General features: G+C 69.6%; 97 protein-coding genes, 2 tRNA genes and 3 pseudogenes (2 of these 102 only partly in view). 46 read left to right on the top strand and 56 right to left on the bottom strand.

Features of this window, described 5'->3' with window-relative positions; all coding sequences use genetic code 11:
- From RLT58_RS19945 to RLT58_RS19935, 3 genes are all read left to right on the top strand, one after another.
- A protein-coding gene (locus tag RLT58_RS19945; protein WP_311311732.1) for a putative baseplate assembly protein crosses the window boundary here: on the top strand, positions 1–676 show its end. 1,286 nt of this gene lie to the left of the window's left edge; 676 of the gene's 1,962 nt are visible here — the last part of the coding sequence; the start codon falls outside the window, past its left edge; its stop codon occupies positions 674–676.
- Positions 673–1,242 carry a phage tail protein gene (locus tag RLT58_RS19940; RefSeq protein ID WP_311311731.1) on the top strand — a complete coding sequence of 190 codons (570 nt, stop codon included), beginning with the start codon at positions 673–675 and terminating at the stop codon, positions 1,240–1,242. Before RLT58_RS19945 ends, RLT58_RS19940 begins: the two co-directional genes overlap by 4 nt.
- A gap of 565 nt (positions 1,243–1,807) precedes the next feature.
- Positions 1,808–2,527 (top strand): zinc ribbon domain-containing protein, encoded by a 720-nt coding sequence (locus tag RLT58_RS19935; protein WP_311311730.1) that lies wholly within the window; start codon positions 1,808–1,810, stop codon positions 2,525–2,527.
- 81 nt (positions 2,528–2,608) lie between these two features.
- Here RLT58_RS19935 and RLT58_RS19930 read toward each other — a convergent pair.
- The 15 genes from RLT58_RS19930 to RLT58_RS19860 all read right to left on the bottom strand — a co-directional run bounded on the left by RLT58_RS19930 (position 2,609) and on the right by RLT58_RS19860 (position 23,340).
- Positions 2,609–2,682: transfer RNA gene (locus tag RLT58_RS19930), tRNA-Thr, on the bottom strand.
- Positions 2,683–2,822: 140 nt separating this feature from the next.
- Positions 2,823–4,373: an alpha/beta hydrolase gene (locus RLT58_RS19925; protein ID WP_311311729.1), complete on the bottom strand. Its 1,551-nt coding sequence runs from the start codon at positions 4,371–4,373 to the stop codon at positions 2,823–2,825.
- Between the two features lie 97 nt (positions 4,374–4,470).
- Positions 4,471–5,676 (bottom strand): DNA polymerase III subunit delta', encoded by a 1,206-nt coding sequence (locus RLT58_RS19920; protein WP_311311728.1) that lies wholly within the window; start codon positions 5,674–5,676, stop codon positions 4,471–4,473.
- A gap of 278 nt (positions 5,677–5,954) precedes the next feature.
- Positions 5,955–9,257 carry a dTMP kinase gene (gene tmk, locus RLT58_RS19915; protein ID WP_311311727.1) on the bottom strand — a complete coding sequence of 1,101 codons (3,303 nt, stop codon included), beginning with the start codon at positions 9,255–9,257 and terminating at the stop codon, positions 5,955–5,957.
- Between the two features lie 210 nt (positions 9,258–9,467).
- Complete coding sequence (gene topA, locus RLT58_RS19910) at positions 9,468–12,317, bottom strand: type I DNA topoisomerase (protein ID WP_311311726.1); 2,850 nt, start codon at positions 12,315–12,317, stop codon at positions 9,468–9,470.
- A 312-nt stretch (positions 12,318–12,629) separates the two neighbouring features.
- A complete protein-coding gene (locus RLT58_RS19905) occupies positions 12,630–12,827 on the bottom strand; it encodes a hypothetical protein (protein WP_311311725.1) in 198 nt (65 codons plus the stop codon).
- 156 nt (positions 12,828–12,983) lie between these two features.
- Entirely contained in the window at positions 12,984–13,847 is an 864-nt protein-coding gene (locus RLT58_RS19900; RefSeq protein ID WP_311311724.1) for an ABC transporter permease, read from the bottom strand.
- A gap of 61 nt (positions 13,848–13,908) precedes the next feature.
- Positions 13,909–14,700, bottom strand: a complete 792-nt coding sequence (locus RLT58_RS19895) for an ABC transporter permease (RefSeq protein ID WP_311311723.1) — start codon at positions 14,698–14,700, stop codon at positions 13,909–13,911.
- Positions 14,697–15,749 carry an ABC transporter ATP-binding protein gene (locus tag RLT58_RS19890; protein ID WP_311311722.1) on the bottom strand — a complete coding sequence of 351 codons (1,053 nt, stop codon included), beginning with the start codon at positions 15,747–15,749 and terminating at the stop codon, positions 14,697–14,699. The genes RLT58_RS19895 and RLT58_RS19890 overlap by 4 nt, the downstream gene beginning before the upstream one ends.
- 90 nt (positions 15,750–15,839) lie before the next feature.
- Positions 15,840–16,847: an ArsR/SmtB family transcription factor gene (locus tag RLT58_RS19885; RefSeq protein ID WP_311311721.1), complete on the bottom strand. Its 1,008-nt coding sequence runs from the start codon at positions 16,845–16,847 to the stop codon at positions 15,840–15,842.
- A complete protein-coding gene (locus RLT58_RS19880; RefSeq protein ID WP_399131654.1) occupies positions 16,844–18,379 on the bottom strand; it encodes a DUF7059 domain-containing protein in 1,536 nt (511 codons plus the stop codon). Before RLT58_RS19880 ends, RLT58_RS19885 begins: the two co-directional genes overlap by 4 nt.
- A 120-nt stretch (positions 18,380–18,499) precedes the next feature.
- Positions 18,500–19,132, bottom strand: coding sequence for a small secreted protein (locus RLT58_RS19875; RefSeq protein WP_311311719.1), 633 nt, complete (start codon positions 19,130–19,132; stop codon positions 18,500–18,502).
- Between the two features lie 279 nt (positions 19,133–19,411).
- Positions 19,412–21,838, bottom strand: coding sequence for a sodium-translocating pyrophosphatase (locus RLT58_RS19870; RefSeq protein ID WP_311311718.1), 2,427 nt, complete (start codon positions 21,836–21,838; stop codon positions 19,412–19,414).
- A gap of 273 nt (positions 21,839–22,111) precedes the next feature.
- Positions 22,112–22,582, bottom strand: a complete 471-nt coding sequence (locus RLT58_RS19865) for an ATP-binding protein (RefSeq protein ID WP_311311717.1) — start codon at positions 22,580–22,582, stop codon at positions 22,112–22,114.
- Positions 22,583–22,986: 404 nt separating this feature from the next.
- Positions 22,987–23,340, bottom strand: a complete 354-nt coding sequence (locus RLT58_RS19860; protein WP_143623362.1) for an STAS domain-containing protein — start codon at positions 23,338–23,340, stop codon at positions 22,987–22,989.
- Between the two features lie 78 nt (positions 23,341–23,418).
- Here RLT58_RS19860 and RLT58_RS19855 point away from each other — a divergent pair, with 78 nt between their 5' ends.
- Positions 23,419–26,010 carry a DNA 3'-5' helicase SftH gene (locus tag RLT58_RS19855; RefSeq protein ID WP_311311716.1) on the top strand — a complete coding sequence of 864 codons (2,592 nt, stop codon included), beginning with the start codon at positions 23,419–23,421 and terminating at the stop codon, positions 26,008–26,010.
- Between the two features lie 40 nt (positions 26,011–26,050).
- On the opposite strand, the pseudogene RLT58_RS19850 reads toward RLT58_RS19855, so the two are convergent.
- From RLT58_RS19850 to RLT58_RS19825, 6 genes and pseudogenes are all read right to left on the bottom strand, one after another.
- A pseudogene (locus RLT58_RS19850) lies at positions 26,051–26,413 on the bottom strand (Rv3654c family TadE-like protein); the annotation flags it as partial.
- Positions 26,410–26,790 carry a TadE family type IV pilus minor pilin gene (locus RLT58_RS19845; RefSeq protein ID WP_311311715.1) on the bottom strand — a complete coding sequence of 127 codons (381 nt, stop codon included), beginning with the start codon at positions 26,788–26,790 and terminating at the stop codon, positions 26,410–26,412. The pseudogene RLT58_RS19850 and the gene RLT58_RS19845, both read right to left, overlap by 4 nt.
- Positions 26,777–26,977: a DUF4244 domain-containing protein gene (locus RLT58_RS19840; protein ID WP_311314574.1), complete on the bottom strand. Its 201-nt coding sequence runs from the start codon at positions 26,975–26,977 to the stop codon at positions 26,777–26,779. The genes RLT58_RS19845 and RLT58_RS19840 overlap by 14 nt, the downstream gene beginning before the upstream one ends.
- Positions 26,978–27,130: 153 nt before the next feature.
- A complete protein-coding gene (locus RLT58_RS19835) occupies positions 27,131–27,967 on the bottom strand; it encodes a type II secretion system F family protein (RefSeq protein WP_311311714.1) in 837 nt (278 codons plus the stop codon).
- Positions 27,964–28,809: a type II secretion system F family protein gene (locus RLT58_RS19830; RefSeq protein WP_311314573.1), complete on the bottom strand. Its 846-nt coding sequence runs from the start codon at positions 28,807–28,809 to the stop codon at positions 27,964–27,966. Before RLT58_RS19830 ends, RLT58_RS19835 begins: the two co-directional genes overlap by 4 nt.
- A gap of 35 nt (positions 28,810–28,844) precedes the next feature.
- Positions 28,845–29,144: pseudogene (locus RLT58_RS19825) on the bottom strand (pilus assembly protein CpaF); the annotation flags it as partial.
- Between the two features lie 142 nt (positions 29,145–29,286).
- Here RLT58_RS19825 and RLT58_RS19820 point away from each other — a divergent pair.
- Together RLT58_RS19820 and RLT58_RS19815 are read left to right on the top strand one after the other, a co-directional pair.
- Positions 29,287–30,369 carry a DUF8611 domain-containing protein gene (locus RLT58_RS19820; RefSeq protein WP_311311713.1) on the top strand — a complete coding sequence of 361 codons (1,083 nt, stop codon included), beginning with the start codon at positions 29,287–29,289 and terminating at the stop codon, positions 30,367–30,369.
- A gap of 23 nt (positions 30,370–30,392) precedes the next feature.
- Positions 30,393–31,397: a hypothetical protein gene (locus RLT58_RS19815; protein WP_311311712.1), complete on the top strand. Its 1,005-nt coding sequence runs from the start codon at positions 30,393–30,395 to the stop codon at positions 31,395–31,397.
- A gap of 37 nt (positions 31,398–31,434) precedes the next feature.
- Here the strand turns inward: RLT58_RS19815 and RLT58_RS19810 are convergent, their stop codons facing one another.
- The 4 genes and pseudogenes from RLT58_RS19810 to ssd all read right to left on the bottom strand — a co-directional run bounded on the left by RLT58_RS19810 (position 31,435) and on the right by ssd (position 37,203).
- Positions 31,435–33,897, bottom strand: coding sequence for a tyrosine-type recombinase/integrase (locus RLT58_RS19810; RefSeq protein WP_311311711.1), 2,463 nt, complete (start codon positions 33,895–33,897; stop codon positions 31,435–31,437).
- Positions 33,894–35,225 (bottom strand): tyrosine-type recombinase/integrase, encoded by a 1,332-nt coding sequence (locus RLT58_RS19805; RefSeq protein WP_311311710.1) that lies wholly within the window; start codon positions 35,223–35,225, stop codon positions 33,894–33,896. Before RLT58_RS19805 ends, RLT58_RS19810 begins: the two co-directional genes overlap by 4 nt.
- Positions 35,226–35,287: 62 nt before the next feature.
- Positions 35,288–36,145 (bottom strand): annotated as a pseudogene (locus tag RLT58_RS19800) (TadA family conjugal transfer-associated ATPase); the annotation flags it as partial.
- Positions 36,142–37,203, bottom strand: a complete 1,062-nt coding sequence (gene ssd / locus RLT58_RS19795) for a septum site-determining protein Ssd (protein ID WP_311311709.1) — start codon at positions 37,201–37,203, stop codon at positions 36,142–36,144. The gene ssd and the pseudogene RLT58_RS19800, both read right to left, overlap by 4 nt.
- Positions 37,204–37,770: 567 nt before the next feature.
- Between ssd and RLT58_RS19790 the strand changes: the two genes are divergently transcribed.
- Positions 37,771–38,601, top strand: coding sequence for an HAD family hydrolase (locus RLT58_RS19790; RefSeq protein WP_311311708.1), 831 nt, complete (start codon positions 37,771–37,773; stop codon positions 38,599–38,601).
- A gap of 370 nt (positions 38,602–38,971) precedes the next feature.
- Here RLT58_RS19790 and RLT58_RS19785 read toward each other — a convergent pair whose 3' ends face one another.
- Positions 38,972–39,796, bottom strand: coding sequence for a Fic family protein (locus RLT58_RS19785; protein WP_311311707.1), 825 nt, complete (start codon positions 39,794–39,796; stop codon positions 38,972–38,974).
- 102 nt (positions 39,797–39,898) lie between these two features.
- On the opposite strand from RLT58_RS19785, the gene RLT58_RS19780 reads away from it, so the two are divergent.
- A complete protein-coding gene (locus RLT58_RS19780) occupies positions 39,899–40,894 on the top strand; it encodes an ATP-binding protein (RefSeq protein ID WP_311311706.1) in 996 nt (331 codons plus the stop codon).
- Between the two features lie 87 nt (positions 40,895–40,981).
- On the opposite strand, the gene RLT58_RS19775 is transcribed toward RLT58_RS19780, so the two are convergent.
- Positions 40,982–42,295, bottom strand: a complete 1,314-nt coding sequence (locus RLT58_RS19775) for a polysaccharide deacetylase family protein (protein ID WP_311311705.1) — start codon at positions 42,293–42,295, stop codon at positions 40,982–40,984.
- A 283-nt stretch (positions 42,296–42,578) separates the two neighbouring features.
- On the opposite strand from RLT58_RS19775, the gene RLT58_RS19770 reads away from it, so the two are divergent.
- The 6 genes from RLT58_RS19770 (at position 42,579) to RLT58_RS19745 (ending at position 51,017) form a co-directional block, all read left to right on the top strand.
- On the top strand, positions 42,579–45,281 hold the full coding sequence (locus tag RLT58_RS19770; protein ID WP_311311704.1) for a bifunctional SulP family inorganic anion transporter/carbonic anhydrase: 2,703 nt from the start codon (positions 42,579–42,581) through the stop codon (positions 45,279–45,281).
- A 181-nt stretch (positions 45,282–45,462) separates the two neighbouring features.
- Positions 45,463–47,460 (top strand): acetate--CoA ligase, encoded by a 1,998-nt coding sequence (acs, locus tag RLT58_RS19765; RefSeq protein WP_311311703.1) that lies wholly within the window; start codon positions 45,463–45,465, stop codon positions 47,458–47,460.
- Positions 47,461–47,694: 234 nt separating this feature from the next.
- Positions 47,695–49,101 (top strand): Na+/H+ antiporter NhaA, encoded by a 1,407-nt coding sequence (gene nhaA / locus RLT58_RS19760; RefSeq protein ID WP_311311702.1) that lies wholly within the window; start codon positions 47,695–47,697, stop codon positions 49,099–49,101.
- A 39-nt stretch (positions 49,102–49,140) separates the two neighbouring features.
- Positions 49,141–49,671: a phage holin family protein gene (locus RLT58_RS19755; protein ID WP_311311701.1), complete on the top strand. Its 531-nt coding sequence runs from the start codon at positions 49,141–49,143 to the stop codon at positions 49,669–49,671.
- A complete protein-coding gene (locus RLT58_RS19750) occupies positions 49,668–50,708 on the top strand; it encodes an alpha/beta fold hydrolase (protein WP_311311700.1) in 1,041 nt (346 codons plus the stop codon). The genes RLT58_RS19755 and RLT58_RS19750 overlap by 4 nt, the downstream gene beginning before the upstream one ends.
- Positions 50,709–50,813: 105 nt before the next feature.
- Positions 50,814–51,017: a hypothetical protein gene (locus RLT58_RS19745; RefSeq protein WP_311311699.1), complete on the top strand. Its 204-nt coding sequence runs from the start codon at positions 50,814–50,816 to the stop codon at positions 51,015–51,017.
- 57 nt (positions 51,018–51,074) lie between these two features.
- Here RLT58_RS19745 and RLT58_RS19740 read toward each other — a convergent pair whose 3' ends face one another.
- The 3 genes from RLT58_RS19740 to nth form a co-directional block, all read right to left on the bottom strand.
- Positions 51,075–52,280, bottom strand: coding sequence for a MarP family serine protease (locus RLT58_RS19740; protein WP_311311698.1), 1,206 nt, complete (start codon positions 52,278–52,280; stop codon positions 51,075–51,077).
- A gap of 87 nt (positions 52,281–52,367) precedes the next feature.
- Positions 52,368–53,159: an NUDIX hydrolase gene (locus tag RLT58_RS19735; RefSeq protein ID WP_311311697.1), complete on the bottom strand. Its 792-nt coding sequence runs from the start codon at positions 53,157–53,159 to the stop codon at positions 52,368–52,370.
- A 61-nt stretch (positions 53,160–53,220) separates the two neighbouring features.
- Positions 53,221–54,090, bottom strand: coding sequence for an endonuclease III (nth, locus tag RLT58_RS19730; RefSeq protein WP_399131653.1), 870 nt, complete (start codon positions 54,088–54,090; stop codon positions 53,221–53,223).
- A gap of 253 nt (positions 54,091–54,343) precedes the next feature.
- On the opposite strand from nth, the gene RLT58_RS19725 reads away from it, so the two are divergent.
- Positions 54,344–55,018 carry a Crp/Fnr family transcriptional regulator gene (locus RLT58_RS19725; RefSeq protein WP_014046869.1) on the top strand — a complete coding sequence of 225 codons (675 nt, stop codon included), beginning with the start codon at positions 54,344–54,346 and terminating at the stop codon, positions 55,016–55,018.
- 66 nt (positions 55,019–55,084) lie between these two features.
- Here the strand turns inward: RLT58_RS19725 and RLT58_RS19720 are convergent, their stop codons facing one another.
- The 4 genes from RLT58_RS19720 to RLT58_RS19705 all read right to left on the bottom strand — a co-directional run bounded on the left by RLT58_RS19720 (position 55,085) and on the right by RLT58_RS19705 (position 57,585).
- Positions 55,085–55,915, bottom strand: a complete 831-nt coding sequence (locus RLT58_RS19720) for an MBL fold metallo-hydrolase (protein ID WP_311311695.1) — start codon at positions 55,913–55,915, stop codon at positions 55,085–55,087.
- The gene (locus RLT58_RS19715; RefSeq protein ID WP_311311694.1) at positions 55,912–56,814 is read right to left on the bottom strand and encodes an NUDIX hydrolase; all 903 of its coding nucleotides are present in this window, start codon (positions 56,812–56,814) and stop codon (positions 55,912–55,914) included. Before RLT58_RS19715 ends, RLT58_RS19720 begins: the two co-directional genes overlap by 4 nt.
- A 142-nt stretch (positions 56,815–56,956) precedes the next feature.
- Positions 56,957–57,427, bottom strand: coding sequence for a RidA family protein (locus RLT58_RS19710; protein ID WP_311311693.1), 471 nt, complete (start codon positions 57,425–57,427; stop codon positions 56,957–56,959).
- Positions 57,427–57,585: a Sp36 family protein gene (locus tag RLT58_RS19705; protein ID WP_093708112.1), complete on the bottom strand. Its 159-nt coding sequence runs from the start codon at positions 57,583–57,585 to the stop codon at positions 57,427–57,429. The genes RLT58_RS19710 and RLT58_RS19705 overlap by 1 nt, the downstream gene beginning before the upstream one ends.
- 71 nt (positions 57,586–57,656) lie before the next feature.
- Here RLT58_RS19705 and RLT58_RS19700 point away from each other — a divergent pair, with 71 nt between their 5' ends.
- Positions 57,657–58,646 carry an ATPase BagA gene (locus RLT58_RS19700; RefSeq protein WP_311311692.1) on the top strand — a complete coding sequence of 330 codons (990 nt, stop codon included), beginning with the start codon at positions 57,657–57,659 and terminating at the stop codon, positions 58,644–58,646.
- A complete protein-coding gene (locus RLT58_RS19695; protein ID WP_311311691.1) occupies positions 58,643–59,968 on the top strand; it encodes an ATPase BagB in 1,326 nt (441 codons plus the stop codon). The genes RLT58_RS19700 and RLT58_RS19695 overlap by 4 nt, the downstream gene beginning before the upstream one ends.
- Before the next feature lie 72 nt (positions 59,969–60,040).
- Here RLT58_RS19695 and RLT58_RS19690 read toward each other — a convergent pair whose 3' ends face one another.
- The gene (locus RLT58_RS19690) at positions 60,041–60,391 is read right to left on the bottom strand and encodes a WhiB family transcriptional regulator (RefSeq protein WP_018551136.1); all 351 of its coding nucleotides are present in this window, start codon (positions 60,389–60,391) and stop codon (positions 60,041–60,043) included.
- 386 nt (positions 60,392–60,777) lie between these two features.
- On the opposite strand from RLT58_RS19690, the gene RLT58_RS19685 reads away from it, so the two are divergent.
- Positions 60,778–63,021 (top strand): transglycosylase domain-containing protein, encoded by a 2,244-nt coding sequence (locus tag RLT58_RS19685; protein ID WP_311311690.1) that lies wholly within the window; start codon positions 60,778–60,780, stop codon positions 63,019–63,021.
- 88 nt (positions 63,022–63,109) lie between these two features.
- Here the strand turns inward: RLT58_RS19685 and RLT58_RS19680 are convergent, their stop codons facing one another.
- The gene (locus tag RLT58_RS19680) at positions 63,110–63,574 is read right to left on the bottom strand and encodes a GatB/YqeY domain-containing protein (protein ID WP_311311689.1); all 465 of its coding nucleotides are present in this window, start codon (positions 63,572–63,574) and stop codon (positions 63,110–63,112) included.
- Positions 63,575–63,653: 79 nt separating this feature from the next.
- Here RLT58_RS19680 and RLT58_RS19675 point away from each other — a divergent pair, with 79 nt between their 5' ends.
- The 4 genes from RLT58_RS19675 to RLT58_RS19660 all read left to right on the top strand — a co-directional run bounded on the left by RLT58_RS19675 (position 63,654) and on the right by RLT58_RS19660 (position 66,718).
- Positions 63,654–64,595 carry a metallophosphoesterase gene (locus RLT58_RS19675; protein WP_311311688.1) on the top strand — a complete coding sequence of 314 codons (942 nt, stop codon included), beginning with the start codon at positions 63,654–63,656 and terminating at the stop codon, positions 64,593–64,595.
- Between the two features lie 96 nt (positions 64,596–64,691).
- A tRNA-Pro gene (locus RLT58_RS19670) sits at positions 64,692–64,765 on the top strand.
- Positions 64,766–64,988: 223 nt separating this feature from the next.
- The gene (locus RLT58_RS19665) at positions 64,989–66,389 is read left to right on the top strand and encodes an MGMT family protein (protein ID WP_311311687.1); all 1,401 of its coding nucleotides are present in this window, start codon (positions 64,989–64,991) and stop codon (positions 66,387–66,389) included.
- 95 nt (positions 66,390–66,484) lie between these two features.
- Positions 66,485–66,718, top strand: a complete 234-nt coding sequence (locus RLT58_RS19660; RefSeq protein WP_311311686.1) for a hypothetical protein — start codon at positions 66,485–66,487, stop codon at positions 66,716–66,718.
- 576 nt (positions 66,719–67,294) lie between these two features.
- Here the strand turns inward: RLT58_RS19660 and metG are convergent.
- The 5 genes from metG to RLT58_RS19635 form a co-directional block, all read right to left on the bottom strand.
- Positions 67,295–69,016 carry a methionine--tRNA ligase gene (metG, locus tag RLT58_RS19655; RefSeq protein ID WP_311311685.1) on the bottom strand — a complete coding sequence of 574 codons (1,722 nt, stop codon included), beginning with the start codon at positions 69,014–69,016 and terminating at the stop codon, positions 67,295–67,297.
- 433 nt (positions 69,017–69,449) lie between these two features.
- Positions 69,450–70,955: a LacI family DNA-binding transcriptional regulator gene (locus tag RLT58_RS19650; protein ID WP_311311684.1), complete on the bottom strand. Its 1,506-nt coding sequence runs from the start codon at positions 70,953–70,955 to the stop codon at positions 69,450–69,452.
- 28 nt (positions 70,956–70,983) lie between these two features.
- Positions 70,984–71,334: a helix-turn-helix domain-containing protein gene (locus RLT58_RS19645; RefSeq protein ID WP_311311683.1), complete on the bottom strand. Its 351-nt coding sequence runs from the start codon at positions 71,332–71,334 to the stop codon at positions 70,984–70,986.
- 203 nt (positions 71,335–71,537) lie between these two features.
- Positions 71,538–71,789: a helix-turn-helix domain-containing protein gene (locus RLT58_RS19640; protein ID WP_073733580.1), complete on the bottom strand. Its 252-nt coding sequence runs from the start codon at positions 71,787–71,789 to the stop codon at positions 71,538–71,540.
- A 202-nt stretch (positions 71,790–71,991) separates the two neighbouring features.
- A complete protein-coding gene (locus RLT58_RS19635) occupies positions 71,992–72,168 on the bottom strand; it encodes a hypothetical protein (RefSeq protein WP_311311682.1) in 177 nt (58 codons plus the stop codon).
- A 234-nt stretch (positions 72,169–72,402) separates the two neighbouring features.
- Here RLT58_RS19635 and RLT58_RS19630 point away from each other — a divergent pair, with 234 nt between their 5' ends.
- From RLT58_RS19630 to RLT58_RS19605, 6 genes are all read left to right on the top strand, one after another.
- The gene (locus RLT58_RS19630; protein WP_311311681.1) at positions 72,403–73,320 is read left to right on the top strand and encodes a hypothetical protein; all 918 of its coding nucleotides are present in this window, start codon (positions 72,403–72,405) and stop codon (positions 73,318–73,320) included.
- Entirely contained in the window at positions 73,317–74,015 is a 699-nt protein-coding gene (locus RLT58_RS19625; RefSeq protein ID WP_311311680.1) for an ATP-binding protein, read from the top strand. The genes RLT58_RS19630 and RLT58_RS19625 overlap by 4 nt, the downstream gene beginning before the upstream one ends.
- 98 nt (positions 74,016–74,113) lie before the next feature.
- Positions 74,114–75,406, top strand: coding sequence for a hypothetical protein (locus RLT58_RS19620; RefSeq protein WP_311311679.1), 1,293 nt, complete (start codon positions 74,114–74,116; stop codon positions 75,404–75,406).
- A 541-nt stretch (positions 75,407–75,947) separates the two neighbouring features.
- Positions 75,948–76,241 carry a mobilization protein gene (locus RLT58_RS19615; protein WP_311311678.1) on the top strand — a complete coding sequence of 98 codons (294 nt, stop codon included), beginning with the start codon at positions 75,948–75,950 and terminating at the stop codon, positions 76,239–76,241.
- Positions 76,238–77,989 (top strand): relaxase/mobilization nuclease domain-containing protein, encoded by a 1,752-nt coding sequence (locus RLT58_RS19610; protein WP_311311677.1) that lies wholly within the window; start codon positions 76,238–76,240, stop codon positions 77,987–77,989. Before RLT58_RS19615 ends, RLT58_RS19610 begins: the two co-directional genes overlap by 4 nt.
- 108 nt (positions 77,990–78,097) lie before the next feature.
- A complete protein-coding gene (locus RLT58_RS19605) occupies positions 78,098–78,478 on the top strand; it encodes a hypothetical protein (protein WP_043972519.1) in 381 nt (126 codons plus the stop codon).
- A 258-nt stretch (positions 78,479–78,736) separates the two neighbouring features.
- Here RLT58_RS19605 and RLT58_RS19600 read toward each other — a convergent pair whose 3' ends face one another.
- Positions 78,737–79,555, bottom strand: coding sequence for an SPDY domain-containing protein (locus tag RLT58_RS19600; protein ID WP_311314572.1), 819 nt, complete (start codon positions 79,553–79,555; stop codon positions 78,737–78,739).
- 535 nt (positions 79,556–80,090) lie between these two features.
- On the opposite strand from RLT58_RS19600, the gene RLT58_RS19595 reads away from it, so the two are divergent.
- Positions 80,091–80,795, top strand: coding sequence for a nucleotidyltransferase domain-containing protein (locus tag RLT58_RS19595; protein ID WP_311311676.1), 705 nt, complete (start codon positions 80,091–80,093; stop codon positions 80,793–80,795).
- Between the two features lie 138 nt (positions 80,796–80,933).
- On the opposite strand, the gene tyrS is transcribed toward RLT58_RS19595, so the two are convergent.
- Genes tyrS through RLT58_RS19575 form a run of 4 tightly spaced genes read right to left on the bottom strand, consistent with a single transcriptional unit; the run spans position 80,934 to position 85,256 of the window.
- A complete protein-coding gene (gene tyrS, locus RLT58_RS19590; RefSeq protein WP_311311675.1) occupies positions 80,934–82,337 on the bottom strand; it encodes a tyrosine--tRNA ligase in 1,404 nt (467 codons plus the stop codon).
- 41 nt (positions 82,338–82,378) lie between these two features.
- Entirely contained in the window at positions 82,379–82,789 is a 411-nt protein-coding gene (locus tag RLT58_RS19585) for an NUDIX hydrolase (protein WP_043972521.1), read from the bottom strand.
- 57 nt (positions 82,790–82,846) lie between these two features.
- A complete protein-coding gene (locus RLT58_RS19580; protein ID WP_311311674.1) occupies positions 82,847–83,800 on the bottom strand; it encodes an FAD-dependent oxidoreductase in 954 nt (317 codons plus the stop codon).
- 10 nt (positions 83,801–83,810) lie between these two features.
- Positions 83,811–85,256 carry an NsdA family TPR-like regulatory protein gene (locus RLT58_RS19575; RefSeq protein WP_311311673.1) on the bottom strand — a complete coding sequence of 482 codons (1,446 nt, stop codon included), beginning with the start codon at positions 85,254–85,256 and terminating at the stop codon, positions 83,811–83,813.
- A gap of 202 nt (positions 85,257–85,458) precedes the next feature.
- Here RLT58_RS19575 and RLT58_RS19570 point away from each other — a divergent pair, with 202 nt between their 5' ends.
- From RLT58_RS19570 to RLT58_RS19530, 9 genes are read left to right on the top strand one after another with little or no spacing between them, the layout of a single operon-like run.
- Entirely contained in the window at positions 85,459–85,986 is a 528-nt protein-coding gene (locus RLT58_RS19570; RefSeq protein WP_311311672.1) for an ATP-binding protein, read from the top strand.
- Positions 85,987–86,030: 44 nt separating this feature from the next.
- Positions 86,031–87,341: a glycosyltransferase family 4 protein gene (locus RLT58_RS19565; RefSeq protein WP_311311671.1), complete on the top strand. Its 1,311-nt coding sequence runs from the start codon at positions 86,031–86,033 to the stop codon at positions 87,339–87,341.
- Complete coding sequence (locus RLT58_RS19560) at positions 87,338–88,336, top strand: D-2-hydroxyacid dehydrogenase (protein WP_311311670.1); 999 nt, start codon at positions 87,338–87,340, stop codon at positions 88,334–88,336. The genes RLT58_RS19565 and RLT58_RS19560 overlap by 4 nt, the downstream gene beginning before the upstream one ends.
- Before the next feature lie 3 nt (positions 88,337–88,339).
- Positions 88,340–89,452, top strand: coding sequence for a radical SAM protein (locus tag RLT58_RS19555; protein WP_311311669.1), 1,113 nt, complete (start codon positions 88,340–88,342; stop codon positions 89,450–89,452).
- Positions 89,452–90,570 carry a hypothetical protein gene (locus tag RLT58_RS19550; RefSeq protein WP_311311668.1) on the top strand — a complete coding sequence of 373 codons (1,119 nt, stop codon included), beginning with the start codon at positions 89,452–89,454 and terminating at the stop codon, positions 90,568–90,570. The genes RLT58_RS19555 and RLT58_RS19550 overlap by 1 nt, the downstream gene beginning before the upstream one ends.
- A 16-nt stretch (positions 90,571–90,586) precedes the next feature.
- Positions 90,587–91,384, top strand: coding sequence for a radical SAM protein (locus RLT58_RS19545; protein ID WP_311311667.1), 798 nt, complete (start codon positions 90,587–90,589; stop codon positions 91,382–91,384).
- A gap of 23 nt (positions 91,385–91,407) precedes the next feature.
- Complete coding sequence (locus RLT58_RS19540; protein WP_311311666.1) at positions 91,408–93,132, top strand: carbamoyltransferase C-terminal domain-containing protein; 1,725 nt, start codon at positions 91,408–91,410, stop codon at positions 93,130–93,132.
- Positions 93,133–93,137: 5 nt separating this feature from the next.
- The gene (locus RLT58_RS19535; RefSeq protein WP_015609485.1) at positions 93,138–93,752 is read left to right on the top strand and encodes an HD domain-containing protein; all 615 of its coding nucleotides are present in this window, start codon (positions 93,138–93,140) and stop codon (positions 93,750–93,752) included.
- On the top strand, positions 93,749–94,738 hold the full coding sequence (locus RLT58_RS19530; RefSeq protein ID WP_311311665.1) for a glycosyltransferase: 990 nt from the start codon (positions 93,749–93,751) through the stop codon (positions 94,736–94,738). Before RLT58_RS19535 ends, RLT58_RS19530 begins: the two co-directional genes overlap by 4 nt.
- An 11-nt stretch (positions 94,739–94,749) precedes the next feature.
- Here the strand turns inward: RLT58_RS19530 and gltX are convergent, their stop codons facing one another.
- Complete coding sequence (gltX, locus tag RLT58_RS19525; protein ID WP_311314571.1) at positions 94,750–96,123, bottom strand: glutamate--tRNA ligase; 1,374 nt, start codon at positions 96,121–96,123, stop codon at positions 94,750–94,752.
- Positions 96,124–96,605: 482 nt separating this feature from the next.
- Positions 96,606–97,262, bottom strand: coding sequence for an Eco29kI family restriction endonuclease (locus RLT58_RS19520; protein WP_073874619.1), 657 nt, complete (start codon positions 97,260–97,262; stop codon positions 96,606–96,608).
- Positions 97,263–97,683: 421 nt separating this feature from the next.
- Here RLT58_RS19520 and RLT58_RS19515 point away from each other — a divergent pair, with 421 nt between their 5' ends.
- Complete coding sequence (locus RLT58_RS19515) at positions 97,684–99,036, top strand: DNA cytosine methyltransferase (protein WP_311311664.1); 1,353 nt, start codon at positions 97,684–97,686, stop codon at positions 99,034–99,036.
- Between the two features lie 4 nt (positions 99,037–99,040).
- Positions 99,041–99,838, top strand: a complete 798-nt coding sequence (locus tag RLT58_RS19510; protein ID WP_311311663.1) for a very short patch repair endonuclease — start codon at positions 99,041–99,043, stop codon at positions 99,836–99,838.
- Here the strand turns inward: RLT58_RS19510 and RLT58_RS36125 are convergent.
- The gene (locus tag RLT58_RS36125) at positions 99,819–100,007 is read right to left on the bottom strand and encodes an AbrB/MazE/SpoVT family DNA-binding domain-containing protein (RefSeq protein ID WP_073874625.1); all 189 of its coding nucleotides are present in this window, start codon (positions 100,005–100,007) and stop codon (positions 99,819–99,821) included. The genes RLT58_RS19510 and RLT58_RS36125 overlap by 20 nt on opposite strands.
- An 804-nt stretch (positions 100,008–100,811) precedes the next feature.
- On the opposite strand from RLT58_RS36125, the gene RLT58_RS19505 reads away from it, so the two are divergent.
- The 6 genes from RLT58_RS19505 to RLT58_RS19480 all read left to right on the top strand — a co-directional run bounded on the left by RLT58_RS19505 (position 100,812) and on the right by RLT58_RS19480 (position 108,123).
- Positions 100,812–103,163, top strand: a complete 2,352-nt coding sequence (locus tag RLT58_RS19505; RefSeq protein ID WP_311311662.1) for an ATP-binding protein — start codon at positions 100,812–100,814, stop codon at positions 103,161–103,163.
- The gene (locus RLT58_RS19500; RefSeq protein ID WP_311311661.1) at positions 103,160–104,824 is read left to right on the top strand and encodes a DEAD/DEAH box helicase family protein; all 1,665 of its coding nucleotides are present in this window, start codon (positions 103,160–103,162) and stop codon (positions 104,822–104,824) included. Before RLT58_RS19505 ends, RLT58_RS19500 begins: the two co-directional genes overlap by 4 nt.
- Positions 104,821–105,420 (top strand): hypothetical protein, encoded by a 600-nt coding sequence (locus tag RLT58_RS19495; protein ID WP_311311660.1) that lies wholly within the window; start codon positions 104,821–104,823, stop codon positions 105,418–105,420. Before RLT58_RS19500 ends, RLT58_RS19495 begins: the two co-directional genes overlap by 4 nt.
- A gap of 27 nt (positions 105,421–105,447) precedes the next feature.
- Positions 105,448–106,782 carry a sigma factor-like helix-turn-helix DNA-binding protein gene (locus RLT58_RS19490; RefSeq protein WP_311311659.1) on the top strand — a complete coding sequence of 445 codons (1,335 nt, stop codon included), beginning with the start codon at positions 105,448–105,450 and terminating at the stop codon, positions 106,780–106,782.
- 103 nt (positions 106,783–106,885) lie between these two features.
- Positions 106,886–107,446 carry a hypothetical protein gene (locus tag RLT58_RS19485; RefSeq protein WP_311311658.1) on the top strand — a complete coding sequence of 187 codons (561 nt, stop codon included), beginning with the start codon at positions 106,886–106,888 and terminating at the stop codon, positions 107,444–107,446.
- A complete protein-coding gene (locus tag RLT58_RS19480) occupies positions 107,443–108,123 on the top strand; it encodes a hypothetical protein (RefSeq protein ID WP_311311657.1) in 681 nt (226 codons plus the stop codon). Before RLT58_RS19485 ends, RLT58_RS19480 begins: the two co-directional genes overlap by 4 nt.
- Before the next feature lie 340 nt (positions 108,124–108,463).
- Here RLT58_RS19480 and ssuE read toward each other — a convergent pair whose 3' ends face one another.
- From ssuE to RLT58_RS19445, 7 genes are all read right to left on the bottom strand, one after another.
- Positions 108,464–109,021, bottom strand: coding sequence for an NADPH-dependent FMN reductase (gene ssuE / locus RLT58_RS19475; protein ID WP_311311656.1), 558 nt, complete (start codon positions 109,019–109,021; stop codon positions 108,464–108,466).
- A gap of 81 nt (positions 109,022–109,102) precedes the next feature.
- On the bottom strand, positions 109,103–109,873 hold the full coding sequence (locus RLT58_RS19470; protein WP_311311655.1) for an alpha/beta hydrolase: 771 nt from the start codon (positions 109,871–109,873) through the stop codon (positions 109,103–109,105).
- Positions 109,874–109,931: 58 nt separating this feature from the next.
- Complete coding sequence (locus RLT58_RS19465; RefSeq protein WP_311311654.1) at positions 109,932–111,695, bottom strand: FAD-dependent oxidoreductase; 1,764 nt, start codon at positions 111,693–111,695, stop codon at positions 109,932–109,934.
- Positions 111,696–111,703: 8 nt separating this feature from the next.
- Positions 111,704–113,044 (bottom strand): NtaA/DmoA family FMN-dependent monooxygenase, encoded by a 1,341-nt coding sequence (locus RLT58_RS19460; RefSeq protein ID WP_311311653.1) that lies wholly within the window; start codon positions 113,042–113,044, stop codon positions 111,704–111,706.
- Between the two features lie 38 nt (positions 113,045–113,082).
- Complete coding sequence (locus RLT58_RS19455) at positions 113,083–113,952, bottom strand: ABC transporter ATP-binding protein (RefSeq protein WP_311311652.1); 870 nt, start codon at positions 113,950–113,952, stop codon at positions 113,083–113,085.
- Positions 113,949–114,860 (bottom strand): ABC transporter ATP-binding protein, encoded by a 912-nt coding sequence (locus RLT58_RS19450; RefSeq protein ID WP_311311651.1) that lies wholly within the window; start codon positions 114,858–114,860, stop codon positions 113,949–113,951. The genes RLT58_RS19455 and RLT58_RS19450 overlap by 4 nt, the downstream gene beginning before the upstream one ends.
- On the bottom strand, positions 114,857–115,343 hold the 3' portion of the coding sequence (locus tag RLT58_RS19445; protein ID WP_311311650.1) for an ABC transporter permease. 404 nt of this gene lie beyond the right edge of the window; the window shows 487 of its 891 coding nt (coding positions 405–891); its start codon lies beyond the right edge, outside the window; its stop codon occupies positions 114,857–114,859. The genes RLT58_RS19450 and RLT58_RS19445 overlap by 4 nt, the downstream gene beginning before the upstream one ends.

Here is a 115,343-nt window from a genome sequence, read left to right as displayed (position 1 = left end):
CGGGGTCGACGGCGAGACGGTGGAGAACGCCAAGCTCCGGGCGCCGAACGTGCTGCGCGTCCAGGAACGCGCCGTCACGGCCGAGGACTACGAGATCATCGCGGCCCAGGCCGCCCCCTCGGTCAGGCGGGTGCGCTGTCTGCCCGCCGTCGCCGGTGAGGCCGGCGCGGTACGCGTCCTGGTCGTGCCCGACGCGGTGGCCGACGAGGGCGACCGGCTGCGGTTCGAGCAGCTGATCCCGTCCGAACAGGTGCTCTCCGCGATCACCGCCCGGCTCGACGAACGGCGGCTGGTCGGCACCCGCCTCGTCGTGGAACCGCCCGCCTACCAGGGCATCACGGTGGTCGCCCGGCTCGTCGCGGCGGCCGGCGAGGCGGACCGCGTACGCGAGGAGGCGCTCGCCGCGCTCTTCCGCCACCTCAACCCGCTGCGCGGCGGAACGGACGGCGCGGGCTGGCCGTTCGGCAGGCCCGTGCAGTACGGGGAGGTCTTCGCCGTACTGCAACGCGTGCCGGGCGTCGGCCTGGTGGAGGAGGTCCGGCTCTTCCCGGCCGACCCGATCACCGGCCGGCGCGGCGCACCGGTCGACCGCGTCGACGTGGCCGGCAACGCCCTGGTCTTCTCCCACCAGCACCAGGTCGTGGTCACCCCGGCCGGAGCGGAGGGCCCGGCATGACCAGAGCGGCTGTACCCGGCCTCGCGAGCCGCTACCCGATCGGCGAACTGCTGCCCGCGCTGTACGCGGACGACGACCTGGCCCAGCGCTTCACGGCCGGCCTCGACACCGTCCTGGCCCCCGTCCTCTCCACCCTGGACAACCTCCCGGCCTACTTCGACCCGGGCCTCGCCCCGGCCGACTTCGTGGACTGGCTCTCCTCCTGGGTGGGCATCGGGACCGGCCCGGACCAGCCCGACGAACTGCGCCGGGCCGTCGTCGCGCGCGCGGTCGAACTCCACCGCTGGCGCGGCACCCGCCGCGGCCTCGCCGAAAGCCTCCGGCTGCGCCTGGGTGTGGAGGCGGAGATCATCGACGGCGGCGGCGCGACCTGGTCGACGGAGCCGAACGGCGAGCTTCCCCCGCCCCCCTCCGGCGAACTACTGGTACGCGTACGCCCCTTGCGCACCTCCCCCGCCCCCGTGACCGAGACCCAGGTCCTCGACATCGTCAGGGCGTCCTGCCCCGTCCACCTCACCTGCCGGGTCGAACTCCTCCCCGGCCGACCCGACCACCGAGAGGGCTGACGGCATGCGCTCCTGCCCGGCGTGCGGCACGGCCAACGGCGAGACAGACGACTTCTGCGGCAACTGCGGCACGTACCTGGGCTGGTCGGACCAGACCCCGACGAGCCCGACGCCCGAGCCGCCCCCTCCGACGACGGCACCGACCCCGGAGCCGGCCTCTCCCCCCACACCCCCGGAAGCGCCCACACCGCAGGCGGCACCCCCGCCCCCCACCGCCACTCCGACCCCCGACCCACCACGCACCACGTCCACGCGCCGCACGGCAGCCTCACTCCGCACAGCCCTCTCACGGCGCACGGTCCCGCTGCGACGCCCAGCCCCCGAGGAACCCCCCACACCGACGACAGCCACAACACCCGAACCCCAGCCGCCAACCACCCCCACACCGGACACCACAGGCACCACGAGCACCCCAGGTACCCCAGGCACCACGAGCACAACAGCGGCCACTCCCCCCACAGAGGCCACACCCACCCCACCCAGCCCACCCACCACGCCCCCCGCCGCGCCCATCGCCCCGGTGCAGCCGGCCCGCCCGGTCGCGCAGCGCCCCACCGTGCGCCCGGTGGCTCAGGAGCCCGCCCCGGAGGGCCCGCCCTGCCCGTCCTGCGGCACGCCGAACCGCCCGGAGCGCAAGTTCTGCCGGCGCTGCGCGACCCCGCTCACGCCCAGCGCAACGGCGGTACGCCTCCCCTGGTGGCGCAGGGTCTGGCCGCTGCGCCGCAAGGTACGCATCGGCTCAGGCCGCCTGCTGCGCCGGCTCCTGACCCTGTTCGTGGTGCTCGGACTGGTGCTCACGGGCTTCCTCCTGCTCCCGGCGGGCCAGTACGTCTACCAGGACGTGCGCGACAAGCTGGGCGGCACGGCGGAGATCACCCCGCAGCACGTGACCGCGAGCGCATCGGCCCCCGGCCACCCGGCGACGAACGCGACCGACGGCATCACCAACAAGTACTGGGCGGCCCCCCGCCTGGGCGACTCACTGACGTCCACGTTCGACACCCCGTTCCGCCTGGTCGGCGTGGTGGTGTACACAGGCACCTCCACCTCGGCGGAGGAATTCCACCGCCACGCCCGCCTCACCCGGGCCGACCTGCTGGTGACCACGTCGGACGGCAAGAAGCACGAGAAGAAGATGACCCTGAACGACAAACCGGGCGAACAAACGATCCGCACCGGCATCAGCAACGTCACCTCGGTCCGCCTCACCGTCCGCGCAGCAGCGGGCCACACCACCGGAGGCCCCATCGCGGTGGCCGAGGTGGAATTCTTCAAGCGGACCTGACACCCGCTCACCGCAGGACCCCGGACCTGGGGCAAAGCAAAAGCCCCAGGTCACGGCGAGTGAGTCCTGAGGCTTCTACAGAGCCGCCTTCGGGATTCGAACCCGAGACCTACGCATTACGAGTGCGTTGCTCTGGCCAACTGAGCTAAGGCGGCACGCCCTGTCGCACCATGATGCGATCAGCAGCGACGCCAAGTCTACACAGTTTCCGGGGGTGCTCCGCACCAGCCCACCGGGAGGGCGTCGGTGCAGGTCAGTGGGTGGATCGGTTGAGGTCAGGAGGGGTCAGGAGGGGTCAGGAGCACTTCTTGCCGGCCGGTGGCGGGGTGCCCTCCAGGAGGTACGTGTTGATCGCCGTGTCGATGCAGTCACTGCCTCGGCCGTACGCCGTGTGGCCGTCGCCCTCGTACGTGAGGAGGGTGCCCGAGGCCAGCTGGTCGGCCAGGGCTCGGGCCCAGGCGTACGGGGTCGCCGGGTCGCGGGTGGTGCCGACCACCACGATCGGGGCGGCGCCCTCCGCCTTGACGGGGCGGGCCGTGCCCGTGGCACGGACCGGCCAGTAGGCGCAGTTCAGGGCCGCCCAGGCGAAGCCCTTGCCGAAGACCGGGGACGCCTTCTCGAAGGACGGGAGGGCCTCGGTGACCGCCTGGGAGGAGGCGAAGGCGGGCGGGAGGTCGAGGCAGTTCACCGCGGCGTTGGCGTACATCAGGTTCGTGTACGTGCCGTTCGGCTCGCGCTCGTAGTAGCTGTCGGCCAGGGCGAGCAGGCCGGAGCCGTCGCCCTTCTGCGCGGCGGTGAGCGCCTCGCGGAGCTGGGGCCAGGCCGACTCGTCGTACATCGCGGCGATGACCCCCGTGGTGGCGAGGGACTCGGTGAGCTTGCGGGTCTCGCCGGTGTCGATCGGCTTGGCGTCCAGGTCCGTGAACAACTGCTTCAGGGCAGTCGCCGCGTCCTCGGCCGAGGTCGTGCCGAGCGGGCAGTCCGCCTTCTTCACGCAGTCCGCCGCGAAGGACTGGAACGCGGTCTCGAACCCCGCGGTCTGGCCGCGGTTCATCTCGACCGACGACAGCGACGGGTCGATCGCCCCGTCCAGAACCAGCCGGCCGGACCGGCCCGGGAACAGCCCGGCGTACGTCGCCCCCAGGAACGTGCCGTACGACGCCCCGACGTAGTTCAGGTGCTCGTCGCCGAGCAGGGCGCGCAGGATGTCCATGTCGCGGGCGGTCTCCACCGTGGAGACATGCGGAAGGATCTTGCCGGAGCGCTTCTCGCAGCCCGTGGCGAACTTCTTGAAGGCGCTGCTCAGCTCCGCGACCTCGCCGGCGTCGTCGGGGGTCTGGTCGACCTGGGTGTAGGCGTCCATCTGCGGACCGGTGAAACATTCGACCGGCTCGCTGCGCGCCACCCCCCGGGGATCGATGGCCACCATGTCGTAGCGGGCCCGCACCGGGGCGGGGTAGCCGATCGCCGCATACCCCTGGAGGTAGCCGATGGCCGATCCGCCGGGGCCGCCCGGGTTCACCAGGAGCGAGCCGATCCGCTTTCCGGGGCCGGTGGCCTTCTTGCGGGAGACCGCGAGCTTGATCTCCTCGCCGTCCGGCTTCGCGTAATCCAGCGGCGCCTTCATCGTGGTGCACTGGAATCCGGACACACCGCAGTCCCGCCACTTCAGCTGCTGCCCGTAGAACGGCTTCAGTGCCTTCGGCACGGCGGCGGGAGACGCCGTCCCCGACTCCGCGCTCGACGAGGTGTCCTTCGTCGAACCCCCGCCGCTGCAACCGGAGATGAGCAGGCCGGCAGCGGCAAGCGCGGTGGCGAGGATGCGGTACGGCCGCCTGATGTCCATCCCCGGAGCGTATCCGCCGGGCGACGACTCGCCCGATTCTCTGCTCTTTCGGGTGATTCGGCGCGCGAACGGCCGGAGCACCTCGCGACTGGTGGCCTCAGCCCGCGCGCAGCGCCATCGTCATCGCCTCCACCGCGAGCAGCGGGGCCACATTGCGGTCCAGCGCCCGGCGGCACGCGGTCACCGCCTCGATCCGGCGCAGGGTGCGCTCGGGTGTCGACGAGCGGGCGACACGGTCGAGGGAGTCCTCCGCGTCCGCGTTGGCGATGGCGATCCGCGAGCCGAACTGCAGGGCCAGCACATCGCGGTAGAAGCCGGTCAGTTCGGTGAGCGCCAGGTCCAGACTGTCGCGCTGGGTACGCGTCTTGCGGCGCTTCTGCTTGTCCTCCAGCTCTTTCATCGCCCCCGCCGTCCCCCTCGGCATCCGGCCCCCGGCGGAGGCGCCGAGCGCGGCCCTCATGTCCTCCGTCTCCTTGACGTCGACATCCTCGGAGGCCTGCTTCGCGTCGTCGGTGGCGGTGTCGATCAGCTCCTGCGCCGCCTTGAGGCAGCCCCCGATGTCCTCGACGCGCAACGGCAGCTTCAGGACCGCCGCCCGCCGGGCCCGCGCCCGCTCGTCGGTCGCGAGGCGGCGCGCCCTGCCGATGTGCCCCTGGGTCGCGCGGGCGGCAGCCGCTGCCCGCTCCGGATCGATGCCGTCGCGCCGGATCAGGACGTCCGCGACGGCGTCCACCGGCGGGGTGCGCAGCGTGAGGTGGCGGCAGCGGGAACGGATCGTGGGCAGCACGTCCTCCAGCGAGGGCGCGCAGAGCAGCCACACCGTGCGCGGCGCGGGCTCCTCGACCGCCTTCAGGAGCACGTTGCCCGCGCCCTCGGTCAGACGGTCGGCGTCCTCCATGACGATGACCTGCCACCGGCCGACCGCCGGCGAGAGCTGGGCGCGGCGGACCAGCTCACGGGTCTCCTTCACACCGATGGAGAGCAGGTCGGTGCGGATCACGTCGACATCGGCGTGCGTACCGATCAGGCTCGTATGGCACCCGTCGCAGAAACCGCAGCCCGGCGCCCCGCCCAGCGCGCGGTCCGGGCTCGTGCACTGCAGGGCGGCGGCGAAGGCCCGGGCGGCGGTGGACCGTCCGGAGCCGGGGGGCCCGGTGAACAGCCAGGCATGGGTCATCTTCGAGCCGGGCGGCACCGGCTCCCCCGTGGAGTTGGCGGTGACCAGCGCGTCCGCGTCACGGGCAGCGGCGCCGAGCTGCTCCTGCACGCGCTCCTGACCGACCAGGTCGTCCCATACGGACATCGGTCACCGCCCTTCCCGTGATGTGTGGCTCCCGCCGCGGCCGCCACGGCTGCCGTGACGTGCGTCCGCCGTGGCGTTCGTCGATCCGGCTTCCCATTGTGGAGGACGGGTCTGACAATCCCGGCACCCGGACAACCGGACGGCAGGAGTCCAGTGGCCGCCAGGCCCCGAGCAGGCCGGCCGCACCGGCGGACGGCAGGGTCCAAGCGGACCGGCCGCACCGGCGGACGGCAGGTTCCGGGCGGGCCGCCCGCGACAGCCGGCCCGCACGGACCCGATCAGCGCCTCGGCCTGCGGCCCCGGCCGGAGGACTCGGGCCCTGGGCCCTCGTCGTCGTGGTCGCCGAGCAGCTCGTCCGCCAGGGACGGCAGATCGTCCAGCGGGGTCTCCTCCGCCCAGTCCGGGCGGGGGCGCCGGGCCCGGCCCGCACGCACCTGCTGGTCCTGCACCTGGCGCGGATCCGCGTGCGGGTCGGTGATCTGCGGCAGCTCACGGGTGCGCTCGTTCTCACCCTCCGCCGCTGAGCCGGCCTGCCGCTCGTCCCGGAAGATGCCGCGCGGCACCCGGTCGGCGGGATCGGCATCCCGTACGGAACCCCTCCCCGTGTCCCCGACCGCCGGCAGCACCGTCGTCTCGTCCGCCGAACCGGGGTACCCGGACGCGTCCGAGACCTTCGGGATCATCGTCGTCTCGTCCTCGTCCGAAGGCCACGGCGCGGACGACGCAGACGACGAGGACGAGGACGACGAGCCCCCGGACCGCCGACCGGAATCGGAAGGCCGGTCCACCGGGGACGGCACCGGCTGAGTGATCTCGTTCGGGTTGACGACCGGAGTCGGCACCGTCAGCTCATTGTCCGGAGCGGACGACGAGGACGAAGACGGCGAGGACGAGGGCGACGACGTAGCCCGGGACGCCCGCGCCGCGGCCTCGGCCTCCTCCGCAGCCCGCCGCGCCCGCGCCTCTTCCGCCTCGGCCTCCGCACGCGCCGCCTCCGCAGCGGCCGCCGCATCGGCCTCGGCCTGCCGACGGGCGGCCTCGGCCCTCAGCAGGGCCTCCTCCGCCTTGCGCTGCTTCTCCAGCCGCTTGGCCTCGGCCTCCTGCCGGAGCCGGGCCTCCTCCTCGGCCTGGCGGCGCAGCCGCGCCTGCTCCGCCTCGCGGGCGGCCTCCTCCGCTTCGAGCCGGACGCGCTCCTCCTCCGCGCGCTGCCGGGCCTCCTCCGCACGCTGCCGGGCCTCCTCGGCCTGGCGCTCGGCCTCGCGACGACGCGCTTCCTCCTCCTCGCGGCGCTTGCGCTCCTCTTCCTCCGCGCGGAGCTTGGCGAGCTGCTCCTGGCGCTCGCGCTCCAGGCGCTCCTCCTCCGCCTTGCGCGCGGCCTCCTCCTCGGCGAGGCGCCTGGCCTCTTCCTCGGCGGCCTTGCGCGCCTCTTCGCGGGCCTTGATCTCGGCCTCGGAGAGCGGCAGTACCCGGTCGAGGCGGTGACGTACCACCGTGGTGATCGACTCCGGGTCCTGCCCGGCGTCCACCACCAGGTAGCGCGTCGGGTCGGCCGCGGCCAGCGTCAGGAAGCCGGAGCGCACGCGGGCGTGGAACTCGGGCGGCTCGGACTCCAGCCGGTCGGGCGCCTCGGTGAACCGTTCCCGCGCGGTCTCCGGGTCGACGTCCAGCAGCACCGTCAGATGCGGTACGAGACCGCTCGTCGCCCAGCGCGAGATCCGTGCGATCTCGGTCGGTGCCAGATCGCGGCCCGCGCCCTGGTAGGCGACGGACGAGTCGATGTAGCGGTCGGAGATGACGATCGCGCCCCGCTCCAGCGCCGGGCGCACGACCGAGTCGACGTGCTCGGCGCGGTCGGCGGCGTACAGCAGGGCCTCGGCCCGGTTGGAGAGCCCGGCCGACGACACGTCGAGCAGGATGGAGCGCAGCCGCTTGCCGACCGGGGTCGCGCCCGGTTCGCGGGTGACGGCGACCTCGTGGCCCTTGGCCCGGATCCACTCGGCCAGTGCCTCGACCTGGGTGGACTTGCCCGCTCCGTCGCCGCCTTCGAGGGCGAGGAAGAAGCCGGTCCCGGCAGGCGCGACCGCCGGGTCGCCGCCGCGCAGCGCCTCGCGCAGGTCGCGGCGGAGCGGCACCCCGGAGCGGTCGTCCGTCTTCGACAGGACGATCACGGCCACCGGCAGCAGCAGGGCGCCGGCCAGCATCAGTGTGAACGCGGCGCCGCCGTGGGCGAACACGAAGTCGCCCGCGGTCAGACGGTGGGTGCCGATGGCCGCGGCCACCAGCGGGCCGCCGACCGCGCCGAGCGCGATGAGCACCCGGACGACGGCCTGGAGGTGTTCGGTGGTCCTGGCCCGGCGGAATTCCTCGGTCTCCTGGTCGACGAGGACATGTCCGGTGCCGGCGGCGACACCCGCCGCGTATCCGGCGAGCACGGCGATCAGGACGACGGTCGCGGTGTCCGGCACCAGGCCCATGGCCAGGAGCGCGACGCCGGTGACGGCGGTGGCCAGGGAGAGCAGCCGCCGCCGCGACAGGGCGGGCAGCACCTTCTGGGCGGTACGGATGCCGACGCCGGTGCCGCCGGTCAGGGCGAGGATCAGCAGGGCGAGGGTGGCGGGACCGCCGCCCAGGTCGGTCGCGTGGAGCACGGCGACGGCGGCTGCAGCCGCGATGGCCCCGGCCACCGCCGCGCAGGTGGCGACGATCAGCGGGACGGCACCGGTGCGGCCCTTGTCCGGGCCGTGGCCGGTGGACGGCCGGCGCAGCCCCTCCAGGGGCGAGCGCGGGCGGGGCGTCTGCGAACCGGGGAGTTCCAGGAAGTACAGGGTGGAGATGGAGGCGGAGAACAGCCCGGCCGCGACGTACGAGCCGAGGGCCGCCTGATGGAAGGAGAACCAGTCCAGGCCGGAGCCCAGCAGATTGCCGACGACCGTGGCGACCAGCAGAACGGCGGCTGCGGCGGGCACGGCCGCGAAGTCCGTGCGCAGCGAGAGCCGGCGCAGCGCGTCGAGGTGGTCCGGCAGCGGGCGCACCGCGGCGCCCTCGATCGGCGGGGCGGGCAGCAGCGCGGGCGCGGCGCCGTCCTTCGCGATCGTCCACAGGCGCTCGCCGACACCGGTGACGAAGACGGTGATCAGGATCATCATGAGCGCCTTGTCGGGCGTCCAGTCGATCCACAGAGGCGCGACGACCAGCAGCGCGAGCCGCAGCCCGTCGGCGCCGATCATCAGCCACCGCCGGTCGAGCGGCCCTCCGGGCGCCGTCAGGGCCGTCAGCGGCCCCAGGAGTACGGCTCCGAAGAGCAGGGTGGAAATAATCCGGGCGCCGAACACAGCGGCGACGGCGAAGGCCGCCCCGCGGTATCCGGCTCCGAATGAGCCCTCAAGGACCGCCGCTTGCAGCGACAGCAACACCAGCACGAGAAGGGCGAGTGCATCGCCGATGCTCCCGACGAGCTGGGCGCTCCACAACCGCTTCAGCGGGGGAACACGCAACAGGGCTCGTACGGCGCGCTCGCGTGAGTCTGCGGCAAGTGTGTCGGAGGTGGGGCTCACGACCGTTGGCTGCTCGGCTCGCGTCATCCGCCCAGCCTATCGGGAGCGGACCGGTGCCCGGGGGCCGCGTCCGAACATACGACCATCGGACCTTTTTCCAGCCCCTCCGGGGTGTGAGGAGCGGGCTCCGGGACGGCGCCCGGGCCCCCGGAGACGGGGACGGACCGGAAACGCCGGACCGGCTGGACAGTCGTCCAGCCGGTCCGGCGTTCAAGGGCCGCTCACGGCCCCGGCGGCTCAGTCCTCGGAGCCCGCCGCAGAAGCGGTCTTCTTGGCCGCGGCGGCCGTCGTCTTCTTGGCGGTCGTCTTCTTGGCCGCCGTGGCCGTCTTCTTCGCGGCGGTCTTCTTGGCCGCCGTCTTCTTGGCGGGTGCCTTCTTCGCCGGTGCCTTCTTCGCCGTCTTCTTCTTGGCAGGCCCCTTGGCCCGCTTCTCGGCGAGCAGCTCGTAGCCGCGCTCCGGCGTGATGTCCTCGACGCTGTCGTCGGTGCGCAGCGTCGCGTTCGTCTCGCCGTCGGTGACGTACGCGCCGAAGCGTCCGTCCTTCACGACGACCGGGGCACCGCTCACCGGGTCGGTGCCCAGTTCCTTCAGCGGCGGCTTGGCGGCGGCGCGCCCGCGCTGCTTCGGCTGGGCGTAGATGGCGAGCGCCTCTTCGAGCGTGATGTCGAAGAGCTGGTCCTCGGAGGTGAGCGACCGCGAGTCCGTGCCCTTCTTCAGGTACGGGCCGTAGCGGCCGTTCTGCGCGGTGATCTCGACACCCTCGGCGTCCTCACCGACGACGCGCGGCAGCGACATCAGCTTCAGGGCATCGGCCAGCGTCACCGTGTCCAGCGACATCGACTTGAAGAGCGAGGCCGTGCGCGGCTTCACCGCGTTCTTGCCGGTCTTCGGGGTGCCCTCGGGCAGCACCTCGGTGACGTACGGACCGTAGCGGCCGTCCTTGGCGATGATCTGGTTCCCGCTCACCGGGTCCGCGCCGAGCTCGAAGTCGCCGCTCGGCTTGGCCAGCAGCTCCTCCGCGTACTCGACGGACAGCTCGTCGGGCGCCAGGTCCTCGGGGACGTCCGCACGCTGGTGGCCCTCGGCGTCCTTCTCGCCCCGCTCGATGTACGGGCCGTAGCGGCCGACGCGGAGCTTGATGTCGTTGCCGACGGGGAACGAGGAGATCTCCCGGGCGTCGATCGCGCCGAGGTCGGTGACGAGCTCCTTGAGCCCGCCGAGGTGGTCGCCGTCGCCGTTGCCCGCGTCGGAGGCCTTGCCGGCACCGGCCGCGTCGTCGCCCTCCTGGGCACCGAAGTAGAACCGCTTCAGCCACGGCACGGACTGGGCCTCGCCCCGCGCGATGCGGTCGAGGTCGTCCTCCATGCGCGCCGTGAAGTCGTAGTCCACGAGCCGGCCGAAGTGCTTCTCCAGCAGGTTGACCACGGCGAACGACAGGAACGACGGCACCAGGGCCGTGCCCTTCTTGAACACGTAGCCGCGGTCGAGGATCGTGCCGATGATCGACGCGTACGTCGACGGGCGGCCGATCTCGCGCTCTTCCAGCTCCTTGACCAGCGAGGCCTCGGTGTAGCGGGCCGGCGGCTTGGTCGCGTGGCCGTCCACGGTGACCTCGTCGGCGGTCAGCGCGTCGCCCTCGGCGACCTGCGGCAGCCTGCGCTCACGGTCGTCGAGCTCGGCGTTCGGGTCGTCAGCGCCTTCGACGTACGCCTTCATGAACCCGTGGAAGGTGATCGTCTTGCCGGACGCGGAGAACTCGGCGTCCCGGCCGTCGCTCGCCCGGCCGCCGATCTTGACGGTGACGGAGTTGCCGACCGCGTCCTTCATCTGGGAGGCGACGGTCCGCTTCCAGATCAGCTCGTAGAGCCGGAACTGGTCGCCGGTGAGGCCGGTCTCGGCCGGGGTGCGGAAGCGGTCGCCGGAGGGGCGGATCGCCTCGTGCGCCTCCTGCGCGTTCTTGACCTTGCCGGCGTACGTGCGCGGCTTCTCGGGCAGGTAGTTCGCCCCGTACAACTGCGTGACCTGGGCCCGGGCCGCAGAGATCGCGGTGTCCGAGAGGGTCGTGGAGTCGGTACGCATATAGGTGATGAAGCCGTTCTCGTACAGCTTCTGCGCGACCTGCATGGTGGCCTTGGCCCCGAAGCCAAGCTTCCGGCTCGCCTCCTGCTGGAGGGTCGTCGTACGGAAGGGGGCGTACGGGGAGCGGCGGTACGGCTTCGACTCGACGGACCGCACGGCGAACGCGGAGTCGGCGAGCGCGGCGGCCAGGGCGCGGGCGTTCGTCTCGTCCAGGTGCAGCGTCTGGCCGGAGGCGGCCTTGAGCCGGCCGTCCGGACCGAAGTCGCGGCCCTGGGCGATGCGGCGCCCGTCGACCGCGCTGAGGCGGGCCGTGAGCGTCGAGGGATCGGAGGCGTCACCGCTCCGGCCGGTGGCGAAGGTGCCGGTCAGGTCCCAGTACTCGGCGGAACGGAAGGCGATGCGCTCGCGCTCCCGCTCGACGACGAGACGGGTCGCGACGGACTGGACACGGCCGGCCGAGAGGCGCGGCATGACCTTCTTCCACAGGACCGGCGAGACCTCGTAGCCGTAGAGACGGTCGAGGATGCGGCGGGTTTCCTGGGCGTCGACCATGCGCTGGTTGAGCTCGCGCGGGTTGGCGACGGCGGCCCGGATCGCGTCCTTGGTGATCTCGTGGAAGACCATCCGGTGGACCGGGACCTTGGGCTTGAGCACTTCCTGGAGGTGCCACGCGATGGCTTCGCCCTCGCGGTCCTCATCGGTGGCGAGGAAGAGTTCGTCGGACTCGGCCAGCAGCTGCTTGAGCTTCCTGACCTGGGCCTTCTTGTCGGCGTTGACGACATAGATCGGCTGGAAGTCGTGCTCGACGTCCACGCCGAGCCGGCGTACCTCGCCGGTGTACTCGTCCGGCACCTCGGCGGCGCCGTTCGGGAGGTCGCGGATGTGCCCGACGCTCGCCTCGACGACGTATCCGGGGCCGAGATAGCCCTTGATCGTCTTCGCCTTGGCAGGCGACTCGACGATGACGAGTCGGCGGCCGCCCTGTGCGGTCTCGCTGGTCGGGGACAACTTCGCTCTTCTCTCCGGTCGACGCTCGGTGGGCATCCGGGCAGCGTGATGGGCGCTGCCGACAGTGCTGTCGCTGCGGAGTGTGACGGTACAACCCGCCCCCGTGTCAAACGGCAAAAGCCCGCAACGGCCACTCGAACGGTAACCCGACTTCCGCCATTCCTGCCGCCCGGCCCGCTCGGTCCGCGTTCCGCGGGGCCGCCGCCTGCGGGTTTCGGCGGCGTCATGGCTGCCCTGCGGGTGCCGGGGGCGAGGGGCGGGCGATCCGGGCGTGTTCCGGGCGGCGGGGGGGGGCCGGGGACGGGAGCGGGGTCAGATGCGGGTGAAGAACCACACCCCGAGGACGAGGAAAAGTACGCCGAACACAGTGGCGAGTGCGGTGGAGGCGACGGGGCTCACCCCGTGCGCCACCGGCGCACGGTGCAGCACACGCGCCCCCGTCCACAGCAGCAGGGCCGCGCCGAACAGCGCGAACGCCGTTCCGGCGAACACCGCGGGTCCGCTCTCCATACCCGTACGCCTCCTCTTCCCCTGGTGTCGCAGGGGCCCTGATGTCGCAGGGAGGCTCCCACCGCGGAGCGTCGCGGACGCCAACGCCGGGTGAACAGCCGGACACGGCGGCCTGGGCAGGGGCGAGGGCTTCGGCCGCTCCGGCCATGGCCGAATTCACATCACGTCGAGCGTCGCGCGCCGCCTGCTCCCCCGTTCGAACACCGCGAGCAGCGCGACGGCGAGCAGCACGTACCCCGCCCCCGTCGCGAGTTCGGCGGCGATGCCCCGGCCGTCGAGACCGGCGCCGGCGGACAACTCACGTGCGGCGTCGGCCGCGTGGGTCATCGGCAGGACGTCGCCGACGGCCCGCATCCACTGCGGCAGGTTCTCCCTCGGCACATTGGCGCCGGTCAGCAGCAGAAGGACGGAACTGGCCACGTTCGAGACGAGGAAGACATCGCGGAACCGCAGCCCCAGCGCCCCCAGCGCCAGGCCGAACGCGGAACAGCCGGCAGCGGCGGCGAGCAGCACCGCCGCCAGTCCGGGCAGCGCGTCAACCGGAATCCGGAGCCCGAGCAGCAGGCAGGCCGCAGTGAGCGTGAAGACGCTGATGACAAGGCCGTTCAGTACATACGGCAGAGCGCGGCCGAACCAGAGCGGAGCCCGCTTCCGGGGACTCAGCAGCACCGCGCCGAGCGTCCCGTACCGGCGTTCGTTGGCAACGGCCATCGTGCCGCCGTACACACAGGCGGTCGACGCGGAGACGACGGCGTTGCCGAGCAGGTAGAAGTGGTCGTCGGCGACCTGGAGCTGCCGTCCCAGGAAGACGAAGAACAGCAGTTGCAACAGCGGTCCGACCAGCAGGGTGCCGATGAACATGGGCGGCGTCGTCCAGTTGAAGAGCGCCCGGTAGGAGAGGGCGCCCCCGATCACGACGAGCCGGGACGCGGAAACGGTCCTGCGGCAGAACCCGGGGCGGGCGTTCGCGCGCTCGGCGGGCGTGGGCCCGCCTTCCATGGGTGGCGTACGGGAGGGCATGCGGCGACTCCTGAGGTGGGGCGGGAAGAGTGCGGGCGGGGCGTGCTGCGGGCGCCGGGCCTCAGGCCAGGGAGAGGGTGGCGGCGGCCCGGGCGCGCTGCTCGACGCGGCCGAGCACCAGGACGGCGGCCAGCGCGTACAGGGCCCCGAGCGCGAGGGCGACGCCCATCGGCGCCAGCACCGCACCGGCCCCCGCGCCGCCCGAGGTCGCCGCGTGCACGGCGCGCGAGCCCCAGGTGGTGGGAAGCGCCCAGGAGAACGGACGCGTCCAGTCCGGCAGCACGGTGACGGGCACGAGCATCCCGGACAGCAGCCACACGGGCGCGTCCAGCGGATTGGCCAGCGCGTTGGCGTTGCGCAGCAGCACGAACGTGGCGGCGAGCAGCAGCCCCATCAGCCCGAGCGAGAGCACACAGACCGGGACGGCCACCAGGAAGAGCAGCGGATGCGCGAAGTCCAGGGGCACGTCGAACAGCACGGCGCCCCAGATCACCGTCGCCCCCATCGCGTACGTACCGATGACGGCGGTGGCCAGGGTGATGGGCAGCAGCACGAGGGACAGCGGCGTGGGCGAGGCGACCAGCGTCTCCAGCGTGCCGAGCCAGCGCTGATTCTGTACGGCTCCCCCCGACCCGAAGAGCACCGAGGACCAGATGCCCATGAGCCCGGCGCCGACGGCGGCGGTGAGCAGCCGGTCGGGGTCGCCGGCGGCGCGGAAGAGGTAGACGGAGAGGGTCGCGTACACCAGGGGCACGAGGACGGCGAAGGTGATTTCGAGCGGTGAACGGCTCATGTACGAGACATGGGTACGCACTCCGACGGCGGTCAGGCGAAGGGCCCTGGCGAGGTTCACGCGGCGGCGCCCTCGGTGGACCCGGCGGCGGGGACGGCCCGACCGGGCACGTCCCTGTCGCTGCCCGCGCCCCCGTCCCGGTCCGCCTCCTCGACGATGGCGATGTAGGCGTCCTCCAGAGTGGGTTCGCGGGTGACGACCCGTCCGACGCGGACCCCGTCGAGCGCCGCCAGCACCTGGCCGTGCAGATCGGCGCCGCGCTCGGTCTGCACGATGACGGCCTGTCGGCTCCCCCGGTCCTCGGCGGCCACCCCGCGCACCCCCGGGACGGCCCGGATGCGGTCGAGGTGCTCCTCGCCCGCCCCGTACGCCTCGATCTCCAGGATGCCCCGCTCCTGGACCCGGGACTTGAGGCGGTCCGGGGTGCCCAGGGCCCGGATCGTGCCGCCCGCGATGACCGCGATCCGGTCGCAGAGCTCGTCGGCCTCGGCCATGTAGTGCGTGGTCAGCACCACCGTGGTGCCGCCGGCCCGCAGATCGGCGACCGTGCGCCGCAGGTCCCGCGCCGCCACCGGGTCCACGCCGATGGACGGTTCGTCGAGGAACAGGACGTCGGGCCGGTGCAGCAGGCCGCGCGCGATGTGCAGCCGCTGCCGCATCCCGCGCGAGTACCCCTCCACACGCTCCTTCTCCCGTCCGGCGAGGCCGACCAGGTCGAGCAGTTCGGCGATCCGCCGCTTCTGGTCGCGGGGTTCGACGGCGTACAGTTCGGCGAAGTAGCGCAGGTTGTCGAGGGCGGAGAGCCGGTCGTACAGGCCCCGGTCGCCGCCGAAGACGTAGCCGATCCTGCGGCGTACGGCGACGGGGTCGGACGCCACGTCGTGGCCCAGCACCCGCGCGGTGCCGGACGTGGGCAGCAGCAGGGTGTTGAGCATCTTGATGGTGGTGGTCTTGCCCGCGCCGTTGGGTCCGAGGAGCCCGAACAGCTCGCCGCGCGCCACCTCGAAGGTGACCCCGCGCACGGCCTCGGTCTCGGTGCGGCGCGGACGCAGGAAGCCGGTCCGGCTGGTGTAGGTGCGGCGCAGGTTCTTCGCCTCGATCGCAAGCATGGCGCGGACGCTAGGCGCGGCCCGGCCCCGCCCGCCATCTATTCGGGGCCCGCCGAATCCTCCCGGCCCCCGCCGCCCGCTGCCCGCCCCTCAGGACACCGCGCGCAGCACGTCCTCCCCGGACAGGAGCGCCAGCAGGGCCCGGCCGGTGTCGGTGAGCTGGTAGTACACGCTGCGGCCTATGCGGTGCCGCGTGACGACATCCGCCTCGGCGAGGACCGACAGATGCTCCGAGACCGTGCTCGGCGCGAGTCCGAGCCGGTCGGCTATCCCGGCCGTGGTTAGCGGTCCGCCGAGCTGCCGCAGGACCGAGGCGCGGCCCCGGCCCAGCAGGAGCCCGAGCCGGTCGCCGCTCTCGGGCCGCTCCGCAGGCCGCTCACGCAGCGCACCGGCGCCGCGGGCCTGGAAGGAGACCGTCAGGACCTCGGGGTCGTCGGTGGAGTAGAGCCGGCAGCCCTCGGCGAAGACGAGGGGCACGAGCAGCAGCCGCCGCTCGCCCGCCCGGTAGTCCGCGTCGATGTGCTTCGTCAGTTCGAGGACGGGCGGGGTCCACTTGGCACGGCTCTCCAGGCCGGTGAAGAGCGCGTCGACGCCCTCGGTGGCGAAGGTCCGGGCCCGGATGAGGACTTCGTCCTCGACGAGCCGGCGCATGGTGGGCCAGTGCGCGGCGAGCGCGCCTTCCCAGTACGCGGCGTACGCGTCGGCCAGCTCCGCGCACGCGGCCGCCGGATCCACGAGATAGGGGCGCACGCGGGGGTGGTCCTCCAGTCCCGCGTAGTGCTCGGCGATCCCCGCCCGTACGACCTCGTCGGGCGTGGCCCGGACCGTGTCCAGCTCCGCCTCGACCGAGGTGGCCCCGACCGGCCGGGGCAGCAGGAAGTCCGGGAAATCGTGCGGGCCGTCGATCAGCAGCCGCAGCGCGTGCGTCCGGTCGTCCTCCCGCAGCACCTCGCGGGCGCGCACCACCCACTCCTCGTAGGGCCGGGAGGGGGTGCGGTGCGGCATCGCGAGATGCAGGCTGCAGAAGGCGTCCCACAGCGGGCTGATGGCGATCCGGGTCGCGCCGAGCGACGCCTCGTCCAGCTCGATACGGATCATCCGGCCACCTGTCCGGCCGGGGGCACCGGGTCGAGGAAGCCCTCCTCGACCAGCAGCCGGATGGCCTGCGGGGTCCGGTCGCGCAGGAGCACCGGGTCCTCGTTCATCAACTGGGCGATGGCGTCCAGGATCCGGCCGGCGGGCAGCGAGCCGTCGCACACGCCCGCGAAACCGGCTCCGACCGCGTCGACCTTCGTGGCCCGGCGCATCCCTCGGTTCTGACGCAGCACCACATGCTCCGGGTCCTCGGCGCCCGGCAGCCCCACCTGCTCCTGCACGACCTCGGCGGCCAGGGTGAAGTGCGCGGCGAGGAGCCCGGCGTCGTCCTGCTCCCGCAGGTAGTCCTGACGGGCGAAGTGCGCTTCCACAGCAGGTCCGAGGGGCTGTTCCACCGCGTGCGGCCACTCCTCGATCACGACGGAGGGTTCACCGGCGGCGGCTGCGGCGGACTTGCGCAGGGTGATCCAGCCGAAGCCGACGCCCTTCGTGCGGTGGGCCTCGAACTCGTCGAGCCAGGCGTCGTACCGCGCCGCGTACTCCTCGGGGTCCGTGCGGTGGTCGCCGCTGTCGCGCAGCCACAGCTCCGCGTACTGCGTGACGTCCTGCACCTCGCGCTGCACGATCCAGGCGTCGCAGCCGGCCGGCACCCAGGAGCGCAGCCGGTCCTGCCACTCCTCGCCCTCGGTGTGCTGCCAGTTGGCCAGGAAGTGGGCGTAGCCGCCCTCGTTGAGCCGGTCGCCGGTCTGCTGGACCAGGGTCCGGCACAGGTCGTCACCGGCCATGCCGCCGTCGCGGTAGGTGAGCCGGGCGCCGGGCGAGATGACGAACGGCGGGTTGGAGACGATCAGGTCGTACGTCTCCCCGGCCACCGGCTCGTACAGGGAGCCCTCGCGCAGGTCGGCCGGGGCGGCACCGGACAGGGCGAGGGTGAGCCGGGTGAAGTCGAGCGCGCGGGGGTTGAGGTCGGTGGCCGTGACCCGGGTGGCGTGCTGCGCGGCGTGCAGCGCCTGGATGCCGGAGCCCGTACCGAGGTCGAGGGCGGAGCCGACGGGCCGGCGCACGGTGATCCCGGCGAGCGTGGTGGACGCCCCGCCGATGCCGAGGACGACGCCCTCCTCCCGCGAGCCGATGCCGCCCGCCCCGCCCACGGCGCAGCCCAGGTCGGAGACGATGAACCAGTCCTGGTCCTCGGGGCCGCTGTACGGCCGCACGTCGACGGTGGCGCGCACCTGGCCGTCCGCCTCGGTCAGCCAGCCGTCCGCCAGGCACTCGGCCAGCGGCAGCACGGCGGCCGCCCGGCCGGCCGGGACCGGGCGCTGGAGCAGGAACAGACGCACCAGCGTGTCGAGCGGCGCGTCACCCCGGGTGGCGCGCAGCGCCGGAACCGTCTCGCTGCGGGCGAGCGCGGCGTAGGCGGGTGCGCCGAGCAGGTCGAGGAGCCCGTCGGCGGTGAAGGCGGCGGCGAGCAGGGCTTCGCGGAGCCGGGTCGCGTGGTCGGGTGCGGGAAGGCTGGTCTTACTCACATGACCCATTGTGACGGCTCCCACTGACAACGGCAGCGGCCCGGCCGCCGCCCACTAGGGGCGCCGGGCCGTTCGTCCGTCCGCAGGACCGCGGCCGTGCGGCCGCTCGTCCGGGCGCTGCCGCCGCAGTTACGACTTCTTGCTGGGCGAGGCGGACGGGGACGCGTCCTTCGAGGGCGAGGCCTCGTTGGGGGAGCCGGCCGAGGGCGAGGCCGAGGCGGTGGGCTTCTGGCAGCCCTCCTGCTTGGCCATCGCCGTGCCGACCTCGCCGGACTGGAGCTTCTTCAGCGCCTGGTCGCCATTGGTGCTGATCTTGTTCAGCTCGTCCGCGATGCCCTTGAGACCGTCGGCGAACTTCGCCTGGTCCTTCGTGTCGAGGGCGTCGACCTTCTTCTGCAGGTCCGCGTAGGCCACCGAGGAGGCGTTGAGCTCCTTCACGGCCTCCTTCTGCGTGGTCTCGCCGTCGTCGACCGGCGGCGGGCCCGCCGAGTCGACGGCCGAGCCGAGCGCCTTGTACGCCTGCGAGATCTGCTTGAAGGCGGCCGAGTCGGTCTTCTGGACGTCGGCGGGCTTGCTGTTGTCCGCGGTCTGCTGCTGGATGGAGGCGTTGGCGTTCGCGATCTTCTGCAGCTGGGGCTGGACCTGGTCGCAGACCTTCTTGGCCCAGTCGTTCACCTTGTTGTCGCTGTCGTCGCTGCAGCCCGACAGCGTAAGTACCAGTACCGCACCGCAGGACAGCGCGGCCGCAAGCTTCTTGTTCACCGGATTGGTCCCTTCCAAGGCTCTCGGCCCCGGAACTTACACGCCGAGCGCCCTCCATCCGGGTGCCGGGCGTCCGATGGATGGGCTTTTGCAGCCATTTGCACCAAGCGAAATGAGGGAGATACAACTCACCCGCACGGCCCTCAGCTAGGGGAACACCTGAACGAATCACCACTCGTGCGAAGACGCCGACAGGCGGACGCGGCATCAGGATGCCGTGCCCGCCCGCGTTCTGACCGGGTGTCGTCTAGCGGCCGTGTACGCCGTGCGGCCTCCGGCTCACCGAGCGGCCGCCGGGTCCGCCGGCCTGGCCGAACCGCCCCCGTCCGGGCCGCCCTCGTCGCCCACCGCGATCCCGCGCCGCTTGGAGACGTAGACCGCGCCGACGATGACCGCGATGGCGAGCACCGCCACCACCGCGCGCACCCCCGCGCTCGCGTCCTCGCCGTAGCTGAACTGCACCACCGCAGGGGCGATGAGCAGCGCCACCAGGTTCATCACCTTGAGCAAGGGGTTGATCGCGGGCCCGGCCGTGTCCTTGAACGGATCGCCGACCGTGTCACCGATGACGGTCGCGGCATGCGCATCGCTGCCCTTGCCGCCGTAGTGACCGTCCTCGACGAGCTTCTTGGCGTTGTCCCAGGCGCCGCCGGAGTTGGCGAGGAAGACCGCCATCAGCGTTCCGGTGCCGATCGCCCCGGCCAGATACGAGCCGAGGGCCCCGACGCCGAAGGTGAATCCGACCGCGATCGGGGCCAGCACCGCCAGCAGGCCGGGGGTGGCCAGCTCGCGCAGCGCGTCCTTGGTGCAGATGTCGACGACGCGCCCGTACTCCGGCTTCTCCGAGTAGTCCATGATCCCGGGGTGCTCGCGGAACTGCCGCCGCACCTCGTGGACGACCGCGCCGGCCGACCGGGACACCGCGTTGATGGCCAGCCCCGAGAAGAGGAAGACCACCGCGGCACCCAGGATCAGGCCCACCAGGTTGTTGGGCTGCGAGATGTCCAGGCTCAGCCCCATCTCCCCGGCCGAGGCGCCGACGTCGTCGACCGCGGTGGCGATCGCGTCGCGGTAGGAGCCGAAGAGCGCCGCCGCCGCCAGGACGGCGGTGGCGATGGCGATGCCCTTGGTGATCGCCTTGGTCGTGTTGCCGACGGCGTCCAGGTCGGTGAGGACCTGGGCGCCCGCGCCCGTGACGTCACCCGACATCTCGGCGATGCCCTGCGCGTTGTCGGACACCGGCCCGAAGGTGTCCATCGCGACGATGACCCCGACGGTGGTCAGCAGCCCCGTACCGGCCAGCGCCACCGCGAAGAGGGCCAGCATGATCGACGTACCGCCGAGCAGGAACGCCCCGTACACGCCGAGCCCGATCAGCAGCGCCGTGTAGACGGCGGACTCCAGCCCGATGGAGATCCCGGCGAGCACGACCGTGGCCGGCCCGGTCAGCGACGACTTGCCGATGTCCCGCACCGGGCGCCGGTTGGTCTCGGTGAAGTACCCGGTCAGCTGCTGGATCAGGGCCGCCAGCACGATGCCGATGGCGACGGCCACGAGCGCGAAGACCCTCGGGTCGCCGCCGTGCGAGGTGATGGACCTGTCGCTCACGCCGTCCAGGTCCGCGTACGAGGACGGCAGATAGACGAAGACCGCCACGGCCACCAGGACGAGCGAGATCACCGCGGAGATGAAGAACCCTCGGTTGATGGCCGTCATCCCGCTGCGGTCGGCGCGCCGGGGGGCGACCGCGAAGATCCCGATCATCGCGGTGACCACGCCGATCGCCGGCACGATCAGGGGGAAGGCCAGCCCCGAGTCGCCGAAGGCCGCCTTGCCGAGGATGAGCGCGGCGACCAGGGTCACGGCGTACGACTCGAAGAGGTCGGCGGCCATGCCCGCGCAGTCCCCGACGTTGTCGCCCACGTTGTCGGCGATGGTGGCGGCGTTGCGCGGGTCGTCCTCCGGGATCCCCTGCTCCACCTTGCCGACCAGGTCCGCACCGACATCGGCGGCCTTGGTGAAGATGCCGCCGCCGACCCTCATGAACATCGCGATCAGGGCCGCGCCGAGTCCGAAGCCCTCCAGCACCTTGGGCGCGTCGGCCGCGTAGACGAGGACGACGACGGACGCCCCCAGGAGCCCCAGACCCACGGTGATCATCCCGACCACGCCGCCCGTACGGAAAGCGATCTTCATCGCTTTGTGCGAAACGGTGGTGAGATCCTTTTCCGGTTCACCCTCCGCCGGGGTCGCCTCACGCGCGGCGGCAGCCACCCGGACATTGCTCCGTACGGCGAGCCTCATCCCGATGTATCCAGTGGCCGCCGAGAAAAGCGCACCCACCAGGAAAAACACCGAACGGCCCGCCCGCTGCGACCAGTCGTCGGCCGGAAGCAGAAGAAGAAGGAAGAAGACCACGACGGCGAAGACGCCGACCGTGCGCAACTGCCGGGCCAGATAGGCGTTCGCACCTTCTTGGACGGCTGCCGCGATCTCCTTCATACGGTCGGTGCCCTCACCGGCCGCCAGCACCTGGCGCACCAGCAGCTGGGCGACCAGCAGTGCGGCGACGGCGACGACCGCGACGACGATGACAATGACGCGATTGTCATCGGTGAGTACTGCGGCCGCGAGAGTGGTGGGTGGGTCGGAACTTACGGAAAACTGTGTCAGTTCTGCCAGTGGTGTGGTGCCGAACCCCGCCATACGTCCTCCTTGACGCTCAGCGCTCAAGACGTGGACGGATTGTAGGGAGCGGAACACGATCAAAACAGTGCGCGGGAAATGTAATTGACCTTCATCCACCGAACGGCAATTGATCGAGTTCTTCGCATGGACCAAATGCAGTAATGGCGCAGACGCATTTCTGCCGAGTCATCGATCAAGCGGAAATGAAAAAGGCCCTGCTCAGCAGGGCCCGGGGAGAGCGGATCGGCGCACCCGCCCGCGCCACCGGCGCGCTCGGGTGCCGTACGCCGCTCAGGGAAGCACGGTCGCCGGTGTCTTCGGCCAGCTCATCCGGATCACTCCGCCGTCAGCACCCGAGCGCACCTCGACGTCGTCGACCAGGCCGCTGATGACCGCGAGGCCCATCTCGTCCTCGCCGTCGCCGTCTGCGTCCGGTTCGGGCTCGTCGGGGCCCACGCCCTGGGTGTCACCGCGGCGTCCGGCGCCGGACACGGACCCGTCCGCACCGGGGCCCGGGACCTCGTCGCCGACCTCGATGGAGAACGCCTTCTCCTCCTCGGTCAGCACGACCGTGACAGGAGCGGTGATGCCGTAGCTGCGGTGCAGGCCGACGGCGCGGCTGCACGCCTCGCCCACGGCGAGTCGGACCTCGTCGAGCACGGCCTCGTCGACCCCGGCCCGGCGCGCCACGGCAGCCGCCACGAGGCGGGCCGTTCTGACGTGTTCGGGCTGGGCGCTGAAGCGGAGTTCAACGGTGGCCATGCGATCCCCCTCGAACGTACGTATGTGCATGCCGGGATCGGGCCGGTGGGCCCGGTACCCCGGCGCTGTCTCCGAAAACCGCCGGACCCGTCGTCCGGCGCGTCGGCCCGCGCCCGGCACCCGCCGGACACCGACCGGACGAAAGACGTACGGCCGGCGTTCGACGGCGACCGAACAGCTGACGGCCGGGTCGATCGCGTGAGCGAACGGCCGGCAGAAGAAGACGGCAGATAAATCTGCCGTCGACCGCCGAACGGGTGACGGACGCCCGCCGAGCACCGCCCACCGGGATCACCGGCGGCCGGTGAACGGACGCCGTCGCCCCGGCGGAACCACGCGGGAGCCGCCGTCGCCCCGACCACCGCCGGACAGGCCCTGGAGCCGGTCCGACGACGGGCCGGACGTCAGTCGGTTGCCGCGACGGCCTCGTCGACCGTGTTGTGGATCGGGAACACCTTGGTGAGACCGGTGATCCGGAAAATCTTGAGAATGCGCTCCTGGTTGCAGACCAGGCGCAGCGAGCCCTCATGGGCTCGAACGCGCTTCAAGCCGCCCACGAGCACGCCGAGGCCGGTGGAGTCGAGGAAGTCGACGCCTTCCATGTCGACAACCAGGTGGTAGCTGCCGTCATTCACCAACTCGACCAACTGCTCGCGCAGCTTGGGCGCGGTATACACATCAATCTCGCCACCGACCTCGACGACCGTACGGTCGCCACCAGGGCCGGACACATTGCGAGTCGACAAGGACAGGTCCACGGATCCTCCAGCACCTTGCTATCGAGCGGTCGCCCCTCGGTCTCCCCGACGGAGCCAGGGGACGGATCGCCAGCCGCGATGGCATTCAATCACTTACCAGCAGCCATGCACGACGCCTTGGGACCATTGTCCGTCTCGCCAGTGACACACTCGGTGCCGATGGCCAAGAATCACCGCCCCAGTCGACCCCCCGAGAGCGGGGGCTCCCGCCCCTCTCCCGACACGGTCCTCGACCGGCTCGCCGCAGGGGCGGGCCGGTCCGCGCGCATCACTCATACGGAGCACTTGCCCCCGCGTGCGGGAACCCATGCCATCTGGCCCGATCGCATCCGACCGGAAGTGATCGCGGCCATTCGGGCGGCCGGAATCGATCACCCCTGGGTCCATCAGGCGGCCGCCGCCGAGCACGCCCTGGACGGCGAATCGGTCGTGATCGCCACCGGGACCGCCTCGGGCAAGTCACTGGCCTACCTCGCCCCGGTCCTCAGCGCCCTCCTGGACGGCTCCGAGGCCCCCAACGGACGCGGGGCGACCGCGCTCTACCTCGCCCCCACCAAGGCCCTTGCAGCCGACCAGAGACGCTCGGTGAAGGACCTCGCGGCTCCACTGGGCCATGCGATCCGGCCCGCGGTCTACGACGGCGACACCCCCGTCGAGGAACGCGAATGGGTACGCCAGTACGCCAACTACGTCCTCACCAACCCCGACATGCTGCACCGGGGGATACTCCCGTCCCACCCCCGCTGGTCCTCCTTCCTGCGCGCCCTGCGCTATGTCGTGATCGACGAGTGCCACACCTACCGGGGTGTCTTCGGGTCCCATGTGGCCCAGGTGGTGCGCCGGCTCCGGCGCCTGTGCGCCCGGTACGGAGCCGATCCGGTCTTCCTCCTCGCCTCCGCCACCTCGGCGGACCCCTCGGTCGCCGCAGGCCGCCTCACGGGCCTCACGGTCACGGAGGTCGCCGACGACGCCTCCCCGCGCGGCGAGCTGGTCTTCGCCCTGTGGGAGCCGCCCCTGACCGAGCTGCACGGCGAGAAGGGCGCCCCCGTACGCCGCACCGCCACGGCCGAGACGGCCGACCTGCTGACCGACCTCACCGTCCAGGGCGTGCGCTCGGTCGCCTTCGTACGCTCCCGGCGCGGCGCCGAGCTCATCTCCGTCATCGCCAAGGAGCGCCTCGCCGAGGTCGACCGCTCCCTGCCCGCGCGGGTGGCCGCCTATCGCGGGGGCTACCTGCCCGAGGAACGCCGCGCCCTGGAACGCGCGCTGCACTCCGGCCGCCTGCTCGGTCTCGCCGCCACCACCGCCCTCGAACTCGGCATCGACGTCTCCGGCCTGGACGCGGTCGTCATAGCCGGCTACCCGGGCACCCGGGCCTCCCTGTGGCAGCAGGCCGGCCGGGCAGGGCGGTCCGGGCAGGGCGCGCTCGCCATCCTGGTGGCCCGCGACGACCCGCTGGACACCTTCCTGGTGCACCATCCCGAGGCGCTGTTCCAGCAGCCCGTGGAGTCGACCGTCCTCGACCCCGACAACCCGTACGTCCTGGCGCCACACCTATGCGCCGCCGCCGCCGAGCTGCCGCTCACCGAGCCCGACCTGAAGCTCTTCGGCCCCGCCACGGCCGAGCTGCTGCCGCAGCTGGAGACCGCGAAGCTGCTCCGCCGGCGGGCATCGGGCTGGCACTGGACCCGCCGCGAGCGGGCCGCCGACCTCACCGACATCCGGGGCGAGGGCGGACGCCCCGTCCAGATCGTCGAGGAGGGCACCGGTCGCCTCCTCGGGACCGTCGACGACTCCGCCGCCCACACCGCCGTCCACGAGGGTGCCGTCCACCTCCACCAGGGCCGCACCTACCTGGTCCGGAAACTGGACCTGGAGGACTCCGCGGCCCTGGTCGAGGAGGCGAATCCGCCGTACTCGACGACCGCCCGCGACACCACCGCCATCGCCGTCCTGGAGACCGACACCGAGATCCCGTGGGGTGACGGGCGCCTCTGCTACGGCTCCGTCGAGGTCACCAACCAGGTCGTCTCCTTCCTCCGTCGCAAACTGATCACCGGCGAGGTGCTCGGCGAGACCAAGCTGGACCTGCCGCCCCGCACCCTGCGCACCCGGGCCGTGTGGTGGACGGTCACCCAGGACCAGCTCGACTCCGCCCGGATCAACCCGGAGATCCTCGGCGGCGCACTGCACGCCGCCGAGCACGCGTCGATCGGGATGCTGCCGCTCTTCGCCACCTGCGACCGCTGGGACATCGGCGGTGTCTCCGTGCCGCTGCATCCCGACACCCTGCTGCCGACCGTCTTCGTGTACGACGGCCACCCGGGCGGCGCCGGGTTCGCCGAGCGCGCCTTCCACACCGCGCGGGGCTGGCTGACGGCCACGCGCCAGGCCATCGCGTCCTGCGAGTGCGAGGCGGGCTGCCCGTCCTGCATCCAGTCCCCCAAATGCGGCAACGGCAACGACCCCCTGCACAAGCGAGGCGCCGTCCGCCTGCTCACAGAACTCCTCCGCTCCGCCCCTGCCGACCCGGGTACGCCGCCCGACGCGGACGGTCCGGGCGGTCCTGACGCTCCGGCGCCGGGGCTGCCCGGCTCGTCCGGTCCGGCGGCCGATCCGGCGGCCGGAGCGGACGAGGAGCCGCCGCCGCAGGGCCGGCCCGAGACCTGATCTCCGGCGCGAACGGCCCGGCCCGCACCCTGGCCGTCACATCGGCGACCTCGCCCTCCACGGCACACCGCACCACCTCCGCGCCCTGCGCCCCGGCGACCTCCCGGGCCGACCGGCAGGCCTCGGCCGCCCCCTCCAGGGCCCGGTCGGCCGCCGCCAGGGCCGCCAGATCGGCCGCGCCCCCGGCCCGGTGCCGGGCGGCCACCACCTGCCCGAGCGCCAGAACCGCCGCGAACACGGTGCACAGCGTCACCGTGGTGACCGCGGCCCACACGGTCGCCAGCCCCCGGTCCCGGTGCTGGTCCCACCGCCACCGGCGGCTGTACGGCCCGACCGTCCGGCGTCGGCGGGTGCGTGGCCCGCCCGGCCGCCGGCGCGCCCCTCGCGGGCCGGCCCGCGTCATGGCTCCACCCCCGCCCCGTCCTCCATGAACTCGTCCTCGGCGGCCGCCGCTGCCTCCGCGTTCAGCGTCAGGGTCAGCGGACCGGGGCCCGGCGTCGGTGCGGCGACTCTGACCCGCCACAGCGCCCCGGCCCGTTCCACCTCGATCCGGGCCCTGTCGGGCGCCGCGGACAGGGCCGCCTCCCTCACCCGCGCCTCCGGCTCCGAACGCGCCGCCGCCCGCGCGCCCGCCCGGGCCGCGTCCACGCACCGGATCTGCGCCGAGGAAACCATCAGCGCCCACACCAGCGCGAGGGCGAAGACGGCCAGCACCGGGATCGCCATCGCGGCCTCGGCGGTCACCGCACCCCGGTCGCCGCCGGCCTCAGAACTTCGCATCGAGCGCGCCCTTCAGCAGCGACTGCAACTGCGCCATCACCGGAGCGCTGGTCACCACCTTGTAGAGCACCGCGGCGAACGCGCAGGCCGCGATCGTCCCGACCGCGTATTCGGACGTGGTCATTCCGGTATCCGCCCGGACCTTGCGCGCCACGGCCCGCGTCCAGCTCATGATTTTCCGCATCATTTCCAACCCCCGAGATTCGATGAAGTACGACTTGATGTGAGACGGATTACGACTTGGCGCGATCCGGCTGTCCGGCCCATGACCGCCCATGAACAGAAGCCGCTCCGCTGGGGAGAAACCGCTCCGCTGGAGAACTGGAAAGAAACCGCGCTCCTAGGGATGCAGCAGTCCCGCCGCCAGCCCGATCACCACGGGCGCCACCCCCAGCAGCAGAAAGGCGGGGAGGAAGCAGAACCCGACGGGCGCGGTGATCAGCACCCCGGCCCGCTGGGCCCGTGCCACCGCCGCACTCGCCCGCGCGGCCCGCATCGCCTCGGCCAGCCGGGAGACCGGCTCCGCCGCGGGAGCGCCGGTCGAGCCCGCCCGGTCCAGGCAGCGAGCCAGCGCGGCGGCGCCCGGTATCTCCCCGAACCTCCCCCAGGCGACTGCCGGATCTCCCCCGAGCCGGATCTCCGCCGCCGTGCGGGCCAGCTGCTCTCCGACCGGCCCGCCCAGCGACTCACCCACCGCCTCGGCCGCCTCCCTCGGTCCGGCTCCGGCGGAGATGCAGGCGGCCAACAGGTCGGCGGCCAGCGGAAGCTGACGTACCGACTCCGCCGCTCTCGCCGCCTCGGCGGCAGCCAGGCGGCGCGCCTGCCCGCGCCCGGTCCGCTGCCACCGCCAGGTGCCGTAGGCCGCCGCCGACCCGACCGCCCAGCCGATGGCGCCGCCCACCAGAATCCAGCCGGCCAGCAAGGCCCCCAGCAGGGCCGCCCACTGCTTGATCCCTGCGGCGGACACCGTGGGCCCGCTCCGAGACTGACCCCGCCAGGACCGGCCGTCCCGCACGGCCGGGGCCACCGGGGTGACCGCGAACAGCCGACGGCCCCGCTGCCGCACCCGCCGCCCGGTCCGGCGCCGCGCCACGGCGCACGCCGACTGGGCGCACACACCCAGCACCGCCCCTGCCGTCCCCAGGGTGTGGACGGCCTCGCCCGCGAGCGCCCTCATCCCGCTTCACCCGCCCGGACGATGCGCACGGCCCAGAAAAGACCGGCCGCTTCGAGCAGTCCGCCCAGGACCAGACAGACCAGCCCGGCGGGACTGTGGAGCAGCACCCGCAACGGATCCGCCCCGAGCGCGGCTCCCAGCCCCATGCCCAGCACAGGAAGCAGAGCCAGCACGGCGACCGTCGACCATGCCCCGGCCAGCTGCGCCCGCAGCTCCTCCCGTCGACGCCGCTCGGCCCGTAACGCGCCCTCCAGTCGGTCGAGACCGGCCGCGAGCCCCGCCCCGCCGTCGACCGCCACCCGCCAGCACGCGGCCATACCGGCCAGCCCGTCCAGTCCCGGTTCGTCCGCGGCCTGTCTCAGCGCCCCCGGGACGTCTCCCCCGAACCGCGCCGCGGCCGACACCCCGGACCCGGCATCGCCCAACGCCCCGGTGGAGCGGACGGCGACCAGCAGCGCCTGCCCCGGCTCGTGCCCCGCCCTCAGCTCACCCACCAAGGCACCGCACAGGTCCACCACGGCGTCGGCGCGGCGTTCGCGCTCCTCGCGGTGCCTCCTCCCTCTCAGCCACCGCCGTACCACCGGCACCGCGAGCACGCCCACGATCATGGGCAGCACTGACCCGCCGAGGACAGCCATCACCAGAGCCACCGGCAGACACAGCCACTCCCGCCGCTCCCTCAACAGCCCCTGAACCCTGCCGTGCACGCGCGTCCAGCCTTCCTGGACCGGCGACTCCCCGGCTCCGTCGGAGAACAACACCCGCGCTCTCCTGACCCCTTGTCTGCGCCCTGCCACCACCAGTGCGGCCGCCGCTCCGGCACACAGCGCCGCCGCGTACACCGCCTCAGGACCACCGACCGAAGCTCCTGCCCCGCTCACAGCCCGCCTCCGATCAGGGACCGCAGCCGCTCCCAGCCCCGCTCCCGCTCGAACCCCGCCGCTCCCCAGCGCAGCGCGGGCACCGTGACCACCAGGCCCGCCGCATCCCGCTCCAGCACCCGGACGTCGGCGATCCGGCGCCTCCCCGCACGGTCCCGTACGAGATGCACCACCACGGACAGGGCCGCCGCCAACTGGCTGTGCAGCGCCGCCCGGTCCAGTCCGGCCGCCGTCCCGAGCGCCTCCAGACGAGCCGGGACATGCTCGGCGGCATTGGCATGGACCGTCCCTTCTCCGAACTACCAGGCAGAACCTCCCGCCTCGCCAACCCGGAAGCCTTGGCCAAAGGGCGCATAACGATGGACGTTGAACCTGGTCCCGTGCTTCTATGCGATCAGCGGCGCGTGATCGGAGGCAGGTTTGAGGCAGTCAACGCGGGTGCTGAAGCGAAAGGCTCTAGCCTCGCTCAAGAGAATGACCGTCGCGTTCAACGCCGTTGAGGACGATGGTCGAACCTCATCCGTCTTGCTAAGCCTCCAACATTCTTTCGAAATGCTCCTGAAGGCGGCTCTCGTCCACAACAATGTGCCGGTCTTCGACAAGAAACTCGGGCGATCCATCGGCTTCGAAAAATGCTTGGAGCTTTCTCGCCAGCAGCCGAACATCAAGCTCACGGACGCCGAGGCGGGAACATTGCGAGCAATTGATGCCCTGCGAGACGACGAGCAGCACTGGTTCAATTCAGTAAGCGAACCCATCTTGTTCATCCATGCTCGCGCTGGCGTCACACTCTTCGATGACCTCCTGAATCGGGTCTTTAGGGAACGACTAGCGGACAGTCTCCCGCTACGGGTTCTTCCCATTTCCACAGAACCCCCCATGGGACTCGATATCCTCATCGATCAAGAGTTCAGTCAGATCCAAGACCTACTGCAGCCGGGACGTCGAGCACGTAACGAGGCTCGAGCCAGGATCCGCACACTACTGGCTATCGAAGGGCACGCCTCGGAAGAGAGCCTCGTCAGCGAGAAGGACGTAGATCGAGTCGAGAAGGGAATAGCTCAGGGGAAGTCTAGGAATGCCGTCTTCCCGGCTTTGGAGCAGATCTCGACCGCGTTCTCTGGAGAAGGCCCAACGCTCACCGTACGATTCGATCAGAAGGGCCCGCCAGTCAAGTTCGCTGACAGAGATTCGGATGCTGCAGCAATTCGAGAGATCGACCTGCAGAAAAAGTTTCATCGGTCGGCAACAGACCTGGCGGAAAAGCTCAACCTTTCCCTGCCTAGGTCGCTGGCTCTGCGCCAGCACCTAGGGATCGACGATGACCCGAAGTGCTTCTACATTTTCGAGATGGGCTCACAAAAGCATCCCAGATTCTCAGACAATGCCCTCAAGCTTATGAGGGAGTCTATGAAAGCACTAGACATGGACAAGGTATGGGCGTCGCACAAGCCAATAGGCAGAGGAAAGAGCCCTCGCGAGTGCCCTATCGAGGGATGCGCCCAGTCCACGAAGAATTGAACTTCTTGAGACCTGGAGCCTGGATGAACTTCAAGAAGCGGACAATTATGCAGCTCTCCGACATGGTCTGCGGTAATACACCAGCCGGCAGGGCGCACGAAGAAAACTATTTCAAGTACCGAAGCAGCATGTACTTGACCGAGTTCTTCGCGGACGTCGAGACAGACTTCCAGCACGACGGATCAACGCGCAAGATATGGGTGGCAGACACACTGGAGGTCATCCTGTCGGAGCCACTCTCCAGTGCGCATGCAGTTCCAGAAACCTTTGCTCGCGTGATTTCTAGGCTCATGGATCCCGATGACGCCACTAACGAAGGAGACGACCGAACCAAAGCGCTAGCAGACTTGAATCGCGCGCTAGCGCGGGAAGGGCTCGAAGCATTCTACGGGGACGACAAGCAATGCTACTTGAGAAATCTGAAGACGAACACCGTACTCACGCCCTCACCCAATCCGCACCGCCCATTCACCAAGTTGGAAGTTGAACGACGCGAGAAACTATCACGATACCTCGACAAAGCGTCTGAAGACGCATTGATCGAAGAAGTCCTACTCCCGCTATTTCGCCAACTTGGATACCACCGCATAACTGCTGCTGGGCACAAAGATAAGGCACTCGAATACGGCAAGGATGTATGGATGCGATACACCCTTCCCTCGCAACACTTGATCTACTTTGGGCTACAAGTGAAGAAAGGGAAGTTAGACGCATCCGGGGTAACCAAAGGCAGCAATGCCAACATGGCTGAGATCTACAACCAAGCCCTGATGATGCTCGGCCACGAGATCTTCGATCCAGAAATCGGTAAACGCGTCCTCGTGGATCACGCATTTATTGTGGCCGGCGGGGAAATAACTAAGGCGGCCAGGAATTGGCTGGGTAACAAGTTGGATGCTTCTAAGCGAAGTCAAATCCTGTTTATGGACCGAGAAGACATCCTAAACTTGTTCGTGGTCACAAATCTCCCATTGCCTGACGCTGCCTGGCCTACCGCAACCCATTACCCGGCAGAACCTCCGTTCTGAGCCAGTAGATCAGCGCTCCGAGATAGGAGCATCCAGCTCAAGGACTCTCCACTTCGCTTGTGCGAGCAACAATCTGTTCGAAAGAGGGGATGCCTAGGAATACCGGGGATTCCTTCCTTGCCTGCCTCGCTTCAAGTTGGGCGATCTTCTCCTCAGCCGCCGCATGGCTGACGGAAAGACCTTCGACTTCCCCAAGCCAATGCTCACGTTCAGCCTCTTCGATCCGTGCTGCGAGGTTGTCCCGGATCTCGACCATGCGTGGCATATCCGCGAAGTCGACGATGAGAACTGGGCATCTAATGCATGCGTGTTCGTGAGCGCAGTCGGTGCCGTAGGCTCGCCCGCATTCCCCCAGGGCGAGCTTGCGTCGCTCAAAGTGTCCTAGGAATTCTTGCCACTCTTCCGGTGTGACAGCCCTGTACTCTTCGACTGGCCGCAATGCCCGACGGCGGGCGATGAATGCCTGGTGTGCCTCTATGGCGTCCGTTGGGTAAATGGCGGCATAACCCATGGTTGTATTGATGCTGTTATGGCCCGCGACGACTTGGGCAATGTGAGGCGGTAGGCCATTCAGGATTGCATCAGTGATAAAGATTCTGCGGAAGTCATGAGGATGGAAGTTGAGGGGGCGTCCCGCGGCGTCAGTAAGCCCAGACGCTGCCAGCGTTTCATTTAGGGCCTGACGGATAGTCTTTTCGGCCATCTGTCGGTCCTCACCGCTCACATTCCACTGGTAGAGAAGCGGCATGGGAGGATTCCACACCTTCTCGTGATAGTCGTAACTCGGGATGACCGGAACAGTTCTGTTTCCCCTGCGAACGCGTGTGATTACGGAACTGAGCACGTCTGCCAGTTCCGGAGTGACGAGCAGGAGTCGCTCCTGATCCGTTTTTGATGGTGCAATCTGCAGGAGCGGAACAACCTGCCCTGTGGTGGGCAAGGTGTAGCTGACGACGCTGTGATGGCCGAGCTCACGGAGCTCTTCGATCCGAATCCCTGTGTGGCGCAAGATTTCGATGGTCGCCCAGGCCCAGAACGCTCGTTTCTCCTCAGTCCCCAGATGGCGACGACGGCCTTGTGAGTCTCGGACGGTCGATGGCCGGCCATCCGGTCGGGACGTGCTCAGGGGGACAGTGAACGTCTCCCCAAGAACTGTGAAAGTAGATCCCAGTGGCGCGGCGTTCAGGGCGTCGAGGCGGGATCTGGCTTCCTTGAGGCGGCGATCGGCAACACGGATCAGGACCGGCAGGACAGGTAGCCGTTCGCGGGTTCGCTGATCTGACCTTGACTTTTGCCGCTTTTCGGTCTTCTTGACCGCGCAGTCGGCTTCACTGACTGGGATCGGCGCAGCCCAGTGGCCCCATCGTTCGGGCTCGTCGAGTGCCCAGTGCGCGATGTCCAGGTAGAACGCCCTCACGGACTGCTTGACCGCTGGGGCGCTGACCCTCGGTTCCGTGATCTCGATGACGCTGCCGTCCGGCTGCCTCTTTCGGACGGTCTTCGTGGAGAGTCGCGTTTTCCAGGCGGCGCTTGCTTCTGCGCTGAGGTGCAGTGAATTGATGCCAGGCTCGTGTTCTTCGAGGTCACTCCAGAAACGGCTTGCCAGGGATGTCGAGAGGCTTTTGAGAGAGCTGTAGTCCAGGGTGCTCTGGCGTTCGGTGAGGTAGTCCACAATGAGGTCCCGGACTGGTTTGCACTGAAGTCCGTAGCGGTCAATAAGTTCGGCCGGGGTGGCCTGACCGGAACGGGTTGCGAGGTTGGTTAGGGACGCGGGTGCGTCAGGGGGGAATTGACCTAGGTTTCGGAGCCAGATGTAGGCAGTTCGGGGCCCGCGGCCGTCGTGGTGACGGGCAATTCGCATTCGAGTCAGGCAGTCGCCGACGGTGATGTCTTCGACCTTTCCGCCGTAAGCAACCATTATCTGCATAATTGCTTTGAGAGCCTCGGAAGAGTGGCGTCCGTTGCAACCGGTGGGAGAGCCCACTTCTTCCAGTCGTGCGAACCCTTCAGGATCACGGACTGCCTGGATCGCTGGCCTGAGAAACCGTGTGGGATTCGCGGCTATCCAGTGCAGTTCCGGACGGATGGCATCGGCACAGATCAGAACCAATAGCCCGGCCTGAAGCGAGGCCGGGGTTGGATTCCTATCGATCGTTTTGGCCCACGTGCGGACGCTCTCGTACCAGCGTTTAGGCTCAGTTGCTGCTGGTGTGGCCTGCCAGCGGTCCTGCCATGTGTCCCCGGGGAAGGTCTCCAGCCACGTCAGTAGTAGACGGGCTCCGGTCATACGTGTTTTGCGGGCAGAATCGGAGTTTCCGCTGTTGGGCAACTGAATCTTCAGCAGACGGTCAAGGAGGTCCTCACGGCTTACGGTGGTGGCGGGCCAGATAACGGCGCGTGGGCGAGCAGGGAACCGTCGGAGCAAGGCGGCCGCCTCGGCTCCGGCCAAACTGCGAGAAGCCGATGGCGCGATCACTTCTGGAATATCCAGTTTTGTCATGCGGAAGGTCCTCCGAACAGGACATTGATGGACTCTTGGCTGTAGGCGGGGGCAGGCAGAGCCGGCGGCGGCTGCTTGCGCCTTTTTTCTTGTCGGGTATGGTGCGCGAGAGCTGCTGTGATGACGTCTTCTTTCGTGGGACGGTTATAAATGTCCAAGGTCGAGAGGTGTTTGTGGCCGAGAATGTGCTGGACATAGACGGGCGGCATGTCCGGGTCGTCGAGCATCAAGAATGTCGCCGTGTGCCGTAGGTCGTGAAGTGTCCAGTTGGCGCCCAGGAGTGCGTTGGCGCGGTTGAACATCATGCGGACCGCGTCGTACTCCAGCGGCCGCCATGGACGGCGCAGAGTCCACCAGAGCGGCTGGGCCCGCCCTCTGGGCACACCCTTCTTCCATGCTTCTTCCTGGTAGAGCCGCAGCCAGACGAATGCATCTCTATTCGCAGGAAGTTCCTGGTATTCGCGTGTGCCCTTGCGAGTCACGCCGATGGTCTGCTGACCGACCTTCGCGTCGCTTTGCTTGGGGGAGAGGAGTTCCTCCGCCCGAGCTCCGTTAGAGACCCAGAAAGCCAGCAGTGCCCGGTCCCGGTGCGATCGGAGGCCAGCGAAGACCTCGGTGTACTTGTCGTCGGGAATACGCCGTGGAATCTGCTTCGGAACGGTGGGCCGATAGCGCCCCTTCCGCTCCTTCTTGAACTCGTCCATCGGGTTGTGGTGGGCATTCGCCCGCTCACCCTGGCGGCCGTCCTCGCCTTGACCGCTGGGTCGGCGTTGCCCGCGCCGCGAGCGGTCCAGCGGGAACGGGTTGACCAGCAGAGCACCGGAGTTGTTGTTCAGGTGCCAGTCGTAGAAGGTCCGCAGCACCGTCTCGCAATGCGCCCGAACGGTGGGCGCGTACTTCGTCCCTACGGTCGGCTTCCCGGTGACTGGATTCGGTGTTCCCGGCGCCGGCCTGTCGGCCCGGGGCGGGGGGATCTCAGAGGGGTCCTTGCCGCGGTGGCGCCAGTGGACGCGTACCGGCTTGTCCGCCAGCTTCATCCACAGCATGAAGTCCCGGGCGTCCTCGCTTGTCGCGCGGTCCCACTCGATCCCGAGCACCCATAGGAAGCGCCACCATCGCAGCAGGTCCATGCCATACGAGCGAAGCGTCAGCGGCGAGTAGGGCCCGGCCATCAGGTCCTTGAAGTACACCGTGACCGGCTCGACCGGTCTCCCGGATGGGTCCAGCAGCTGGTAGGGCTCCCAGGGATCTCCCGTCTTCAGCACCTTGCCCATTTCAGGCAAGACGAAGTTCCTCAGATCCCTTCCGGGACGTTCTTCACGGGGCATGACGGGAAGCTAGCAGAACCGCAACTGACCTGCGTAAACAGTCAAGTTAGTTCGGTCAACAGGCCGCAACCGCCTTCATGGCCGGTATTGAGCGCTGCCAGGAGTTCGGTCACCTCCGCACCGCGCACCTCCCCGACCACCAGCCTGTCGGGGCGCATGCGCAGGGCCTGGCGCACCAGGTCCCGGAGTGTCACCCGGCCGGCACCCTCCTGATTCGCCGGTCGCGACTCCAGCCGCACCACATGCGGATGGTCGGGCCGGAGCTCGGCCGAGTCCTCCGCGAGCACGATCCGCTCGCTGTCCCCCACCGCGCCCAGCAGGCTCGAAAGGAGCGTGGTCTTGCCCGCCCCCGTCCCACCGCTGATCAGATACGAGACGCGGGCCTCCACCAGCGCCCTCAGCACCCGGTCACCACCCGGCGGTACGGTCCCCGCCTCGACCAGCTCCGTCAGCGAGAAGGCCTTCGGCCTGACCACCCGCAGCGACAGGCACGTCGAGCCGACAGACACGGGCGGCAGCACGGCGTGCATCCGGGTCCCGTCCGGAAGCCGCGCGTCCACCCAGGGCCTGGCGTCGTCGAGCCGCCGTCCCGCCACGGCGGCGAGGCGCTGCGCGAGCCTGCGGACCGCCGCCGCATCGGCGAAGGTCACCCCGGTGAGTTCGAGCCCGCCGCCCCGGTCGACCCACACCCGGTCGGGCGCGGACACCAGGACATCCGTGACGTCCGGATCGGCGAGGAGCGGTTCCAGCACGCCGGTCCCGATCAGCTGCCCGCGCAACTCGTCCGCCGTTCCGAGGACTTCGGCGTCACCGAGCAACCGGCCCTGCGCCCGCAACGCGGCCGCGACCCCGGCCGGAGTCGGGGCGACCCCGCTCTGCGCGAGCCGTTGCCGTACGGCATCGAGCAGCGCCTCGGTCATGACACGCCTCCGACGGCCGGGCCGCTGGCGCCCTCACCCGCGAGGGCCCGCTCCCAGAACGCGGAACAGAACCTGGCCAGCGGTCCACGGGCGCTGCCGCCGGGCGGGGCGCCCATGTCCTGCTCGGCCAGCAGGGCTGTCTCCAGCGGGAGTTCACCGGCCAGCGGCAGCCCCATCGCGTGGGCCACCCATGGCGCGTCGAGGCCGGACGCGTACGGCCCGCGTGCCACGACGCGCAGGTCGTCCAGCACCATCCCGGCCATCGACGCCACCCGCTTGGCCGCCGCGACGGCCCTCAGCTCACCGGGGACCACCAGGAGCCCCAAGTCCAGCTGCGCCAGGGCTTCGGCCACCGCTTCGTCCACCCGCCGCGGCAGATCGACCACGACCACACCGCCCAGCCGACGTGCGGCGGCCAGCACCGCCCGCATGGCCGGCGGCGGAATGACCACCCAGTCGTCGCGCCCCCAGCTGAGCACCCGCAGTCCGTGCAGGGCGGGCAGCGACTCCTCCAGGGCGCCGCCGCCCACCCGCCCCTTGGAATGGGCGAAATCCGGCCACCTCATGCCGTCGACCCGCTCTCCGCCCAGCAGCACGTCGATGCCACCGCCCAGTGGGTCGCCGTCGATCAGCATGGTCCGCCGCCCCGCCCTCGCCGCCGTCACCGCGAGGGCGCAGGCCAGCGTGGACGCTCCCGCGCCGCCCCGGCCACCGATCACTCCTACGGTCAGCGCGGGCCGGCCGACGCCTTCCGCCGCGTTGGCGATCTGGTCGACCAGCCAGTTCTCCGAATCGGGCAGCCGCAGCACGTACTCCGCCCCGATCTCCACCGCCCGGCGCCAGACATCGGGCGCGTCCTGGTCCCGTCCCACGAGCATCACGCCCCGCCTGCGGGCCGCTCCGCGACACCGCACCGCCGCGTCGTCGCCGACGAGGACCATGGGCGCCTGCTCCCAGCCGCCCCTGCGGTCGGGCAGCGTGTGGTGCACCTCGGGCTCCGCCCCGGCGGCCGCGCACAGCCTCAGCAGATCGTCGAGCAGTTCCACATCCTCGGTCACGATCAGCGGTCCGCCCCGTCGCCGCGCGGCGGCCGGCAGACGATCCCGTGCACTGGATTCAGCCACGATCTCCGCCCCTTCCTCACTCACCTTCACCGCGATTCGCGGCGATCCCGGCACGTTCCGGGAACGGTGATTCCGGAACCCGTGGACTTCACGGGTGGAATCACGGTGCAGTGGTTCGGGAAATCATGTGGATCTTGCTCAAAAACTGTGGACGGCTCCGGCGTTGTGAATAACTCCCTCACCCATACCGGCGACTTCCGGAGCGCAGCCCTTCCGTTACGCAACGTCACGAGGCAGGCTGGGCGTGAGCCGGGAGCAGAAGCGGCCATCACGGCCGAGAAGGAGGAGAAATGCTGGAATCCGCGCGACAGAACCGCGTCCGGACATGCGACGACCCCCGCCGGGGGGGAGAGCGGGGGTCGTCCCCACGGCCGACTCGGGGGGGGGGAGGAGTCGGACCGGGTTAGCACGGTCGCGAACGATCCGTGACTTCCATGGTGTACCCGACGGCCTTCTCAGGCAAACCCACGCGCCGGAGTTTACGCCGAATGGTGGGCCCCTATGCTCTGCCTTGTGGAAAACCGCTTCTTGCCGCGCACAGCCGCCTTCTTTGACCTGGACAAGACGGTCATTGCGAAGTCCTCGACGCTGACCTTCAGCAAGTCCTTCTACCAAGGCGGGCTGATCAACCGCCGCGCCGTACTGCGCACCGCGTACGCACAGTTCGTGTTCCTCGCCGGGGGTGCGGATCACGATCAGATGGAGCGGATGCGCGAATACCTCTCGGCGCTCTGCAAGGGCTGGAACGTGCAGCAGGTGAAGGAGATCGTCGCCGAGACCCTGCACGACCTGATCGACCCGATCATCTACGACGAGGCGGCGACGCTCATCGAGGAGCACCACACCGCCGGACGCGATGTGGTGATCGTCTCCACCTCCGGCGCCGAGGTCGTCGAGCCGATCGGCGAGCTCCTCGGAGCCGACCGCGTCGTCGCCACGCGCATGGTCGTCGGTGACGACGGCTGCTTCACCGGCGAGGTGGAGTACTACGCGTACGGGCCGACGAAGGCCGAGGCCATCAAGGCCCTCGCCGTGTCCGAGGGCTACGACCTGGCCCGCTGCTACGCGTACAGCGACTCCGCGACCGATGTGCCGATGCTGGAATCCGTCGGCCACCCGCACGCGGTCAATCCGGACCGCGCACTGCGCCGGGAGGCGACGCTCCGGGAGTGGCCGATTCTCGTCTTCGACCGCCCGGTCCGGCTCAAGCAACGTGTGTCGCTGCCGCCGCGTCCCGCACTGGTGGCCGCAGCGGCCGTGGGCGCGGCCGCCCTCACGGCCGGCCTCGTCTGGTACACCGCCCGCCGCCGAGCGACCACGGCATCCGCCTGACCGCCGCAAGGCGTCCACCGCATTGGAACAACTCGTCCGTAATTGAACCTAAAAGTAAAGAAGTGCGGCCAGCACTACCGATCACCGGGCCCCTGGAGTACAAAGGACTCAACGGCCCGCGAGACCAAGGACATCCGAGAGGATGACCTGTTGACGCAGAGAAGGCCCCACGGACCGCGCATGAAAGCCGGGCACCCACGCGACGTCGACCCGTCGATTACGGGCCAGCCGCACCAGGAACGGGCAAAGTACCCGACCTGATGGGCATATATCGAGGACGCTTGGTAACTGGGCGGACATGCCAGCGGCGGTACCGAATTCGGTACCGCCGCAACCCTTGTCACCCGCGCACCGCGCGCCTTCCGGCGTCTCAGGCGGCGCCGCGCTGCAGGGCCTCACACACCGCGGTCGATTCCCTGACACCCAGCTCCGCCGCGCGTCCGCAGTGCGTGATCCAGGCCGCCATCCCCTCCGGCGTCCCCGAGAGATAGCCCTCGAAGGCCCCGGCATAGGCCGCCCGCCCCTGCTCGGCGTGGCCGACTTCGGCCGGGCAGATCGACTTGGGGTCCAGCCCGCTCCCGATCAGCACGATCCGCTCGGCGGTCCGCGCCACCAGGCCGTTGTACGAACCGAAGGGGCGCAGGGCCAGCAGCTCGCCATGGACGACCGCGGCCGTCACCAGAGCGGGCGCCTCGCTCCCCGCGAGGATGAGCCCGCCGAGGCCTTCCAGTCGCCCGGCCACCTCGTCGGCATCCGGCAGAGGCGCCTCGATCAGTGGCTCGTCGACCGGCTCGCCCGCCAGCCGGGGCCGCCCGACGGCGTCGTCGGGCGCCGCGCCGCCGGCGGCCACCAGATGCAGCCGCGCCAGGACGCGCAGCGGCGACTGCCGCCAGATGGAGAGCAGCTGACCCGCCTCCGCCGTCAGCCGCAGTGCCGCTCCGATCACATGCGCCTCGCCGTCACCGCTGAAGTCGGTGCGCCGTCGGACCTCCTCCAGGTTCCAGTCGGCACCGGAGAGCGCGGCCGAGCCGCGGGCTCCCCTCAGGGCCGCCTCCGCCGTGACCTCGTTGCTGCGGCGCCGCATGACGCGGTGGCCGTAGACGCGGTCGACAGCCTTGCGTACGGAGTCCACCGCGTCGGGCACTCCCGGCAGAGCGCCCAGGGTGGCAAGCGGGTCCGAGGAAGTCGTACTCATAAGTAGCGAGGCTACGCGCCCCATGCACACCTACCGCCCCGGAGTGGCCTTCTTCACCAAACGCGGCAGCGGAACGCAATCATTCGACTACCCTAGGTGAACATGAAGATCGCTTTCGTAGGGAAGGGCGGCAGCGGCAAGACCACGCTGTCCTCGCTCTTCATCCGCCACCTTGCCGCCAATGAGGCCCATGTCGTCGCGGTGGACGCCGACATCAACCAGCACCTTGGGGCCGCGCTCGGCCTTGCCGACGAGGAAGCCGCGGCCCTGCCCGCCATGGGAGCGCAGCTCCCCCTGATCAAGGAGTATCTGCGCGGCAGCAATCCGCGCATCGCCTCGGCCGAGACCATGATCAAGACCACGCCGCCGGGCGAGGGCTCACGCCTGCTGCGAGTGTGCGAGGACAACCCGGTCTACGACGCCTGCGCCCGCACGGTCGCGCTGGACGACGGGGACATCAGGCTGATGGTCACCGGGCCGTTCACCGAATCGGATCTGGGCGTGGCCTGCTACCACTCCAAGGTCGGCGCGGTCGAGCTCTGCCTCAACCACCTCGTGGACGGCCCCGAGGAATACGTCGTGGTCGACATGACCGCCGGTTCGGACTCCTTCGCCTCCGGGATGTTCACCCGCTTCGACATGACGTTCCTCATCGCCGAGCCGACCCGCAAGGGGATCTCGGTCTACCGCCAGTACAAGGAGTACGCACGGGACTTCGGGGTCGGCCTGAAGGTCGTCGGCAACAAGGTGCAGGGCCAGGACGACCTGGACTTCCTGCGCGCCGAGGTGGGTGACGACCTTCTGGTCACGGTCGGCCACTCCGACTGGGTGCGGGCCATGGAGAAGGGCCGCCCGGCGCGCTTCGAGCTGCTGGAGGCGGACAACCGGATGGCCCTGCAGGCCCTGCAGAACGCGGCGGAGGACTCGTACGGGCAGCGCGACTGGGGTCGCTACACCCGGCAGATGGTCCACTTCCACCTGAAGAACGCGGAGAGCTGGGGCAACGAGAAGACCGGGGCCGATCTGGCGGCCCAGGTCGACCCGTCCTTCGTGCTCGACGAGCGGTACGCCTGCGGCGGAGTCGCCCAGCCGGCGTGACCCACCGGGGCCCGCCTGCGGCAGGGGCCTCGCCGACGGTGCCGGGCACATCGGCCCGGCACCGGTCAGCTCCCGGAACGACGCGCCCTAGCGGTCGGCGGGCTGTCCCGCGGCCGCCGCCGGGGCCTTCGCGGTGGCCTGGCCCCGGCCGGGGCTCGTGGCGCCGGTGAGGAACGAGGCCCAGCCGGTGCCGGGGGCCTGGCCGACCTTCAGCGTGCCGAGCTTCGCCAGGGTCGCCGGGTCCTGCGCGTCGAGCCAGTCAGCGAGCTGCTTGAAGGACACGCAGCGCACGCCCTCCTTGGGACAGACCGTCTTGATCGTCTGCTCGATGGCGCGCATGTACGTGCCGCCGTTCCAGGACTCGAAGTGGTTGCCGATGATCAGCGGCGCCCGGTTCCCGTCGTACGCGCGGTCGAAGGCCTGGAGCAGGCCGTCGCGCATCTGGTTGCCCCAGTACTCGTGCTTGTCCGGGTCGCCCTGGGTCGTCCCCGACTGGTTGAACATGAAGTTGTAGTCCATCGACAGGGTCTCGAACTCGCGCCCGGGCACGGGGACGAGCTGCATCGAGAGATCCCAGATGCCGTTCTTCTTCTTGGGCCAGACCTGGTCGTTGACGCCGCTGGAGTCATAGCGGAAGCCCATGGAACGCGCGGCCTCCACTATGTTCTTCTGCCCCTCCAGGCACGGGGTGCGGCCGCCGATGAGTTCCTTGTCGTAGTCGAAGGGCAGCGCGTTGTCGCCCTTGAGCGCCGGATCGTTGGTCTTCCAGCCCTTCACGAAGGACTTGGCCTGGCTGATCTCGCTCTTCCACTCGTCGACCGACCAGGTGCCGACGCCACCGTCCTTGCCGCAGAAGTGGCCGTTGAAGTGGGTGCCGATCTCATTGCCGTCCTGCCAGGCACCGCGGAGCTGGGTCAGGGTGTCGCGGATGCCCTTGGTGTCGTTGAACCCGATGTCGGAGCTGCCTGCGTTGTGCTTCGGCGGGTCGTACTGGGTCCGCTTCGCCTCGGGCAGCAGGTACACGCCGCTGAGGAAGTACGTCATGTTGGCGTTGTATTTCTTGCCCACCGTGCGGAAGTGGGAGAAGAGCCGCTGGCTGTCCTCCCCCGCGCCGTCCCAGGAGAACACCACGAACTGCGGCGGCTTCTGACCCGGCGCCAGGCGCTGCACCGCCGGCTGCTTGGGCTGGACGCCCGTGAAGGCGGTGGAGCCGTCACCGATGAGGCGGTACACGCTCTTGGGGGCCGCCTCGGGAGCCTTCTTCTTCGCACCGGCGGCGCCGTTCGCGGCACCGGGACCGGAGGCGTTCGATCCGGAATCCGACCCGGAGCAACCGGCCATTCCCGCGACCAGCGCGAGGGCCATGATGCCCAGGGCGATCCTCTTTGCGGCGGCCATCATCCGCCCACCCTCTTCCTTGCAGCTGACTTGCCCGGACTGCCGACACGGCGCGGTCAAATTCGCACGCAATGCACATAAATCAGAGCGACAGGCCGAATGAAAAGCTGCCTATTCACCGGAACGGGTGACTAGATGGACCATTTGCCCCTAATCCTGGACACATATCTTTACTCTCCATTACGATCTATTTGCCGAGAGTTGAGATATCCCGCCGCTGCACGCCGTGACCCACGGCCGCGTCCCACGTTCCGCGACCGCGCTGCCCCGGAGGAGACGGGAAAACATGTCTGCCTGCGTCCCCACTCGTCATGACCACTCATCCCGCAGTTCGCGCCCTCCCCGTTCGTCGGGAGTCAAGCGACCGCACAGTCCGCCACCGCCACGACGTGGCGGCCGATTCCGCATCGCGGGCGCCGACGTGTCCGCATCGATCACTGTCTTTCTGCTCGCCGTCCCCATGTCGCTCGGCCTCGCCGTCGCCATGGACGCCCCGCTGGAAGCTGGCCTCATCTCCGCAGCGGTGGGCGGCATCGTCGCCGGACTGCTCGGCGGCACACCGCTCCAGGTCTCCGGCCCGTCCGCCGGACTGACCGTGGTGACAGCCGAGATGATCCAGATCTACGGCTGGCGCACCACCTGCGCGATCACCATCGGGGCGGGCCTTCTGCAACTCGCCCTCGGCTCGCTGCGGACCGCGCGCAGCGCGCTCGCCGTCAGCCCCGCCATCGTGCACGGCACGCTCGCCGGCATCGGGGTGGCCATCGCCCTCGCCCAACTGCACATCGTGCTCGGCGGATCGCCCCAGAGCTCCGCCGTCTCCAACGCCCTCCATCTGCCCGCACAGTTGGAGCGGGTCGGACCGGCCGCCCCGCTGATCGGCGCACTCACGATCGCGGTTCTGGTGCTGTGGCCTCGGATCCCCGGGCGGGGCGGGCGGTTCCTGCGCCGCGCCCCCGCGGCCCTGGCCGCCGTCGTCCTCGCCACGGCGGTGGCCGCGCCGGCCGCCCCGTCGATCGCGCGGGTCGACCTGCCGTCCTGGAGGTCGCACGCGCTGCCCGAGATGCCGCAGGGCCCCGTGCTGGGCCTGGCCACCGCCGTATTCACGATGATGCTGGTGGCCAGCCTGGAGTCCCTGCTCGCCGCCGTCGCTGTGGACAAGCTGACCGCCGACCGGAACCGCGAGCAGGCGGCCGGACCGGCTGCCGAGCGCGTCGACCGGCAGGAGGACGGAAGCGCCACCGAGGACGACGCACCGGCTTCCGGTCCTTCAGGACCGGCCGGGCCGTCCGCGCCGCCGATCAGACGCTCCGACCTCGACCGTGAACTACGTGCACAGGGCATCGCCAACATGGTGTCCGGCCTTCTGGGAGGGCTGGCGGTCTCCGGCGGCGCCGTGCGCAGTTCGGCGAACGTACGGGCCGGCGCAACCAGTCGGGCGTCCACGGTGCTGCACGGCGTCTGGGTTCTGCTCGCCACCGGTCTGCTCGTCACGGCGCTCGAGTGGATCCCGCTGGCCGCGCTCGGCGCACTCGTGATGATGGTCGGCATCAAGATGGTCAGCTTCGCGCACATCCGCAACGTCCATAAGCACCGGGAGTTCCTGGTGTACGGCGCGACGATCACCGGTGTGCTGCTCTTCGGCGTGCTGAAGGGTGTGGCGATCGGCATCGCGGTGGCGGTGGCCGTCGCCCTGCACCGGCTGGCCCACACCCGCATCTCCGTGTCCGAGCGGAACGGGCAGCATCTCGTGGTCGTACGAGGGCAGTTGACGTTCCTGGCCGTGCCGCGGCTCAGCCGGGCCCTGGGACAGCTTCCTCAGGACGCGGACGTGGTGGTCGAGCTCGACGGCTTCTTCATGGACCACGCCGCGTACGAGATGATCCAGGACTGGAGCAGCGCCCATGCCGCACACGGGGGACAGGTGGCCTTCGCCGGCCGGTCGGGCGGCCGGATCGCCGAACCGGCCTCCGCCGCGCACTCCTGCTGCCGCCCCTGGACCCCCTGGCGCAACCACCACTGCCACGACCGGCCGGAGCATGTGCCCCACACGGAGAGCGCTGCCGACCGTCCTGTGGGCGCGGAGGCCGGCACGCCGTTCACCCCGCCGGTCACGATCGACCTCACCGCCCTCGTGCCCGCCGGGGGTGGCGCGGAAGACGCCTTCGAGCGGACCCACGCCCTGACCTCGGAGCCGCCCGTGCCCTCCCCGCCCGTCGACCCCGCCGAACCAGTCGGTCCCATCGGTCCCGTCGACGTCCCCCCGGCATCGGCCGCGCGACCGGCCGGAAACCATCGGCTGGTCAGCGGGCTCAGCTCCTTCCAGCGGAACACGGCCCCGCTGGTCCGCGAGGAGCTGGCGCGACTGGCGAGGGAGGGCCAGCGCCCCTCGCAGCTCTTCATCACCTGCGCGGACTCCCGCCTGGTGACCAGCATGATCACGGCGAGCGGTCCGGGCGACCTCTTCACGGTGCGCAACATCGGCAATCTGGTGCCGCCGCCGGACGCGGAGGACGGTGACCATTCGGTGGGTGCCGCGATCGAGTACGGGGTGGACGTGCTGGGCGTCGAGTCCATCACCATCTGCGGGCACTCCGGCTGCGGCGCGATGAACGCGCTGCTCGGGGCCAGACCGGACCCCCCGGAGACCTCGCTGTGGCGCTGGCTGCGGCACGGGCTCCCCAGCCTGGAGCGGATGGCCTCCCGGCAGCACGCCTGGCCCCGGATCTCCGGCCGGCTGCCCGCCGACGCGGTGGAGCAGCTCTGCCTCACCAATGTGGTCCAGCAGCTCGACCATCTGCGGGCCCACCCCTCGGTCGCGCGGCGGCTCGCCGAAGGCACCCTCCAGTTGCACGGCATGTACTTCCATGTGGCCGAGGCCCAGTCGTACCTGCTGACCGAGGGCGCGGGGGCCGGCCACGGGCTGGATGAGGTGTTCGACCCGATCGCGCCTGCCGATCCGGCCGAGTTGGCGCGTACCGGCGTCTGAACCACCATCCCGTCGGGTCCGTGAGACCTTGTGGTCCCGCTTCCGTGGCGCCGCAGACGATCGACGTACGTCGGCCGTTCGCGCGTCGGCACGGAAGCGGGATCGTGCCCCCATACACGAGACACAGGTCTAAACCAATTCCTGGCAGACACTTGTCACCCGGCCCCTGGCCTGATGAGCTATGCCCCGGGACACAACGGACACCCTGGGACTGGGAGAAGTCGTGAGCAACGAGAGCCTGGCCAACCTGCTTCGGGAAGAGCGGAAGTTCGCTCCGCCTGCCGAGCTGGCCGCCAACGCCAACGTCACCGCTGAGGCGTACGAGCAGGCCAAGGCGGACCGGCTGGGCTTCTGGGCCGAGCAGGCCCGCCGCCTGACCTGGGCCACCGAGCCGACCGAGACACTCGACTGGAGCAATCCGCCCTTCGCGAAGTGGTTCGCGGACGGCGAGCTCAACGTCGCGTACAACTGCGTGGACCGCCACGTCGAGGCGGGCAACGGCGACCGGGTCGCCATCCACTTCGAGGGCGAGCCCGGCGACAGCCGTGCCATCACCTACGCGGAGCTGAAGGACGAGGTCTCCCGCGCGGCCAACGCGCTGACCGAGCTCGGCGTCGGCAAGGGCGACCGGGTCGCCGTCTATCTGCCGATGATCCCCGAGGCCGCCGTGGCGATGCTGGCCTGCGCCCGCATCGGCGCCGCGCACTCGGTCGTCTTCGGCGGCTTCTCCGCCGACGCCATCGCCGCCCGCATCGAGGACGCGGACGCCAAGGTCGTCATCACCGCCGACGGCGGATACCGCCGCGGCAAGCCCTCCGCGCTCAAGCCCGCGGTCGACGACGCCGTCTCCCGTATCGACAGCGTGGAGCACGTCCTCGTCGTCCGCCGCACCGGTCAGGACACCGCGTGGACCGAGGGCCGCGACGTCTGGTGGCACGAGATCACCGCGCGCCAGTCCGCCGAGCACGCCCCCGAGGCGTTCGAGGCGGAGCAGCCGCTGTTCATCCTCTACACCTCGGGCACGACCGGGAAGCCCAAGGGCATCCTGCACACCTCCGGCGGCTACCTCACGCAGGCGGCGTACACCCACCACGCGGTCTTCGACCTCAAGCCGGAGACCGATGTCTACTGGTGCACCGCCGACATCGGCTGGGTGACAGGACACTCGTACATCGTCTACGGGCCGCTGGCCAACGGTGCGACGCAGGTCATGTACGAGGGCACGCCCGACACCCCGCACCAGGGGCGCTTCTGGGAGATCGTCCAGAAGTACGGCGTCTCGATCCTCTACACCGCGCCGACCGCGATCCGCACGTTCATGAAGTGGGGAGACGACATCCCCGCCAAGTTCGACCTGTCGTCGCTGCGGGTCCTCGGCTCGGTCGGTGAGCCGATCAACCCCGAGGCCTGGATGTGGTACCGCAAGCACATCGGCGCGGACAAGTGCCCGATCGTGGACACCTGGTGGCAGACCGAGACGGGCGCGATGATGATCTCGCCGCTGCCCGGGGTCACGGAGACGAAGCCGGGCAGTGCCCAGCGCGCGCTCCCCGGTATCTCGGCCACCGTCGTGGACGACGAGGCGCGTGAGGTTCCGGACGGCGGGGGCGGCTACCTCGTCCTCACCGAGCCGTGGCCGTCGATGCTGCGCACCATCTGGGGCGACGACCAGCGCTTCCTCGACACCTACTGGTCGCGCTTCGAGGGCAAGTACTTCGCGGGCGACGGCGCCAAGAAGGACGAGGACGGCGACATCTGGCTGCTCGGCCGGGTCGACGACGTGATGCTGGTGTCCGGGCACAACATCTCGACCACCGAGGTCGAGTCCGCGCTCGTGTCGCACCCGGCCGTCGCCGAGGCCGCAGTGGTCGGCGCCGCCGACGAGACGACCGGCCAGGCCATCGTCGCCTTCGTGATCCTGCGGGGCACGGCGGACACCTCGGACGAGCTGGTGGCCCAGCTGCGCAACCACGTCGGCGCCACACTCGGCCCGATCGCCAAGCCGAAGCGGATCATGACGGTGGCCGAGCTGCCGAAGACCCGCTCCGGCAAGATCATGCGGCGGCTGCTGCGTGACGTGGCGGAGAACCGGGCTCTGGGCGATGTCACCACCCTGACCGACTCCTCGGTCATGGACCTCATCCAGACCCAGCTGCCCTCGGCCCCCTCCGAGGACTGACGCACACGCACAGATCACGGGGGAGAAACCGCCTCCTGGGAAGGGCATCCGGCAGCGCGCCGGATGCCCTTCGGGCATTTAAAGTGAAGATCACCGCTACGACCCCCACACCCGGGTACAGTGGCAGCTGATCGACAAAACGATAGAAAATCTCCACAGGGTGTGCCGGGAAGTCTGGTCGGCGAGTGCATCAGCCATGCCGTCGCTGCCGTCCCGACCCGGAGGTCTCCCCCCGTGGCCACGCCCACCCCCGCACCCCCCTCCCCCCGCCGCACCTTCCTGGGACTCCTCTCGCTCCCGGAGCGCAACCACCTCGCGGACGCCCTGCGTACGGAGACGGTCGGCGGGGTCATCCTCCTGGTCGCCGCCGTGGCCGCGCTGATCTGGGCGAACACCTTCGGATCGAGCTACTCGACCGTCAGCCGCTTCCACTTCGGCCCCGAGGCGATCGGCCTCCACCTCTCCGTGGCGCACTGGGCGGCCGACGGGCTGCTGGCCGTCTTCTTCTTCGTCGCGGGCGTCGAGCTCAAGCACGAACTCGTCGCGGGCGAACTGCGGGACCCCAGGGCCGCCGCCCTTCCCGTCGTCGCCGCGCTCTGCGGCATGGCCGTGCCGGCGGTCGTCTACACCCTGGTGAACGTGTTCGGCGACGGCTCCACGGACGGCTGGGCGGTCCCCACGGCCACCGACATCGCCTTCGCCCTCGCCGTCCTCGCGGTCATCGGCACCTCGCTGCCGGCCGCCCTGCGCGCGTTCCTGCTGACCCTCGCCGTGGTCGACGACCTCTTCGCGATCCTGATCATCGCGGTCTTCTTCACCGAGGACATCGACTTCGTGGCACTCGCCGGAGCCTTCATCGGCCTGGCCGTCTTCTATCTGCTGCTCCGCCTGGGCGTACGCGGCTGGTACGTCTACGTACCGCTCGCCCTGGTCGTCTGGGGGCTGATGTACAACAGCGGCATCCACGCCACCGTCGCCGGTGTCGCCATGGGCCTGATGCTGCGCTGCACCCGCCGCGACGGCGAGGAGCACTCGCCCGGGGAGCGCATCGGGCATCTGGTCCGCCCTCTTTCGGCCGGTGTCGCCGTACCGCTGTTCGCGCTGTTCTCCGCCGGGGTGTCCCTCTCCGGCGGCGCGCTGGCCGGTGTGTTCACCCGGCCCGAAACGCTCGGCGTCGTTTTCGGACTCGTCGTCGGCAAGACGATGGGCATCTTCGGCGGTACGTGGCTGACCACGCGGTTCACCAAGGCGGAGCTCAACAAGGACCTGGCCTGGGCCGATGTCTTCGCGATCGCCTCACTCGCCGGCATCGGCTTCACCGTCTCGCTGCTGATCGGCGAGCTCGCCTTCACCGGCGACGACGACATGATCAACGAGATCAAGGCGTCGGTGCTGCTCGGCTCCCTGATTGCCGCCGTACTCTCCGGTGTACTGCTCAAACTCCGGGTACGGAGATACAGGGCGCTCCTCGACGCGGAGGAACGCGACGAGGACGCGTCCGGAGTGCCGGACATCTATGAACAGGACGATCCGGAGTACCACCTGCGGATGGCCGCCCTCTACGAGAGCAAGGCGGCCGAGCACCGCCGCCTTGCCCAACTGGCGGGGGCAGCGAGCAGCAAGCCGGACAGTCCGGCATGATCTGACATCGGATGTGTTGAACAGGAGAGGGAGTCAGGGATGAGCGACCCCGGCAATTACGCGGGCAGCGCCGACCGCAGTCTCGGCCAGCTGGTCGCCTCGGCGACCGCCGAGCTGTCGGCGCTGGTGCACGACGAAATCGCCCTGGCCAAGGCCGAGGTGCGGCAGGACGTCAAGCGGGGCGTCATCGGCAGCGTGGCGTTCATCGTCACGGGTGTGCTGATCCTGTTCGCGATCCCGGTGCTGAGCTTCGCGGCCGCGTACGGGATCCACAACCTGGGCCTGGGGCTCGCCTGGTCGTTCCTGATCGTGGGCGGGGCGTTCATCCTGCTGGGGATCCTGCTCGCGCTCTTCGGCCTCGCCAAGTTCAAGAAGGTCAAGCCGCCGGAGAAGTCCATCGCCTCGGCCAAGCAGACCGCCGCCGTTCTCCAGGGCGTCAAGCCGCACCCGCGGGCGAGCGTGGCCGCCGACGCGATCCTGCCGGCGGGCGGCAGCACCCGCGCCGACAAGGCCATCGAGAACGTGCCGGTCCAGGACAAGGCGTCGGCTGTGGCACGCTCGTCCACATGACGCTCCCCGATTCCAGCGCGTTCGGCCCCCCGGGCCCGGAAGACCGGGCGGGCCACGAAGAGCCGGCCGGCCCGGCGGACGCCGCCCCCGCACCGTTCTCCCCGGCCTCCGGGGCGCCGTCCGGCGGCCCCGTCCGCTTCGACGGCCCCTGGACCCATCGGGACGTCGCGGCGAACGGCGCCCGCTTCCACATCGCCGAAATGGGTGAAGGGCCCCTCGTCCTGCTCCTGCACGGCTTCCCGCAGTTCTGGTGGACCTGGCGCCATCAGCTCCCGGCGCTCGCCGATGCGGGTTTCCGGGCCGTGGCGATGGACCTGCGTGGGGTCGGCGGCAGCGACCGTACGCCGCGCGGCTACGACCCCGCCAACCTGGCGCTCGACATCACCGGCGTGATCAGGTCGCTCGGCGAGCCGGACGCCGCGCTGGTCGGCCACGACATGGGCGGCTATCTGGCCTGGACGGCCGCGGTGATGCGCCCCAAGCTGGTGCGCCGGCTGGTGGTCTCCTCGATGCCCCATCCGCGCCGGTGGCGCTCCTCGATGCTCTCCGACTTCGCACAGTCCCGGGCCGGCTCGTACATCTGGGGCTTCCAGCGGCCGTGGGTGCCCGAGCGTCAGCTCGTCGCGGACGACGCGGCGTTGGTGGGTCGGCTGATCCACGACTGGGCGGGGCCCGGGACGGCGGAGTTCCCCGACGAGGCGACGCTGGACGTGTACCGCCGCGCCATGTCCATCCCGTCGACGGCCCACTGCTCGATCGAGCCGTACCGCTGGATGGTGCGCTCGCTGGCGCGTCCGGACGGTATCCAGTTCAACCGGCGCATGAAGCGGCCGGTGCGGGTGCCGACGCTGCATCTGCACGGTTCACTCGATCCGGCGGTCCGCACCCGGAGTTCCGCAGGGTCCGGCGAGTACGTCGAGGCGCCCTACCGATGGCGACTTTTCGACGGTCTGGGGCACTTCCCCCACGAGGAGGATCCGGCCGGGTTCTCGGCCGAACTCATCAACTGGCTCAAGGATTCCGAGCCCGACCGCTAGCCCGTGGGCACACCTGTCCGACGAACAGCCACGTGCCTGGCGCATACGCCAATTGGCTGACGGATGGGCGGTTACCGACCATGACCCACGGGCAGACGTCCGGGTATGGGCTGGACGCACGACTTCGGTGACGCAGCACGCAATCGTCGCTCGACCGCCACGGCGGTTCCGGGCACTCATGAGGGGGGCGGCCCTCCGGGCCGGGTGCACGCTATGCATGTTCTGCATGATCCCCGGCTCGGCATTCCGCGCATCCTCCGCCGCCGGGCCCGCTGGGTCTCGGCGCGGCTCCGCCATCCCCGAGGCTGACCCCCGGACACCTCCCGGGCCCTCCGGACACCTCCGGGGGCACCTCTGGGGCCTGCCCTACAGCGCGCACGCCTGACTGTCGACCTGCTGGGCGGCGGTACGGCCCTGCGTGATGTCCTGGCGGATCTCGTCGGCGGTCAGCGCGTACCCGGTGTCGGGGTCGTCCAGCGACTTGGCGAACACGACTCCGTACACCTTGCCGTCGGGGGTCAGCAGCGGGCCGCCGGAGTTCCCCTGACGGACCGTCGCGTACAGCGAGTACACATCGCGGCGGACGGTGCCCCGGCGGTAGATGTCGGGGCCGTTGGCGTCGATCCGGGCGCGGACACGGGCGGAGCGCACGTCGTACGCGCCGTTCTCCGGGAAGCCCGCGACGATGGCGCTGTCACCCGTACCGGCGTCGTGGTCGGTGTCGGTGAACTGCAGCGGCTTCGCCTCGAGGTCCGGGACGTCCAGTACGGCGATGTCGCGCCGCCAGTCGTAGAGGACGACCTTCGCGTCGTACAGCCGTCCCTGGCCGCCGATCTGGACGGTGGGCTCGTCGACCCCGCCGACGACATGGGCGTTGGTCATGACCCGGCGGTCGGCGAAGACGAAGCCGGTGCCTTCGAGGACCTTGCCGCAGCTCGGGGCCGTACCGACGACCTTGACGATGGACTGGCGGGCGCGGGCCGCGACGGGGCTGCCCACCAGGGCCGGGTCGGGGGCCCTGACCTCGGTGATGGGTTCGTTGGCGAACGGGCTGAAGACCTGCGGGAAGCCGTTCTGCGCCAGCACCGAGGAGAAGTCCGTGAACCAGGTCGAGGCCTGGGGCGGCATCACCCGGGAGATGCCGAGCAGGACCGAGGAGTTGCGGACCTCCTTGCCCAGCGTCGGCAGCGAGGTGCCGGCCAGGGCCGAGCCGATCAGCCAGGCCACCAGGAGCATCGCGACGACGTTGACCAGGGCGCCGCCGGTCGCGTCCAGGGCGCGCGCGGGCGACCACGTGATGTACCGGCGGAGCTTGTTGCCCAGATGCGTGGTGAAGGCCTGGCCCACCGACGCGCACACGATCACGATGACGACCGCGACGACGGCCGCGGTGGAGGAGACCTCGGAGCCGTCCGTCACCTGGTCCCACAGGACCGGCAGCAGATAGACGGCGACGAGACCGCCGCCCAGGAACCCGATCACCGACAGAATGCCGACGACGAACCCCTGGCGATAGCCGATAACCGCGAACCACACGGCGCCGGCCAGCAGCAGGATGTCCAGCACGTTCACCGTCTATTGCCTCGCAGATTCGTCACCGGGCCCGTACACCTGCGCGCTCCGGGCGGGCCCGGAGCGCGGAATACGGAAGTCAGCCTGTCATGCGCGCCAGTCGAGCGGCACCTGCTTGGCTCTGTCCCACGGGCGCTCCCAGCCCGCGAAGTGCAGAATGCGGTCGATCACCCCGGCCGTGAACCCCCACACGAGAGCGGATTCGACCAGAAATGCCGGGCCCCGGTGGCCGCTGGGATGGATGGCCGTCGCCCGGTTGGCCGGGTCCGTGAGATCCGCCACGGGCACCGTGAAGACCCTCGCCGTCTCGCCGGGGTCGACGACACCGACCGGGCTGGGCGCACGCCACCAGCCGAGGACGGGCGTCACCACGAAGCTGCTCACGGGGATGTAGAGCCGGGGCAGCACACCGAAGATCTGCACCCCGCGCGGATCGAGGCCGGTCTCCTCCTCGGCCTCGCGCAGGGCGGCCCTGAGCGGGCCGGTCGTCGCCTGGTCGCCGTCCTCCGGGTCGAGGGAGCCGCCCGGGAAGGACGGCTGCCCCGGATGGGAGCGCAGGCTGCCCGCCCGCTCCATCAGCAGCAGCTCGGGGCCGCGCGCGCCCTCGCCGAACAGGACGAGGACGGCGGACTGGCGGCCCGCGCCGCTCTCCGGCGGCAGGAAGCGGCTGAGCTGGCGCGGCTCCACGGTCCGCGCGGCCCGTGCGACAGGTTCGAGCCAGCCCGGCAGTCCCTCGTCCGTGACGGCGATCGAGGAGCCGGGGCCGGCCTGGGTGGCGGGCACGGCCGATCCGGCGGCGGCCGCCGCGTCCGGGCCGTGGCCGCCCGGCTCGCGCCGGCCGGTGCCCTGCTGTTCCGTGCCGTGTTCGTGTGTCCTCATAGGCACCCCTCGATTCACAACGCCTGTCGTCACGTGTTTCGTTCCGGACCGGCGCCAGGCGTCAGCCGGCACCCAGGGCGGGGGCGGGTTTCCCCGGGTAGTCCGGCGGCGGGCTCAGCCGCTGCCCCGGCTGACCGCCCATCTCGTACTTCAGGAGCTTGCGGGCCTTCTCCGGGCCCGTCTCGCCCTCCCCGTACGAAGGGCAGAGCGGGGCGATCGGGCAGGCTCCGCAGGCCGGCCTGCGCGCGTGGCAGATCCGGCGGCCGTGGAAGACGACCCGGTGCGAGAGCATCGTCCACTCGCTCTTCGGGAAGATCGCCGCGACGTCCGCCTCGACCTTCTCCGGGTCCTCCTGCTCGGTCCACTTCCAGCGCCGGACCAGCCGGCCGAAGTGGGTGTCGACCGTGATGCCCGGTACGCCGAAGGCGTTGCCGAGGACGACGTTGGCCGTCTTGCGGCCGACACCCGGCAGCTTCACCAGGTCCTCGAGCCGTCCCGGCACCTCGCCGCCGAAGTCGTCCCGCAGGGCGGCGGACAGGCCCATGAGCGACTTGGTCTTGGCCCGGAAGAAGCCGGTCGGCCGAATGATCTCTTCCATTTCCTCCGGGACGGCGGCGGCCATGTCCTCGGGGGTGGGATAGGCGGCGAAGAGCGCGGGGGTGGTCTGGTTGACCCTCAGGTCCGTGGTCTGGGCGGAGAGAACCGTGGCGACGAGGAGCTCGAAGGGGTTTTTGAAGTCCAGCTCCGGATGGGCGTACGGATACACCTCGGCGAGCTCGCGGTTGATCCGGCGGGCCCGGCGGACCATCGCCAGATGCGATTCCGGCTTGGCCTTGCGGCCCTTCACCGCCACCGGCTCCCGGGCCGGTTTCGCCCGCTCGGACGCACGTTTTGTCGCTTTCTTCAGGCTGTCCGCAGCCTGTTCGCCCACAGCGGAATTACGGCCTTCCGACACCCCATCAGCCCCCTTGGCCTGCGTTCTCACCGGCAATCTGGACACCCGGCCAGCCTAGAGCCCGCCACTGACATCCGCCCCGGTCACCGCTGATCCGCCCCCGATCGGCCCCCTGCCGTACGCTCCGGCACGCGCGTGCGTCAAACTGGTTTGTGATTGATCGCACTGTTTTACCGTCCGGCATGATGGGGACCACGGTTCCCTGAACAGGCCGACAAGGAGAGAACTCGTGGACGACGTTCTGCGGCGCGCCCCGCTTTTCGCGGCGCTCGATGACGAGCAGGCCGCGGAGCTCCGCGCCTCGATGAGTGAGGTGACCCTCGCGCGCGGCGACGCGCTGTTCCACGAGGGTGACCCGGGCGACCGCCTCTATGTGGTCACCGAGGGCAAGGTGAAGCTCCACCGCACCTCCCCCGACGGCCGCGAGAACATGCTGGCCGTCCTCGGCCCCGGCGAGCTGATCGGTGAGCTGTCGCTCTTCGACCCGGGCCCGCGCACCGCCACCGCCACCGCGCTGACCGAGGTCAAGCTCCTCGGCCTCGGCCACGGCGACCTCCAGCCCTGGCTGAACGCCCGCCCCGAGGTGGCCACGGCCCTGCTGCGTGCCGTCGCCCGGCGCCTGCGCAAGACCAACGACCAGATGTCCGACCTGGTCTTCTCCGATGTGCCGGGCCGTGTCGCCCGCGCCCTCCTCGACCTGTCGCGCCGCTTCGGCGTCCAGTCGGAGGAAGGCATCCACGTCGTGCACGACCTCACGCAGGAAGAGCTGGCCCAGCTGGTCGGCGCCTCCCGCGAGACGGTCAACAAGGCGCTCGCCGACTTCGCCGGCCGCGGCTGGCTGCGGCTGGAGGCCCGTGCGGTGATCCTGCTGGACGTGGAGCGGCTGGCCAAGCGCTCCCGCTGACCGCCGTCGTACGCAAAGCCGTGGAGGGGCCCCGCCGGTAGCGGCGGGGCCCCTCACGCGTACCTCTCAGATCAGCCCGTGCTCGGTCAGGTACTCCAGCTGCGCCCGCACCGAGAGCTCGGCCGCGGGCCACAGGGACCGGTCCACGTCCGCGTACACATGCGCCACCACATCGGCCGAGGTCCGGTGGCCGTTCTCCACCGCCGTCTCCACCTGGGCCAGCCGGTGCGCGCGGTGGGCCAGATAGAACTCCACCGCCCCCTGCGCGTCGTCCAGCACCGGACCGTGGCCCGGCAGCACCGTGTGAACCCCGTCGTCGACCGTCAGCGAGCGCAGCCGCCGCAGCGAGTCGAGGTAGTCCCCCAGCCGCCCGTCCGGATGCGCCACCAGCGTCGTGCCGCGCCCCAGGATCGTGTCCCCCGTCAGCACCGCGCGGTCGGCGGGCAGATGGAACGAGAGCGAGTCCGCCGTGTGGCCCGGGGTCGGCACCACGTACATCTCCAGACCGCCGGTCGTGATCACGTCGCCCGTGCCCAGGCCCTCGTCCCCCAGCCGCAACTGCGGATCGAGGGCGCGCACCTTCGTACGGGTCAGCTCGGCGAACCTGGCCGCGCCCTCCGCGTGGTCCGGGTGGCCGTGGGTGAGCAGGGTCAGCGCGATCCGGCGGCCCGCCCGCTCGGCGGTGTCGATGACGGCCCGCAGATGGGCGTCGTCCAGCGGGCCCGGGTCGATGACCACCGCGAGGTCCGAGTCGGGCTCGGCGACGATCCAGGTATTGGTCCCGTCCAGCGTCATCGCCGACGGGTTGGGTGCCAGCACGTTGACCGCGCGGGTGGTGGCCGGGCCGGACTCCACCCCGCCGCGCGGCTGCCCCGGCAGCGCCGCCGCCTCGCTCATGCCGCGCCTCCTTCCGTGCCGTCCGCGCCCGCCGCGGGAATGTGCTTGGTGAACTCCTCGTGCCCCGGCCAGCTGAGCACCAGCGCGTCGCCGTCCAGACGGGCCTGTGCCAGTACGGGGGTGAGGTCCTGGTCCCCGGCGGCCTCCAGCGCCTGTGCGGCGGTGGCGTACGGCCTGAGGGTCCGCAGCGTCGACACCGTGGGCGGCATCATCAGCAGCTCGCCGCGGTCGTATCCGGCGGCCGCGTCGGCCGGGGTGATCCACACCGTGCGGTCGGCCTCCGTGGAGGCGTTGCGGGTGCGCTGGCCGGCCGGGAGCGCGGCGACGAAGAACCAGGTGTCGTAGCGGCGCGGCTCGAACTCCGGGGTGATCCAGCGGGCCCACGCGCCGAGCAGGTCCGAGCGCAGCACCAGTCCGCGCCGGCCGAGGAAGTCGGCGAACGAAAGCTCCCGGGCGACCAGCGCCGCACGGTCGGCCTCCCAGTCGTCGCCGGTGGTGTCCGTGACGACCGTGCCCGCGGTCGGCCCCGCGAGCAGGACGCCCGCCTCCTCGTACGTCTCGCGGACCGCCGCGCAGACGATCGCCTGCGCCTCGGCCGGGGTCTCCACGCCGAGCCGTCCGGCCCAGCTCTCGAGCGCGGGTCCGGCCCAGTCCACGAGCCGGTCGTCGTCGCGCGGGTCGACCCCGCCACCCGGATAGGCGTACGCGCCGCCGGCGAACGCCATGGAGGTGCGCCGGCGCAGCATGTGGACGGTGGGACCGGCGGTGGAACCCTCGGCGGCGTCCCGGAGCAGCATCACGGTGGCGGCCCGCCTGGGAGCCGCGGGCGTCAGCTCGCCTGCGGCGAGGGCCCGGATCCGGCCGGGCCATTCCGGTGGGTACCACTGACCATTGGACATGGCCGGAGGCTATCCGGAACCGCGTCGATGTTCGAGAGGCGCCGTGATCCGTACATGCCCTGTACACAGATGATCCCGCCCGGTCGTGAGACCGGACGGGATCGCTGTCCGGCCGGCGTTCGGACGCCGGCGCGGTACGGGTTCAGACTCCGGTCAGCTCGACCTGGACCTCGACCTCGACCGGTGCGTCCAGCGGCAGCACGGCGACGCCGACGGCGCTGCGGGCGTGCACACCCTTGTCGCCGAGCACCGCGCCCAGCAGCTCGCTCGCCCCGTTGATCACGGCGGGCTGGCCGGTGAAGTCGGTGGCCGAGGCGACGAAGCCCACGACCTTCACGACGCGGGCGATCCGGTCCAGATCGCCGGCGACCGACTTCACGGCGGCCAGCGCGTTGAGCGCGCAGGTCTTCGCCAGCTCCTTGGCCTCGTCGGGCGTGACCTCCGCGCCGACCTTGCCGGTGACGGCGAGCTTGCCGTCCACCATGGGCAGCTGGCCCGAGGTGTACACGTACACCCCGGACTGGACGGCCGGCTGGTACGAGGCCAGCGGCGGCACGACGTCCGGGAGGGTCAGTCCGAGCTCGGCGAGCTTCGCCTCGACGGCGCCCGCCACTACTGCTTCGCCCGCTTCAGGTAGGCCACGAGCTGCTCGGGGTTGTTCGGGCCGGGAACGACCTGGACCAGCTCCCAGCCGTCCTCGCCCCAGGTGTCCAGAATCTGCTTGGTCGCGTGCACGAGAAGGGGCACGGTCGCGTATTCCCACTTGGTCATGGCCCGACTGTAATGCCTGGCACGCACAGCCTCGTGCGTAGCCTGCGGCATGACTGGTTAGGCTCGAATACGTGAGCAGGTTCCAGGTCGTCAGCGGCAAGGGCGGTACCGGTAAGACCACGGTCGCCGCCGCCCTCGCGCTCGCCCTCGCGACCGAGGGCAGGCGCACCCTCCTCGTCGAGGTCGAGGGCAGACAGGGCATCGCCCAGCTCTTCGAGACGGATTCCCTTCCCTACGAGGAACGCAAGATCGCCGTCGCCCCGGGCGGCGGCGAGGTGTACGCGCTCGCGATCGACGCCGAGCGCGCCCTCCTCGACTACCTCCAGATGTTCTACAAGCTCGGCAGCGCGGGCCGGGCGCTCAAGAAGCTCGGCGCCATCGACTTCGCCACCACGATCGCGCCCGGCGTGCGGGACGTCCTGCTGACCGGCAAGGCGTGCGAGGCGGTGCGCCGCAAGGACCGGCAGAACCGGTTCGTCTATGACTACGTGATCATGGACGCCCCGCCGACGGGCCGCATCACGCGCTTCCTCAATGTGAACGACGAGGTGGCGGGGCTGGCCAGGATCGGCCCGATACACAATCAGGCCCAGGCCGTGATGCGGGTGCTGAAGTCGCCGGAGACCGCGGTGCATCTGGTGACCCTCCTGGAGGAGATGCCGGTCCAGGAGACCGCGGACGGCATCGCGGAGCTGCGGGCCGCAGAACTGCCCGTGGGCCGGGTCATCGTGAACATGGTGCGCCCGCAGCTGCTGGACGAGGATGCTCTGCGCACCTCCGTCGGCGGCCGGCGCAAGGAGATCGCCAAGACGCTGACGCGGGCGGGCGTGACCGGTTCGGCGGGGCTGGTGCGCCCCCTCGTCGAACAGGCCGCCGAGCACGCCCAGCGGGTCGGCCTGGAGCGTGAGCAGCGCGCCGTACTGGCGGACCTCGGCCTGCCGGGGTACGAGCTGCCGCTGATCGGGGAGGGGGTGGACCCGGCAGGGCTGTACGAGCTGGCGGTCGCGCTCCGTCGGCAGGGTGTGGGCGAAGGGGCGTCCGGACGAGGGGCGGGGTCATGACATCGGACACGGACACAGGCACGGACACGCCGTCGGACACGGGGGCGGGCACCGCCCCCGCGCTGGACACCGACGCCCTGATCGACGATCCGGACATCCGGATCGTCGTGTGCTGCGGCTCGGGCGGTGTCGGCAAGACGACGACCGCGGCGGCGCTGGGTGTACGGGCGGCGGAGCGCGGCCGCAAGGTCGTCGTGCTCACCATCGACCCGGCGCGCCGGCTCGCCCAGTCCATGGGCATCGACTCCCTGGACAACATCCCGCGCCGGGTGAAGGGCATCGAGACCCGTGGCTCGGGCGAGCTGCACGCGATGATGCTCGACATGAAGCGGACCTTCGACGAGATCGTCGAGGCGCACGCGGACGGCGAGCGGGCCCGCGCGATCCTGGAGAACCCGTTCTACCAGTCCCTGTCGGCCGGCTTCGCGGGCACGCAGGAGTACATGGCGATGGAGAAGCTCGGCCAGCTGCGGGCCCGCGAGGAGTGGGACCTGATCGTGGTCGACACCCCGCCGTCGCGCTCCGCGCTGGACTTCCTGGACGCGCCGAAGCGGCTCGGCTCGTTCCTGGACGGGAAGTTCATCAAGCTGCTGATGGCCCCCGCGAAGATGGGCGGCCGGGCGGGGATGAAGTTCCTCAACGTGGGCATGTCGATGATGACCGGGACGCTCGGCAAGCTGCTCGGCGGGCAGTTCCTGCGGGACGTACAGACCTTCGTCGCCGCGATGGACACCATGTTCGGCGGATTCCGTACGCGCGCCGATGCCACGTACAAGCTGCTCCAGGCGCCCGGCACGGCGTTCCTCGTCGTGGCGACGCCGGAGCGGGACGCGCTGCGCGAGGCGGCGTATTTCGTGGAGCGCCTGGCTGCGGAGGACATGCCGCTGGCGGGTCTGGTCCTCAACCGCGTCCATGGCAGTGAGGCCGCCCGGCTCACCGCCGAGCGCGCGCTGGCCGCCGCAGAAAATCTTGAGACCGACGGCATTGTGGATCAGACGGCCGGGAAGGCTGGACTTCGTGAGCCCGCCGACTCCCCCGCGGCCGGTTCCGCACCCACCACGGACACCGCCGGAGCCGCCAGCCCCGAACCGCCCGTCGAACCCTCCGTGGAGCAGCTGACGGCGGGTCTGCTGCGGCTGCACGCCGAAAGGATGCAGGTGGTCGCGCGCGAACAGCACACACGCGACCGCTTCACCGCGCTGCATCCCGAGGTGGCCGTCACCGCGGTGGCCGCGCTGCCCGGAGATGTCCATGACCTCGCGGGGCTGCGAGCCATCGGGGACCGGCTCGCGACCGGTTCCGCCTCGGCCGGAGCTGCGTAGTCACCTCGTCGTCCGATCCGCCGCGCCGAGTCCGCTGCACGGGCCCCGGGCGGCCGGTCGTCCGCCGCCGGGCTACCCCACGGCGGCGAACGTCTCGTGCAGTTCGTCGTCCTCCAGCCCGATCGCCACGGGCAGGATGCCCGTGGACCGCTCGTACTCGCTGCGTGCGGTCTCCAGCAGCCGGCGCCAGGACGTGACGGTCGGGCGTCTGCGCAGCAGTGCGCGGCGCTCCCGCTCGGTCATTCCGCCCCACACGCCGAATTCGACGCGATTGTCCAGCGCATCGGCCAGGCACTCGGTCCGCACCGGGCATCCGGTGCACACCGCCTTGGCCCTGTTCTGCGCTGCCCCTTGTACGAACAGTTCATCCGGATCGGTAGTGCGGCAGGCTGCCTGCGCACTCCAGTCGGTTACCCAGCCCATCCCGGCGCCGTCCTCTCCCGAATCGAGGCTCCCCCACGGCGGTAGCGGCATATTCACCGCTGCCAGTTGAGGACGTTACGGAAGGTGGCGACAGCACAACACCCCCTTCGGGCCCAATCTTGAATGGTCCGAACGGACTATGCGTATGCGGCAGATCACCCAGGGGAGTGAGGGGAGGACATGCGGGACTATCCCGTCGGAATCGGGGCAGTTCACCTGACTCACAACGGACGTTCGAGGACACAGGAGGCGAATTCGGGAGCGCCCGAACCCATGGCCGGATCGTGCACGGGGGTTGATACGGAACCGGGCTGCTGTGACAGTTGAGAGCAGCTTAGGCCAAGGCATATACGTGTGTCCGGCGAATGAGAACGTAGGCTGCCCCCATGCCAAAGAAGCGCTCGGGCGGGGGTCTCACGACGACCCAGCAGGCCGCCAAGTTCCTCGGTGTCGCCGCACTCTCCGGAGTGGTCATGGCGGGCATCGCGCTGCCGGCCGCCGGAGCTCTGGGCCTCGCCGCCAAGGGGACGGTCGACGGATTCGACGAGATTCCGGCCAATCTGAAGACCCCGCCGCTGAGCCAGCGCACCCGGATCCTGGACAACCAGGGCGGCCAGATCGCGACGGTCTACTCGCGCGACCGCACGGTGGTGCCGCTGACGAAGATCTCCCCGTACATGCAGAAGGCGATCATCGCGATCGAGGACGCCCGCTTCTACCAGCACGGCGCGGTCGACCTCAAGGGCATCCTGCGCGCGATGAACCGCAACGTGCAGACGGGCGGGACCGCGCAGGGCGCGTCGACCCTCACCCAGCAGTACGTGAAGAACGTCTTCGTCGAGGAGGCCGGTGACGACCCGGCCAAGGTCGCCGAGGCCACCCAGCAGACGCTGGGCCGCAAGGTCCAGGAGCTGAAGTACGCGATCCAGGTCGAGGAAGAGCTCGGCAAGAAGAAGATCCTGGAGAACTACCTCAACATCACGTTCTTCGGGCAGCAGGCGTACGGCGTCGAGGCCGCCTCGCAGCGCTACTTCTCCAAGTCGGCGAAGGACCTGAAGCTGGAGGAGGCGGCGCTGCTGGCCGGCATCGTGCAGTCGCCCAGCCGCTACGACCCCGTCAACGACACGGAGGAGGCGACCAAGCGTCGCAACACCGTGATCCAGCGGATGGCGGACGTCGGCGACATCGGGCAGGAAGAGGCCGACAAGGCCAAGGCCACACCGATCAAGCTGAAGGTCAAGCGCCCGCAGAACGGCTGCATCACCGCCGTGAACGGCTCGGGCTTCTTCTGCGACTACGTACGGAAGATCGTCACGAGCGATCCGGCGTTCGGCAAGACCGCGAAGGAGCGCGCCAAGCTCTGGGCGATCGGCGGGCTCACCATCAAGACGACGCTGGACCCGCGGTCCCAGGCCGCCTCCAACAGCGCCGCCACCTCCCGGGTCAGCAAGGACGACAAGGTCGCGGACGCGGTCGTGCAGGTGAAGCCCGGGACCGGGCAGATCATGGCGATGGCCCAGTCCCGCCCGTACGGACTGGACCAGTCCAAGCACCAGACCGTGCTGAACCTCTCCGTCGACAACAAGATGGGCGGCAGCTACGCCGGCTTCCAGGTGGGGTCGACGTTCAAGCCGATCACCGCGGCGGCGGCACTGGAGAAGGGCATCAGCCCGGCGCAGAGCTTCACCACTCCCTCCTCGATAGTGCTTCCGGCCGACGCCTTCCGTACGTGCGAGGGCGCGCCCGCGGACGACAAGCCGTGGGACGTGGAGAACGAGACGGAGGAGGAGAAGGGCACGTTCGACATGACCAGCGCGCTGGGCAAGTCGATCAACACCTACTTCGCCAAGCTGGAGCAGCAGACCGGCCTCTGCGAGACGCTCACGATGGCCAAGAAGGTCGGCTACGACCGCGGCGACAACAAGCCGCTGCTGCAGAACCCCGCCACCACCCTCGGCGGCCAGGAGTCGACCCCGCTGGCGATGGCCTCGGTCTACGCGACCTTCGCCAACCGGGGCACGTACTGCTCTCCGATCGCGATCCTCTCGGTGACCAAGCCGGACGGCAAGCAGATCGACGTGCCGAAGTCGCAGTGCACCCGGGCGATGAGCGAGCACACGGCGGACACGATCAACCAGATGCTCAAGGGCGTCGTCGAGGACGGCACCGGAACGCAGGCCGGCCTCAGCGACCGTGACAACGCGGGCAAGACCGGTACCACCGACGAGCGCAAGAACGCCTGGTTCGTCGGCTACACCCCGAACCTGTCCACCGCCGTGTGGGTCGGCAGCGACGGCGCCCGGCAGATCCCGATGAGCAACATCAATATCGGCGGCCAGTACTACGAGGACGTCTGCGGTGGCTGTCTGCCCGGTCCGATCTGGCGCACGGCGATGACCGGCTCCCTGAACGCCTCCGAGACCCCGGCGTTCAACCCGGTCGAGGTCCCCCGGGCGAAGCCCAAGGAGGACAAGGACAAGGGCAAGGGCCGGGACAAGCCGGGCGACGACGGCGGCGACAAGCCCGGCGACGACGACCCCTTCCCCGGCATCAGCATCCCGCCGGGCCTGATCGGCGGCAACGACGGCCACGGCCGAGGTCAGCAGGACGGCGGGACGAACGGTCCCTGACCTGCCGCCGCCGTAGACACGCAGAAGCAGGCACGCAGAAGGGGCGCCCCCGGTCCGGGGGGCGCCCCTTCCGTCCGTGCGGCGTGCCTCAGCCCGCGAGGAGCTTCTTCACCGTCGCGGCCACCCGGCCACCCTCGGCGCGGCCCGCGACCTTCGGGTTGACGATCTTCATGACGGCGCCCATCGCGCGCGGCCCCTCGGCGCCGGCGGCCTTGGCCTCCTCGACGGCGGACGCCACGATCGCGGTCAGCTCGTCGTCGCTCAGCTGCTGCGGGAGGTAGGTGTCGAGCAGCTCGCCCTCCTTCTTCTCCCGCTCGGCCTGCTCGGTCCGGCCGCCCTTGGCGAAGGCCTCGGCCGCCTCGCGGCGCTTCTTGGCCTCCTTGGCGATCACCTTCTGCACCTCGTCGTCGGAGAGTTCGCGGGCCGTCTTGCCGCCGACCTCCTCCTTGGTGATCGCGGTGAGGGTCAGCCGGAGCGTGGACGAGGTCAGCTCGTCACGCGCCTTCATGGCCGTGGTGAGGTCTTCCTTGAGCTTGGACTTGAGCGTGGTCATGGGGTGATTGTGGCAGGTACGGGGCGCCTGCCGCCCGCCGGTTTTCCTGCGGGCCCCCGGGGTCTGCGACGATGGGCGCATGCGCGCACGCTACGGAGTACCCCTGAAAATCACGGCGGTCACCGCCGCGGCCGGCGCGGTCGGCCTCGCCTACGCGGCCGGGTTCGAGGCCCGCTCGTTCCGCCTGCGACGGGTCACGGTCCCGGTACTCCCGCACGGGGCACGCCCGTTGCGCGTGCTGCAGGTCTCCGACGTCCACATGGTCAGCGGCCAGCGCAAGAAGCGGGCCTGGCTGCAGTCGCTGGCCGGGCTGCGTCCGGACTTCGTCGTGAACACGGGCGACAACCTCTCCGACCCCGAGGCCGTACCGGAGCTGCTCGACGCGCTCGGCCCGCTGATGGAGCTCCCGGGCGTGTACGTCTTCGGCTCCAACGACTACTACGGCCCCAAGCTCCGCAACCCGGCCCGCTACCTCTTCGAGAAGGCCGCGGGCCGGCACGGCCTCAACGGGAACGCCCCGGCGGTCGGCGTGGTCCACAACCCGTGGGAGCCGATGCGCGACGCCTTCGACGAGGCGGGCTGGCTGAACCTGTCCAACACCCGGGGCCGCCTCAAGCTCGACGGCCTGGAGCTCGCCTTCACCGGCCTCGACGACCCGCACATCAAGCGCGACCGCTACGCCGAGGTGGCGGGCGGCCCCGAGACGGGCGCCGACCTCTCCATCGGCGTGGTCCACGCCCCCTACCTGCGCTCCCTGGACGCCTTCACCGCCGACGGCTACCCACTGATCCTGGCCGGTCACACCCACGGTGGCCAGGTCTGCGTCCCCTTCTACGGAGCCCTGGTCACCAACTGCGACCTGGACACGGACCGCGCGAAGGGCCTCTCCAGCCACACGGCCGACGGCAACCGCGCCTACCTGCACGTCTCGGCCGGCTGCGGCACCAACCGCTACACCCCGATCCGCATCGCCTGCCCCCCGGAGGCGACCCTGCTGACCCTGACGCCCCGCGAGGGCTGAGGGCCCGCCGCCCGCCGGACCGGCACAAAAAGCGGATTTCGTCTCCGGCCGCCGGTGGGCTAAAGTAATCGATGTCGCCGGGAGACCGGTGGCGATCGGGGTGTAGCGCAGCTTGGCAGCGCGCTTCGTTCGGGACGAAGAGGTCGTGGGTTCAAATCCCGCCACCCCGACAGCCGTAAGACCAGGTCAGGGGCCTGATCCGCTTAGTGGATCAGGCCCCTGAGTGGTTTCCGGGGGCGCCTTGGGAGCCGTTTGGGAGCCGATCTCGGAATCCGGCTCCCCGTTGGCTCCCGAAGCGTTTCGGTGATTCGGCGAGATAGCCCTCGTAATGGGACCCCGCCCACGTACGCTCTGGGCGTCCGACGCACCGCGCCGGGCGCACGAGGGGGCACCGTGGATCATCTGTTCACCGTCGACGGCCAGACGGCCACGCCGATATCGCGCACCGGGCTCGCCGCCGAGAGCCTGCTGGAGCGACAGCACCTCCAGGAGTGGGTGATCGCCCATCCTCAGGTGCTCGGGGAGTCGGTGCTCGTGATCACCTCGGAGTACGACCGGTGGGCCGACACCGACGGAGTGCCGGCCCGCGACCGGCTGGACGTGCTCGGACTGGATGCGACCGGGCGCCTCGTGGTGGTGGAGCTGAAGCGAGGGACGGCCGACCGGGATGTACACCTTCAGGCGATCACCTACGCCGCTCTGGTGTCCCGGTTCGACCTCGACACCCTCACCCATGCGCACCGTGGCTTCCTGTCTCGTAGAGGGCAGGCCCTCGACATCGACGCGTGCAGGCAGCGTCTGCTCGACCACGTGGACGGGGAGTGGAGCCCGGAACTGCTCCAGCGTCCCCGGCAGGTGATCATCGCCGCCGAATTCCCCAAGCAGGTCACCCACTCCGTCGTCTGGCTTTCGGAAATGGGTATCGACATCGACCTCGTCCAGGTCGGCCTGTGGCGGGTGGAGGGACACCTCGTCGCCGGGTTCACCAAGGTCTATCCGACCCCGGAGGTCGAGGAGTTCACACTCGCACCGGCCCGGGTCGAAGGCGAGGCGGCGGCCAAGAAGCTGCAGGAACGCTCACGCTCGCGCAACGCCGTGCACGTCCTCGTCGGCGCGGGCCTGCTGCCGGACGGAACCAGACTGCGGATGACGCCGCGTCACGGCGTCCCGGAACCCATCCGCAACGCCATCCACGCGTGGGTGGAAAAGGACATCAGCCGAGCAACGGTCACCTGGAACAACAACACCGCCAAACCACTGATCTGGGACGCCGATGACGCGTCCTATTCACCAACCGGGCTCGCCAACCACATCTTCACGAGCGTGACGGGTCGCACCGCCGACGGCATACAGGGAACGACGTGGTGGGACGTCGACACCGACCATGTGCCCGCCGATGTCGACCCCGAAGAATGGGCCGCCCTGGCGGGGATCGACCTCACAGGTCTGGCCAGGCAGCTCAACGGCACCCGCAAAGACTGGACGGGGCTGCACACCCTGCTGGGTGCCGTCCCCGCCGGACGGTGGACCACTTACGGAGACGTAGCCGCGGTGATCGGCAGCCATGCCGTCCCGGTCGGCACCCATCTGGCCGCCTGCGGCCAATGCCCCAACCCCTGGCGCGTACTCAATGCGGCAGGACGCGTCAGCCAAGGCTTCCAGTGGCCCGATCAGACGCGTACGGACACGCCTACAGATGTCCTGATCGCCGAGGGTGTCCGTTTCGACGGGGACGCCGCCGATCCGGAAACGCGCCTGCGTCGAGACGCTCTGCGGCAACTGCTCGACAACTAAGAGAGCTCCCGGGCTGCTGTGTTGTGACTAGTGCAGGGTGCCGCTCCTGTTCACTACCCAATGCCGCGGTCCGGGCCGCACCAAGGCTCGTGCATTTGCAGAAAACTGAGCTGTTGGGCGGCCCGGAGGCCCTGCACCACGTCCGCGAAACCACCTTCGCCCAGGACGTCTCCGAACTGCGGACAGGCAATGCACCCCGGGCGATAGCGACCTGGTGCAATCTCGCCATCGGCGCCATGCGGCTGGGCGGCGTCAAGAACATGGCCGCCGGCCTCCGCCGCAACGCACGCAACGCCTGCCGACCCCTCGCGTTCCTCCGCCTCGCATAATCACAGACCGGACGCCATCCGGTCTTGCTGAAGCCCTGGGTCGACGGCTGAGGGGTCATCTACTCTGTCGTCATGGCATGCAGGGTATGTGGACTCGGTGGGCACAACAATCGCACATGTCCGGGTGAACACCCCACGTGTCCGAACTGTGGTAAGCCGACAGCCAACATGAGCGACTACTCCGAGCGACACGACAGCGATTACTGCTCCCCGTTTACCTCCTCCGATTGCTGGGGTGCCGCGCGGTGACAGCCCTCGTCTGTACAGGGTGTGACGATCCCGTCGAGAACGCGACTGACTGGGACGACGAGTCTCAGATGTGCAGCGCTTGTTTTGAAGTCAGCGGCGGCCCCACGTACTGCTGCGGCGTTATGTACGACGATGGCGAAGACACCTGTAGGAGTTGCGGCGACCCGCTTTAAGGAACTTTTGTGCTCCAACGTTGCGTCGCGGGTCTGCGACGCAACGCCCGGATCCCCGATGGCCCCTCACGCTGCTCGACCTCGGATGATCACAAACTGGACGCAACGCGATTACGCCGAGGCCCTGGGGTCGGTAGGGGCACGAGAGGCACCGTCAGGCGTCGGCGCCGCCGAATCGGGCGCGGTACGACTCCAGGTCCTCCTCGGAGATCTTCGCGAAGAGCACCGGCGGCACGGTGAAGGCTGTACCGGCCGGGACAGCGTCCAGGGACTTGGCCTGCTCGGCGGTCACCCAGGTCGCGGTGTCGCTCTCCAGGGCGAAGGCACCGCGCATGGCGGCGGCCGAGGCCGGAATGAACGGCTCGGAGACGATCGCGTAGAGGTGGATGAGGTTCATCGCCGTGCGCAGGGTCAGGGCCGCTCCCTCCGGGTCGGTCTTGATCTCCAGCCAAGGGGCCTTCTCCTCCAGGTAGGAGTTGCCCGCCGACCACAGGGCCCGCAGCGCCGCCCCGGCCTTGCGGTACTGGAGGGCGTCCATGTGCTCCTCGTACTCGGCGAGGAGGCGGGCGATCTCGGCGCCGAGCTTCGCCTCTGCCTCGCCGGCCGCCGCGCCTGCGGGGACGTCGTCGCCGAAGCGCTTGCGGGAGAAGGAGAGCACGCGGTTGACGAAGTTGCCGAGGGTGTCGGCCAGGTCCTTGTTGACCGTGGCGGCGAAGTGCTCCCAGGTGAAGGAGGAGTCGTCGGACTCAGGGGCGTTGGCGATCAAGAAATAGCGCCAGTAGTCCGCAGGGAGCGTCTCCAGGGCGGTGTCGGTGAAAATGCCGCGCTTCTGGGAGGTGGAGAACTTTCCGCCGTAGTACGTCAGCCAGTTGAAGCCCTTGACGACGTCGACCTTCTTCCACGGCTCGCGGACGCCGAGCTCCGTGGCCGGGAACATCACCGTGTGGAACGGGACGTTGTCCTTGGCCATGAACTGGGTGTAGCGCACGGTGTCGTCGACCTCGTACCACCACGACTTCCAGTCGCGCGTCTCACCGTCCGGGGCGGCGTCCGACCATTCCTTCGTCGCGCCGATGTACTCGATCGGGGCGTCGAACCAGACGTAGAAGACCTTGCCCGCGGCGGCGAGCTCCGGCCAGGTGTCGGCCGGGACCGGGACGCCCCAGTCCAGGTCACGCGTGATGGCGCGGTCGTGGAGGCCCTCGGTGAGCCACTTGCGGGCGATCGAGGACGACAGCTGCGGCCACTGGTCCTCGTGCCGGGCCACCCAGGCTTCCACCTCGTGCTGAAGCCTCGACTGGAGCAGGAACAGGTGCTTGGTCTCGCGGACCTCCAACTCCGTGGAGCCGCTGATCGCCGAGCGCGGGTTCAGCAGGTCGGTCGGGTCCAGGACGCGGGTGCAGTTCTCGCACTGGTCCCCGCGGGCCTTGTCGTAGCCGCAGTGCGGGCAGGTGCCCTCGACATACCGGTCCGGCAGGAAACGGCCGTCGACCGGCGAGTACACCTGGCGGATCGCACGTTCCTCGATGAAGCCGTTCTTGTGCAGCTGGCGCGCGAAGTGCTGCGTGATCTCGACGTTCTGCTGAGAAGAGCTGCGTCCGAAGTAGTCGAAGGCCAGCTGGAAGCCGTCGTACACGGCCTTCTGTGCGTCGTGGGCCTGCGCGCAGAACTCCGCCACCGACAGTCCGGCCGCCTTGGCCGCCAGCTCGGCCGGTGTCCCGTGCTCGTCGGTGGCGCAGATGTACAGGACGTCGTGACCGCGCTGGCGGAGGTACCGGGAGTACACATCCGCCGGAAGCATCGACCCGACCATGTTGCCCAGGTGCTTGATCCCGTTGATGTAGGGAAGCGCGCTGGTTACCAGGTGTCGAGCCATCCTTGGATGCTCCATTTCATACGGCGCCGGTGACAGTGCCACGGCGGGCCCAGGTCGGGAGGGTGCAGCAGGTGCGACCGCTCAGGTCGCTCAACCGTGTCACGCGTAGTGAGGTCGGCTCTGCAAGCCGTCGCAATCGTATGGCACCCGGGTGCTTCCCCGGCGAGCCGTTTTATCCCTCGGCCGGGCCCGTACGGAACGCGCTCGGCCGTCCGAGACAGGCGGCCAAGCGAGTCTCGGACGGCCGAGGCGGTCCTCATATTAGGGCCCGTATGTCCGTGCTTGCGCACCCCTTGTCCTCACACGAGACCGAAGGGTGATTCATATGATCCGAGAATCCTTTTCCAGCAGGCCAGGCGCTCCGGACCGGCGCCACCCTGCGAACAGCGAAGTCCGGGTGCCTCTCACCGCCCAGGCTTCGCCTCGGCCTGTGCTACCTCCGTGCACGCAGGAGGGCGTCGAGCACGTGCACGGGCGACGTGGGACACATAGCCAGGCGGGCAGCGAGTGCTGTCTCCCACTGCTCGGTCAGGCCGAGCATGAGGCGCTTGCGCATGCCAGGGGTGACATGGGCATAGCGCGCCGAGACGGAGCCGTCGATGTGTCCCATGCGCTGGTCCATGAGGACCTTCTCGGTGCCGAGGTCCTCCATTACGGTCCTATGGGCGTGGCGCAGTCCATGAGGCGTGAGGCCCTTGGCGATCGGGAGCCAGCAGGCGTCAGCTCGTTGGCCGGCGCCGCGCCCTCGCGCGGGAACTCCTGGCCATGGCTCCCCGAGTAGCGGCACGGGTCGTGCCTCCTGCGGGGCCTTCTTCGGATACCAGCCCGATACCGCCGGGGTGAACAACCACGTCGCGAAACCGTTCCTGCGCCAGTGGGCCGCAGGCTCCACCACCGCGCCGCCACGTACGAACCCGAGGTCCGTGATGGCCTCCTCCACCCGCATTCGCGTCGCCTCAGCGACGCGATCGGGGTGGTTGAGGACGTTGGACACCGTCCCCGTGGAGACTTCGGCACGGCGTGCGACGTCGACGAGTTTCGCACCGTGGTGGCCGCCCGTACGAGCCGCGCCCTGCCCGCAGAAGACGTAGGACCTACCGTGGCAGGGGCAGGGCGTCGGCTTCGTGCGGGCGATGTGATTGGCGACCAGGGCGGACAGCCAGTCCATCGAATCGAGCGTGCGATAGCTGTCGTCCTTGGGCGGGCAGCGCACCATTTCGCCCGAGTCGAGTTCGTACAGCTGCCATTCGACACGGACGGAGCCAGGTCGAGCGAACTCGGTCTCCAGGCCGACTATTTCGCCCCAGCGCATGCCGGTGTATCCCTTGAGGACGACGGCGACGAACTCGTCATCTCGGCCGGACAGCAGTGCTGCTCGTTCGGCGATCAACAGGATGCCGAGCGGATCGGTGACGACCTTTTCCGGGCCTCGGTCACGAGAGCGGCCCGCGCGCTTCCCACGCCCACGTCGCCTGGTTGCCGGGTTCGACGTGATCAGCCCTTCGTCGATCGCGTCCTCGTAGATCAGGTGGAACGTCGAGCGCCAGGTCTTGACGCTGGAGGCCGCGTACAGGGCCCTTTCCTTCTTCTCCCACCGGTCGACGTCCGAGCGCAGGATGCCGGCGAGCGCTTGGTCCCCGAAGTCGGGAAGCAGGTGTTCCTCGATGTGGCGCTTGTAGTTCTGCATCGTCGATGCGGCCAGGTCCTGGGTGTCGTACCAGCGGCTCGCGTACTCGCCGAAGGTCTCCTGGCCGAGTGCCGGGTCACGCCAGTCGCCGCGCCGGTACTTGTTCTCGGCCTCGCTCGCGGCGCGCTGAGCCTCGCCCTTGGTGGCGAACTTGATCGCCTTGCCGTCCTCGTCGACGACCGTGAGGTGCTTCCCAGGTGCGGTCTTGTACCGGCCGCGCCAGTAGTTCGCGCGCTTCTCCGCGAAACCCACGCTCCTCCTCTCTCTTGATACGCGGTCGTCAGGCGACGGTGCTGAACTGGTTCTGCCTCGCGCGGACCGGAGGCCGCGCCCGCAGACGCGTTGTGGGCGCGGCACGCTGGGGCGCGTCCGTCTGCTGGGCGTCGGCCTTGGCGACAGTCCGAGCTGTGGCGGGCTGGTGTGCCCGTGCGGGCCGTTCCTCGTGGAGGCGGATGATCTCTGCGAGGTGTTCTGCGGTGAAGCGGTACGCGCGGCCGACCCGGGTGAAGGGGATCAGCCGCCGACGGGCCCTGTCCTTGACCCACCAGGCAGAGCAGCCGAGAACAGCAGCGATGTCCTCGGGACGGTAGAGGCGGGGCGGTGCTACGCCGGTGCCTGGCTGCTCAGCCATGCGAGATCGCCTCCTTCGCGGTACGGAGGCGGAACGGCAACAGGGCAGGGGGAATGGCCTCTCGGCGCAAGGAGGTTCCTTCTCTGGCGCGGCCGTGCGGAGACGGGTACGCCGGTCTTGGTGTTTCAGGTACGGGCGAGGTGATGTGCGTAGCGGCTGCCGGGTGTTGGCCCACCCGGGGAGCGCTGTTGGGGCTCGTTCGGCTAACTCGTCTCGGCGAGCAGGGCGAGCGGGGAGAGGCCGAGAGCGGCTGCGATGGCGACGAGGTCGTCGACATCGCAGCGGCGCTGTCTGCATTCGATGCGGGACAGCATCGTGATGGTCATGGGCCGGCCGAGCGCGGTGACCCGTTCGGCCAGCTGGCGCTGGGCGAATCCGCGCGCTGTGCGGGCACGGGTAATGGCGCGGGCTGTCAGCACGCCGGCCGGACCAATTCCCAAGGGGCTCTCTGGCATGGGTCAGTTGTAGCTCTGCATTGCCGGTTTAGGTAACCGGCGATGTGCTGCTATGTTGCGCATCTTTTTTGTCAGATCTGGTCCCCAGGCTCCTTGCGAGCGGCGCAACATAGACCGGAATTGGCGGATGACCAAATCACCTGATGCCCTCATGCTGGTAGCACCTACGTGGTGCTCGACGTGGGCATATTGCATCGCGCGCTCACCAGCGCCAACCACGGTTCACCGGCCAACTGCCCGATTTATGCAACTTCTTGGTCAACCGGCGATTCGGGTCTACCGTTTTAAGGAAGCCGCGCACGACACGTTCGCCGACAGCTGTTTGCTTTCCCGGCGGAATGCTGGACTTGTGCGGGGAAGATGTGGCTGTCTTGGCCATGCGCCCGGAAACCCCTGCGGTTCCGAGCACATGAAAAAGCCCCCGGCGGGCCAACGCCGGGGGCCAAGAAGTCCCTACCGATATCGCCCGTACCTGAACGATCAAGACGGTGGCGGTCATAACGCCACCGGGTGAGGAACTGTGCATGCCCCAACAAGCTACTGCCTTCGTGGCCGTAGTCGCATCCCCGTCGCCGAACTCGCCCGCTCGGCCCACGAAGGCGGGGCGATAGACATGGCGCGGATACGCACCATCAAGCCGGAAGCCTTCATCTCCGAGTCGCTCGCCGCGGTGAGCGTCCATGCCGAGCGGACCTTCTTCGGCCTGCTTACGCAGGCGGACGACCACGGTCGCTTCCGCGACCAGGCCGCCGTCATCGCCGGCGCCCTGTGGTCCCTGCGCCCCGAGCACGGCCCGCTGGAGGTCGAGGACGACCTCACGCAGCTCGACAGTGCGGGACTGATCTGCCGGTACGAAGGCGACGACGGCAAGCGGTACCTGCACATCGTCACCTGGGCCCGTCACCAGAAGATCAACCGGCCCAGCGGCAGCCGCTGCCCGGCCTGCCCGCGCCACCAGGGCAGCCGGTCGGACGAGGCGGCCTCGCCTGTTCACGGAGCCCTCCATGAACAGGCCGTGAGCCCTCACGGTGGACGCCCTGATGCGTCACGCGGATACAGCGAGCCCTCCGTGAACCGGAAAACCGCAGGTCAGAGCAATTTCAGTGAGCCCTCACCACAACGCTGGGAGACTGCGGTGAGGACTCAGGGTCCGGATCTAGGACCTAGGATCCTGGATCTAGGATCACCTCCGGTGGGGAGCGCAAGCGCCCCCACGCCCCCTGCCGTCTCGGGTTCGGTCTCGGCCAAGGACCTGGTCGCCGAGCACGTCGCCGCATGCCAACACCGCCCGCCCAGCGACGTCCTCGGCCGCCTCGGCAAGGTGGTCAGCAAACTGCTCGGCGAGGGGTTGTCCCCCGACCACATCAGGGCCGGGATGGACCGCATGCGTACCAAGGGGCTGTCCGCTGGGCTGCTGCCGAGCCTGGTCGACGAGGCCATGAACGCTCCACGGGCAGCTGCCGCCCCGCACCGAGCATGGACCAACCCGGCGCCCGCTGACGTCGAGGCGGCCTACGGGGGTCAGCTGTGACCACAGCCACCACCAGTCGCGAGCCGCAGCGCATGAACACCCTCGCCGCCCGCCTCGGCACCATCCTCGCCGAACGGGGCATCGATCCCACTACGTCACCTGCCGAGGCCCCTTCGGAACGGGTGACCGCGCTGGAACTGGCTGCGGCCCGCATCCCGCCCCGTTACCGCCACGCGCTCGCCGGCCACCAGCAGGTTGCCGCCTGGGTCGACGAGGTGGCGCTCGCCGCACGGCCCGGACCGAGCGGCACCCGGGGTATCGCACTGGGACCGTCCCTTCTGATCGCCGGGCCCACCGGCACCGGCAAGACGCACCAGGCGTACGGCGCGGTGCGCTCGCTGCTGACCGCCGGGGTACGGCTGCGGTGGGAGGCAGCCACCACAGCCGACCTGTACGCCCGCTTGCGCCCACGCCCCGGCCACGACGCCGAGCGCGACCTCGCCGCCCTCAGCACCTGCCCGCTGCTGATCCTGGACGACCTCGGCGCAGCCAAGCAGTCGGAGTGGACCGAGGAGATCACGTACCGGCTGATCAACCGCCGCTACACCGACCTGCTCCCCACCCTCCTCACGACCAATCTACCGACCGCCGCGCTCCGCGACGCCGTCGGCGACCGCGTCGCCTCCCGTCTCGCCGAGATGACCAGCACCGTCGTCCTCACCGGCGCCGACCGCAGACGCCAGCTCTCCGCCTGACCGCACGGCGCCGCCCCGCACCAGCTCACCTTCACCACACCGCTCGTCCGCGCCCACGCCTGCCCACACGGCGCGGCGGGCCCTTTGGAGACCCCTGCATGACGGAACTTGCCATGCCCGCACTCGGGCACTGGAACGCGATACCTATCGCGCTCGCCGCTCTCCTGGCCACCTGCACGGTGCTGCTGGTCAGCTGTCTGATCTACCGACGCGCTCCCCGAAACCACGCCAAGCGACAGCCTGGAACGCCCGCGGTCAGGGTCGCCGCACTGGCCGCGGTCGGATGTACCGCCTACAGCGCCGACACCAGCTGGAGGTTCGCCGCCGACTACCTCGACATGAGCGGCACGACCGAGCGCACCGCGATGTTCGCCGCCGCGGAACTCGCTCTCTTCGCCACGGCCCTGCTGGCGCGGCAGAACCTGCACGGCCCCAAGCAAGCACCCGGCCTGCCCGGCGGCCTGACCTGGGTGATCACCGCTGTACAGGTGATCCCCGCGTACGCCGAGTCGGGTGTGGTCGGCGGCACGGTGCGGGCCTTCGTGGGACCGGTCATGGCCGCACTGCTGTGGCATCAGGCCATGGGCATCGAACTACGCATCCGCACGCCCGAGGCTGCCTCCCACAGCCTCCTCGCCCGGATAGGTCGCGAAGTACGCGAACGCGGCCTCTCGCGCCTGGGGGTCGCCGAACACGATCGTGACGCAGCGCAGATCAGCCGCGACCGTGCCACCCGCAGGGCCGTCGCCCTGGCCGCGCACCTTGCGGAGCGAACCCCGAAGCAGCGCGCCGGCTGGCGAGGCCGGCGAACCGCGCGACGGCTTTCCCGCGCCGTCGCCCAAGCGTCTGTGGGAATCGACCAGCGCCAGCGCGAAGTGCTGCTGCACCAGCTTGCCGTCCGCCGTCACGCGACAGCTCTGGCCACGATCGAACTGCCATCGCCTTGGAACGCCTTCCCTCCGAACGAAGGCGCCATGCGCCATGTCGAGACGACTCCGCCGCGCAGCCGATCGGGTGCAGGTTTCGACTTGACGAGCGAGGAAGCCGGGGAGCACGCCGACTCCAACCTTCGTCTTGAGTCCCTGCCTCCTCGATCCGTGCAGAACCAACTTCCCCTGCACGATTCGGTCCCCACCCGCGAGACCACCGAGCCGTCCCACGAGGACGGCGTCCCTGCGGCGCAACGCTACGGACGTCCTCCCGGTGCCGAGATGGACGAACTCCTGGCGATCGGCCGCGCGGCCATCGCCATGCACGGAACAGCCACCCGCGCCGTGCTACGGAACGCCATCCGTGAGGCCGAACTCCCCATCTCCGAGGACAGGCTCACCGAACTCAAGGCCCTCCTGGCCGCAGAGCAGGGTTGCGAGACCGCCGTCCCCACGGGCTGACCGGATATCCGGTCAGCCCTGAACGCCGAACGGAGGCCGTGGGACCAGCACCCCGTCTGGTCCCACGGCCCCGCCCCATTGGCACCGCTTGACCAGGCACGCACGGCCCTCCCTCGCGACTCACCGCTCGAACCAGCGGGCGTTGGGGACGCTGCCCGTACGTCGACCTTGTCCGCTGCCCTCTCCCCTCAACCAGGAGCTGCTCTCCATGCAGGATTCGTGCACCCACAGCCCAGAGCATCAGAACGCGCCCCAAGCCACGCCAGCCCAAAGCGGAGCAAGTTGGAGGTTCGGACACTCCCCCGCAGGGGGAGCGTCCGAACCCGACCCCGCCCCAGGGGTGGCGGGGCCCGACCAGCGCCAGGGGGCGCCGGACGGGAAGGCTGCGACCGAGGGCGGTTCGCAGCCACGTACGGCCGGCCACACGCGCCTGACCAAGGGCAAATCCCGCCCGCGCGACAAGAAGCAGCGCCCCGCCCACAGCGTCCGACTCAACGAACGCGAACGCGCTCTCATCCAGGCCGGCGCCGATGCCGTCGGCATGAGTATCGCCGGATTCCTCGCCCACTCCGCCCTGGCCGCCGCCCGCGACCAGACCCGCACCGCCGCAACCATCGCCGCCGACCACGACGTGCTCACCGAGCTCTTCGCCACCAGCCGCAAGCTCGGCTGGGCCGGCAGCAACCTCAACCAGATGACCAAGACACTCAACTCGGGCGGCGACATCGACAGCGCCCGCATCGAGGAAACCCTCACCTACGTCCGCCGCGCGGCCACCGCCACCAGGGCGGCCGTTGAGCGGATCAACAACCGACAGCTAGACGAGGCCGCTTGATCCCCCGCATCCACAAGCAAGGCAGCAGCACCCGCGGCCTGCTCAACTACCTCTACGGCAAGGGCACCCGCGAAGAGCACGTCGACCCGCACCTGGTCGCTTCCTTCGACGACATGGCGCCTGACCCCGGCCGCGACCCCTCCGCGACGAAGGAAGACCTCCAGCGGCTTCTCGACCAGCCGCTGCACCTCCTCGACGCAGACCAGCGGCCCGACCAGCACGTGTGGCACTGCTCCGTCCGCGCAGCACGCACCGACCGCATCCTGAGGGACGAGGAGTGGGGCGCCATCGCCCGCCGCATCGTGGCCGCCACCGGCATAGACTCCGGCGGCCCAGACGACGCCGGGTGCCGGTGGGCCGCCGTCCGCCACGCCGACGACCACATCCACGTCATCGCCACCCTCGTACGCGAGAACGGCCGCCGTCCCGACCACCACCGCTCCGGCCAACGCGCCCAGGCCGAAGCCCGCCGCATCGAAGCCGACTACGACCTGCACCGCGTGACCCCCGGCGACGGCACCGCGGCCAAACGCCCCACCAGCGCCGAGCGCCACAAAGCCGAACGCCAAGGGCGAGAACGCACGGTGCGGGAGGAACTGCGCGAAACCGTGCGCGGCGCATCGGCCGGCGCCGCATCCACAGATGAGTTCTTCGACCGTCTGGCCGCCGACGGCCTTCTGATCCGCAAGCGGACCGCACCCTCGGGCGACCTGCTCGGCTACAAGGTCGCGCTGCCCGGTGACCGCAACAAGGACGACGATCCGGTCTTCTACGCCGGCTCCACCCTCGCACCCGACCTGTCCCTGCCCCGCATCCGCGAACGCTGGTCCCTCCAAGCAGAGGCGGTCTCCGAGGCCGGTTCCAGCGGCTCCGAGCCGGTGCAGCCCACCCTGCCGCAGGTGACCCATCCCGCGTTCGCTCGGCGCCGGGCGTCGGCCGCCAGCTGGCAGGCCCTACTGATCATCGACCACGGCGACGACGGCATGACGGCAGCACAGATCGCCGCAGCGGGTGAGGTCCTGGACGCGCTCGCCAAGACCTCTGCCGCGCACACCCGTGCGGAACTGCGGGAGGCGGCCAACGCATTCGAGCGGGCCGGCCGCTCCCATGTCCGCGCCGTACGCGGGCATGACCACGCTCTGCGGCAGGCCGCACACGATCTCGTCCACAGTGGCCCCGCACTCGGCCGCGGCGAAGACGGAGCCACCACGGCGATGGTCATCGACATGGCCATCTTCCTCGCCATCGCCGCAGCGAACTGGCACGCCAAAAGGCACCACAGCCAGCAGGCAGCCGCAGCCCAGCAAGCCGCCGAACACCTACGCACCGCCTACCAGGCTGCTGCGGCCCACCCCATCGCCGCCCTCCGCCAGCGAGGCCAGCGGATGGCACCGCGTATTCGAGAGCGGCAAGCCGATCTCCTGCACCAGGCACTGCCAGAGCTCGCCGAACGGATCCAGGCCGAGCCCGGCTGGCCCGCCCTGGCTGCCACCCTCACCGACGCCCGCCAAGCGGGCCACGACCCCGGCGCACTGCTCGCCGACGCCGCCCGGCGACGCGAGCTCCGCAGCGCCGACTCCATCAGCGATGTCCTCGTCTGGCGCCTACGCCGCAGCGCCCACCTGCCCGCAGCGGCACCCGAAAGCCTCCAGACCGCAGGCGCCCGAGACGGCCGGCACATCCCGACACCGGCCTCCGCCACACCGTCCGCGGCTCAGGCGTCGAACCACTCCAGCCGCAGGCACTGACCCGGGGAATCGGGCGCAACATAGCCGACGATCGCCGGTTAGCCCAACCGGCGATTCTCCAGACGATTGATGCTCCCCATCCAATCCCACAAGGAGCGTCACACCCGTATGACCGCAACCTCATCCCGACCCGACATCATCGCCCTCCTCGCCGACGCGGACTTCAAGTACCGAGCCGACACCAACACGTGGAGCCATCGCGATGGACGGCCGTTCAGCAAGGAGGAACAGGCTCATGTCCTCACAGCGACTCGCAGCGAGTTCCTCGATTTCGACGCGCAGTTCAAGCGCTTCGTGAAGCACCGGCAGGCATGGGCTGACGCCCCGGAAGCACTGCAGCGCCTCCTCGCCCCGTTCATGCAGCAGCTCACCGTGAAGAACCTCGGCAACGCCCACGAGCTCATGAGCGAAGAGGACCGGACGGAGTTCAACCGCCTGCTCGGCCTCGTAGCCACACCCCCGCGCCCCTTCACCGCCAACACCTTCTGACGAAGGGCCGCGTCGTTGTTCGACCAGGGCGAGGAATCGGCCTGGCCGGCGTGTCTGCCAGCCTCAGCGATCGGAGCGACGAGAGATCAGATAGGCACCGTCGCTCAGCGGTGCCAACAAGTGGGGTATGGCCCCCAGTGCTGACACGGTTCCGCCCCAGCAACCACAGGTCCGCTACACATAAAACCTGCTAGAGCACCACAAAGCCGGGCCTCCCAGACGGGAGGCCCGGCTTCGTTACGCGGAGTGGGGCGCTTCTCAGTTGGCGGGAGCACACAGGATCTGGTCCCGCGTACTTTCCGGCAGCACCCGGCGCAGTACCGGTGCCGTGGAGCTGAGCGAGAAGGCGAACGCGGCGACCAAACGGTGCGGCACGCTCGCGCTGAATGAGGCGGCCCACAGGTACGGAGCCCCCATTGCAGGCTCAGCCCACGCCTGCCAGCCCATCGCCACCTGCCCGTCCCCCTCGGCGGTCAGGGCGCTGGGGTCGGCATCCTGAATGAGGGGCGGCACCTCGCCGAGGCTGAGGCGGGCGGTGAAGGTGGGGTGCATCGCCGCCGCGTGGGGCTGGTCGGCGTCCCGGAGCCAACCGTTCCCGGCGGCCGTAGCGAGGACCAGTTCGGGACCGTCGTACAAGGTGGTGGGCTGGCTGCATTGGTCGAGCGCCAGGAGGAACTCGGTGATGGCCTCTCCCGGTACGCCTGGGGTGAAGTAGGCGGACCAGTCCGCGAGCGAACTGGTGGTGTCCGAGCGGGCCGAGACCTGCCACGCGACCGGCAGGCCACCGAGGTGAAACGGCTCGTCCGCCAGCACCCACTGTGCCCACCGAAGAGCGTCGGGACTGATGTGCAGGACGGTGCTGCGCACCACGTGGTGATCTCCCAGCTCATCGAAGTCTCGCCGTCCTCGCACGGCTGTCAGACTCGTCCAGCCCAGACCTGCGAGGCTGTCCGCGACGACATCGCAGAGACGACCGTCATCGCCAGCCAGGTGTCGGGGGCTGACCCAGTACGCGGGAAGAGCGCCAGCCGCGAAAGAGGGATCGAACGGGTAGCGCGGATTCAGGAGTGCCTCCAAGAGCCGGGTTCGGGTGTACTGGGCGCCGGCAACGCGGCGCGGCAGCGCCTGGACGGGAGCCTGCCGGTTCATGGCGACGGCGACCTCGGGCGGCAGGCGCCCGACCCCGCTGTCGGCGTCGCGCCTCCAGCAGATAGACGAGTGGAGAAGCTGCGGCCAGGGGAGCCACAGGCGCGCCGACCAGCGCTCTGACCTGGGGTTCTGGCAGGTCGTCTACGTTGACATCCCTCTGCACTCGCTGGCCAGTCTTTCGTGACTCTTTCCTGTCTGCCCCCGGCGAACTAGGCCACGGGCGGCGCTCGTACGTCGCCGGAGGCGCCGCGTAGGGGCCGTCAACCCCGTCCCGCGTCAATATCAGCGCAGACGGAGGCCAAGGCCACGACCCTGAGACCATTCGCCGACTTCTCGCCCGCAGACACGGGCCCACTGGCCTGGAGACATGCCAGATGGAGCAGCATTCCCCCTGGGGACAGCTCTGCCGTATCCCCATAGAAACCCGGTGCGCACGACAGACAGAGTGCTGAATAGTTGCTGCATGGATGCGATCGACGCCGCACGTGCCGTTATCAAGGAGCACCACCCCGACGCCCGGGCCGCCTTCCTCGGAGGCAGCGTCGTAACGGACCGCCGCACGGCGATGTCCGACCTCGACATCGTGGTGCTCCTCCATGGACCCCCAGCCCCGTACCGGGCAAGCGTCCAGCACGGTGAGTGGCCCGTGGAGATGTTCGTGCACACCGAGGCAACATGGCACGCATTCGTCGAACGAGAAGTACGAAAGCGCAGATCACCGCTGCTCTGGATGTGCGCCGACGGGATCCTGCTCTTCGACCACGACGGAGTCGGCGCCTACATCGCCGCTGAGGCCCGGAAGCTGACCGCGGCGGGACCGCCCAAGGTGTCGACCGAAGAGATCGATGGCTGCCGCTACGCGATCACCGACCTCCTCGACGACCTCGCGGGGAGCACCGACCAGAGCGAACGGCTGTTCATAGGCACCGAACTTGTCAGGCGAACCGGCGAGTTGGCGCTGGCTTTCGGCGGATCCTGGAACGGAGGCGGCAAGTGGCTCGCACGCCGTCTTGAGACCACAGCGCCGGGGCTCAGCATGCGGCTGCACGATGGCCTGCGTGAAGTATTGGAGGGGCGGATTGAGTCCCTCGTGGCAGCCGTGGACGAGGTGCTGGAGCAGGCCGGCGGGCGGTTGTGGGTCGGGTACAAACGCGGTGGAACGCCATGAACGAGGTCGTCGTTGGGTGGTAGGCCCGCTTTGGAGGAGTCGCGCATCGTGCACGTACAACTCGGCTGCACCGCGTCGCACAGAGACCAAGCAGAACGGCGCCGACCCGCCGATGTGGGCCGGCGCCTGGTTTGAATCTCAGGCTTCGATGCGAGCCACCTTGCGACCCACCTTGAGGTACAGCGCGGCGCCGTCGAGTGCCCCAACCTCGCTCACCACTGCGCCGAGCGCCTGCTGGACGGACGCCTCCGTGAGCTGGGTGGTCTGCTGCTCTCCGTCTGCCTCACGGATAAGACGCAGGCCCTTCTGCTGAGCCACACGGCGCACGGCGGAGATGCTGGGGGCGAAGTCCAGCGTGCGGCTGATCAGGGCCCCGAGGGTGTCCTCGGAGTGCTCCTTCAGGGAGACAACGGGGAGGTTCTGGGTGTCCCCGAAGGACCGCTTTGAGAAGCGAGCTGTGAACTCCGCGCGGGCGGCGGCCGCGACATGCGGGCCGTGCAGGGCGGCTACCACCTCTCCGGCGAGGATCCGCTTGACGGCCATCGGGTGAGCGGTCCCGTCCTCCAGGCGCTTGGTCACCACGCGGATCTCGTCGTCCGTCCACTCGGTGAGGAGCTGAAGGTACGGCTCGGTCAGGTGGTCGGGGATGGACATCAGCCGGCCGTAGACGTCATCGGGCGTTGCTGTCAGGCCCACGTAGTTGCCCTTACTCTTGCTCATCTTGGAGCCCGTGCCGTCGGTCCCTTCGATGAGCGGAGTGGTGATGACGACCTCGGGCGTCTGCTCCGAGATCTCCATGACCTTGCGGCACATCTGCAGATTCAGCAGCTGGTCGACTCCACCCAGTTCAACGTCGGCAGTGATGGCGACCGAGTCCATCGCCATGACGACGGAGTAGACGAACTCGGCGATGGACAGGCCCTGCCCCTCTGCGAGCCGCGTGCGGAAGTCCTCACGCTGCAACGACATGGAGACGGGCACTCGGGCGAGGATCTCGACGAGCTGCGGGAGACTTACCTTGTTGAGCCACTCACCGTTGAAGCGCAGGTCGGCACGCTCAAAGTCGATGAACGGTGTGACCTGCTGCTGGTACGTGCTCAGGTTGCGGGCGATGTCCTCGTCGGTGAGAGCCGGTCGTTCCGAGGAGCGTCCCGAGGGGTCACCGATCTTCGCCGTCACGTCGCCGATGATGAAGACGACGTGGTGACCCATGCGCTGCAACCGGCTGGCGATGATGATCGGCACCGCATGGCCGAGGTGGACGTCGGGCGAGGTCGGGTCGATGCCGTACTTGATGACGAACTGGCGCCCCTCAGACCGCGCGGCTTCGATCTTCTCGGCGAGTACCGCAGCCGAGGGGATCAGGTTGATGGCGCGCCCCTCTACCAGCGCGGCTTGCTCCTGGGGGGAGAGGTCGGAGAGATCCAGGGAGCGCCGGGCGGTTGTCTCGTCGAGCAACTGCGAGACCGCATAGTCCGCGCCCAGGTCCGCTCCATCGAGGATGTGCATGACACTGGTAACGGACTCTCTCAGACGGCTCATGACGCGTATACGACCAGCTTCCGGGCCCGCGCGCCAACCCTTTACAGCAGTGCTGCGTCGAGGTAAGCCTGTACGGGCTCGAACAGCCCATACGGTACGTACTGCACGATCTCGCCATGGGCCACCCACGCGAGCTCGGCCAGCTCCTCGGTGTCTGCGACGTAGGCAGTACCGCTCAGCACGTCGCAGGCTGTGTATGACATCAGCCGACCCGTCTTCGGGTGGACCCGCTCGCCGAGCAGCTTCGCTGCGGAGACGGTCAGGCCAGTCTCCTCCCGGGTTTCGCGCACAGCGGCGCCCTCGCGTGTCTCTCCGGGCTCAACCTCACCGGCAGGGAACTGCCAGGACAGCTGTCCCTCATTGACCCGACGACGCACCATGAGGACCCGCCCCTCATGAACGACGATCGCCGCGGCAATGCCCGGTCGCTGCCTCGCATTCAGTTGAGTCACGTCGTCCCTCCAAGGTGGCCGCACGAAGCGAGTGATATGGCGGCCGCAGATCCAGAGTCACTTCGGAGCAAGCAAATCCCGAACCTCCTCGGCGCACCCCCACGACAGAGTGACACCGGCACCCCCGTGACCGTAGTTGTGCACGACCAGCGCATCGCCCTCCCCCCGCTCCGCCTCCACGCGGACCGTAGAACGGGTCGGCCGAGCGCCGATCCGGTGCTCCAGGACACGCGCACGGGCGAGGCGGGGTTCGACCTTGACGCATCGAGCGAGAATGCCAGCCGCCGCCTTGCCGTCTGGGGCGAGGCTGCCTTCGCCGTCGATGGCTGTGCCGCCCAGGACGACGGTCTCTCCATGCGGGTAGAAGCACAACAGATCCGGTGACGTACCGGTGTCCTCGGAAAAGAACTCGGTGAGCCCCGGGTTGGTGACGACTACGTGCTGGCCGCGAATCGGCCGCAGTTCCGGATCCAGGACCAGGCCGCGGGCCCCCATGCCCGTGCAGTTGACGATCACGGTGGCCGGACCGACGTCCGCGAACGAGGCCAGACATCGCTGCTCAACCGTCCCGCCCGCTGCATGCAGCCGGCGCAGGAGGTAGTCGAGATATGCGGGCATGTCGATCAGAGGCACTGTGAACCGGTACCCGGCGGTGAACCCGGTCGGAAGCTCGGTCGGCTCGCACGGCCGGAATCCCGGCAGGGTCGTAGCCCAGTCCGGTGGAGACTCGGCCGTACGCGATGCCTCGATGCCGCTGGTGAGCCGGACACCTGTGGCCCGGTCCTCGGCCAGCTCCCGGAATACCTCCAGGGACCGCTGCCCCCACCGGTCGACCTTGTCCTTCGGCTCTACCAGGTACGGGCCCCACATCGCTCCGGCGGCCAGCGAGGTGGCACCGGGCACCTGCTCGGCGATCACTCGCACCAAGGCCCCGGCCTCGGCGAGAACGACGGCGGAGGTCAGTCCTGCCACCCCAGCCCCGACAACGACAACGCGCTCCCCTGCGTTCATGATCTCGACATTAACGGCCGGGTGGCGAGGATGGAGCATGTCGGGCGAGGGCGTCTTCGAGGACCGGCAGGAAGCTGCGGACATGCGGGTTGCGCTGGCGGCGGCGGAGGTCCGCGGCAAGCTGGTGCAGTAGGGCGGCGCTCCTCGGTGAACACACGACGCCAAGGCGGTCAGCCGCGATCTGTCCGATCTCGCAGGCCGCCTCCAGGTCTCCGTGAGCGCTGTGCCCCAAGGCCAGCCAGGCACCTTCGAACATGGCCCTCCGTTGGCTGGGATCGCCACGCGGAACGTCGTATGCCCCGGACCGGAGCATCTCGGTCCCCTGCGCGAGGAATCGTCGGGCCTTCGTGCTGCCGTCGGCCTTCTGCCGCGCGCGCCCCATCTGGATGAAGCCGTAGCCGGCCTGGCAGTCCAGGTGGTTGTCGGTCAGGAAGTACATCCACCGGGGCTCTTCCTGGCTGCCGTCACGACTTGCGATCAGTTCTCGGGCAGAGCCGCGGGTGTGCGCGAAGTCGTTGTCACGGCCGGCGGCGGCATACGCATAGGCGAGCCGGGAAAGGACGGATGCCCGGGCGGCGGGCGGAGCGGCTTCGCTGGCGCGGCGGGCAGCCTCGCCGAGGGCGATTGCGTCCGCTGGGTGTCCTCGGCTCGCTGCCTGGAAGGAGAGGTCGCCGAGGATATGGGCGCACAAAGGAAGGTCGTTGGCCTGATGCGCGGCTCGCAGTGCCGTGGCGAAGTAGCGCTGTGCCAGGCCGTGATCGGCGGCGTCGAAGGCCATCCAGCCGGCCAGCTGGCCGATCTCCGCGAGCGCGCGGATAAGCCTGCTTGTCACGACGGGCGAGTGACCACCATCGTGAATGAGTAGTCCCACCGCACGGAACTGAGCACCTACGTAAGGGAGATGTCGCGCTCCTCCGTGCTCGTCATCAAGCAACTGGAGCATGGGCAGGTGCTGCTCAACCTGGTCGACAAGCGGATCGGCGCCGTTCGACGGAGCTATCCGGGGCGCGTACTGGCCTCGGCCTGCCGTTCCGTCAAGGTACTGGGCGACGATCGCGAGTAGCCCCGCGCCCGAGATCGCAAGGAATCGACGTCGGTCGACGAGCCCTCCCATCACCCAGTCTTCCACGATCGCCTCCATGCCCTGCACGGTCCAGGGCCGTGCGAGATCCGTGTCCGCAGGGACGAGAGCCGAGGAGTCGCCCGCGCGGCCTTGCCACAGTTCGGCCACCGAGATGGCTCTGCCCAGTTCCTGGGAGAGCACGTAGGCAGCCATCATCGGCAACGGCGAACGCGGAAGGGAACCGCCGTCCCTCCAGTGGTACGGCGCCGACTCAGCGACGGTGCCCGCTCCGAACACCCGGTTGAGCTTGCGAGCAAGCGCCTTGGGGCTCCATCCGAGTTCGTCGAGGCAGCCCGACAGCACGGCGTTCGGTCCCCCTGCCTGCTGTGCCACGTGCGACCACCTCGCGTCCCAGGGGTTCGTCGACCACTTCGCGCTCCCCATGGTGGGGCAGGCAGCTGCCGAATCTCCTGCCTATCAAGGAAGTTGACCGAGTTGACCGACTGATCGGGTGCTGCACGACCGGCCTCCTCCGGTGTTCTTGAGTCACGGCGGAAGGCGCCGCCTTCGACGCCGGCGGAGAAAGAGGTGGGCTTTGAGAAACCACACGAGCACCTCCCGAGACCGTCCGGGCAGTGTGCTGGAGCGCGCCACCGAGCGACCGGTCTCCGCGCCCTCACACGGGTACGCCGATGGCGGCGGTACGACCACGCTGATCACGGACCTGCCATACGGGCCGAGGGCGGCCGCGGTCGCTCGGGAAGCCGTCGCTGTGGCACTCCTCGGCACCGAGGCGGACCTGCTCGACGACGCCCGACTGATCGGGTCGGAACTCGCGACGAATGCGTTCGCCTCAGGGAACCCGCCTCTGGTCCTGTGCGTGGACCGCAGGAGCCCGGTCGTCGGTGGCTTGGAGGTCGAGATCACCGTGACCGACGGTGGCTGCCTTCGACCCGCGCCTGCCTCTCACCCGGCGCCCGAGGAGCAGGCCGAATCGGGGCGGGGCCTGGTCCTCGTCGAGGCACTGGCCGACGCCTGGTCCCTGACGACCGGCGCCGACGGCACCCGCGCCTGGTGCCGGCTGACGCGCGCGTCCAGCTCTTCGCCTGCGAGAACGCTCTGATGCCCGCGCCTACAAGATCCTGTCTTCGAAGGAGGCACCACACGGTGCGCATCGACCATGCGACCCCGCCGTCCCCGTCCGCTGAAGTGCCGACGGCCGTTCGCTATCCGCGCGTAGTCGTCGCCCTTCACGAGGGCCTGTACGGCGCCGAGTCGGGAAGCGGCTTCAGTAACCGTGCCTTCCTCACGGCGCTCGCCCGCCTCCTGCCGACGGGCCGCCTCTCCGTGATCTCCCCACCCGTCTCTGAAACGGCGGTCGCACCCGATCGGCGGTGGAGCCGCGAGGTCCAGCTGATGCTGGACGAGGCGGAGGCCGAGGTGATCACGATTCCCGAGGTCCAGATGCCCCCGGATTCGGTCCGCGGCTCCACGCAGCTGTGCGCCCTGGCGGGGAAGGCTGCCGCACGCGTCGCCGATCGCGCGAGCCGCTGCCTGCTCGTCGGCCTCGACGTTCCTTTCCTCGGCCTCGCGGCTTACACGTCACCGACCACGGACCTGCTGCTCATCCCCCGCTCCGCAGCGGCCCTGACGCGGCCTGGAGACCTGTCCCGAATCCGCTGGGAACGTCAGGCCCTGCGGGCGGCGACCGCCCAGGGCGGTCGTATCGGGGCCATCTCCACCCACATGCAAACCCACCTCGTCACGAACTGCGCCATCCCGCGGACGGGCATCGTGAACATCCCGAACGGACTGATCCGAGAGGAGATGGCCGGGCCGACGCGTGTTCGGCCCCTGCCCTTCAAGGCCCGAGCCGGCTTCCTGCTTGCGATGGGGCGCGCGGTGCCCACCAAGGGGTTCGAAGACCTCCTGGAGGCGCTGCACGTTCTGAAGGAACGAGGGGTCCGGCTGCCACATCTACTCCTGGCGGCGGTCACGTCGGATGATCACAAGCACCTGAGCTCGTACCAGAGGCACCTGGCAGCAGGTATCCGCGCCTACGGCTTGGACGCGACGCTGATCACCCGCTTCGCCCCCTCCATCCGCTCCTGGCTGCATAGCCCCGCGCTGCACGCGGTCGTCGTTCCCTCTCGCGAGGAGCCCTTCGGACGGATACCTCTGGAGGCGTTCGCGGCGGGGGCGGGGCCGGTCGTCGCTACCAGCGCCGGCGGACTGGCCCAGACCGTCATCGAAGACGAGACCGGATTCACCGCCGCCCCCAGGGACTCCCAGTCTCTGGCGTCGGCCCTGCACCGAGCCCTGACCACCCTGCCCAGAGAGCGCGAGCGGCTCCGGAACGCCGGTGCGGCTCTGGTGCGTTCACGCCACGACTACGAGGCCAACATCGGCTCCGCCATCGGCCGCATCACCCCATGGGCTTTGGCCCCGTCGTCCACCGAGGAATGCAGGGGCCGATGAGCCGGACGGTGGTACTCATCAGCCTGGAATCCCCGCACTCCTTCTGGCGGTTGTCCGCCGAGCACGAGCGTTTCCTGCGTGCTTCTTTCCCGGGTGTGGATTTCCGTACGGCCGCCGAGGAGGACGTGCCGTACCGGATGGCGGAAGTCAGCATCTACTTCGGCTGGCGGTTCGAACCATCGTGGCTGGTCGGCGCGCCGCATCTGAACTGGATCGCATCCCCGGCCGCCGGCACCGACCATCTGCCCGTTGCCGCGGCGCACTCCGCCGGAGTGGCCCTGACCCGCTCGTACGGGTTCCACGGCCGTCCCATGGCCGAGCACGCCATGGGGCTGGTCCTGGGCTTCTCTCGCGGGTTGTTCACGAGCCAGCGCGTTCAGCGGAACCGGACCTGGTGGAAGGACGACCTCGCCGAGGAGTTCTTCGACCTGGCCGGCTCGACGATGACCATCGTCGGCTGCGGCAGCATCGGAGGCCATCTCGCCCGCACCGCGCGCGCCTTCGGTATGGACGTGATCGGAGTACGCCGGACGCCGCCTGTGGCAGCGGGGGACGGGATCACCTGGATGCACGCCTCGGCGGTGCACCAGGCCGTCGCCATCGCCGACGTGGTGGTCGACCTGCTGCCGGCCACCCTGGCCACGCACCATCTCTTCGACCACGCCCTCTTCACGGCCTGTAAGCCGGGAGCCGTCTTCCTCAACCTCGGCCGTGCGACAACCGTCGACCAGTCGGCCCTCCTGGCCGCCCTCCATAACGGCCACCTGCGGGGCGCCGCGCTGGACGTATCCGACCCGAGACCCCTGCCCGCTCGCCATCCGCTGCGGCTCCACCCCCGGGTCGTTCTCACGCCGAAGAGCTCGACGCTCTGCCACACGTACATGGACAAGGCGGTCGCGTTCTTCGCCGAGAACCTGCGCCGCTTCCTTGCCGGTCAGCCGCTCACCGGTCTGGCCGAACCACCCGACGCACATTCCCCCCTCGCAGGAGGCTGACCGATGCCCACCACCCGCCACCGTGACCTGGCTGCCGCCTTCGCGGCTACGGGCCGCAACCACCCCTACCTGGCCTTCACCCTGAACTCGTTGTGCAACCTGGACTGCGTGTTCTGCAAGCCCCGCTGCATGCCGGACTACGGGCACAAAGACCGCCCCCTGACCACCGCCGACTACGCGGCCATCGCAGCCGAGGCCGGGGTTTGGAAGATCCGGAAGGCGCACTGCTCCGGCGGCGAACCGACCCTGCGGGCGGACATCCTCGACGTGATCGAGGGCCTCGCCGACGGCCTCGGGCCCGACGCCGCGATCGGCATGACGAGCCACGGCAACCTACGCCGCGGGCTGAGCGTGGAGAAGCTGCACCGCGCCGGACTGACGTACCTCAACCTCAGCCTCCACAGCCTCGACCCGACTCGATCCGCCACGATCATGGGCGGCGGCGATCCGCGCACGACTATGCGCACCCTCGACGAGGCCCTCTCCCTCGGAATGCGGGTGAAGATCAACTGCGTCCTCCAGCGCACCTACCTGGACGACGCCTTCGCCGTGGCTGAGTTGGCCCGCGACCTACCTGTCGCCGTCCGTCTGATCGAACTCCAGAACATCGGGCCCGCACAGGCGCTGTTCGACACCGAGTTCATCAACGAGGCGGACGTCCGTGATCGTCTCCACGAATGGTTCGCGGGTGCGGGGGAGGTCTCTCGTGAACAGCTCGGGGTCCGTAGCCCCGGGCAGTATCTCCGTCCGGACGGCTGGGCAGGCTCGATCGGCTTCATCTCCAACTCCAGCTGTGCCACGTGCTCCGACGCCAATCGCATCAAGATCACGCCCACTGGCGTGGCCCGCCCTTGCATCCTCCACAACCGTGACATCCCCCTGAAGCCCCACCTCGCCGACAGCACCCTCGGCAATGCCTTCGCCCACCTCTTCCAGGCCATGCTCGACCGCAACACGAACGACGCCTGGCAGGGCTTTCATTACGTCGACTACGACCTTCGCTGGGACCGGATGGAGCGTCCCGAGGGCACCCCGGTCCTGCTGCCCCTGCTCCCCGTCCTCCCCTCGGACGCGGCCCAGCCCTCGTGCACCCGAGCCTCCACCGGAGAGCAGTGATGGTCGCATCCGAAGCGCCGCCGCTCTACCCGGGTCTCGGAACGCTGTACGAACACGAGCTGGACGCCCACGAGGTCGGGGCCGTGATGCTCACGCACAAGTGGCAGCCGGCCGATCTGCTGGCTCCCCACTCCGACATCGACGTGCGTGTCCTCCTTCAAGAGGCACCCGCGAACTGGGAGGAGTGGAATCACCGTCTGGCCGCGGCGCATAAGTCCGCGGTCCGCCGAGAGGTCTCCCACGGGCGGCTTCTGGAGCACCCTCCCGGGTTCGCATTCACCGTGCCCGAAGCGGACGGACGGCTCGTCTGCGCACCTGAGCTCGCGACCTGGTCGCTGATCAGCGGTAGCGCCCGGGACTTCCAACGCTGGAGGTCCCGGGCCCAGATGGCCCCCTGGTGCGAGATCGACGAACGCTTCTACCGGGCAATCCTCCAGTCGAGGCTCGGAGGCCGGTACCAGCTCGCGGCGGACAGTACGGACAACGTGGTCGAGGACATCACCGCGTACCGGCGTCACTGCGTGGCCTGGCACTACCTCGCCCCCTGCTGGTTCGCCGCCGCCGCACTCGCGACACGGACACGCTGCCCCGGCAAGACCGCCGCGCTCACCCAGTGGCGCCCGGACGGGCTGGACGCGTACGCCGAGCTGTTTCTCCGGCACTCCGAAGACGGACCCAACGGGCGACTCCGCAGCCCGCGCCACCTGCTCCGCGCGGCACACGTCTCCCTGGAAGCCGCCATGCGCCGCATTCCGCAGGCAAGCCACCCTCCCGACAAGGGCAAGGAGTCCGCTGCCACCGACTGGGCAATGACCGCCGGAATGCTCCGCGTGCGTGTCGCCCGCTGGCTGTACTACCTCGATCCGCCGCCCGGTGTCGCGACCGAGTACCTGATCCGGCGGGAGGCGAAGGAACTTCGTTCCGCCGCACAGACCCTGAACGCGCTCGCGGAGGACGGGGCCACTCCCGCCCAGCGCCTGGCCGCCCGAATGGCCGGGTTGATCCCCGCCGGACCGACGACTCCCGACACCCTGCGCACCACCCTCGCGCTCTGGCACCGGCAGAAGTCCACGGTGCAGGAATTCCTGAGCCTCCCGCCCAGTGCCATCCACCCCTGACACAAGGAGCCCCGCCATGCCCGCGCGTGCGTCCCAGCCCCGCGCCCTGAAAACGGCGAAGATCAAGATCACGACGAAGTGCAACCGTTCCTGCGACTTCTGTATCTTCGCCGACGGCGCCCAGGGCGAGAACATGGCCCCAGAGCTGTTCTCCACCATCCTGACCCGGCTGGAGACCATCCCTTTCCAGCAGTTGCACATCAACGGCGGCGAACCCACCGTGCACCGGGACTTCCCCGCTCTCAGCGAAGCCGCCCGGACACGCATGCCGGACAAGGTCATGGTTCTGGGCACGAACGCCATCACGCTGGCCCGCAACCAGCGGATCATGGAGGCCACGCTCCGCTCGTACGACCAGATCCTCATCGGCTGCGACGACGAGCACGAGAACTACGCCGAAGTGCACGCCGTCGTGCCCCGTCTCCGCGAAGTCGGCAAGACCGTGGTCGTCAACAGCGTGCTGGAAGGCATCAGTTCTTCCCGTCTCGTGGAGCTCGCGAGGCTGTGCGACACGTACGGCGCGATCCACGTCACCAACCACGTGCACCACGTCGACGTCGGCCAGCCGTCGAACGAGCTGCGCGGCATCTGCGACCGCTACCTCGACCAGCACCTGATGATCGAGATGGACGGCTCCTGCTACCGCTGCTTCAACGCCATGGCGAAGGTCGACAGCGAATTCAGCATCTGGGACGAGGACTTCGCGGCCAAAGTGTTCGCTCCCCGAGGCCATCACTTCCGGTTCTGCCTTCGCTGCCACGAGTACACCGACTCGGGCGCCGCTCTCCTGCCTGCCCGCATTCCGACCGCATGACTCCAGACCGGAGGTACACGACCATGCCCGCAGTCCTCGGGCTGAACTTCCACCACGACACCGCCGCCGCCTTGATCGTCGACGGCCGCCTCTACGCGGCAGAAGAGGAACGCTGGAGCGGTGTCAAGCACAACCACCCCACCCGCAAGGGCACGCTCGCCGCGCCGGTCCGTGCCCTTCAGTGGTGTCTGGAGGCCGCCGGCATCGAACCGCAAGACGTCGACGCCGTCTGGGCCGCCTCCATGCGTCCCAATCCTGCCGCCGGCTGGTGGCTCACCGAGGAGCGGGACGAACTCGCCGCTCTCTTACCTGCCCCGCTCGGTGACCATCTCCGCCTCCTCTCCCACCACACCGCTCATGTGCTCTCCGGGTACCTGCTCTCCGGACACGACCACGCGGCGGGCCTCGTCATTGACGCCGGCGGCTCCTCCCTCGGCTCCGACTTCGGTCCGGGGCGGGAACGCATCACCGGCTACGACCTGCGGCCGGATCGCATCGACCGCGTCCACCAGAGCATGCCGACCGTTGTTCCCGGCCCTGTCGGCCCTCGGCGCGTTCACTCCTCCCTCGGGCACTTCTACCGAAACCTGGCCCGCAGAGTGATCCCGCCGGGCGACGAACCCGAGGGCAGCATGATGGCGCTTGCGTCGTTCGGCGACCCCCAGCGTTACGGGCCGCAGATCCGCGAACTCGTACGGCTCGGCGACGACGGCGAGGTCCGGATCGGCCATCCCTGGGGCTCGGCGGACAACAGCACACCGCTGCTGCTCCGTGGCGGCGTCTGGACCGCTGACAACGTCGTGGAGCAAGCCGACTCGGATCGGGCCGACCTGGCCGCCGCAGTCCAGGATGTCTTCTCCGAGTCGGTCATCCACATCGCACGCCATCTTCAACGGCTCACAAGAGCCTCGGCGCTGGTGTTCTCGGGTGGGTGCGCCCTGAACTCCCACCTCAACGGCCGGCTGGCCGACGACAGCGGCTTCGGCACCCTCTTCGTGGCGCCGGCACCGCATGACGCGGGCACCGCTGTGGGCGCCGCCTTGTACGGCTGGCACTACCAGCTCGGGCAGGAACGTCTCCGGGTGCCGACCGACGCGGCCTGGGGCCCTGACCCGGGCATTCTGAAAGCGGGTGCGATGCCATCCGGGTACCGCGCTCTGACCGGCCTGGGGGCGGACCTGGCACCGGCGGCGGCAGCGCTGCTCGCTCAGCACCGCATTGTCGGCTGGGTACAGGGACCGCTCGAATTCGGGCCCCGGGCCCTCGGGCACCGCTCGATCCTCGCCCACCCGGGCCACGCCGCCACGCGGGATCGACTCAACGCGATCAAGCAACGAGCTGCGTACCGCCCGTTCGCCCCGGCCGTCCTCGCCGAGCACGCCACGGAGTGGTTCATGTCGGCGGGCGACCCCTTCATGAACCGTGTCGCCCACGTCCGCCGGTGCCGAGCCGACCGCATAGCCGCGGTCACCCACCACGACGGCACCGCGCGCGTCCAATCCGTGGCCACAGACCACCAGGGCCTGCACGAACTCCTCCAGCGGTTCCACGAGCACACCGGCCTGCCGCTGCTGTTGAACACCTCCTTCAACCTCAAAGGCACGCCGATCCTGCGATCCGCCGAGCAGGCCGTACAGGCGGCAGCCGGCCTCGGGCTCGACGCCCTCGCCGTCGGAGACACCCTCCTGATCGCCGACCACGTCCCCGACCCCCGGGCTCTACCCCAGCCATCCTTACGAGAGGGGTGACGGAAATGGCCGTTGCCAATCTGCCTCACATCCTGACCACACTCGCCACCAGCACATGGGCCGTCGGGGACCGTTCCCGCGCCCGTGTGGCTGCCGGTCTGGCCCTCGCGATCTACGCCGGGCATACCCGAGATCAGGGCACCCCGTACGTCCAGCATCCGCTCGCCGTCGTCACGGTTCTGCGGTCCGAGCTCGGCGTCACACAGCCCGAAACCCTCCTCCTCGGCCTTTTGCACGACGCACTGGAGGTCGATCCGGGCTCAGAGGCTCTCGTCACCCACCAGCTGGGGGCACCCTTCGCTGAACGCCTACGCGCGATGACGCCCGACCATCGGCTCGAACGCCGGCCCAAGGTTCCGGGCGACGAGAACCGATGGCGCGTGAAGACAGCGGCCCTCCCCGCGGAGGAGCTCCTGGTACGGCTGGCCGACCGTATCCACAACCTGCGCGACCTGGCCGCCTCGCCGAACCATGAACGCCGGCGGAAGTTCGTACGGAACCTCACAGACTTCCACCTCCCCCTGGCCGCCGCCGCACGCCGCCTCAGCCCTCACCTGGAAGCCGCGCACACGCTGCTCAACGCCGAGTACATCCACCACCAACAGGAGATACGCCCGTGAGACGGATCGTGTACTCGATGGAGCCAGTTGGTCGGACCGGCGGCCGGGTCTACCTCCGGATGCTTCACGAGGCGACCGCCGGCGATGTTGAGTGGCGCACGGTTCCGGACCACAAGCGCACCTACCGCGTCCGCCGCTGGCGGAAGATCCGCCACCTCGCCCGACTGGCCCCGACCGTCCGGGCGCTGAGTTCCGCCGCCACCGGCACCTTCGTGTGGGACGACCTCAGCCTGCTGCTCTTCACACCGGAGATGCGGGCCCGCACGGTGTTCCTCCTGCACCACTACGAGCCGTTGCAGCACGACTCCACTCCTGTGGAGGCCATGCTCTGGGAACGGCTGTTCCGGGTGCTGCCGCAGTGTGCGGCCGTGGTGTGCGTATCCCCGTACTGGGCTGACTTCCTCCGGTCCCGCGGTGTCCACAACGTACGGGTGATCTACAACGCCTTCGACATGACCGAGATCGAACGGGCACGCGCCCTTGACCGGGCCGAGTGCCGCGCCGAATTCGACCTGGCCGCGGACACGATCGGCGTGTACGCGGGCAAGGCCGTCCACTGGAAGGGCACCGCGGAGGTCGCGGAGGCCCTGGCCGGCGCACCCGGGCTTCAAGTGATCACCAGCGGCAGCAACACCATCGGCTTCGGCGGTACGCACTACGACGTGGAGCGCGAGCGATACCTGCGGCTGCTGCGGGCATGCGACGTCGGCGTCTTCCTGCCCCGGATGCGGGAGGGCTGGAGCCGCTGCGCAGCCGAGGCACTGCTGCTCGGGCTGCCCTGCCTGATCCGACCGGTCGCGGGCCTCGGCGATCTCGCGGCCCTGACCGGCCAGCCGGCACCAGACCTCGACCGTCTGTCGACGCAGGTCCGGGAACACGCTACGGCGCGCCGAACCGAAGCCAAGGCCGCGTACGAGGCCCTGGCCCGGTTCGACCTGCACTACTTCGGAAACGCCTGGGGCGACCTTCTCGCGCAGGTGGCCTGACCAGGGGCCGCTTACGCCTGCGCGGCCAGCTTCTCGACCGCGGCGTCCAGACGGGCCAGCACGCGGTCCCGGCCGAGCAGCTCCATGGACTCGAACAGCGGGAGTCCGATCGTTCGGCCGGTGACCGCGACCCGGATGGGCGCCTGGGCCTTGCCCAGCTTCAGCCCGTGCTTCTCTCCCACGGCGAGCGTGACGGCCTTCAGACCGTCCGCTTCCCAGTCCGCGACGGTGGCGAACTCGGCGCGGACATCGGCCAGGATGCCGTCGGCGCCCGCCTTCATCGCCTTGTTCCACGACGCCTCGTCCTCGACCGGCGAGTCGAGGAACAGGAAGTCCACGTTGTTGGTGATTTCGGACAGCAGCGCCAGCCGGGTCTGGGCCAGCGGTGCGACCGTCTCGAAGACGGCCTGGTCGAACGCCTCCGGCTGCCACGGCGCGTACGGGGCGACGAGCCACGGCGCACAGGCGGCGGCGAACTGCGCGGGCGCCAGGGCACGGATGTAGTCACCGTTGAACGCCGTCAGCTTCTTCACGTCGAAGAACGCCGGGGCGGTGTTGACGTCCTCGATCCGGAAGAGCTGCTCCAGCTCCTCGTACGGCATGAGTTCCCGGTCACCGCCGGGGCCCCAGCCGAGGAGCATCAGGTAGTTCACCATCGCCTCGGGAAGGAAGCCCTCGGCGAGGTAGTCCTCCAGCGCGACCTTGTCCCGGCGCTTGGAGAGCTTCTGCCGCTTCTCGTTCACGATCACCGGCAGGTGCGCCCACACCGGCGGCTGGGCACCGAGCGCCTCCCACAGCAGCTGCTGCTTCGGCGTGTTCGACAGGTGCTCCTCGCCGCGGATGACCTGAGTAATGCCCTCATCCAGGTCATCGACCACGTTCGCGATCAGGAAGACGGGGGACCCGTCACCGCGGGCGATCACGAAGTCCTCGATCGCACTGTTCGGGAACGCCGGCTCCCCGCGGATCAGGTCGACCACGACGGTCTCGCCCTCATCCGGCGTCTGGAACCGCAGCGCCCGCCCCGCCTCGAAGGCCAGCCCCCGGTCCCGGCAGAACCCGTCGTACCCGAGGTGCTCCGACCCGGTGCGCTCCTTCAGCTGCTCCCGGGTGCAGTCGCAGTAGTACGCCTTGCCCGCCGCGTACAGCTGCTGGGCGGCCTCGCTGTGCCGGGCCGCGTTGTGCGACTGGAAATACGGCCCCTCGAAGGCCGCGTCCTCACCATGGATGCCGATCGCCGCGAGGGCGCTGACGATGCCGTCGATCCACTCCGGCTTGTTCCGGGCCGCGTCGGTGTCCTCGATGCGCAGGACGAACGTGCCGCCGGACTGTCGTGCCACGGCCCAGTTGTAGAGAGCGGACCGCGCCCCGCCGACATGGAACATGCCGGTCGGAGACGGGGCGAAACGAACGCGAACCGGGGCAGTAGACATGTGGTCCAGGGTACCGACGCTGGGCGCTCGCCCCGGCCACTCCACGTACCGAAGGCGTCGACCATTTCCGGCCGTCCTCCACTCCCGCGTCCGACGCGCCCGGGTCTGTGAAGCTCATGCTGAACGAGGCTGAAGGCGCCCAATGGGTCTCATGGCGCAGCCGGTGGGTCCGGCTTCCGACCGAGCCAGGTGGGCCGGCCGAGGCCGACTTCGAAGCAGTGCTGCCCCTGCTGGATGAACCAAAAACGTCTGGTTAGCGGACACGATCTTATGACCGCACCGAACCACCGTGGCGGCAGCGACTGCTCTCCGCTAGCGGAGGATGAAATTGGGAGCTCGCTGCCTCCGGCCTGAGCAAAACATCTCGCACCCTAGTGCCCGCCGTCAGCAGGACAACTGGCCCCAGTCCCCGGCAGACCGGCTGCCGTTCTGACTCACGGAATGTCGAGATCTAGGTATGTATCCGTAGGGGGGTGGGGCCATGGGAGTTCTTCGTAGTCGCTCACCTGCTGCGCGATGTGAGCCTTGGCCTCTTTCGCCAGCTTTTCAATGTCATGAACGACACCACCATGAGTGCGCCGACGCCCATCATGCACCGTGTCCCACTTACTCTTCTTGCTCTGGCGGGTCGTCGCTCCCTGCTCTTTGCTGCCGAAGCCCTTGAGCTTGCTGTTCCAGACTGGCGTGTATCCGACCCTCAGCGCGTTCTCCCCCAGATCGGCGTGAACATCAGGCAGCAGGAGGGCCCGAAACCGGAACTCCGCGATCGGCAGGCTGCCTTCCATGATCGACAGGCGGTGTTGCTTAAGCCTGCTGTGAAGGGGGTATCGTTCCCGAACCCTCTCCCCAGTAGCGCTGTTACTGGAAAGGGCCTGCCCCGCGTAAACGGGGATTTGGAGGCTGGCGAGGGGCAGGTACAGGTCCACGCTCGCACCGCGGTAGTACAGGGCATACAGCCCTGAACCCTCGAACCTCGAGATCTCGTGGGTCATGGAGACCAGGGGTTGCCGCTCGAAGGTCTCGCAGATGGTGTTCGCGATCTGCTCGGTTGACAGAGGGTCGAACCACGCGGGGGCGTACTCGGCAGGCATGGCTTCCTGATCGGTGATCGGCTCGTCTGCGGGAAGACCCCGCTGGAGCGGACTATGTCGACTACTACGTGTCCTGCTCACCCGTCGTCGGCGAAGAGGTCATCCTCGGCGATCCCCCGGGCGGCGTCCTGGTAACTCTGCCAGACCGGCAGTACCGCCAGGCGCTCTTGCGCTCGTTCGGGAACTCCGGGTACCCGAGAAGCCTCACTGCGCGGGCCAGTCGATCACCAAGGGCCTTGGTGACGCTCAGCCGAAAATCATCGTGGTAGGCGCCCGGACCGACCGACCTGGCCGCCTGCGCCACCCCCCTGACCCCCTCCGCCGTGTTGATCACCACGAACTCTATGGCCTTGCTCACTTATAGGCGACCCATTCGAGTGAAGGTTCGCCATGATCACCAACTCCGCGGTATGGTTTCGCCATGGTTGACCTGCCTGAAGAAGCAAAGAAGCCGCGGACCAGCGTTGAACTGTTCGCGGGTGGAGGCGGCCTTGCCATGGCGGTCCACCAAGCAGGCTTCCGCCCACTCCTGTTCAACGAGTTCAACAACCGCGCCTGCGAGACACTCATCTCGAGTGCGCGAAAGACCCTCGGTGTCGACGGCTTGAAGCGCACCGAGGAGAAGAACCCTCAGCCGCCAAAACCGGGGCAGCCCGCCCCCCTGTACCCGGGCGACGTGCGCGACCTGGATCTCAGCGCCTTCCAGGGCGAGGTCGATGTCCTGGCAGGAGGCCCTCCGTGTCAGCCGTTCAGCGCCGGCGGGGTCGCCAAGGGCGATGAAGACAAGCGCAACATGTTCCCGGCCATGTTCAAGGCAGTGCAAGAGATGCGGCCGAAGGTGGTTATCTGCGAAAATGTCCGCGGACTCCTGCGGCCGTCTTTCGTCGACTATTTCCAGTACATCCAGAACGAGCTGAGTCTCCCGTTCGAGAAGCGCGACGATGAGGTCAAGTGGCAGGATCACAACGCTCACCTGACGCGCATTCTCGATCAACTATCTGACGACGACAGCAACCCGGATCACTACAAAGTCGTGATGGTGCCGGTCAACGCCGCCAGCTATGGCGTCCCACAGGTACGCAACCGGGTCGTAATCGTGGCCTTCCGGGCCGACCTCGGCGTGGACGTCGACGGCTTCGAGAAGTACGTGAAAACGGAGAGATTCTCCGAGGCGGCCCTGTTCCGGTCCATGCGCGACGAGGACGGACCCTACTGGAAGCGCCACCCAACCGTAGAGGACCACGTTCGCGACCGAGTGCGTGCGCGCCTCCCGAAGGTGATCAAGGAAGACGACTGCCAGCCGTGGCGCACAATGCGCGACGCCATTCAGGGATACGGCACGGACGTGAAACTCCCGGCACTGCCCCCTGTCGATAGGAACCGACTTTCGGAGAAGTTCGACTTCGGTGAAGAGATCGGAGCCGTCGGTCACGTCGGTTGGCCTGGAGCCCGTATCTACAAGGGGCACACCCCGAACGAACTCGATCGTCCCGCGAAAACGGTCAAGGCCGGCGTTCACGGCGTGCCAGGCGGCGAGTCCGTGATGCTGCTGGACGAGCGGGTCCGCGACGTCTCAGCACCGGGTGGTTTTACCTACTTGCACCGCTACATGACCGTGCGCGAGACCGCCCGGGTAATGACGTTCCCGGATGAATGGCATGGCTCAGGCCCTCGAGGCGAGCAGATGCGGCAGTTGGGCAACGCCGTGCCGGTCGCTCTCGGTGAGTACTTCGCCAAGGCCGTCTCCGACGCCCTGGCTGCGGCGGGACACTAGCCTCATGCCGCAGACAGGGGTCGGGGGGCGCTGGAAGGACAGGCTGCCTCCGGAACGCGCGTATAAGCGTCGAGCTGGCGCGGCCGCGCCAGCAGTTGAGCAAGACCGCGCCGCCGGCGGTCGCAATCGGCGCAACGTCGACCTGGGTGACGGGCGTCTCGCACGCGCCTCCGTCACGCTCCGCCTCTACCGGAGCACACGTCGCGTTCGCGCCTATCTACGGTGGTCACAAAACGGCAAGACTGAGGAGCGCTACGTCTGCGAAGTCGAGTTCGACTCACGCAAGCAGAACCTTGCTGAGGCATGGCGACAAGCCCGAACAAAGGGGCTCTTGGCGCAAGAGACGCTGCCGCCCGAGTCGACCGCGTCGTCGCTCGAGGTTCGAGCCTCAATGCGCGGCAACCGCGGCAAGGACACCAAGCCAGAACTGCTGCTCCGCAGCCTGCTCCATCGCCGCGGCATGCGCTACCGGGTCGACACCCGGCCAATCGCCGACGTCCGACGGAGAGCCGACCTCGTGTTCCCCGGCGATCGCATCGCGGTATTCGTGGATGGCTGCTTCTGGCATGGCTGCCCGGACCATTACAGGCCCGCAACGAAGAACGCAGATTTCTGGCGGGAAAAGATCAACGGCAACAGGGCGAGGGACACTCAGACCAACGACACGCTGACGGCGGCTGGTTGGACAGTCATCCGAGTTTGGGAACACGACGACCTCGCCCGAGCAGCGACCCGAATCGAGAACGCCGTCCGGCGAAAGCGCGGTGCAGCGCATCTCGTCGCTACAACGGGCGACCACTGATCAGATCACTGACAGCTTCTTCTAGACGGCGCAGGACAATCTGGCCATCCCCGTCGCTGAAAGCCAGCAGTGTCTCGCCGGGGTTGATCCCGGCCTCGGCCAAGATACTCATGGGCAAGGCAACCAGACCGTCGGCGCCTACGGTGACTTCGGATGGGCTTCGAATCATGACCCCAGTTTTCCACGCGGGGATGAGCGGGGCCGGGCGCATCGGGGACGCAGCGGCAGCGGCGCGCGAGGCAGGCTCTCACACATGGCCATAGCCGACGCGGACGCGGATGGCCGCGGCTTGGGTCTACGGGCGGGCATAGGAGCTGTCGAAGGAGCGACCGTTGGCGGTCGCACCGTGGGCGTCATCGTCCTCGATAATGCTCACGATGCGCAGCGATTACGGCAAGGACATGACGCCAGAGAAGACCATACGTCACTGATCCACTGGCGGAGTCTGCGCTACAAGTCACCGCGCGACCCGCGCCAACACCGCGACGGAGGCCGACCTCGCTTCCAGGAGGACAGCACCCCATTCTTCGTAGACGGCGTTTGTCTGCGGCTGGTTACGACCAACGCGTGACGCGACAAGATCGCAGCCAACTGCATCCAGGAAGCCGAGGCGAACCAGCTCCTCGCCGAGGAGGGCTGGGCGTCCCGCGGTTCTGGAAACACGAGGCCCCCGGAGGCCGCTGTGGAACGAAGCACGGACCTGGTGCGGGTCAGGGTTCCGGGCCGCGACGTCCACCCGCTCCCCTGGCCAGCCGTGGCGGGACCATCAGTGCTCGCGAGGTTCAACACCTTCGTCCCGTACCGGTGACTGCACGATTCGCCGGGGTTCGCAAACTCCGGCCGGATTGTCAGTGGCTCCCTATACGCTCGAGATCGAACGCTCGACTCATGCGAGTTGGGCGGCTTCGGCGTGTCCACGCGCGCCGCGGGCCGCCGTCACAGCGTTCCGATCCTTCAGGAGGGTTCCGCCGGAGTGAAGATCACCCCTTCCGCCCGCGTGCTGAGCATGCTGGGCGAGATCGATTTCGACGAGTGGCAGTGTGTCGCCGAACTCGTCGACAACCCCTTCGACGACTTCCTCGACATCCTCCGCTCAGGGACGGAGTGGCCGGACGGCTTCACTGTCAGCGTCACCTTGCCGTCGTCCCCACAAGGGGTCCTGGAGGTTCGCGACACCGGGCGGGGCATGTCGTACGACCGGCTGACGCGCGCGGTGCGGGCTGGCTGGTCCGGGAACGACATGCACGACAAACTCGGTCTGTTCGGCATGGGCTTCAACATCTCGACCGCCCGCCTCGGCAGGCGCACCCGCATCCTGACGACACGCGCGGGCGACACGGAATGGATCGGCGTCGAGATCGACCTTGACCAGATCAAGGACGACTTCGAGGCAAAGGACATCACAGAGCCGAAGAGCGACCCGACCCAACACGGCACGAGAATCATCGTCGACCGTCTGCACCGGACGCGTGCCGAGTGGCTGCGCCGCAACGGCGCCTCGCTCCGCAACACCCTGGGCTCGGTGTACTCATGGATCCTCACCGAGCACCCCTTCGACCTCTACGTGGGCGGGACCCGCGTCAAGCCGGTCCGCCACTGCCGCTGGGGCGACGAGCGTTACGTGCTCTTCAACGGCAAGGAGCGGATTCCCGCCTACATCCCGATCAATGAAAGGCTCCAGGACGGGATCGCCTGTCGGGACTGCGGGGAGTGGCAGATTGGTTCGGGCGATGTCTGCTCGGTCTGCGGCAGCGTCAACCTGTCCGTGCGCGAGCGCCGGATCCACGGCTGGCTCGGCGTCCAGCGCTACCTGGACAAGACCGAGTACGGGATCGACTTCCTACGCAATGGCCGGAAGATCAGGCGCTGGGACAAACAGCTCTTCACCTGGAACAACCCCGATGGGGTCGCGGGGAACGAGGAGCCCGAATACCCAGTCGAGCTCGCCCACCAGGGCGGCCGCCTCATCGGTGAGATCCACCTCGACCATGTCCCCGTCACCTATCAGAAGGACGCCTTCGAGTACGGAGACCGCAGCTGGCTCACCGCCATGGAGTTGCTGCGCGGCTTGGCGCCACTCCAGCCTCAGCGTGCCCGCAAGCTCGGCTACCCGGAGAACGAGAGTCCGCTGGCTCTGCTGTTCAAGGGCTTCCGCCGCAACGACGCGGGCTTGCGCTACCTCGTCCCCGGCGACGGCCACAAGCCGGTCCACGCGGATACCCGGGACTGGGGCCGGAAGTTCCAGGCAGGCGTCTCTGAGTTCCAGACCGACGAACACTGGTGGCAGGCGGTACTGCGGCACGAGGAAATCAAGAAGCGGGGCAAGGAGGCCAGAACTACCACCAGTGTGCCGGCCCAGCCCGACGAGCAGGCTGTCTTGGGCGCCCTCGGTCTGCCCGTCGACATCCCCGCCTCCGGCGCCGCCCAGCTTGGTACCGAGTCCGGGGCTGTCTCCACCGTGCCCGCCCAGGCCACCATGGCGGTCAAGGAGACGACTGAGACCCGTGGCGAGCGCTTGGCACGGTACGAGAGCGCGGCATCTCCGCACGCGTACCTGAGCCGGTCGTTCGGGCACCCTGAGCTCGGCTACGTGAAGGTGCGGACCCTGCTGTTGAAGCCGGGCGAGCGGCTCCTTGACGACCACGGGCTGTCCGCCCCGGTCCTCCTCGACCAGAGGTCCGGGAACGAGCTCACCGCCCTCGTCGATCCCGAGCACTACGCGTTCCGGCGGTTCGGCGCGGACTACGCCGACCTCCTCCTGGTCGAACTGGCTGCTGTCCTGAAGGTCCGGGCGCGCTCCGACTGGAACCCGTCCCAGCTCGTCGCCGCGATCCGCGCCGAGTCCCTGCAGGACAGCGTGCTCGACGGCACCACCGTCGGCGCGGAGGCTCGCGACCTCCTCTCGGAGATCCGCGAGCGTGTGGCCGAGGTCCTCGACGAGAGCGGCGGCTACACCGCCGCCTACGGCCACCTCTCAGACGAGCAGAAATTCGCGACCGAGGAGGCGATGATCGCTGCCGGACGTGTCGGCCTCGTCGGTCGTCTCGGCCTGGACTCCGGGTTCGTCCACCACGTTCCCGCGCTGGCCCTGGTCCGCCTCGTCGAGGTGATGCCCGCCTCATTCATGGACGGCACCGTCTTTCGTGGCCCGTACTTCGGGGTGTCCTCACCGTCCGGGAAAGCCCTGAGTCTGGCCCGGGTCACGGGTTGCCTCGCGGACGTCGCGACGCTCGGAACCTTCGCCGGGGAGGCCACCGCGCCGCAACTGCGGCGCGCCCGCCTCAGCATCGCCCTCCTGCGCGACGAACTGGCGGGGGAGGAGTGAGCGCCGCGTTCCTGACGGCCGCCGAACTGAGAGACGGTGGCCCAGAGGGGCTGACCAAGGCGCTCGAACGGACCCTGTGGCACCTGGGGTTCCAGGACGTCCGCGTCATCGACGGCGCCCACGACCATGGTGCCGACCTGCTCGCGGTCCGCGACCGCGAGCAGTGGGTGTTCCAGAGCAAGTGGAAGGCGCACGGCACAGCCGACCACGCGGGCGTCGACGACCTTGAGCGCGCCCGCACTCACTACCGCGCCGATAAGGCCGTTTTGGTGACCAACACGAACATCACCGCATCGGCTGAGGCACGACGCCGGGCGCTGGCGGGGATCGGCGTCGATATCAGCCTGTGGCACGGGGCCACCTTGGAGGCCATCGGCCAGAGGATGCCCGACCGTGTGCCCGCCCCCTACAACCTGCGGCCTTACCAGGAGTTGGCCGTGTCCGCGATCGAGCGGGACCTCGACGCCGCAGGAACGGCGCTGCTGGTCCTGGCGACGGGGCTGGGTAAGACGGTCGTCGGCGGCGAGGTCATCGGCAATCTCCTCGCCTCGAGTCCGGACGCGCGCGTCCTGGTCGTCGCGCACATGCGCGACCTGGTCGGCCAGCTGGAGAAGGCGCTGTGGCGGCACCTCCCGAAGGGTGTACCCACCCGGCTCCTCACCGGTGAGAGCAAGCCCGAGGCCCTCAACGGTGTCTTGGTCGCGACCGTCGAGTCGGCGCTGTCCGCCGTACGCGTGGGCTACGAACCCGATCTCATCATGATCGACGAGACCCACCACGTGGCTGAGACCGGCAGGTTTGCGGAACTTCTCGATCTGTGTGGGGCTGCGGGGCGATTCGGAGTCACCGCCACCCCTTGGCGTGGCGACAAGTTCGACATCACCGCCCGCTTCGGTCAACCCAGCTTCAAGATGGGCATCGCCGAGGGCATGGCGGCGGGCTATCTGTCGGCCGTCGACTACAAGCTGTACGCGGATGGTGTCGACTGGGACGCCGTCCAAGACATCAGCCGTCACGGCTACTCGATCAAGGATCTTAACCGGCGTCTGTTCCTCCCCCAGCGAGACGAGGAGATCGTCGAGCACCTGCGGGCGGCGTGGCGGGAGACCGCCGAGCCCCGCGCCATCGTGTTCTGCCAGACAATCGAGCACGCCGAGCATATGGCGGGCCTCCTCGCCGTCTCAGACCCGGCGTGGGTCAATGCCTCCCACTTGCACAGCGGTCTGTCGAAGCGTCACCGCGACGTCCTACTCAACGAGTTCCGTCTCGGCCGTGTCCCAGTGATCACCTGCGTGGACGTGTTCAATGAGGGCGTCGACGTGCCGGACGTGAACCTGATCGCCTTCCTGCGTGTCACTCACAGCCGGAGGATCTTCGTGCAGCAGCTCGGCCGCGGGCTGCGACTGAGCCCCGGCAAGAAGGCTTTGAAGGTCCTCGACTTCGTAACCGATATCCGCCGCGCCGCAGCGGTACTAAACCTGCGCCGCACGCTAGAGGCTGAAGACACCGAGCATCTGGAACTCCCGCACGTCTCCCGGATCGAGTTTCAGGACGAGACGGTCGGCTCCCTGATGGACATGTGGATCCAGGACGCCGCCGACCTTGAGACCGCGGCAGACGAAGTCCGCCTCCAGTTCCCCCTGCCGAAAGGAATTCTGTGACCGACTACAAGATCCCGCCCGTCGTCGAGAAGGCCGTGGTCACACGGATCTACGCCCAGGCCGACGATGCACAGTGGCCACACCTCCAGGACACGGACCGCACCCGCCTGTACCGGGAGTGGACGGAGGACCCCGATATCGGCGGCCGCCTCCTCGACTTCGTGGGGCAGCGGGCCAACATCCGCCCCTGGCTGAAGGACTGCCCCATGAAGGAATACGAACGGGCACGACGAGGCGAGGGCAAGTACGCCAAGTACGTGTCGCGACCGGCCGCGACGCTCGAGCAGATGGTCGCAGCGACCCTCGGCCCTGACTGGGAGGTCATCCCCGGGACCACCCAGCAGAAGCCGATGCGCGCCAAAATCCGCGAGATCGGGACGGAGGACGAGGAGCAACACTTCGTGGCCGGCACTGCGGCGAACCTCAAGCACCTCGCGTGGCCCGCGATCCTCGATCGGTCCACCGGGGAGACCTGGCCCTGGACGATCTGCGTCGTCGATCCGTTCCGTGCTCCCGTGCCGCCCGAGAAGAAGGGGGAACACCGGCGCGTGGCCGAGTTCCTCGGCGTGCGGGTCGTCTATTTCAACGAGATGTAGGGGAATTCGATGGGGGACGAGTGGTCGATGGGCGAGTGGCTCGCCAGGGCGTGGGAGACCGGAGCCCTCGACGAGCGCGAGCGTGCCGTCATCGTGGGCCGGTCTGAGGGCCAGACGCTGGACGAGGTCGGGGCTGCGCTCGGGCTTAGCCGCGAGCGCGCACGCCAGATCCAAAACCGAGCGCGGAAACGGCTCGCCGGGATGGCAGACATCGTCCAGGACGGCTGGCGTGAGTCGGCCCGCACCGCAGGCGAACGCCCGGCCGTCTCGCGAGACGCCGTCGCCACCGCGCTCGGAGTCATCGACCACGTAGCGCTTGAGGAACTGCTGACCGCAGCGGGGCTGGCCGCGCCACGGACGTGGGCGGGGCCCCTGCGCGGCTGGTGGAGTACCGACCCCTGCGCGCTGGGTGGGGCCCTGCGCCGTCTCGTCGACGCCGCGCCCTTCCGCGGCGACGACCTCGGGCGGGCAGCCTCCGAGGCCGGACTACCTGCAGATATCCCCCTGATCTGGCTCCTGAGCCACTCCGAGTCTCGGCTAGCCCTGAGCACTGACGGGCACTGGGTCCGCCGAAAGGCGCGAGGGCGCGACGCCGCGTATCTGTGGCTATTGGAGACTGGACGCCCCTGCCGGCCAAACGAGTTGCTTGCCCCGATGGCCGCGACGACTGTCGCTGCCGTGCGGGAGGCGCTACGACGTGACGACCGGTTTCGGCAGATCCGTCCCGAGGGCACCTGGGCCCTGGCCGAGTGGACGCACCTACGCGCGTCCACATATGCCACCGCTGTGGACGCGGTGGTCGCGGTGGTCACGGAGTCGGGACCCCTATCCCGGGCGCGGCTCTTCTCCAAGGTGACGGAGCTTTACCCGGTGACCCCGTGGCGTCTGAAACAGTGCCTGCTCAGTAGCCAGCTCGGCGAGACCGGCACCGGCCTCGTCGACCTCGTTTCCCGCGGCGCTCGCCCCTTCGAGGAGGAAGAACCGCCCCGGCCAAACACGATCGCCGCCGAAGGCGAAATCGTGGGCGTGCGGGTTCTTGTGAACCCGGACGTCCTGCGCGGCAGTGGCGTCACTGTACACACCTGGCTGACCTGGCGACTTGGGCTGCGCCGGGCCCCGATGAGCCGCACGTTCACGACGTCCGGCGACTACTCGCCGCTCGTCGTCCGCCGCGGCACCAGCAGCGCCCAGCTCTCCAGCCTCCGCCGCCACGCGCTCGAACTCAAGGTCGTCGACGGCTGCGTACTTGCCGTCCTCCTCCGCCTCGACGACGGCACCGCGCGCGTCGGACACGGCTGTGTGCCGGATACCTGCCCGGCACGGCAGACGCAGGCAGCTACTCCGTCGACGGCGAACGTCTGATGCGACTGGGCGCCGATGACCGCACCCCCTCGAAGTGGCAAAGCGCCAGAGGGGTCACAAACCGAGCAGTTACCTCAAAGCGGCTCCCAATGACGAGGGGAACATGAATCAACTCGAACTGCGCGGCGTAGAGCACCAGCTCCGCGAAGCGCTACAAGACACTGCCCTAAGTTGGGTGCTCGACGATGTAGACGCGGCAATCGCCGCAGGAGTGCCCGAGGAGAAGATCCTCCGCCGACGCCAGCAGCGCCGCGGTGATGACTCCCCTGCCGCGAGCCCGGCCGCAGCAGCAGCTCGATACGAGGTCGTGGACCGCAGTGTGCTTGGCCTCGGCGAGTACGAGGCATCGCGCAAGCGGGGGACGCTGGTCATCGCCACGCGATCCATGACGGATGAGGAGCGCGTCCAGCTCCTCCTGGATGCCGTGAGGCGAGTTCTCGTTGAACTGCCTGAAATTGAACTGGAGGTGCTGAAGACGCTCCGGACCGAGCCCGAGGGTGACACTGGCAGCCGGAACATTGTCGAGGCGGTCGTGTTCGAGCCGGACGAAAGCGCTCGATCGCGCCGTAGTCGAACAGAGTTCCAGGGAAATCGGATCCCGACTGAACGACGTATCCACGTCAGCCAACTGCTGGCCGACGTGACGAGAGGGGTTGTCAGTTGAGCACCGTCGACCGCCTAGTCAACGAAATCAAGAGCCTCCTGGCGGCAGGGGCGGTGTCGTACGACTCTGCTTCGAAGCCGTCCGACGTCTATGAGGGCTTCATCTTCTCCCTGATCGTCGCCACAGCCAGTCGGCACGGTGCCACTGTCACCTACGAAGACGTCTACGGGGTGAAGGCCAGCAGCCTTGTCTTCCGGACGGGGCCCGGCCACCTATACAGCAAAAGCCAGCCCTTCACTCACGCTGTGATCGAGTTCGACGGCGCTCCCGCCCTTGAAGTCCACCTCGGCGTCTACGTGACCGGCTCGTCGGGCGTCCTGCACGAGTGCGATGTGCTGGTGTTGCCAGCCGAGGAAGCCGCCCTGAGCCGGGCACAGGGCATCGCACCACGAGGCAGTCAGAGCGTCCTCGTCGTCGAGTGCAAGTACTACGTCTCCAACCTCGGCATCGGTCTCGCGCGGAACTTCGAGGGACTACGCGCCGACATTCGCACCCAGAACGAACTCTTCGTCGCCAACACCAGATCATCGAGCATCGTGCGGTACCTCGATGCCCGAAAGAGAGGTTTCGAGCCGGACGTAGTACCCAACTCGCCGCAGGCAGGCTATCTACAGGCGGAGATCAGGAAAACCTTCAAGAGCTACCTGAGCAAGCACTCACCCTCAACGGTGATCTGAGCCCGCCGATCGAGCGCCGCGCGCCAAGGATTCCGCGCAAGCCGATACTGCGGGACATGCGGCCTCAGCAGCCGTCGGCTGGGAGCCATCTGGGAGCCAACCCGCTCCCCGAGCCCCTTCGACACCAACCGAGACCACCTCACCCCAACGCCCTGACCAGGCAAAACGACAAACCAACCGGTGATGATCACGCCCGACCCTCATTCGGGACGAAGAGGTCGTGGGTTCAAATCCCGCCACCCCGACAGCCGTAAGACCAGGTCAGGGGCCTGACCCACTAGGTGGATCAGGCCCCTGAGCGGTTTCCGGGGGCCGGTCGGTGCGCTCAGGCGCCGAGGGATCAGAGGCTTGGTTGCAGCAGTGCCGCTTCGCTGCGCAGCGCCGTGGAGAAGCGGTCTGTTACCTCGGCCAGGGCTTCTGCCGTGGGGCCGGGGAGGGTGATCGTTCCGTCGGCGTTGACGGTGATGTCCTTGTCCAGGGTGAACCAGCCCGGTACGACATGTGTCGCGCCCATCGACGTGAGCACCGGGCGCAAGGCGTAGTCGATGGCCAGGACGTGGGCCACGCTGCCGCCCGTCGCGAGGGGGAGCACGGTCTTGCCGGCGAGGGCGTACTGCGGGAGCAGGTCCAGGAGCGACTTGAGCAGGCCCGAGTAGGCGGCCTTGTAGATCGGGGTGCCGATCACCACCCCGTCCACCCGCTCGAACAGTGCCGTGGCCTCGACCACCGCCGGGTGCCGGAAGTCGGCGCCGAGGAGGGCGTCGGCGGGGAGGGTGCGCACCTGGAGGGAGATCACCTCGTGGCCCTGGTCCCTGAGCCGGTCGTCGAGGTGGCTCAGGAGGCGGGCGGTGCGGGAGGTGGCCGAGGGGCTTCCTGAGACGGAGAGAACGGTGGCCATGGGGAGACCTTTCGGGTTCGGCGTGCGCGAGGAGTTCGCGAGAGGGTGGGGACTGGGGCGTTCAGGGGCCTGCGGGGCCGCTCACCACGCGCTCGACTCCACCGCGACCAGCGGCACGAGGTCGTTGCGTAGGGCCTCTAGGAAGGTGACCACCTCGGCCGCGACCGAGCGGTGCTGCATGTCGTTGAGGACATCGTGGTGGGCGTCCCGGACGACGGAAAGCCGGGCCCGGGGCAGGGACTTGGCCGTTCGGGCGAGCGCGTCGCGGTCCGCGAGCGGATCGGCCTCACCGGTCAGGATCAGCGCCGGCACATCCGCCTCGCTCTCCTGGGCCAGAGCCAGCAGGGTGTCCGGGACCGGCTCGTCGAGGGCGCCCCGGCGGAATCCGGAGTCGGCCGCGATCGCGCCCCGGTGGGCGGGACAGGACGTGCGGACGTCGAGTTCGTCGTCCCAGTCGCCGGCCCCGGCCGTGCGCGCCGGAAGTCCCGCGAGGACGACGGCGTCGGGGCCGGCCGTCCCGCCCGTCCGGGCCAGGAGCGCCGCCACCGCCACGGCTCCGGTGTCGGCGCCCACCAGGACCACCGGGCCGACGACCCCCTCGGGGCCCGCCGTCCCCGCGACGGCCTCGGTGATGCGGTCACCGAACGCGCTCAGTGAACCCTCCGGGTCGTCGGCGTCCAGGCGGGGCGGGTCGACGACCCGGACCCGGTAGGCGTCGGCGGCCAGCCGGCGGCCCAGCCGGGTGTAGGTCTCCCGGGTCTCTCCCCGGCCGGGCACCACGACGACCGTGCCGCGCGTGGCGGGCCCTTCGGGGCCGTGGTGGTCGGCGTACTCGGCGGCGTGCTCGGTCATCTGGTGCTCCTGGTTGAAGGACATGGGGAGGGAGGAGGGAAGGGGCCGCCGTGCGCGCTCATGTCCCGGTCGCGTCCGTGGCCACGAGGGGCTGCGTCGCGGCGCCGGGGCGGGGCCGGCCCAGCACCCGGTCGAGGACCGCGCCGGCGCCCCCTTCGGGCAGGGCGGTCCCGCGCCAGGCGACATGCTGGTCGGGGCGGACGAGGACGTTGCCGGTGCCGTAGACCGCGCGGGCCGTCGGGTCGGTGAGGTGGATGACCGTCAGGGGCAGGGCCCTCGCCGCGGCCTCGGCGGCGAAGGCGTGCTCGGCCGTCCGGTCCTCGGTGAGGACGAGCAGGGCGAACGAGGTGCCGATGCGGTCGTGGAGCGTGGAGCCGTGCGGGTCGATCCGGCCGTCGGGGGCGCGGTGGCCCGGCCGGGGGTCGTCCTCGTACACATCGGCGCGCCAGCCCGGTTCGGACGCGAGCTGGCCGTCCTCGTACCAGATCACCTCCGACGCGTCGTACCGCTCGTCGAAGGTGACGCCCGCGCCGCCTGTGCGGTCCTTCCGCAGCCGTTCGCCGATCTCCGCCCGCCGGCGTACGGCCTCGTCGCCGAGGTCGGCGTCGTCGGGGATGCCGCCCGCGCGGATCTCGGCGAGCGCCGCCCCCGAGCGGCGGGAGCGTTCCAGGGAGTGGTCCGCGACCCGCCAGTTGTGCGGCCGGCGCTCCTGGTCGTAGGAGTCCAGGAGCGTGTCGGGGGCGTGGCCCGTGAGCACCGCGGCCAGCTTCCAGCCGAGGTTGGCCACGTCCCCGATGCCCTCGCCGAGATTGCCGCCGGGGGTACGGACATGGGCGGCGTCCCCCGCGAGCAGGACCCGGCCCCGGCGGAACGCGGTGGCGATGCGGGTGGCGTGGTAGAAGGTCGTCGCCGAGACCAGTTCGAGGCCGAGGTCGAAGCCGAACGCGGCCCGGCCGATCTCCAGCAGCTCCTCCTCGGCCGGCTCGTGGTCGAGCGGGTACGGCCCCGCGTACACCCGCCATTCACGGGCGCTGACAGCGGCGAGGAAGCCGGATGCCCGGTCGTTGAAGACGATGTTGGTGGCGCTCGGTGCCGCCCCGACACGGTCGGAGATGTCACCGGTGCGGACGATCAGGCGCAGTCTCTTCTCGGTGGCGTGGTCCCCTTCCCGGTCGATCCCGGCAAGCCGCCGGGTGGTGCTGGAGCCGCCGTCTGTGCCCAGCACGTACGCCGCGCGCACGGTGCGCCGTTCGCCCGAGTCGACGTCCACGACGCCGGCCCGGACCCCGTCGGCGTCCTCGTCCAGCTCCTGGAGCTCCCAGCCCCCGGCGATGCTCACGCCGTGTTCGGCGAGGTGGTCGAGGAACACCTGCTGAAGCACCGTCTGCGGCCGGCGCAGGGCCTCGTCGGCCGCGTGCTCCCGGGTGCCGGTCCCTGTGCCGGTTCCGTTTCCGTTTCCGGTGAACGAGGGGCGGGGTACGGGGACGAGTTCGTGGCCGGCCAGCGAGGTGACCAGGCGGGTGCCCCGGTTCCACTCCGGGGGGTAGGTCCAGGCCTCGCGGATGCGCTGGAGCAGCCCCCAGCGGCGGAAGTGCTCGACCACGCGGGGGGTGTGACCCATCGCGCCGGCCCGTACCAGGGTCGCGGTGCGCGCCCGGTCGACGACGGCGACCCGGACGCCCCGGGAGGTCAGTTCGGTCGCGGCGGCGAGCCCGACCGGGCCCGCGCCGACGATGAGGACGTCCGCGGTGGCCGGGGGTCTGCCGACGGGGAAGCGGACGGTGTGGACGTCGCGCCCGCCCGTCGCGGGGAGTGAGGACATGGCGGGCCTCAGCCGCCCGCGAGTTCGCGCTCGCGGGTGTGGCGGTTGGCGGGGACCGGCAGGCCGAGGTTGCCGCGCAGGGTGTCGGCCTCGTACTCGGTGCGGAACAGCCCGCGCTTCTGGAGCAGCGGCACCACACCGTCGACGAAGAGGTTCAGGTCGTCGTTGTTCCGGAAGGCGAGGTTGATGCCGTCCAGGGTGCCCGCGTCGTACCACTTCTCGATGGTGTCGGCGACGGTCTCGGGTGCCCCGACGAACGGCGACTGCCGGAACGTGTTGGCTCCCTCGGCAACTTGACGCAGGGTCAGCTTCTCCTCCCGGGCGCGCTCGATGATCTTCGCGGCCCCGGTGCGGCCGCCCTTCTCGGCGAGGTGGGCGACGTCGGGGAAGGGCGCGTCCAGGTCGTGGACGCTGAAGTCGTACGCGCCGAAGGAGCGGCCCAGGAGCGCGAGGTTGCGCTCGAAGTCGTTGTCCTCCTCGAATATCTCCCGCTCGCGGCGGCGGGCCGCCTCGTCCGTGGCGGCGACGACCGGTCCGCCGTGGATGAAGACCTTGATGTGCTCGGGGTCGCGGCCGTGGGCGGCGGTGCGCTTCTTGATGTCCGCGTAGTACTCCCGCGCCTGCTCCAGCGTGCCGCCGGGCGCGTAGATGCCCTCGGCGACCCGGGCGGCGAGGTCGCGGCCCTCCGGGGAGACGCCGGCCTGGAAGATGACGGGCTGGCCCTGCGGCGAGCGGGAGACGTTGAGCGGTCCGGCGATCTTGAAGTGCTCCCCCGCGTGGTCGAGGGCGTGCAGCCGCTCGGGGTCGAGGAAGACGCCCCGCTCCACGTCGGCGGGGAAGGCGTCGTCCTCGTAGGAGTCCCACAGCCCCCGGGCGACCTGGACGAACTCCAGGGCACGGCCGTAGCGGGTGGCGTAGTCGAGGTGCTCGTCGAGGCCGAAGTTCTTCGAGGTGCCGGTGTCGAAGCTGGTCACCACGTTCCAGCCGGCGCGGCCCCCGCTGATGAGGTCGAGCGAGGCGAACCGGCGGGCCAGGTTGAAGGGTGAGTTGTACGTCGAACTGGCGGTGCCGACCAGGCCGATGTGGCGGGTGTGGGTGGCGACCGCCGACAGCAGGGTCAGCGGCTCCAGCCGGTTGAGGTAGTGGGCGGGGTAGGTGGAGTTGATGAACTGGCTGTCGACGATGAACAGGGCGTCGAACAGGGCGTGTTCGGCCGCCTGCGCCTGCTGGATGTAGTAGTTGATGTCGATGCTGGCGTTCTTGGCCACGCGCGGGTCCTTCCAGAGACCGTGCTGGCCGGGGCCGCCGACACCGTACGGGTGCAGGGCGAGGTGGATTCTGCGGGACATGGCTGTTCCTCTCGGAGTACGTGGGAGACGGGACGTGCTCAGCTGCTCAACAGGGCCCGTAGTGCTTCCCGTTCGGCCCGGCCTGCGGGCTGCCCCCGCAGCGTGGGGGCGGAGCCGAGCAGCAGGCGGGTGTAGGGGTGGACCGGGTGGTTGACGAGCTCGCGGGCCGATCCGGTCTCGACCAGCTCGCCCCGGTAGAGGACGGCGATCCGGTCGGCGGTCCCGGCGACGGAGCCGAGGTCGTGCGAGATGAAGACGAGCGCGACCCCGGCGGTGCGCAGCTCCTTGAGGATCTCCAGGATCTGCACGCGGTTGGCGGAGTCGAGGGCGCTGACCGGTTCGTCGAGGATGACGAGCCGAGGCTCGGTGACCAGGGCGCGGGCGACCGCGACCCGCTGGCGCTGTCCGCCGGAGAGTTCGCCCGGCAGCCGCTCCAGCAGATCGGCGGTGAGGCGGACCCGGTCGAGGAAGGAGCGGGCCCGCAGGGCCGCTTCCTTGTGCCGGACCCCCTGGATGAGCAGGGGTTCGACGAGGGAGTCCTCGACGGTGAGGTCCGGGTCGAGGCTGCGCAGGGGGTCCTGGAAGACGTACTGGACCACACCGCGCCGCCTCAGCTCCCGCCACCGGCGGGGCCCGTACGCGCTCACGTCCTCCCCGGCGATCCGGATCGATCCGGCCGACGCGGGCGCCAGGCCGAGGACCGCGCGGGCCAGGGTGGACTTCCCGGAGCCCGTCTCGCCGATGACGCCGACGGCCTCGCCGGGCGCGATGCCCAGGGTGACCCCGTGCAGGGCCCTGCGCCGCTTGCGCCCCCTGCCGTAGTGCACGTCGAGGCCGTCCACCTCCAGGACCGCGCCCGGCTGCGCCTCGCGTCCGGCCCCCTCCGTCTCCGGTGCCGTGGTGGTCATGCCGAGACCTCCCGCGGTGCGAGGAATTTGTCCAGGCCGTACTGGTCGTGCTCGGCGATGAGCAGCCGGGTGTACGCGTGCTGCGGGTCCTGGAGCACCGCGCGGGTCGGTCCCTGCTCCACCACCTCGCCCTGCCGCATCACCAGGACCTCGTCGCAGAGGTGGGCGACGACGGCGAGGTCGTGCGAGACGACGACGAGCGCCAGCCCGGTCCGTTCGCGCAGTTCGGCGAAGAGGTCGAGGACCTCGGCCTGGACGGTGACGTCGAGGGCGGTGGTGGCCTCGTCGGCGATGAGGGCCTTGGGTTCGACCGCGATGGCGGCCGCGATCAGGACGCGCTGGAGCATGCCCCCGGAGAGTTCGTAGGTGTACTGGCCGTAGACGAGTTCCGGCTCGCGCAGCCGTACGGCCCCGAGCAGTTCGACGGCGCGGCGGCGCGCGGCGCGGCGGTTCAGCCCCTGCTTGACCCGGATGACCTCGGCGATCTGGGCGCCCACCTTGACGGCCGGGTTGAGGTAGGAGGCCGGGTCCTGGAAGACCGCGCCGATGGTGGCGCCCCGCAGGTCCGTCCACTGCCGTGGCGTCAGGGCCGCGATGTCGCGGCCCGCGAGGTCGATCCGGCCCCGGGAGATCTCGAAGTGCGGGGGCAGGATACCGAGCGCGGCCCGGCAGGTGAGGGTCTTGCCGCTGCCGGACTCGCCGACGATGCCGACCGCCTTGCCGGGGGTGAGGGCGAAGGTGACGCCGTGGACGATCTCCCGGTCGGTGACCCGGTCGGTGATCCGTACGTCGTCGAGCGCCAGCACGGGACCGGCCGACGGGCCCTCGGTGGCATCGGGTGTGCCGGGGGCCTCTTCGGTGGCGCCGGCCGGGCGGGAGTCGAGGATGTCGGGGGACAGCGGGCTCATCGGGAACCTCCGGCGGGGTGGGGTCCGGCCGCCTGGCGGCGGTTGGCGCGGGCCTTGCGGTCGTTCGCCAGCGCCCGGCCGGCCTCTCCCGAGACGTCGCGGATCGCGTCGGCGAGGAGGTTGCAGGCCCAGACGGTGACCATGATCAGCAGAGCGGGCGTCACCGGGGCCCAGGGCCGCTGGCTGAGGTAGCCCAGGTCGGAGGCGAGGAGGCCGCCCCAGGTGGCCTCGGGCGGCTGGACGCCGATGCCGAGGAACGTCAGGCTGGAGACGATCACGAAGCCCACGCCGATGGTCTGGGCGAGCGCGACCGCGATCGGCGGGAGCACCTTGGTCCACACATGGCGGCGGACGATCCAGCCGATGGAGGCGCCGGAGACGATCGCCGCCTCCACGTACGGGGAGCGGGCGACGGCCAGGGTGGCGGCGCGGGAGACCCGGTAGAAGAGCGGGGAGACCAGGGCGCCGGTGACGAGCATGGCC

Origin of the sequence: Streptomyces sp. ITFR-16 (genome assembly GCF_031844705.1) — a bacterium.
GTDB lineage: Bacteria > Actinomycetota > Actinomycetes > Streptomycetales > Streptomycetaceae > Streptomyces.
This window is presented reverse-complemented; position numbering and strand designations above follow the sequence as displayed.

Bases quoted from the DNA above. Each gene is read 5' to 3' on its own strand.
- RLT58_RS19940 (WP_311311731.1), top strand. From the start codon at position 673: ATGACCAGAGCGGCTGTACCCGGCCTCGCGAGCCGCTACCCGATCGGC.
- RLT58_RS19925 (WP_311311729.1), bottom strand. From the start codon at position 4,373: ATGGACATCAGGCGGCCGTACCGCATCCTCGCCACCGCGCTTGCCGCT.
- RLT58_RS19920 (WP_311311728.1), bottom strand. From the start codon at position 5,676: ATGTCCGTATGGGACGACCTGGTCGGTCAGGAGCGCGTGCAGGAGCAG.
- tmk (WP_311311727.1), bottom strand. From the start codon at position 9,257: ATGACGCGAGCCGAGCAGCCAACGGTCGTGAGCCCCACCTCCGACACA.
- RLT58_RS19905 (WP_311311725.1), bottom strand. From the start codon at position 12,827: ATGGAGAGCGGACCCGCGGTGTTCGCCGGAACGGCGTTCGCGCTGTTC.
- RLT58_RS19900 (WP_311311724.1), bottom strand. From the start codon at position 13,847: ATGCCCTCCCGTACGCCACCCATGGAAGGCGGGCCCACGCCCGCCGAG.
- RLT58_RS19890 (WP_311311722.1), bottom strand. From the start codon at position 15,749: ATGCTTGCGATCGAGGCGAAGAACCTGCGCCGCACCTACACCAGCCGG.
- RLT58_RS19885 (WP_311311721.1), bottom strand. From the start codon at position 16,847: ATGATCCGTATCGAGCTGGACGAGGCGTCGCTCGGCGCGACCCGGATC.
- RLT58_RS19880 (WP_399131654.1), bottom strand. From the start codon at position 18,379: ATGGGTCATGTGAGTAAGACCAGCCTTCCCGCACCCGACCACGCGACC.
- RLT58_RS19870 (WP_311311718.1), bottom strand. From the start codon at position 21,838: ATGGCGGGGTTCGGCACCACACCACTGGCAGAACTGACACAGTTTTCC.
- RLT58_RS19865 (WP_311311717.1), bottom strand. From the start codon at position 22,582: ATGGCCACCGTTGAACTCCGCTTCAGCGCCCAGCCCGAACACGTCAGA.
- RLT58_RS19855 (WP_311311716.1), top strand. From the start codon at position 23,419: ATGGCATTCAATCACTTACCAGCAGCCATGCACGACGCCTTGGGACCA.
- RLT58_RS19845 (WP_311311715.1), bottom strand. From the start codon at position 26,790: ATGCGAAGTTCTGAGGCCGGCGGCGACCGGGGTGCGGTGACCGCCGAG.
- RLT58_RS19840 (WP_311314574.1), bottom strand. From the start codon at position 26,977: ATGATGCGGAAAATCATGAGCTGGACGCGGGCCGTGGCGCGCAAGGTC.
- RLT58_RS19835 (WP_311311714.1), bottom strand. From the start codon at position 27,967: ATGAGGGCGCTCGCGGGCGAGGCCGTCCACACCCTGGGGACGGCAGGG.
- RLT58_RS19815 (WP_311311712.1), top strand. From the start codon at position 30,393: ATGAACTTCAAGAAGCGGACAATTATGCAGCTCTCCGACATGGTCTGC.
- RLT58_RS19810 (WP_311311711.1), bottom strand. From the start codon at position 33,897: ATGACAAAACTGGATATTCCAGAAGTGATCGCGCCATCGGCTTCTCGC.
- RLT58_RS19805 (WP_311311710.1), bottom strand. From the start codon at position 35,225: ATGCCCCGTGAAGAACGTCCCGGAAGGGATCTGAGGAACTTCGTCTTG.
- RLT58_RS19790 (WP_311311708.1), top strand. From the start codon at position 37,771: ATGCTCTGCCTTGTGGAAAACCGCTTCTTGCCGCGCACAGCCGCCTTC.
- RLT58_RS19785 (WP_311311707.1), bottom strand. From the start codon at position 39,796: ATGAGTACGACTTCCTCGGACCCGCTTGCCACCCTGGGCGCTCTGCCG.
- RLT58_RS19780 (WP_311311706.1), top strand. From the start codon at position 39,899: ATGAAGATCGCTTTCGTAGGGAAGGGCGGCAGCGGCAAGACCACGCTG.
- RLT58_RS19775 (WP_311311705.1), bottom strand. From the start codon at position 42,295: ATGATGGCCGCCGCAAAGAGGATCGCCCTGGGCATCATGGCCCTCGCG.
- RLT58_RS19770 (WP_311311704.1), top strand. From the start codon at position 42,579: ATGTCTGCCTGCGTCCCCACTCGTCATGACCACTCATCCCGCAGTTCG.
- acs (WP_311311703.1), top strand. From the start codon at position 45,463: ATGCCCCGGGACACAACGGACACCCTGGGACTGGGAGAAGTCGTGAGC.
- RLT58_RS19755 (WP_311311701.1), top strand. From the start codon at position 49,141: ATGAGCGACCCCGGCAATTACGCGGGCAGCGCCGACCGCAGTCTCGGC.
- RLT58_RS19750 (WP_311311700.1), top strand. From the start codon at position 49,668: ATGACGCTCCCCGATTCCAGCGCGTTCGGCCCCCCGGGCCCGGAAGAC.
- RLT58_RS19745 (WP_311311699.1), top strand. From the start codon at position 50,814: ATGGGCTGGACGCACGACTTCGGTGACGCAGCACGCAATCGTCGCTCG.
- RLT58_RS19735 (WP_311311697.1), bottom strand. From the start codon at position 53,159: ATGAGGACACACGAACACGGCACGGAACAGCAGGGCACCGGCCGGCGC.
- RLT58_RS19720 (WP_311311695.1), bottom strand. From the start codon at position 55,915: ATGAGCGAGGCGGCGGCGCTGCCGGGGCAGCCGCGCGGCGGGGTGGAG.
- RLT58_RS19715 (WP_311311694.1), bottom strand. From the start codon at position 56,814: ATGTCCAATGGTCAGTGGTACCCACCGGAATGGCCCGGCCGGATCCGG.
- RLT58_RS19705 (WP_093708112.1), bottom strand. From the start codon at position 57,585: ATGACCAAGTGGGAATACGCGACCGTGCCCCTTCTCGTGCACGCGACC.
- RLT58_RS19695 (WP_311311691.1), top strand. From the start codon at position 58,643: ATGACATCGGACACGGACACAGGCACGGACACGCCGTCGGACACGGGG.
- RLT58_RS19690 (WP_018551136.1), bottom strand. From the start codon at position 60,391: ATGGGCTGGGTAACCGACTGGAGTGCGCAGGCAGCCTGCCGCACTACC.
- RLT58_RS19685 (WP_311311690.1), top strand. From the start codon at position 60,778: ATGCCAAAGAAGCGCTCGGGCGGGGGTCTCACGACGACCCAGCAGGCC.
- RLT58_RS19680 (WP_311311689.1), bottom strand. From the start codon at position 63,574: ATGACCACGCTCAAGTCCAAGCTCAAGGAAGACCTCACCACGGCCATG.
- RLT58_RS19675 (WP_311311688.1), top strand. From the start codon at position 63,654: ATGCGCGCACGCTACGGAGTACCCCTGAAAATCACGGCGGTCACCGCC.
- metG (WP_311311685.1), bottom strand. From the start codon at position 69,016: ATGGCTCGACACCTGGTAACCAGCGCGCTTCCCTACATCAACGGGATC.
- RLT58_RS19645 (WP_311311683.1), bottom strand. From the start codon at position 71,334: ATGGCTGAGCAGCCAGGCACCGGCGTAGCACCGCCCCGCCTCTACCGT.
- RLT58_RS19640 (WP_073733580.1), bottom strand. From the start codon at position 71,789: ATGCCAGAGAGCCCCTTGGGAATTGGTCCGGCCGGCGTGCTGACAGCC.
- RLT58_RS19635 (WP_311311682.1), bottom strand. From the start codon at position 72,168: ATGGCCAAGACAGCCACATCTTCCCCGCACAAGTCCAGCATTCCGCCG.
- RLT58_RS19630 (WP_311311681.1), top strand. From the start codon at position 72,403: ATGGCGCGGATACGCACCATCAAGCCGGAAGCCTTCATCTCCGAGTCG.
- RLT58_RS19620 (WP_311311679.1), top strand. From the start codon at position 74,114: ATGACGGAACTTGCCATGCCCGCACTCGGGCACTGGAACGCGATACCT.
- RLT58_RS19615 (WP_311311678.1), top strand. From the start codon at position 75,948: ATGAGTATCGCCGGATTCCTCGCCCACTCCGCCCTGGCCGCCGCCCGC.
- RLT58_RS19605 (WP_043972519.1), top strand. From the start codon at position 78,098: ATGACCGCAACCTCATCCCGACCCGACATCATCGCCCTCCTCGCCGAC.
- RLT58_RS19595 (WP_311311676.1), top strand. From the start codon at position 80,091: ATGGATGCGATCGACGCCGCACGTGCCGTTATCAAGGAGCACCACCCC.
- tyrS (WP_311311675.1), bottom strand. From the start codon at position 82,337: ATGAGCCGTCTGAGAGAGTCCGTTACCAGTGTCATGCACATCCTCGAT.
- RLT58_RS19580 (WP_311311674.1), bottom strand. From the start codon at position 83,800: ATGAACGCAGGGGAGCGCGTTGTCGTTGTCGGGGCTGGGGTGGCAGGA.
- RLT58_RS19560 (WP_311311670.1), top strand. From the start codon at position 87,338: ATGAGCCGGACGGTGGTACTCATCAGCCTGGAATCCCCGCACTCCTTC.
- RLT58_RS19555 (WP_311311669.1), top strand. From the start codon at position 88,340: ATGCCCACCACCCGCCACCGTGACCTGGCTGCCGCCTTCGCGGCTACG.
- RLT58_RS19550 (WP_311311668.1), top strand. From the start codon at position 89,452: ATGGTCGCATCCGAAGCGCCGCCGCTCTACCCGGGTCTCGGAACGCTG.
- RLT58_RS19545 (WP_311311667.1), top strand. From the start codon at position 90,587: ATGCCCGCGCGTGCGTCCCAGCCCCGCGCCCTGAAAACGGCGAAGATC.
- RLT58_RS19540 (WP_311311666.1), top strand. From the start codon at position 91,408: ATGCCCGCAGTCCTCGGGCTGAACTTCCACCACGACACCGCCGCCGCC.
- RLT58_RS19535 (WP_015609485.1), top strand. From the start codon at position 93,138: ATGGCCGTTGCCAATCTGCCTCACATCCTGACCACACTCGCCACCAGC.
- gltX (WP_311314571.1), bottom strand. From the start codon at position 96,123: ATGTTCCATGTCGGCGGGGCGCGGTCCGCTCTCTACAACTGGGCCGTG.
- RLT58_RS19520 (WP_073874619.1), bottom strand. From the start codon at position 97,262: ATGCCTGCCGAGTACGCCCCCGCGTGGTTCGACCCTCTGTCAACCGAG.
- RLT58_RS19515 (WP_311311664.1), top strand. From the start codon at position 97,684: ATGGTTGACCTGCCTGAAGAAGCAAAGAAGCCGCGGACCAGCGTTGAA.
- RLT58_RS19510 (WP_311311663.1), top strand. From the start codon at position 99,041: ATGCCGCAGACAGGGGTCGGGGGGCGCTGGAAGGACAGGCTGCCTCCG.
- RLT58_RS36125 (WP_073874625.1), bottom strand. From the start codon at position 100,007: ATGATTCGAAGCCCATCCGAAGTCACCGTAGGCGCCGACGGTCTGGTT.
- RLT58_RS19490 (WP_311311659.1), top strand. From the start codon at position 105,448: ATGGGCGAGTGGCTCGCCAGGGCGTGGGAGACCGGAGCCCTCGACGAG.
- RLT58_RS19485 (WP_311311658.1), top strand. From the start codon at position 106,886: ATGAATCAACTCGAACTGCGCGGCGTAGAGCACCAGCTCCGCGAAGCG.
- ssuE (WP_311311656.1), bottom strand. From the start codon at position 109,021: ATGGCCACCGTTCTCTCCGTCTCAGGAAGCCCCTCGGCCACCTCCCGC.
- RLT58_RS19470 (WP_311311655.1), bottom strand. From the start codon at position 109,873: ATGACCGAGCACGCCGCCGAGTACGCCGACCACCACGGCCCCGAAGGG.
- RLT58_RS19465 (WP_311311654.1), bottom strand. From the start codon at position 111,695: ATGTCCTCACTCCCCGCGACGGGCGGGCGCGACGTCCACACCGTCCGC.
- RLT58_RS19460 (WP_311311653.1), bottom strand. From the start codon at position 113,044: ATGTCCCGCAGAATCCACCTCGCCCTGCACCCGTACGGTGTCGGCGGC.
- RLT58_RS19455 (WP_311311652.1), bottom strand. From the start codon at position 113,952: ATGACCACCACGGCACCGGAGACGGAGGGGGCCGGACGCGAGGCGCAG.
- RLT58_RS19450 (WP_311311651.1), bottom strand. From the start codon at position 114,860: ATGAGCCCGCTGTCCCCCGACATCCTCGACTCCCGCCCGGCCGGCGCC.